Raw genomic sequence first — 115,343 nt, forward strand, 5'->3', positions numbered from 1 at the left:
GAAAACGCCCTCGATGAGGCCGGCATAGCCGTCAAATCCATCGAACAAACCAACCAGCAGTGGCTTATCCGGCTACCTGATCCCAACGATCAGCTACGCACTCAGGAAATCGCCAGTGATGTATTGGGTGATGACGCCACAGTGGCCCTTAACCTTGCCGAAGCCACCCCCGGCTGGCTGCAGGCGTTTTCCGCCTCACCCATGACCCTGGGCCTCGACTTGCGTGGCGGCGTTCACTTCCTGCTGGAAGTGGACATGGAGGCGGCCCTGACCCAGCGGCTGGAAGTTAATGCCAGCGCCGTTCGCGAGATGCTGCGTAGCGAGGGCATTCGTTATCGCAACACCGAGATAGACGAGCGCAGCCTGTCGCTCGACTTTGCAGGCGAAGAAGATCGCGATGAAGCACGCCGCCTGATCAGCCGCGAGTTCCCTGACTTTGAGTACCGCAACGAAGAAGAAGGCCGCGCGGCGCGTCTGGTGATGTCACTGACCGACGAGCTGGTCAATGAAATCCAGGACTACGCGATCAATCAGAACCTGACCACGCTGCGTAACCGGGTGAATGAGCTAGGCGTCGCGGAGCCACTGGTACAACGCCAGGGGCCTAATCGAATCGTCGTCGAACTACCCGGCGTTCAGGATACCGTGGCCGCCAAGCGCGTTGTGGGCGCAACGGCTAACCTTGAGTTCCGCTTGGAGGCGCGCCCCGACACCCCCGAAAGCGAAACGGAAACCTTCAGCTTCCGTAACCAGCCTTCACGTTCAGCCGAGCTGATGCGCGACGTGATTGTTACCGGCGATAGTGTTTCCAACGCCAGCCGCAGCTTTGACGAAAACGGACGCCCCCAGGTCAACATCGACCTTGATGGCACCGGCGGCACCCTGATGAACCGCGCCACCCGCAGCAATATCGGGCGCAACATGGCAGTACTGTTCATCGAGCATAAAACCGAAGACCGCACGGTGATAGAAGATGGCGAGGAGACGACCGTTCGCGAACCCTATGTGGAACGCGGCCTGATCAGCCTGGCCACCATCCAGAGCGCGCTGGGTAACAGCTTCCGCATTACCGGCCTTGATTCACCCACCGAAGCCGCTGAGCTTGCCCTGCTGCTGCGTTCGGGGTCGCTTGCCGCCCCCATCTACTTCGTGCAGGAACGCACTATCGGGCCAAGCCTGGGGGCCGACAACATCGAGCGCGGTTTACTGTCGGTCCAGATCGGCTTGTTACTGGTCGCCCTGTTCATGCTGATTCGCTACAAGGTTTTCGGTATTTTTGCCAATATCGCGCTGGCGCTGAACCTGACGTTACTGGTCGCTGCCATGTCGCTTTTGGGCGCCACGCTGACACTGCCGGGGATCGCCGGGATCGTGCTCACGCTGGGCATGGCCGTCGACGCCAACGTGCTGATATTCGAGCGAATACGCGAAGAATTGCGCAATGGCATGTCGATTCAGCAAGCCATCTACTCGGGTTACGAACGTGCGTTCACCTCGATCGTCGACGCCAACATCACCACATTGCTGGTGGCGGTCATTCTGTTCTCGATTGGCACCGGGCCGGTCAAAGGCTTCGCCGTCACCCTGTCCATCGGTATTTTGACCTCAATGTTTACCTCACTGTTGGTGACGCGTGCCATGGTCAACCTGGCCTACGGCAGCAAGCCCGTCAAAAAGCTCTGGATCTAATGCCAATGCTCAGCCCAGATTTCACGAGGTGGTCATGAAACCTTTAACACAACGGCAAATCGACTTTATGGGGCGCCGCAAACTGGCGTTCATCGTCGCTGCCGTCATGCTGATCGTGTCGATTGGCGCGATTTTTTTCCAGCAGCTGAACCTAGGCCTGGACTTCACCGGCGGCACCCTGATTGAAGTGCGCTACGCCGACGCACCGAGCCTCGATACGGTAAGGCAACTGCTTCAGAACAATGGTTTTGAAGACGTGGCCGTACAAACCTTTGGCGCTTCCAGCGAAGTACTGATACGCCTGCGTCAAGCCTTCGATCCGGATATCGGTAATCAGGTCGTCAGCTTGCTGAGGGACGATGGTGCAAGCGTCGACCTAGTGCGCGCCGAATTCGTCGGCGCCCAGGTGGGTGACCAACTGCGCGACCAAAGCGGCATGGGGCTACTGGTCGCACTGGGCGTGGTGATGCTCTACGTGGCGCTGCGCTTCCAATACAAGTTCGCCATTGGTGCGCTGCTTGCGTTGATGCATGACGTCATTATCGTGGTCGGTTTTTTCGCCATCTTTCAGCTTGATTTCGACCTGACCGTGCTGGCGGCAATTCTCGCCGTCATCGGTTACTCACTGAATGATACCATCGTGGTGTATGACCGCATGCGCGAAGAAATCCGTATGTCGCGCATTGATGATATGCCGCAAATCTTCAATGATGCGATCAATGCCACGCTGTCCCGGACGCTGGCAACCTCAGGCACCACTTTGCTGGTACTCGTTGCCCTGCTGTTGCTGGGCGGCGACATGATCCAGAACTTCGCCATCGCTCTGCTGGTGGGTATCGTGGTGGGAACATTTTCATCCATCTATGTCTCTGGCGCACTTTTGCTCCCGCTCAAGCTGTCGCGGGAAGACTTGATCCCCCCTCAGAAAGAAACCGACGAAGAAGAGGAAGAACTGCCCTGATCAGGCAGACCCTGCCTCCAAAAAAACGCCCCTGCCGTCTCCACGGCAGGGGCGTTTTGTTTCGCTGACGGTATCTTGATAATCGGGCCTAGATGGGCAGCACTTAAATCTAGCTGGTTAGAACTTAAACGTGTGGCGCAAGCTGTTTGATAATCGATTTATACAGACGCGGCCCCGCCGCCAACAGCTGACTTTCGGCTTTGACGTTGGGTTGCCCGTCCGGGGTACCCATCAATGCACCCGCCTCTTTCAACAAAAGGCTGCCCACTTGAAGATCCTGCTCTTCAAGGCCCAGCACAAAGGCACTGTCAACCCGTCCAGTCGCCAACTCGCAGATATCCAAGAGTCCACTGCCCGTGGCTACCAGGGTGTCTATCTGGGGAGCCAACTGCTGGGTAATGGTCAGATAGGCAGGTAAATGACGGGGGCGTAGCCAGGCTTCGGGAAGACTCATCGCCAGACGGGTCGCGCTGATCGCCTTGGCTTGGCTAACCCGCATACGCTTACCGTTATGCTGGGCACCGCGGCCGCGGCTGGCGATGTACTCGTCATCGGCAAAGGGGGCGATAATCACCGCATGCTCGGGACGCCCTTTAATCAAACACACCACTGACAACGCAAAGCCCTTACCCGCCACGGCCAGGTTGGAGTAGCCGTGCAACGGCTCAATTTTCCAGACGGTATCTTCGCTTTCATCCTGCCCGGGCTTGAAGGCCGTGTAACGACCGATCACGCCGTGCTGGGGATAGCCACGCTCCAGTTGCTGAACAATCGTACCTTCGGCTTTACGCGCCGTGTCTTCGAGCAACTTGTCGAGGTTGAATTCGTCGTGGGCATTTTCAATGCGCTCACGCACCTTCAAAAAATGCTCAACGGCGCTACGCGCCGCGCGCAGCGTAAATTGGACCATCGGATTCATGGTTGGGCCTTGTCACAGTGATGTTAAAGAACGTTAGGCGTAGACATCGCCTTTGGCGCGCAATTCTAGCAGACCGCTATCGGGCACGCTATCGACTCATGCTAAACTGCGCCTTTTCCGCTTTCAGGGGTCGGGTCCTATCATGCTTGAGCGTGTCCGCATTGTACTTATTGGCACCAGCCATCCTGGCAATATCGGGGGGGTGGCCCGCGCCATGCATAATATGGGGCTCGCCGACCTGGCACTGGTGGCGCCGCGCTGCGACATTATCACCCAAGACAGCATTTCCCGCGCCTCGGGGGCCGACCACCTGCTCCACAGCGCCCAGTTATTCGCCAGCATTGAAGACGCCGTGGCGGACTGCACGCTGGCAGTGGGCGCCAGCGCCCGGTCCCGTACCCTGCCATGGCCCATGCTATCCCCACGTGAACTGGCCGATCGTCTGCCTGCTGAATGCCAGCCGGCCGACTCTCGCGTAGCGCTGGTCTTTGGCCGCGAGGACAGCGGCCTGACCAATGCCGAGCTGCAGCGCTGCCATGCACACGTGCATATCCCCACCAATGCCGATTTCAGCTCGCTCAACCTGGCGGCCGCCGTTCAGGTGCTCGCCTACGAATGCCGCATGGCCTGGCTGTCTCAAGCCAGCCATGAACCGAGCGCCAGCGGACCAGCCGCTACTGTTCAACCGGTCACGGTGTCCCAGGCAGACGATGATCTGGCGTCCCACGCCGCCCTTGAAAACTATTTCGAGCACCTGGAACGCGTGCTGATCACCATCGGGTTCCATGACCCCGAGAAGCCCCGCCAGCTCATGGCGCGCCTGAGGCGTCTTTACCTTCGCGCCCGTCCTGAACAGATGGAAATGAACATCCTACGCGGGATTTTATCCGCCACTGAAAAGGCAACGCAGCGCAAGCAACCCCGTGACTGAGGCGCTAGACTTGAAGAGAGCGCCAAGTGCCCCCAATATCAGACGTCTACTGCGCTTGATTACCCTGCGATGCGGGTCAAAACCGCCCGGTGACAAATCGAACTGCCAACGCCCAAGGGATCCCCATGTTTCAACGCCTGCGTGAAGATATTAACAGCGTCTTTGAGCGCGACCCGGCCGCCCGCAACTTTCTTGAGGTACTGACCAACTACCCTGGGCTTCATGCGTTGCTGCTGCATCGTTGCAGTCACTGGCTGTGGCAAAAAAACCTCAAGTGGCTATCGCGCTCGATGTCGACATTCGGTCGCTGGCTGACGGGCATCGAAATCCATCCCGGCGCGACCATCGGGCGGCGATTTTTTATTGACCACGGCATGGGCGTGGTGATTGGCGAGACCGCCATCGTGGGCAATGACGTGACGCTCTATCAGGGCGTCACTCTGGGGGGCACCAGCTGGCACAAGGGCAAACGCCACCCGACACTTGGCGATGGCGTGATCGTCGGCGCAGGTGCCAAAATCCTCGGCCCCTTTACCGTCGGTGCAGGGGCTAAAATCGGCTCCAATGCCGTGATTACCAAGGAAGTGCCGGCCGGGGCCACGGTGGTCGGCATTCCGGGCAAGGTGGTTAAGCGTGCCGACCCGGATGTGGAAGAAGCCCTTGACGTCGACCCGGCTCGCCGCGAGGCCATCTGCCAGAAGTTTGGTTTTGATGCCTACGGCGTGAGCGAGGACATGCCCGACCCGGTCGCCCGCTCCATGCAGGCCATGCTGGATCACATGCACGCCGTGGACGAACGCATCGAACGTATGTGCTCGACGCTTCGCAAACTGGATGCCAGCTATCGCGACGGTCAGTTGCCAGCGCTGCGCGATGAGGATTTCGCCGACATTCTGGATGAGGCAGACGGTGCCTGCTCAGGTTTAGGCAAGCGTACCTCTCCAACAGCCTCAACCGAGCAGGACGCCTCATCGGGTAATGGTTGACCAAAGCACTCGGGTTTTCCCATAATGGCAGTACATTTGCCGTTAGCGCTGAGCCACCGGCGTCGAGGTACCTGTCATGCGTTTGACTACCAAAGGGCGTTACGCTGTAACCGCCATGCTGGACTTGGCACTCAATGCCCAGCATGGGCCCACCAGCCTTAGCGATATTTCACAACGTCAGGAAATATCGCTGTCGTATCTTGAGCAGCTGTTTGCCCTGCTGCGCCGTTACGGGCTGGTGAATAGCGTGCGCGGCCCGGGTGGCGGTTATCTCCTTGCCCACGCGCCTGACAGCATCAGCGTTTCCCAGGTGATTGACGCGGTTAACGAAACCGTTGACGCCACACGCTGCCAGGGGCTTTCAGACTGCCAGCAGGGGGATACCTGCCTGACACACCATTTATGGTGCGATCTATCGGCGCAGATCCGCCATTTTCTCAACGACGTCACGCTGGCTCAGTTGATGCAGCGACCTGATGTAATGCAGGTCGCCGAACGCCAGCAGCAACGGGTCGCAGCAGGTATTCTTGCTTCGTCAACTTGATAATCAAGCGACCTCTTTCCACCACAGGTACATGACCACGATGACTGCCGCTTCACTTCCCATCTACCTTGATTATGCCGCCACGACGCCGGTCGACCAGCGCGTGGCCGAGGTGATGCAGCGCTACCTGACCGTGGATCAGCTGTTCGCCAACCCCGCTTCGCGCAGCCACATGCTCGGCTGGCAGGCGGAGCAGGCCGTGGAGCAGGCACGTCGCCAGGTGGCCGATACGATCGGCGCCGACCCACGCGAAATCGTCTGGACCAGCGGTGCGACAGAGGCCGACAACCTGGCACTGACCGGTTTCATGCGCGCCAATCGCGAACGCGGCATGCACCTGGTGACGTCAACCATTGAACACAAGGCGATTGTCGACACCGCCCTTGCGCTTGAACACGAGGGCTTTGAGGTTAGCTGGCTTTCTCCGGGTCCGGACGGTTGCATCCAGCCCGATCAACTGCGGGAGGCCATGCGGGATGACACCGCGCTGGTCTCGCTGATGGCGGTCAACAACGAGCTCGGCAGCATCAACGACATCGCCGCCCTGGCCGCCGTGGCCCATGAGTTTGGCGCGGTTTTCCATTGCGATGCCGCCCAGGCCGTCGGCCGGATCGAGCTCTCGGTAGCCGCCCAGCAGGTGGACCTGATGTCACTGTCAGGCCACAAGGCCTACGGACCGAAGGGCGTGGGGGCGCTCTACGTGAAGCGCCACCCGGACATCCGTCTCGAAGCGCTGATTCACGGCGGCGGCCACGAGCGGGGGATGCGCTCCGGCACCCTGCCCACGCATCAGATTGTCGGCATGGGCGAAGCCTTTGACCTGATGCAGCAGCAACAGGCTGCAGACCAGGCGCATATCACCCAGTTGCAGCAACGTTTCTTAAAAGGGCTGGAGGGGCTGGACGGTGTCTATGCCAATACCCCTATTTCCCGGGCAGTCCCCAACATCTTGAACCTCGCCTTTGAAGGCGTGGAGGGTGAGTCGCTACTCATGGGGCTGCGCGATGTCGCTGTTTCTACCGGTTCTGCGTGCAACTCTGCCAGCGTAGATCCATCATACGTATTACTAGGCATTGGCGTACCGCGACGTCTTGCCCTCTCGTCGATTCGTTTCAGCTTCGGGCGCTTTACCACCGAGGCTGACATCGACCACGCCATAACGCTCATCCGCCACGCGGTGAGCGGGCTGCGCGCTTAGCAGCGCTAAGCGGCTGACTACTTACAGGAGGACGCCTCAATGGCCACACTCAACATTACGCCAGCTGCCGCCCAGCAGATCCAACATGTGCTCGACGAACGTGGTCAAGGCCTGGGCCTGCGCGTTTCGGTCAAGCCCAGCGGCTGCTCGGGCTATAGCTATGTACTGGACTTCGCCGACCAGGTGAACGACGAGGACGTTCGCTTTGAAGCCAACGGGGCGAGCGTTTACGTTGCCCCGGACGCCGTGGAGATGCTCGACGGCAGTGAAGTCGATTACGTTAACGAAGGGCTGAATCGCTTTTTCCGTTTCAATAACCCCAACGTAAAAGACGAATGCGGCTGCGGCGAAAGCTTTACCGTCTAGTGCGCGTTACAGGCTCATGGCAGGGCGGTATTCATCCCCCGGCTTAAGCGCTATAATCGCGCCACTCGTTAGCCAAGATGGCTGACGACCCCTTATTTGTACCGCCCCGGTCCACCGGGGCGGCAATGTTTTTCATCCTTTCAGGAGAGACGCTGAACATGGCAACTGAACGCACGCTATCCATCATCAAGCCCGACGCCGTAGCCAAAAACGCCATTGGCGAGATCATCGCCCGTTTTGAGAACGCCGGGCTGCGCGTGGTCGCCGCTAAAATGCTGCACCTGTCTGAAGAAAAAGCTGGCGGCTTTTACGCTGAACATAAAGAGCGTCCGTTCTTTAAGGACCTGGTCGGTTTCATGACCTCAGGCCCGGTTGTCGTGCAAGTGCTCGAGGGCGAAGGTGCGATTGCCAAAAATCGCGACTTGATGGGGGCCACCAACCCCAAGGAAGCCGCCGCTGGCACAATTCGCGCCGATTTTGCGGAAACAATCGACGCCAACGCTGTCCATGGCTCTGACTCCGTGGAAAGCGCCGAGCGCGAAATCAACTACTTCTTCAGCAACGACGAAATCTGCCCGCGCTAACCTCGAAGGTAGCGCCGCCGTTTCAACGTCTGTTGCCGGCCATTTACGCGGGGGCCTTCGCCCCCGCCATTTCCCTATACGCTGACCGCCATGACCACCACCGTAGCCCAACATACGCCTAGCTCTGCCCCCCAACAAACGCCCAGTGTGCAAGCGACGCCCGAGCGTCAAAACCTGTTGGGCATGTCGCGTGAGCAAATGGCGGCCTTTTTTGTCTCTATCGGCGAAAAGAAATTCCGTGCCGCTCAGGTGATGAAGTGGATTCACATCGAAGGGTGCGACGACTTCTCGGCGATGACCAACCTGTCAAAACCGCTGCGGGAAAAGCTCGCCCAAGTAGCGGAGATCCGCGGGCCGGGGGTGATCTACGAGGGCACCTCGAGCGATGGTACGCGCAAGTGGGTGTTGGAAGTGGAGGACGGCAGCTACGTCGAGACCGTGCTGATCCCCGCCGAGAACGGCAAGCGCCGCACACTGTGCGTCTCGTCGCAGGTGGGCTGCTCGCTGGACTGCAGCTTCTGTTCCACCGGCAAGCAAGGCTTTCAGCGTAACCTCACCGCCGCTGAAATCATCGGCCAGGTCTGGGTCGCCCAGCGTAGCGTCGGGCCACGCCGGGACACCGCCAATCGGCCGGTGACCAATGTGGTCATGATGGGCATGGGCGAGCCGCTACTCAACTACGACAACGTCGTATCGGCCATGAAACTGATGCTCGATGATGACGGTTACGGCCTGTCCAAGCGTCGGGTAACGCTCTCCACCTCGGGCGTGGTCCCCATGCTGGACAAACTCGGCGATGAGCTCGACGTCAGCCTGGCGGTGTCGCTTCACGCCGCCAACGATGAGCTGCGCAACGAACTCGTGCCACTGAATCGCAAGTACAATATCCGGTCATTGATGGATGCCTGTCACCGCTATTTGGCCAAATGCCCGGAAAACCGGCTGGTGACCATCGAATATACCCTGATCAAAGACGTCAATGATCAGCAAGAGCACGCCGAGCAGTTAGCAGCGCTGCTCGACGAGCTACCCTGTAAAATCAACTTGATTCCGTTCAACCCGTTTCCCCACTCCGGGTATGAAACACCATCTCGGAACCAGACGATGCGTTTCCAGCAGTGGCTGCACGACTTGGGCTACACTGCTCCCATTCGCTCGACGCGCGGCGACGATATTGATGCCGCCTGCGGACAGCTTGTCGGTCGGGTGAAGGATCGCACCAAACGCAGTGCCCGCTATATCCAATCGATTCAACTGGATGCTGACTAATGAGACGTCTTCTTGACTTCCGGTTAACACAGCGCTTTGATGGACACGGTTTAATTTAGCGATCCCTCTTTTTACTGTTACCTTGCGAGGATCTACATGATGTGTCACCGCAGGCTTTACCACCCATCTCGGGTGCCCTTGCTCGCCGCGCTGGTCGGCAGCATGTGGCTAGCCGGCTGTGCCTCTTCCTCCAATGTACCCTCCTCGCCGTCAACACCCGAGGCCGCCTCCGCCTATACTCAGTTGGGCGTTGCCTACCTGGAGCGCGACAACCTGCCAAGGGCCCTCAATGCCCTGGACCGAGCGCTTGAGATCGCCCCCGACAACGCAGAAGCGTTGCAGGCCATCGCGCTGGTCTACCAGCGCCAAGGGGAAAGCAACCTGGCGGATCAGCACTTCCAGCGGGCGATAGAGACGGCGCCTGATTTTACCCGTGCGCGTAACAATTACGCCGCGTTTCTTTACCAAGAGGGGCAAGTGGAAGCCGCCTGCAACCAGCTAGAAATCGCTTCCCGGGATGCCCAGTACGATAATCGCACCCAACTTTTTGCCAATTTAGGGCAATGCTATATGGCCCTGGGCAAGACCGAATTAGCGCGCGAGCGATTTAAACGCGCGCAACAAATCGATCCGCGCAACCCACGCGGCTATTTAATGTTAGCTGAACTCGAATATTCACAGGGCAATTACGCCGAGGCATGGTCTCCGCTGCAAAAGCACCTGCAGCTTGCCGGGCCGAGCCAGGAGGCGTTGACGCTGGCCATTGATATTGCCGAAGCCCGAGGCGATCGCGCCGCTGTGGCCGACTATCAACGTCAGTTGAGAGCCAATTGAGCGATGGACGCCCTGATCACCGATTATTTAATGAAGGATGCTCAGCCATGAGCGAGACACTGTCACAATCGAGCGATACCCCAGACGTTAATGACTCCCCCGGCGAGCTGCTGGCCCGCCGACGTAAACAACTCGACATCAACCTGAACGATGCCGCTCGGGCACTGAACCTGCGCCCTGCCGTCGTGGATGGTCTCGAGCGCGATGATTACAGCGAAATTCCGGTGGTGACCTATCGCCGCGGTTATCTGCGCGCCTATGCCAAGTATCTCGACCTCGATGAGCGACAGATACTTGAAGCTTACCGGGCACGCTTTGGCGAAGCCGATGTTGAGCGCAAAGTCACACCGGTAGCCGTCACCAAGCCGCCCTCACGCCTGGGTGCCTGGTTGTTCAAGCTGGTCACGTTGTTGGTCATCGTCGCGTTGATTGCCGTTACCGTCATGTGGTGGCAGAGCCGCGGGGGGAGCGAGCTCCCCGACCTGGATTCATCGTCATCAATGGACGCCCCCGAAGAGCAGGATCAAGCAGGAGATTTATCCAGCGAGCCCACGCAGACTGAACCGGCTGTTTCGTCCAGCGACCCCGAAGAAGAAGCCCCGACATTTGACGACCTGGTCGCTGAAGATGACACCAGCACAGCACAGAGCAATCTTGCCGCTGAAAGCACCGCAGACAACGAAAGCACCGCAGACGATACCAGCGAAACCAGTAACGATACCGCCTCAACCGAGCCTGACCCTGCATCGCTGGCCGATGGCGATGAGGCGACTCAGGCCAACAACCTGGCAACAACGGATAGCGAGGATGATGACAGCAGCAACGATGACGGCAACAACGACGCCAACCCTAACCTTCTGACGCTGACCTTCAACGAACAGTCATGGACCGAAATTATCGATGCTGACAACCAGCGTGTGCTGGTAGGACTTCAAGAACCTGGCACGTCTGCCAGTGTCGAAGGTCAGCCACCGTTCCGGCTCACAGTGGGCAACGTCACTGGCGTTGAAATGCGCTATCAAGGCGAAGACGTCGACTTGACCTCGCGCGCAGGCGCCAACAACGTGGCTCGCTTCACTCTGGGAGAGTAACCGACTTATGCACGCTCATTCGCCCATCAAGCGCCGGGCTTCGCGCCAAATCCATGTGGGAAACGTTGCCGTTGGCGGAGATGCGCCCATCGCCGTTCAGAGCATGACCAACACGGACACACTGGACGTCGAGGCAACCGTTGCGCAAATAGCCCAGTTGGAGAAAGCCGGGGCTGATATCGTTCGCGTGTCAGTTCCCGACATGGACGCTGCCGAGGCCTTTGGCAAAATCAAGCGCCAGGCCAACGTGCCGCTGGTCGCCGACATCCACTTTGACTATAAAATCGCCCTGCGCGTGGCCGAGCTGGGCGTTGACTGCCTGCGCATCAACCCTGGCAACATTGGTCGGGAAGACCGCGTCCGCGCGGTCGTCAGCGCGGCTCGCGAGCACGGCATTCCCCTCCGTATCGGCGTGAACGCGGGGTCTCTCGAGAAAGACCTGCAGAAGAAATACGGCGAACCGACACCGGCAGCCCTGGTCGAATCGGCGATGCGCCATATCGACTACCTGGACCGCCTGGATTTCCCCGACTTCAAGGTCAGCGTCAAGGCCTCGGACGTGTTCATGGCCGTGGCCGCCTACCGCGACCTGGCAACGCGCATTGAACAGCCGCTACATCTTGGCATTACCGAAGCCGGCGGACTTCGCTCCGGCACGGTCAAATCCTCCATTGGCCTTGGCATGCTGCTGATGGATGGCATTGGCGATACGATTCGCGTCTCGCTCGCGGCTGACCCGGTGGAGGAAATCAAGGTCGGCTACGACATGCTGAAGAGCCTCAAGCTGCGCTCCAAAGGCATCAACTTTATTGCTTGCCCAAGCTGCTCGCGGCAGAATTTCGATGTCATCAGCACCATGAACCAACTTGAAGAACGGCTGGAAGACGTCATGACACCGCTTGACGTGTCGGTCATTGGCTGTGTCGTCAACGGGCCTGGCGAAGCCAAGGAAACCGACATTGGCCTGACCGGCGGCAGCCCCGCCAATCTGGTGTATATCGACGGCAAGCCGTCCAGCAAATTGCGCAACGACCACCTTGTCGATGACTTGGAGCGGCTGATCCGCGACAAAGTACGTGAAAAACAGCAGCAGGAAGACAACACGATCGCCCGCAGCGTTTAAGTACGACGCGGGATAGCCGACCCAGGGAGTTTGCCTTGAGCAAGTCTGTAGCAAAAAAAATTCAAGCCATTCGAGGCATGAACGATCTATTGCCCAGCGAGAGCCCTCGCTGGCAATTTTTTGAAGGAATAGTCCGCCAGTTGATGCAGCGTTACGGTTTTGCGGAAATCCGCACGCCGATCGTCGAGCAGACGGCGCTGTTTGCACGCTCCATCGGCGAAGTCACCGACATTGTCGAAAAGGAGATGTATACCTTCGAAGACCGAAACGGAGACAGCCTTACCCTGCGTCCCGAAGGTACCGCCAGCTGCGTACGCGCGGCCATGGAAAACGGGCTTCTGTACAACCAGACCCAGCGGTTGTGGTACCAGGGGCCGATGTTTCGCCATGAGCGGCCCCAGAAGGGCCGCTACCGCCAGTTTCACCAGGTCGGTATCGAGGCTTACGGTTTTGAAGGCCCGGACATTGATGCCGAGGTGATTCTGCTCTCTGCTCGGTTGTGGAAAGAGCTGGGGCTGATGGAGCATGTCACCCTCGAGCTTAACTCGCTGGGCTCAAGCGAAGCCCGCGCGGCTTACCGCGACAAGCTGGTCGCCTATTTCGAGCAGCACCGCGACGTCCTCGACGAAGACGCCAAGCGGCGGCTGACCAGCAATCCACTGCGCATTCTCGACTCCAAGAACCCTGCCATGGCGGAGATGCTCGACGGCGCACCACGCTTGCTGGATAACCTCGACGAGCCCTCGCAGGCCCACTTTGAGCAGCTAAAAGCCATGCTCGACGCGGCGGGTATTGCCTATGTCATCAACCCGCGGCTGGTTCGCGGTCTCGACTACTACTCGCGCACCGTCTTTGAGTGGACCACGACAGCGCTGGGCAGCCAGGGCACCGTATGCGCTGGCGGCCGCTACGACGGCCTCGTCGAGCAGTTGGGCGGCAAACCCACTCCAGGAGTTGGTTTTGCCATGGGTGTTGAGCGCCTGATTCTGCTGCTCGAGACCCTCGATTTAATACCCGACGAAACGGGTAGCGACGTGTATTTGTTGGCGATGGACGATACCGCGACGGTCGCCGCGATCACCCTGGCCGAGCAGCTTCGCAGTGAACTGCCCTGGCTTCGCCTGCAACTGCATTGCGGCGGCGGCAGTTTCAAGAGCCGCATGAAAAAAGCCGATAAAAGCGGTGCCGCGTATGCCCTGCTGCTTGGCGAAGACGAAATAGCCGAGCACACCGTCACGCTCAAGGCCCTGCGCGACGACCAGGCACAGCAACGCGTTCCCCAGGCAATGCTGGCCCACACGCTCAGCGAGCAGTTGCCCAACACACCATAAACGGGTGGCAGGCATCGCCTGCCTCTCAACCCATCATGACCGTTGCCGTAAGCGGCGGTTATTGCTGAATAGGAGACCGCCCGTGGCGGATAGAAGCGAAGACGAACAGCTGGATGTGATCAAGCGCTGGTGGAAAGAAAACGGCACGTCACTGATCGCTGGCGCTGCACTGGCGGCAGCCGGCGTATTCGGCTGGAACGCCTGGCAGGATTATCAAGCCGATAAAGCCGAGGCGGCCTCAGTACGCTATCAGCAGTTGGTTAGCCTCGCCGCTGGTAACGAGCTCGAAGGCGACCAGCTCAGTGAAGCCCGTGAGATGGTGGACGAGATCGTCAGTGAGCATGACGACACCCTGTACGCTGAATTGGCCTTGCTGCTTGATGCCCGCCTGGCTGTCCAGCAGGATGACCTGGACAGCGCCGTTGAGTCGCTTACCCAGGTGGCGGAATCCTCATCGCGACGCTATGTGCAAAGCCTTGCCTGGCTGCGGTTAGCGCGTCTCGCCATTGCCAACGAGGACCCCGAACGCGCGCTCGAATTACTCGATGAACCGATCACCGAACCCCTGGCAGCCCAGCAAGCCAACGTGCGAGGCGACGCTTACATGGCACTTGGCCAGAACGATCAGGCTCGCAACGCCTGGCAGGATGCTCTCGAGCTGGCACAGCAACAAGGCCAGCCGCTATACGGCGTGCAGTTCAAGCTTGACGATCTCGGCGCTGAGGAGACAGCTCAATGACCCCCCTGTTTTCAACATCAATGTTTTCAAGACCTACATTTTCCAAACGCACCTTTTCAACCCCCGTCATGCGTGTGGCCCTGGGCGCCGCTGCTCTGGCCCTCCTGGCTGGCTGTGCGAGCAAAAGCGAACCCGCCTACACGCCTAAAGAGCTTAAAAGTTTCGAAGCAACCTCAACCCTTGAGACTCTTTGGCATGAGGACGTAGGCGACGGCCTTGGTCGAGCGCGTTACCCCATTGCGCCAGCGCGCGAGGGTGACAACGTCTTCGCCGCCGACGCGCAAGGCGTGGTGATGTCGTTTAGCGCCGACGACGGCGAAGAACGCTGGGAAGTCGACCTGGACACGCCAATATCCAGTGCCTTGACCGCGATTGCCGGACAGGTCTATCTGGGCACGCGCAACGGCGAAGTCATTTCCCTGGACCAAAGCGACGGCAGCGTTAACTGGCGCTCGCGAGTCTCCAGCGAAGTGCTGGCAGCCCCCCAGGCCAACCCGGAATTGCTGGTCGTGCAAAGCATCGACGGCCAGGTGACCGCCCTTGACCGCGCAAGCGGTGACGAGCGCTGGGTCTTTTCCAGCTCACTGCCGTCACTGACGCTGCGCGGCACCGGCACGCCCCTGGTGATTGAGCCGGTCAGCTTTGTCGGCCTGGCCAACGGCCGGTTGACGACTATTGATAACCGCAATGGGCAGCCACTATGGGATATGCAGATTGCCACGCCTCAAGGTCGTAGCGAAGTCGAGCGCCTTGTCGACCTCGCGGGCCAGCCGATCCTCAGCCGGGAAGGCCGCCTGTTCGTGACCAGTTATAACGGCCAGCTGGTGGCACTGGAGGCAACCCGTGGCAATGTTCTATGGGAACGCGAACTCTCCAGCCGCCACACGCCCCTACTGGTGGGTGACCTGCTGTTTGTGGTCACCGACGACAGCCACGTGGTCGCCATTGACAGCACCAATGGCCAGGAAGTGTGGCGGAACGACACCCTGGAAGATCGCTGGCTGACGGCCCCCGCCTTCGCCGACGGGCGTTTGGTGGTGGGTGACTTTGAAGGCTATGTGCACCTGATCGACGCCCGCGAAGGTGAGCTGGTGGGACGCACCGAAGTCGACAGCTCGGGCATTAGCGTCCCGGCGGTCACTGAAGGCGACGTGATTCACGTGCTGGCCAATGACGGACATTTTGAAACGCTGGAAGTCTCTCCATGACACCTGTGATTGCGCTAGTTGGCCGCCCTAACGTGGGCAAGTCGACGCTGTTTAACCGCCTTACCCGCTCGCGGGATGCGCTGGTCGCCGACTTTCCTGGCCTGACCCGTGATCGCAAGTATGGCAACGGCATGCTGGGCAATAAAGCCTATACGGTGATCGACACCGGCGGCATCAGCGGCGACGAACAAGGCATCGATGCGGCCATGGCGGAGCAGTCGCTGGCCGCCATCGACGAAGCGGATATCGTGCTGTTCATGGTTGATGCGCGGGCCGGGTTGAACATGGCCGACGAGGCCATTGCCAACCACCTGCGGGTCAACCAGAAGAAAACCTGGCTGGTGGTCAACAAGACCGATGGGTTGGAAGAACACTCGGCCATGGGCGATTTCTGGTCGCTTGGCCTGGGTGACCCATGGCCGATTGCGGCGGCTCACGGCCGCAACGTCTCGACCCTGATGGATACGGTGCTCGAGCCCTTCCCCGAACGCGATGCCGACATACCCGCCGACACCGGCACCAAGGGCATTCGTATCGGCGTGATCGGGCGGCCCAATGTGGGCAAATCGACGCTGGTCAACCGCCTGCTTGGCGAAGAGCGTGTGGTCGTCTTCGATGAAGCCGGTACCACGCGTGACGCCATCGAGATTCCTTTCGAGCGCCGCGGCAAGCCGTATGTGCTGGTTGATACCGCCGGGGTCCGGCGACGCAAGAACGTCAGTGAAGTGGCCGAAAAGTTTTCCATCATCAAGACCCTGGACGCCATTAAGGAATGTCATGTGGCGGTGATGGTGCTGGATGCGCGCAGTGGGCTGGTCGAGCAGGACCTGCACCTGCTCGATTACGTGCTGACCTCCGGCCGTGCCCTGGTACTGGCCGTCAATAAATGGGACGGACTGGAAAGCGAAGCCAAGGACAAGATGCGTAACGAGATCAAGCGCCGCCTGGGCTTTGCCGACTATGCCGAGATGCACTTTATCTCGGCGCTGCACGGCACGGCGGTAGGCGATCTCTATCCGTCTATCGAACGTGCCTTCAATGCCGCCAACGCCCACTGGTCCACCAATCGCCTGACCACGCTGCTTCAGGATGCCGTCAGCCAGCACCCGCCACCGATGATTCACGGACGACGCATCAAGCTGCGCATGGCCCACCAGGGCGGCAGCAATCCACCGATCATCGTCGTTCACGGCAATCAGACCGAGGCACTGCCGGACGCCTACCGCCGCTACCTGACGAACACCTTCCGCAAGGTGTTGAAAGTGCGCGGCACGCCCATGCGCTTCGAGTTTCGCTCCGGCAACAATCCCTTCGATCACATGGCAGGCGCCAGCGACAAGGAAAAAGCCAAAAAGCGCGAGCTCAACCGTACCAAAGAGGCACGCAAAAGCCGTCGTTGAGCGTTTTCCCGCCCGTCAGGAAACTGCTCACTGAATAACGCCTGCGAGGCAAAACCCGCAGGCGTTTTTTGATGCCCGAAGGGTAACAATTTCGCTTGACAGAACGTCGTCCTGGGCCTCAAATACGGCGCTTTCAGCCCCACCTTCATTTAACATTGGCACTTTCTCAGAAGGGACTGCTATGACCCGCATCATGCGCCGCTGGCGTTGGCTGACCGTTTTTGGCCTGGCCAGCCTGCTCACGGGCTGTCTTGCCCTGCCCCAAACCGGCCTGTTTGCGTTTCGTTTGGCGGTCACCTCACTGGGAGTCGAGGATGTTCGCATTGGCCCTCACCGTATCAAGGCAGGGCTAGATACCCGTGATTTAACCAGCCTGATCGCTTCCAGCCTTGGCGCTGGTAGCCTGCCCGTTCAGGCGACCATTGCCATGGGGCTGGGCCTGCCTGCGGGCATGCCCCCGGTGGAGATGTCGGGCTTTCGCTGGATGCTCGACATGCCTGGCGTTGATCCTGTACAGGGAAACTATGAGCAGGACGTCACGCTAACCTCTGGCGACGATGCCAATTTACGCCTGCCGGTTGCCTTTGATGTACTCGCCACCGACACCCAACGCATGGCGCCCATGCTGGAGCTTGCCAGCCAGTTGGCCACCCAGGGAGAGCTGCCGCCCGGCAGTCAACTGGCCATCACGCCAGGGGATCTGCGCGGTTTAGGCATGCGGCTTCCTGCTGGTTTGCTGACACCCACCATTCGCCTCAACGTGGGCGCCGATGGGCAGTTGGTACCACAAGGCTAAGTGCCGTCAGCCAACCTTTGCGGCCTACCCAGTGGGCCGCAAACTGCCAGGCGGTGCGGCCGCTGCGCCCGCCTCGCAGGGTCGCAAAGCGCAGCGCTTCGGCACGCGCCTCATCATCCCAGCTGACGCTCTCGCTGCTCACCCGCGCGACCCAATGAGCGCACACGTCCAGGTAGGTTGCCTGGTTAAAGGGATGAAAGCTGAGCCATAGCCCAAAGCGGTCCGACAGCGAGATTTTCTCTTCCACCGCATCGCCATGGTGCAATTCCTCACCTACCAGCTGCGAGCCGCTGTTGTCGTCCATCGATTCGGGCAGCAAATGACGACGGTTCGAGGTGGCATACAGCAATACGTTTTCCGGCGGGCCAGTGAGCGCCCCATCGAGTACACTCTTGAGCGCCTTGTAGGCATCGTCGTTGCCCTCGAAAGAGAGGTCGTCACAGTAAACGACGAAGCGTTGCGGCTGATGACGCAGCTGTTCGACCAGTACCGGTAAGCTGGCGAGTTCATGGCGATCAATCTGAACCAGGCGTAGCCCCTCACCTGCCAGTGCGTTAAGCAGCGCGCGTACCACCGACGACTTGCCGCTGCCTCGCGCGCCCCACAGTAGCGCGTGGTTGGCAGGCAAGCCTTGTAAAAACGCCCGGGTATTATCCACCAGCGCCTGCTTTTGCCGCTCAATGCCCAGCAGGTCGTCCAGCGTTAACGCGTCCCTTGGCGGCACCGCCACCAGACGCCCGCCCAGCGGGTGACGCTGCCACAGTGCGGCGACTTCCGTCTGCCAGTTAACCGGTTCGGCCGCGGGTGGTAACCAATGATCCAGTCGATCGAGTAAGCGGGTTAAACGCTGGCTTAATTCGGCATCCATAACGACTCTCTTGGTGAATTATTCGCATGAGGATTGATTTACCCTGTACAGCCGTTATCTTGGGGCAAGGAATTCACTTTCACAAAAGGAAATACGCCATGCGCTGGTTTCGCCCTCTCGCCATTACGGCCCTATGCGTTGCGGTTGCAGCCTGTTCCACATCGCCTACTGGGCGCTCACAGCTGTTGTTGTTATCCGACGAGGAACTCAACAACATGGGTAGCCAGGCCTTTAACCAGTATCAGCAGGAATTGCCCAGTGCCGGTCAGGCAAGCCAGCGCTACGCGCAATGCATTGCCAATGCCATTGTCGCGGAACTCCCTCAGGACCAGCAGCAGATGGACTGGCAAATCCGTGTCTTCGAGGCTGAAGAGCCTAACGCCTTTGCGCTACCCGGCGGCTATATGGGCTTGCATACCGGCATGCTGGATATCGCAACCAATCAGGACCAGGTGGCGTCAGTGGTCGCCCACGAAATCGGCCACGTGCTCGCCAAGCACTCCAATGAGCGGGCATCGACCCAAAGCGCGACCCAACTGGGGCTTTCCGTCATTTCCAGCGCTTCCGGCCTGGAAGGCGCAGGTGGTGAGCAGCTGATGGGCGTCCTTGGCATGGGGGCACGATACGGCATCATGCTGCCCTTCTCGCGTCGCCATGAAAGCGAAGCGGATACCATTGGTCTGCAGCTGATGGCCCGGGCCGGGTTTGATCCCCGCGAGAGCGTCGCCCTTTGGCAAAACATGCAGCAGGCATCGGGCGGCGGCGCACCGCCGGCCTGGATGTCGACCCACCCCAGCCAAGGGCAACGGATTGAAGGTCTGCAAGCGAACATGAGCGATGCCATGGCCACCTTTGAACAGGCGCGCAATAACGGCCGCACGCCCAACTGTCCACGCCCATAATAAACAACCGCCGCTGCCTCTCGGCAGCGGCGGTTCATCAGGGTTACGGCCCTCGGGTGACCCCGAAAAGTCGCTCCTTAGCTATATCCAGCTAGCACAGTTCAGCTATTCGTAGTTCAGTGACTGACGCAGCCGCGCCCGAACCGGCGCTGTATCAGGGCGCTGATTGCGCCAGAGGTAAAACGCTTCTGCCGCCTGCTCGACCAGCATGCCCAGTCCGTCCAGGAGTTTCGCCCCTCGGGGCCCGGCCCACTTTAAAAACACCGTCGGCTCGACACCGTACATCATGTCATAGGCCCAGGCGCCATTGGCAAACAGCTCGTCGGGTAGCGGCGGCAAGTCGCCCGAAAGGCTGGCGCTGGTACCATTGATGACCACGTCAAATTTGCCTTCCAGAGCGTCGAAACCACCGCCCTTGATCGGCCCCAAGTCGGCAAAATCATCGGCCAGTTGCCGGGCTTTTTCTGCCGTGCGATTGACCACGACCATTTCACTGAGCTGCTCACCGAGCAGGGGCTCCAGAATACCGCGCACGGCGCCGCCTGCGCCGACTATCAAGACACGCTTTCCCGCTAGCGCCACCCGGTGATAAGCCAGATCGCGTACCAGGCCAACGCCATCGGTGGTATCCCCGTAGGTGCGGCCATTACCGCCCAGAATCAGCGTATTCACTGCCCCTGCTCGACGGGCACGATGGCTCAGCGTATCGCAGAGCGCGAAAGCATCCGCCTTGAACGGCACGGTCACATTGGCACCTCGTCCACCCTCGGCGCAAAACGCCTGCCACGCCGCCGCCAGCTCGCCTATTGGCGGTTCTATGGCGGTGTAGTCGATGTCCTGCCCGGTTTGACCGGCAAAGTCGGCGTGAATCATGGGCGATTTGGAGTGGCCAATGGGATTGCCGAAGACGGCGTAACGATCGGTCATGGAACCTCCTCGCCACGCGTTGCGGCGGCTTCGCCGAGCCAGTCGCGGGGCACAAGATACGCGTTGAGCTGCGCCTCGGGGCTATCGTTCTCCGGCGTGAACGCATATTCCCAGCGGGCCAGGGGCGGCATCGACATCAGAATGGACTCGGTACGCCCGCCGCTTTGCAGGCCAAACAGCGTCCCTCTATCCCATACCAGGTTGAACTCGACATAGCGGCCGCGGCGATAAAGCTGGAATTGACGCTGCCGCTCATTCCAGGCATCGCCACGGCGTCGCTCGACAATCGGCAGGTAGGCCTCCAGGAAGCTGTCGCCGACGGCGCGTTGAAAAGCGAAGCAGTCTTCAAAACTGCCGTCGTTGAGATCATCGAAGAACAAGCCGCCCACGCCCCGGGTTTCCTCACGGTGCTTGAGATAGAAGTACTCGTCGCACCAGGCCTTGTAACGCGCGTAAACGTCGTCGCCAAAGGGCGCACAGGCCGCGCTGGCTACCTTGTGCCAGTGCACCACATCGTCGAACACCGGGTAGAACGGCGTTAGGTCATAGCCGCCACCAAACCACCAGACTGGCGGCTCGCCCTCTTTTTCGGCGATAAAGAACCGTACGTTGCCATGGCTGGTGGGCACATGGGGGTTTTCCGGATGCAGCACCCAGGAAACCCCGACCGCGTGAAAACTGCGCCCGGCAAGCTCCGGCCGTGCGGCCGTGGCGGAGGGCGGCAACTGGGTGCCGAACACATGGGAGAAATTGACGCCGCCTTTTTCAAACACGCCGCCATTTTCGATCACCCGTGAGCGGCCACCGCCGCCTTCTTCACGGTCCCATTCGTCCTGCCTGAAGCTTGCCTGTCCGTCAGCGCTTGCCAGCCCCTCGCAAAGGCGTTCCTGCAGGTCCAGCAGGTAGTTCTTGACGGTATCCAGATGTTCGTGCGCCACGTCGTCTCCTGATGATCGGTTAACTGCGTATCACGCTGCCACTGACGAGATCGCGAATCTTGCTGGGCCGTTCGTTACCACCCAGCTCGCCATCGATGATGGCCGCCAATTGGTCGCCAAATACCGCCCTGACGTCATCCGCACTGGTCGCCGGGGGGTCGCCGGCCACGTTGGCAGAGGTCGATACCAGCGGGCCACCAAAGGCTTCGCAAAGCGCCTGCATCAGCGGGTGGTCAGTGACCCGCAGCGCCACTTTACTGTGCGCCCCCCGGACCAGACCGTGACTGCGGCCGTTATCCGGCACCAGCCAGGTATTCGGCCCCGGCCAACTGGCAATCAACGGCGCATGCAGGGCCAGCGGCAACTGTGTGAGCCACGGCTGAAACTGGCCAATCGAGGCCGCCACCAGAATCACGCCCTTGGCTGGATCGCGGGCCTTTAAGCGCATTAACTGCGCCAGCGCTTCGTCGTTGTCGGGATCGCAGCTTAATCCCCACACCGCTTCCGTTGGGCAGGCAATAACCCCGCCGTTGCGCAATGCGCGAACTGCTTTATCCAGTTCAGCCGCTGTCGTCATGAAGTCTCCACCCGTTATGGTAAAGGAAACATTATCTTATCACGGCCGGGGTAACCGCACCCAACCACCCGCCCGGGATGCGACCCAGCCCTCGATTTCCAGCATCAGCAGGCGCTGCTGGCAGTCACTCACCGAGCAGCCGCTTTGTTGCACCAGGGCGTCGATGGGCGTGGGGGAGGCGCTCAGCAAGCCGAGCAGTGCATCGGGCAGCGGTTCGACTGCGGGGTCAGTTGCCGACCGATGGGTAGAGGTCTCTTCCATGGAGGCGGGTAGAAATTCCCTCGCCCAATGCTGCAGCTCGTTGACGATGTCCTCGGGTTCGCAGGCCATGGCCGCCCCCTGGCGCAACAGCTGAAGACAGCCACGTGCCTGCTGATTGTGCAACGAACTGGGCAGGGCAAACACATCGCGACCCTGCTCCATGGCCAGGCGGGCGCTGACCAGTGAGCCGCTTTTCTCGGCTGCCTCCACCACCAGCGTACCCAGCGATAAACCGGTCACGATGCGGTTCCGGCGCGGGAAGAAGGCGGGGTGTGCGGTGGTGCCCGGCGGGTGCTCGGCCAGTACCAGTCCTCCCGGTGCATCGCTGAGCTGTTGATATAGCGCACGATGGCGGGCGGGATAAATCACGTCAATCCCGCAGCCCAATACCGCCACGCTGCTGCCGCCCGCGTCCAGGGCGGCTTGCTGGGCCACCCCGTCAATCCCTAACGCCATGCCGCTGACAATACTCCAGCCTCGCCTGGCCAATTCCCGGGCGAAGGTTTGCGCATTATAGGTGCCTTCCGATGTCGGCCGACGCGTGCCCACCATGGCAAGCGTCGGTCGTTCCAGGGCGCCCAGGTCGCCCTGTGCCCAAAGGACGGCTGGCGGATCAGGTAGTTGATTGAGTAGCCTTGGCCATGCCGGGTGGTCGCGGTGCAAAAGCGTGCGTCCTGGCGCACTGGACTGCCAGGTCAGGCTCGCCTCGACCTCACGCTGCAAGGGGCTCTTTGTGGGGTGCTCGCACCACAACCGCAGCGCACTGGCTGCCTTGCTGGGCAACCCCGCCAGCCATCCCTGTGGCCACTGGGGTTGTTGCGCCACCAGCTCAGCGATTCGCTGGGGCCCCACTCCCGGCAGTGCATTGACCACCAACCACTCCCTGGTATCCATTACCTCTCCTTATTCAATCTATCGACGATTGACCCAACTCATCTAGCGCGGCGGTGTCCTTACAAGGTCGCCAACCTCCACCACTTGGGAAGCCTCCATCACCAGCGCATAGCTCACGCGATCATAGGGGCTGAAGACCATCAAGGTGCCAGCGGCTTCACTGGGTAGCGTGATCGACGCCTGATTACGCGGGTCGCTGACCACCTCACTCTGCTGGGCAATCTGGAAGACATGCCCGGCTTGCACGCCATCCAGCGTGCCCAAATCGATCGTTACCACCTGCAGGCGACCGATAAAGCGCACCCCGCCCGGCACGCCGATCAGTGTCCCCGACAGCGCATTGCGCGGTGTACGGGGCACCATGTCGTCATCCAGTCGCGAGGCTTCCAGCGGCAAGACAAGGTCGTTGTTGCGTATTTCCTGGGCAGCACTCAGCACCTGCAACTGGGCGATATCCTCTTCGGCGCGCAGGTAGCGGGCTTCGCCGATCTTGATCAGTTCGGTACCCAGAACCGTGCCATCGTTAGCCGTATAGGTGTCGGCGGGCCGATAAATGCCCACGTCTGCTTGCCTTGGCACCTGCCCGCGCACATACAGCGAATCCCCCGCCCCGCTGATCAAGCGTCCCTGGTGACCGGCCACGACATAAGCCATGGCGTCGGCAGCGGGGTCCCCCTCTTTGATACGATGATCACGCAAGAACGGCCGGATAATACTCGCGTCGATGGGGGGTATCGCTTCGCGGCGAGGGACGGTGCGCATCTTGGGGGAGAGTGTCACTACCCACTGCTGCCGTGAAAGGGACAGGCAGGGATCGCCCTGGCAATCGCTTAAGGTGAGTATATCGCCGGGGTAAATAAGGTTTGGATTGCGGATAGCAGGATTGGTCTGCCAAAGCTCAGGCCACTGCCAGGGCGCATGTAAGAACCGGCCCGCAATGTCCCAGAGGGTGTCGCCCTCTGCCACCGTGTAGCGCTCGGGTGCCGAATCGCGAACGCGCTCCCAGGCGCCCGCATCCAGTGACATCAATACCGTCAATGCGCCGATGAACCAAGCGCCCGCGCCATATCGCCTGCGTTGTCCAGCCCCCATCCTGCCCCCTGTGTTTTTAACTGCGATTACGCGGGTGATTCGCGCTGCACCACCGGGCAGGCATGCCCGGAACATTGACAGCATGATATAGTGGTCGATCATAAAGTACTCAGGTCATAAATAAAGCACTTGGGCATGCGACCCCATTGACGCACTGCTCAAGCGATTACTTAGTTCAGCACAACGGTGGTAGCAACGCCATGGCCAAACTCGCCATTCTCGAATTCCCCGACGAGCGCCTGCGCACCAAGGCCAAAGCAGTTCAAAGCGTCGACGATGAAGTGCGCAAGCTCGTCGATGACATGCTGGAAACCATGTACGACGCCCAAGGGATCGGCCTGGCCGCGACCCAGGTGGACGTTCACCGCCGGGTGGTGGTGATGGATGTCAGCGGCGACAACTCCCAGCCGCTGGTACTTATCAACCCCAGCTATACGCCCATTGGCGACGAGAAAGAGCCGCTGTCCGAAGGCTGCTTGTCGATCCCGGAGCACTACGCTGAAGTGCCACGCTATTTGAAAGTGGAGCTGAAGGCGCTGGACCGCAACGGCGAGCCCTACACGCTTGAAGCCGACGGTCTGCTGGCGCACTGTATTCAGCACGAGTACGACCACCTGGAGGGGGTGCTGTTTGTCGACTATCTGTCGTCCCTCAAGCGTGACCGGATTCGCAAGAAAATGGAAAAGCGCCACAAGCAGATGCAGGGCGCCTGACCGCGTCGCACTGTTCAAGATTACCGTCACGTCTCCCTTTGCCGCCAGGTCCCTGTGTCCATGTCATCATTGCGCGTTGTTTTTGCGGGTACCCCGGAATTCGCTGCTTCAAGTTTGGCTGCCCTGCTGGAAAGCCAGCATCAGGTGGTCGCCGCCTATACCCAGCCCGACCGTCCCGCCGGGCGTGGGCGCAAGCTCACCCCAAGCCCTGTCAAGCGCCTGGCGCTCGAGCATGGGCTGCCGGTTTATCAGCCTGAAAGCCTGAAAGCGGCCAATGCCCAGGCGACGCTTGACGCGCTCGATGCCGACGTCATGGTCGTGGTGGCCTACGGGCTACTGTTGCCTCAGGCCGTGCTGGACATCCCGCGTCTGGGCTGCCTCAACGTTCACGCCTCGCTGCTACCCCGCTGGCGCGGTGCCGCGCCGATCCAGCGCGCCATTGAAGCCGGTGACAGCGTTTCCGGCGTGACCATCATGCAAATGGATGCCGGCCTGGATACCGGCGACATGCTGTTTGAGGTGCGTACGCCGATCACCGACCAGACCACCGGTGGCGACCTGCACGACCGGCTGGCCCTGCAAGGGGCCAATGCGCTGGTTCAGGTGCTGGACGAGCTGGAGACGGGACGCATCACAGCGTCGCCCCAACCAGCAGACGGCGTCACCTACGCCGCCAAGCTCACCAAGGCCGAGGCCGAGCTGGATTTCAGCCAGCCTGCCGAGCAGCTGGTACGCACCATTCACGCCTTCAACCCCTGGCCTGTTGCCTGGTGCGCCCTGGGTGACGACCGCCTGCGCCTGCTGAAGGCAAGTGTCGAGCCAGGCGAACAGCCGCCGACGGCACCCGGCATGCTGCTCGAACACGGCGAGGATCACTTACGAATCGCCTGTGGCGCCGAAGGTCGCCAGGTGCTTTGCGTCAGCCGTGCCCAACTTCCCGGGGGTAAGGCGCTGCCAGCCCGCGAGCTGCTCAACGCCCGCCAGTCACGCCTCATCCCGGGCACGCGCCTGGGGCAAAATACCCACTCAGGAGCCTCCTCATGAATCAGCCACGTTCGCCCAAGGCAGGCAGCGGCCAGGAAGTGCGCGCTGCCGCGGCACGCGGGCTGGTACCGGTGCTGACCGACCAGGGGTCGCTGGCCACGCTGGATGAGCACAGTGTGATTGCGCGGGACCGCAGCCTGCTCAAAGAACTGTGCTACGGCACCTGCCGCCGCCTGCCACGCCTGGAAGCGCTGGCCGACCAGTTGCTCAAGCAGCCGTTCAAGAAGCGTGACAGCGATATCCAGGCGCTGCTGCTGGTGGGCATCTACCAGCTTCTCTATATGCGTATTCCCGCTCATGCGGCGGTCGGCGAGACCGCGGGCGCGGCGCGTCTACTCGGCAAAACCTGGGCCACGCGGGTTCTGAACGGCTGCCTGCGTCGCTTGCAGAGGGAATCCGACGAACTTCAGGCAATCGTCGACCGCGATGCCAACGTGGCGCTCGAGCATCCCGCCTGGTTGTTAAAGGCGCTTCGTCAAGCATGGCCTGAACAGTGGCAGGCCATTGCCAACGCCAACAACCAGCCTGGGCCAATGACGCTGCGGGTCAATCAGCGCCACCACGACCGCGAAACCTACCTGTCCCTGCTGGATAGCAACGGTTTGAGCGGCCAGTTATGTGTCCACGCTCCCGACGGTATTACCCTCGACCAGCCCTGCGACGTCACCACCTTGCCTGGTTTTGAGAAAGGTCTCGTCAGCGTTCAGGATGAAGCCGCCCAACTCAGCGCTGCGCTGCTCGGGCCTGCCCTTGCCCCGCGCCCTGGGGCTCGTGTGCTGGACGCATGCTGTGCCCCTGGCGGGAAAACCGCTCACCTGCTGGAACAGTTTGATATCTCCCTGACCGCCGTGGACAGCGACAATATGCGCCTGGCGAGGGTTGACGACGCACTCCACCGCCTGGGTCTGACGGCCGAGCTACAGCACGCCGACGCCACCCAGAGCGACTGGTGGAGTGGCACGCCTTTTGACGCCATCCTGCTTGACGCCCCCTGCTCCGGCACCGGCGTCATTCGCCGTCATCCGGATATCAAGAAGCTGCGCCGCCCCGACGATATCCGCAAGCTGGCCGCATTGCAGCGCCAACTGCTGGATAATCTCTGGCCGCTATTACGACCGGGCGGCACGCTGCTTTACGCCACCTGTTCGGTGCTGCCCGAAGAGAATGTCGATCAAGTGGAGGCCTTCTTGGCCCGCACACCCGACGCACAGGTCACCACGCCGGGTGACGTTGCCTGGGGCATGCCGAGTGGCCACGGCCGCCAACTGTTTCCCGAAGACGGCGGTCACGATGGCTTTTTTTATGCCAGACTAGAGAAGCAGGCTGCCTGACACATTTTTCGTCATGACAGGCAGTGAATTCATGACACGGATGGAGAGACCATGAGTCATCACACCTATAAGCACATCGAGCTAACCGGTTCTTCCGAAAAAGGAATTGAAGACGCCGTGCAGAACGCACTCGCCAAGGCGTCTGAAACCATCAAGCATATGCGCTGGCTGGAAGTGACCGACACCCGCGGCCACATCGAGGACGGTCGGGTCGCACACTGGCAGGTCACGGTCAAGGTTGGCTTTACCCTGGAATAATCCCCACCTGCTTTTCGGCGGCGGCTGGTTTACACTGGCCGCCGTCTTTATTGCAGCGCACGATAGGCCGCCTCACGCAGTTCACGAGGCATCGCTGGCGCTCTCAACGGAACCGATGCTCAGCAATGAAAATCATCATTCTCGGCGCCGGCCAGGTCGGCGGCACCCTCGCGGAGCACCTTGCCCGTGAGGAAAACGACATCACCGTCATCGATACCGATGCCAAAAAGCTGCGCGAGCTGCATACCAAGCTCGATATCCGCACGGTGACCGGCGCGGGTTCCTACCCCATCGTGCTGCGTCAGGCAGGCTGTGAAGACGCCGACATGCTGATTGCCGTCACCAGCAGCGACGAGATCAACATGATCGCCTGCCAGGTGGCGCATACCCTGTTCCGCACACCGACCAAGATCGCCCGGGTACGGGCGACGGCCTACCTGACCCGCAAGGGGCTGTTCGCCCACGAAGCGATTCCCATCGACGTGCTGATCAGCCCCGAGCAGGTGGTCACCGACCACGTGCGCCGCCTGATCGAGCATCCCGGCGCGCTGCAGGTGCTGGAGTTTGCCGGTGGCCTCGTCCAGTTGGTGGCGGTAAAAGCCTTCTACGGAGGCCCGCTGGTGGGCCAGGACCTGGCCTTTCTGCGCCGCCACATGCCCAATGTGGACACCCGGGTGGCGGCGATCTACCGCCGCAACCGGCCGATCATCCCCCGCGGCGATACGGTCATCGAAGCCGACGACGAAGTCTTCTTCCTGGCGGCACGACGGGATATCCGCGCGGTCATGAGCGAACTGCGCCGGGTCGAACGGGATTTCCGCCGGGTGGTGATCGCCGGGGGCGGCAACATCGGCGAGCGCCTGGCCGAGCACCTGGAGCACAGCCACCAGGTCAAGATCATCGAGCACAGTCTGGAACGTTGCACCACGCTCTCCGAGCGGCTCGACCGCACCGTGGTGCTCCACGGCAGCGCCACCAGCAAGCGGCTGCTGGAAGAAGAGAACATCGAGGACTGCGATATTTTCTGCGCGCTGACCAACGACGACGAGGTCAATATCATGTCGTCGCTGCTGGCCAAGCGGATGGGCGCAAAAAAGGTGCTGACACTGATCAACAATGCCGCCTATGTGGACCTGGTCCAGGGCGGCGAGATCGATATTGCCATATCCCCCCAACAGGCAACCATCGGCAGCCTGCTGACCCATGTGCGCCGTGGCGATATCGTCAACGTCCACTCGCTGCGCCGGGGCGCCGCCGAGGCCATCGAGGCCATCGCCCATGGCGACAAGCAGTCGTCCAGGGTGGTCGGGCGCACCATTCGCGAGATCGATCTGCCCGAGGGCACCACCATCGGCGCGATCGTGCGCGGCAAAGAGGTGATGATCGCCCACGACCACATCGTCATCGAAAGCGGTGACCACGTGATCCTGTTCGTTATCGACAAGCGGCGCATCCGCGACGTAGAGCGCTTGTTCCAGGTAGGGCTGACGTTCTTCTGATGCTTAAACTCGGCGCGCAACTTATTGACCAGGGGAGCCTAGAACAGCCATGAGCCTGAGGGTTATTCTGCGCATCCTGGGGCTGCTGTTGATGCTCTTCAGCCTCACCATGCTCCCCCCCATGCTGATCTCCGCATGGTTCCGCGACGGCGTGTGGGACGCCTTTATGATGGCCATGACCATTACCGTGGCAACGGGGCTGTGCTTCTACTTACCCAACCGTCGCGCACAAAAAGAGCTGCGCGTGCGCGATGGCTTTATTATCGCCGCCATGTTCTGGACCGTGCTGGCCCTGTTCGGCTCGCTGCCCTTGATGCTGTTTGGCGATGAGGCGCTGGGTTTGACCGATGCGGTCTTCGAGTCTTTCTCTGGGCTGACCACCACGGGCGCGACGGTCATAACGGGGATCGACTTTCTGCCCGAATCGATCCTCTACTACCGCCAGCAGCTCCAATGGCTGGGCGGCATGGGGATCGTGGTCCTGGCCGTGGCGATTCTGCCCACACTCGGCGTTGGCGGCATGGCGCTTTACCGCACGGAAATCCCGGGTCCTTTGAAAGACTCCAAGCTGACCCCGCGCATCACCGAGACCGCCAAGGCGCTTTGGTATATCTACGCCACCTTGACGGTGGCCTGTATGCTGGCCTATATGGCGGCGGGCATGAACTGGTTCGACGCCCTGGGGCACAGCTTTTCGACGGTGGCCATTGGCGGCTTTTCCACCCACGACGCCAGTATCGGCTATTTTGACAGCGCCGCGATCGAAATGATCTGCGTCGGCTTTATGCTGATTTCGGCGTTCAGTTTCAGCCTGCACTTTATCGCCTGGCGTGAAAAACGCCTGACGCACTACTTTCAGGATCCGGAAGCCCGTTTTCTGATGCTGTTTCTTGCCGGGCTGACCATTATCACCGTGACCACCCTATGGCTGAGTAACACCTACAGCAATATCGACGTGCTGCGCCATGCGCTGTTTGAGGTCGTCTCCGTTGCCACCACCGCCGGGTTTGCCGTGGCTGATTTCTCGGGCTGGCCGGGCGCCCTGCCTTTCCTGCTGTTTGTGGCGGCTTTCGTTGGTGGGTGTTCCGGCTCCACCGCCGGCGGGATGAAAGTCATCCGCATCATTCTGATCATGAAGCAGGGCATGCGCGAGGTTATGCGCCTGATCCACCCCAACGCCGTCATCGCCGTTAAAGTTGGTAAAGTCAGCGTGCCCGACAGTATCGCCCAGGCGGTATGGGGCTTCTTCTCGGTCTATGTGCTGCTGTTTTTCTTGATGCTGGTAGGCGTCATGGCTACCGGGGTGGATCAGGTCACCGCCTGGTCGACCGTGGGCTCTGCCCTGAATAACCTGGGCCCGGCGCTGGGCGAAGCCAGCAGCCATTACGGCGATATGCCCGGTATCGCGAAATGGATTCTGGTTTTTGCCATGCTGTTGGGCCGTTTGGAAATTTTCACCGTGCTGGTCCTGTTCACACCTGCTTTCTGGCGGCGTTGACCCGACCGGCGCGGCCTATTTATTTGTTGAGTTGAGACGTTTTCATGACCCAGGAAGATGTGACACTGAAAGCCTCCGATAGCGACGCACTGCCCGCAACCAGCGGCCCGATCAAGGTTATTACGGTGGGCGATACCCGCTACACGCTGCTAGGCACCGCGCACGTCTCGGAAGAAAGCGCCAACGACGTGCGCCAGTTGATTGGCACCGGCCGCTTTGACGCCGTTGCCATCGAGCTGTGCGATGCCCGACACCACAGCATGGCGAATCCTGACGCCATGGCAGAGCAGGACCTGTTCCAGGTATTCAAGCAAGGCAAGGCCGGCATGGTCGCTGCAAGCCTTGCCCTGGGCGCGTTTCAACAACGTATTGCCGACCAGTCGGGCATTCAGCCCGGGGCTGAAATGCGAGCCGCGGTCGAGGCCTGCAAGTCCAAACAGCTACCGCTGCTGCTGGTCGACCGCGACGTCGGTATCACGCTCAGGCGCATTTACCGCAATGTTCCCTGGTGGCAGCGCTTCTCGTTATTTACCGGCTTGATCGGCAGCGTACTGTCCCGGGAAGACGTCTCGAAAGAAGATATCGAGAAGCTCAAGGAAGGCGATATGCTGGAAGCTACGTTCAGCGAATTCGCCGCCCAGTCGGAAGCGCTTTATAGCCCGCTGATCCGCGAGCGCGACCGCTATATGGCGCTGCGCCTTGCCGAAGAAACGCCTTCAGGGAGTTACCGCAACGTGCTGGTGGTGCTGGGCGCCGGTCATTTGAAGGGCACCGCCGAGCATCTTGAAGCGCCGTTGCCTGCCAATCCTGGCGAGGAAATCGCCACCCTGGAAGCCACGCCGCCGCCGTCTAAAATTTGGAAGCTGGTTCCCTGGCTGATTACCGCCCTGGTGCTGGTCGGCTTTGCGATTGGTTTTTCGCGCAATACCGACTTGGGCTTGCAGTTAGTACTTGAGTGGTTTTTGATCAACGGTATTCTTTCTGGCGGTGCCACGATTATCGCCATGGCACACCCGGTCACCGTGATCGCCACCTTCTTTGCCGCGCCGCTGACGTCGCTTAACCCGACGATTGGCGCCGGGTTTGTGGCTGCCGGGGTAGAACTTTACATGCGCAAGCCCAAGGTGCGCGACTTTGCCACCCTACGCAACGATGTGGTGAACCTGAAAGGCTGGTGGAAAAACCGTGTGTCGCGCACGCTACTGGTCTTCATTCTCGCCACGCTCGGTTCCGCAGTGGGTACCTGGGTGGCCGGTTTCCGAATTGCCGGTACGCTGTTTGGCGGCTAGGCGCTGCATCGCCGCTGTCGGCGGGTCGATCTTGTGATACGACCGGCTCGCCGCATAGCTGTCGTTGAACACCTCAAAGTAATCATCCAGCACTTCCGCAGCGGAGGTATCTCCGCCCTGGCGCAGCAGCTCGATGGCCACTTCGGCGGTGCAAAGATGCGCTCTGGAGGCAGGCTTGCGCAGCCGGTAGCGGGTCTCCCGCTCGGTGCGCAGCGGCAGCACCGGTAATCCATCAAGGTAGGGGCTTTTTCGGAAGATTCGCCGTGCCTGGCGCCAGGTGCCATCCAGCAGGATATACGCTGGAATCCTGCCGTTTTGCTTTGCGTCGTTAACCGCCGCCAACGACACCACACGGTCGGCGTAGTCGGGCTGATCATCGGGAAATATCACAAAGGGTGCGTAGCGGGGGTCGTCCAGCAGTGCCAATAGTTGCTCATCAGGCGCGGTGCGGTACCAGGTAAACACCCGAGTTTGCGACAGCACGTCGCCAATCAGGCGCCCCGTATTGGTTGGCTTATAGTGCTCCAGGGGATGGGTCAGCAGCCACACCTGGGCATGGCTTTCGGCCTTGACCTGATAGGGGCACAAGCAATTGAGCTCGGGCAGGTTGCAGCCCTCACAGCGTCTGACAAAGCTGCCCCGCGCCTTGAATTCCCGCCGGGGCGGACGCGGATGCCCCGTCGCCGGATCTCTCTCGACGTCTGGGCTGACGGCATCGGCATTGTGCGTACCGGACTCAGAGACTGACATCTGCGCTCCCACGATTGGCAAGGGGCGCCGAGTATAAAGCAGGTCCCCACGCAAAACGAACCCCCCTCTCGGCTAGATCCCTTCCCACATGCTCGTCGCTGTAAACCTGAACACCCTTCTTAGTTGACACCTAAACCGAGTCGCCGATAAAGTCTCGTCAACTTTCAAAAGAATATAGGTTTACCCGTGACCGCCACTGCTGCCAATACCCAGACTGCCGCCCCTCGCCACGACTGGACGCTGGACGAGATCAACGCGCTGTTTGCGCTCCCCTTCAATGACCTGCTGTTTCAGGCCCAGCAGGTGCACCGCGCGCATTTTGACGCCAACGCGGTGCAGATTTCGACCCTGCTGTCGATCAAGACCGGCGCCTGCCCGGAAGACTGCAAGTACTGCCCCCAGTCCGGCCATTACAACACCCAACTGGAAAAAGAGAAGCTGCTGGAAGTTGAAAAAGTCGTCGAACAGGCCAAGGCAGCGAAAGCAGCAGGCGCCAGCCGTTTCTGCATGGGCGCGGCGTGGCGCAGCCCGCGGGATAAGGATCTGGTGATGGTGGAAGAGATGGTCCGCCAGGTCAAAGCCCTGGGCCTGGAAACCTGCATGACACTGGGTATGGTCGATAGTGATCAGGCTAGCCGCCTGGCCACGGCGGGACTCGATTACTACAACCATAACCTGGACACCTCGCCCGACTATTACGGCGAGATCATCACCACCCGCACCTTTAGCGACCGGCTGGATACCCTGGCCACCGTGCGCGAGGCGGGCATGAAAGTCTGCTCCGGCGGCATTCTCGGCATGGGTGAAGAGGCTCAGGACCGCAGTGCGCTGCTGCAGCAACTGGCCAAGTTGTCACCGCACCCGGAATCGGTACCGATCAATATGCTGGTCAAGGTACCCGGCACGCCGCTGGAAAACGTCGAGGACCTGGACCCTATCGAATTTATCCGCGCCATTGCGGTGGCGCGCATCATGATGCCCCAAAGCCACGTCCGGCTCTCCGCCGGTCGCGAGCAAATGAGCGAATCCACCCAGTCGCTGGCCTTCCTGGCGGGTGCCAACTCGATCTTCTATGGCGACAAACTGCTTACCACCGGCAATCCCCAGGCCGATCTTGACCGCGCGCTCTTCGCCAAGCTCGGCCTTCATCCGGAGCGCCGGGAAACCTGCGAGGATGACGCGATTCACGCCCAGCGCCTGGCCCAGCAGGCCGAACAACATGCCCGCGCAGAGCGCGTGGCCGAGCTTGCGGTCGACGCCAGTGTCTGATGCGTGGCGTCAGCGTTTGGCCGAGGCCCGTTTAGACCGCCAGCAGACCCGACGCTGGCGCACCCGGCAAATCGTGGCAGCGGGTACGCTCGACTTTGCCGGTAACGACTACCTGGGCCTGGCCCAGGACCCAAGGGTGCGTGAGGCCCAGGCAGAGGGCGCGCGCCGATACGGGGCGGGTGCCGGTGCATCGCATCTGGTCAGCGGTCATTTGGCGGTTCACGAGGCCCTGGAAAACGCCTTGGCACGCTGGACGGGGCGGGAGCGCGCCCTGCTGTTTTCTACCGGTTATATGGCCAACCTCGGTGTGTTGCAGGCGTTAGCCAACGCCGACACGGCGATATTTCAAGACCGCCTCAACCATGCCTCACTGCTGGATGGCGCCACGCTCAGCGGCGCCCGCTCGCGGCGCTTTCATCACCGTGATGCTCACGACCTGAACCGCCTACTCACCCGCAGTGAGTGTCCACACAAGCTCGTGGTCAGCGACGGCGTGTTCAGCATGGATGGCGATGTGGCGGATATTGCCACGCTGGCCCAGGTGAGCCAGCAGCACCGCGCCTGGCTGATGATCGACGATGCCCATGGCGTCGGCGTGCTGGGCGATGATGGCAGCGGCTGCGTGGGCACTCCTTGGGGCAGCGCTGAAGTCCCCGTCCTGGTCGGCACCCTGGGCAAAGCGCTCGGCACCGCCGGTGCCTTTGTCGCCGGCGATGCCGCGCTGATCGAGCATATCACCCAGTTTGCCCGCAGCTATGTGTACACCACCGCCCAGCCGCCGAGTATTGCTGCCGCCACCCTACAAGCGCTGGAAATCGTTAAGGGTGAACCCGAACACCGCGACCATCTCAACGCCAACATCGCTTACTTCTGCCGCGAGGCGTTGCAGTTGGGGCTACCGCTGAGCACGTCGACGACCCCGATTCAGCCACTGCTATTGGGCAGCGAAGCCCGTACCCTGAGCTGGTCGGCAACGCTTGCCAAGCATGGCTTGCAGGTCGGCGCAATTCGCCCACCCACGGTTGCCAAGGGTGAGGCGCGCCTGCGCATCACGCTGAGCGCCTGCCATACCCGCTGCGACATTGATCGACTACTGGCAGGTTTAAAGCTCTGTCAGCAAGAGGAGGCAAGATGCCACGCCCATCCTCACAACGCTTAGTTCTCCTCTCGGGCTGGGGCATTGATCAACGCATCTGGCAGCCACTCGAGGGCTGCTGGCCCGCATCGGTCGAAGCCCACGCCGTGGACTGGCCGGGCTACGGCGATGCGCCAGCCCTACCCGACAACGCCAAACTGGATCAGTTGGCCAGCTCCATGGCCAGACAACTGCCCGGCGACGCCATTTGGGTCGGCTGGTCATTGGGCGGACTACTGGCCACAGCACTAATTGATCACCTCCCTCCACCGCGTGGCTTGATACTCCTCGGCGTGGGCGAACGGTTTTACAGTGATGATGGCGTCACCTCGTCAGAGCTTGCCAGTTTTCGGCACGCCTTTTCCCGTGACCCTCACGCCACCTGGCGACACTTTTTACGCTGGCAAACCCAGGGCGAACCCAACGCCCGCCAGGCCCACCGACAGCTGCGGGCGCTTCTGGGTGATACCCCCAGCGCTAACCGCAGCACGCTCGCCCAGGGGCTTGACTGGCTGGCCACCATCGATAACAGCCGACGACTACACAATACCCCCTGCCCCGTGAAGCGTTTGGTCGGCGAGCACGACCCGCTGGTCGGCACGTCGATCCGGAACAAGGCAGCAACGCTGGCGAAAGCCGGGCATTGCCCGATGCTCTCCCAACCCGTTCAGCTGGCTGACGCCCTCGCGGCGCAGGCGATACTTGCCGTCGAGGAGCAACCATGAGCACGACCGCTACCTCGCCGCCCCCGACAAACTGGCAGGCCAGCGTCGCGCATGCGTTTTCCCGCGCGGCCCCGCGCTACGATGCCCTGGCCAACGCCCAGCGACATATCGGCGAAACGCTTTGGGCCACCTTGCCTGATACCGCTGGGTTGAGCCTGTTGGATATGGGCTGCGGCACCGGTTACTGGACCCAGCGACTTGCCGCACGCTACCTCCATGCGCACGTCACAGGACTGGATATTGCGCCCGGCATGCTGGCCGAAGCCCAGGCCCGCTACGGCAACCATATTCGTTGGCAGCTGGGCAACGCCGAAGCGCTCCCCTTTGCCGCAGACTCCTTTGATCTGGCGTTTTCCAACCTGGCGATTCAGTGGTGTCGCGATACCGGCGCGGTGATGAACGAACTTCAGCGGGTGCTTGCACCCGGCGGCCAGGCCCACCTCATGACACTACTGCCCGGTACGCTGGCCGAAGTCGCCCATGCCTGGCAACGCCCCGAGGCGTTATTGCAAACGCCCGAACGGAATGAGCTGGCGCGCGCCATTGATCAAAGCGGCCTGACGCCTATTCATCAGCAGGTCGAGCGGCGCAGGTTCCACTACCCCGACCTGAACGCCGTGATGGCCTCCATCAAGGGCGTCGGTGCGCAGGTCTCAAGGCCCCACGCCCGGCATCTGACCCGCCGCGAGCTTAAGGCTGCCCGCGAGCGTTTTGAAACGCTGCGAGAGCCCCAGGGCCTGCCAGTGAGCTACCTGTGTTGTACCCTGCAACTGGAAAAACCCTCATGAGCGCCTACTTCGTTACCGGCACTGATACCGATGCGGGCAAAACCCTGGTTACCAGCACCCTGTTAGCGACTGCCAGTGCGCAGGGACTCACCACGCTGGGCTTGAAGCCGGTCGCCTCGGGCAGCCGCGTCACCCCCGAAGGCCTGCGCAACAGTGATGCCCTGGCGCTGCAGGTACAAAGCATGCCGCCGGTCAGTTACGCAACGGTCAACCCCTGGGCGTTTGAGCCCGCCATTGCGCCGCACTTGGCCGCAAACGAGGCAGGCCAAGCGCTTAACCTCAGCGATATTGTGACAACGATTGGCGCGACCCTTGCGCAAACGCCGCGGGACTTGAGCCTGATCGAAGGCGCGGGCGGCTGGCGGGTACCGCTCAACGACCGCGAAGATTTTTGCGATATCCCTTGCGCCATGGACCTACCGGTGATTCTGGTGGTCGGCCTGAAGCTGGGCTGCCTCAACCATGCCAGACTCAGCGCCGAAGCCATTGCCGCCGACGGCCTGACGCTTGCAGGCTGGGTGGGCAGCGTGGTCGACCCGGCCTTTGCCGCTGAGTCGGCCCGCTTTGCTGACAACCTTGACGTGCTCAAGCGAACCTTACCGGCCCCCTGCCTGGGCGTTATCCCGCATCTCGAACAGCCTTCGCCTGAAACTGCACAGCCGTTCCTTTCCCTGCCGCCGTTACGCCCGCTGGAGACTCTATGACCTCGCCTGTCTGGCACCCCTATGCCGATCTAAAACATCAAACGCCGGCGCCCAAGGTGGTGGGCGGTGACGGCGCTCACTTTGTACTCGATAGCGGTGAACGCCTGCTGGATGCCACCTGCTCCTGGTGGTGCATGATTCACGGCTACGGCCACCCCCGCCTGGTGGCGGCCATCCGCGAGCAGGCCGGTGAACTTTGCCACGTGATGCTCGGTGGCTTAACCCATGAGCCCGCGGATCAATTAGCCCGTGAATTGGTGCGTATCACCCCCGCCGGGCTGAATCACATCTTCTACTCGGACAGCGGTTCGGTGGGCATGGAAGTGGCGATGAAAATGGCCTTGCAGTATCAAGTCCTCACCGGCAATCCCGGCAAGCGCAAGATGCTCTCGCTGATGAAGGCTTATCACGGCGACACCACTGGCTGCATGGCGGTGTGCGACCCTGAAGAAGGCATGCACGGTCTGTTTACGGGGCTGCTACCCAAACACCATTTTGCCCCGGCACCCACCGCCCCTTACGACGCCACTCCCAAGCAGGTGGAACACGACCTGAGCGCTCTGCGTGAGGTGCTTGAGCGCCACCATGATGAGATCGCCGCGCTGCTGATGGAGCCGCTGTTGCAAGCCGCTGGCGGGCTCAACATGACCTCGCCGGACTACCTGCGCGGCGCCCGGGCGCTATGTGATGAATTTGGGGTACTGCTGATCTTTGACGAAGTAGCCACCGGCTTCGGTCGCACCGGCAAGCTGTTTGCCGCCGACCACGCAGACGTCACGCCGGATATCATGGTGCTCTCCAAAGGCTTGACCGGCGGTTACCTGGGCCACGCCGCGACGCTTGCTACAAACCGTGTGCACGATGCCTTTATCGGCGACAGCGAGCACCACGCCTTCATGCACGGGCCGACGTTCATGGGCAACCCGCTGGCCTGTCGCGTGGCCCTGGAAAGCCTGCGGGTGTTCGAGGAAGAGAACTACCTTGGCAAGATCGCCACGCTCAACCAATGGCTGCGCCGCGAGCTGCTGGAAGATTCTGCGCTCAACGCGCACCCGGCGGTGGCCGACGTCCGGATACTCGGCGCCACGGCGGTGATCGAAGCGCACTCCGCTGACGCACTGAAGGGCGTTGCAGGCTTCGCCCGCGAACACGGCGTCTGGTTGCGCCCCATCGGCCGCTGGCTTTACACCATGCCCGCCTACATTACCTCTGAAACGGAGATGGTACAGATCACCGACGTCATGAAGGCATGGTTTTTGGAAAGCTCAAGGCAGCATTAGATTGCCCTGTTTGCGCCACTGGTTGACCAACGCCGGAACGCCTTCACCGGCGGTGGTGTTAATCGCCAGCACGCCCGGCGGGGTTAACGCATCCGCATCGGGGTCGACCAGTGCGCAGGGCGTCTCCATCTCAATGTAGGACAGCAGCGACGCGGCAGGCATCACGGCAAGCGAGGTGCCCACTACCAGAAAAAAATCTGCTTGGCTTGCGATCTCACAGGCGTCTTCAAACAGCGGTACCGACTCGCCAAACCAGACAACGTCCGGGCGTAACTGGCTGCCCTTGTCGCAGATATCGCCCAGCTCAATGCCACCTTTGGGCAGCGGATAACGCAGCCGGGGATCCACCGAAGAACGCGCCTTCAGGATCTCTCCGTGCAGGTGCAAGACATGGCGCGACCCCGCCCGTTCGTGGAGATCATCAATGTTTTGGGTAATCACGCTGACCTTGAAGCCCTCCTGCTCGAGCGCCGCCAGCGCTTTATGGGCGGCATTAGGCTTGGCGCGACGAATCTGTTCCCGGCGCTGATTATAAAACCCCAGCACCCGCTCGGGGTCATGCCGCCAGCCTTCCGGCGTCGCCACCTCCTCTACCGGGTGCTCTTCCCACAGGCCGTCGCTGGCGCGAAAGGTTTTTATCCCGCTCTCGACGCTGATACCTGAACCGGTGAATACCACCAAGTGTGGGGCGTCTGCCATAGTGTCCTCGTCGTGATTGGCTAGTGTGTCTCCTAATATACCAGTTGGCCCACGGTACCCGCGAAACGCTGCTTATTGCGATACGGGTAGACATCAATGACCCGGCCATCGCGAATCGCTTTTTGCACTTCCAGCCAGTAGTCAGGGTCGAAGAGCTCGGGGTGCTGGTCCATGAACATATCGCGAAGCGTTTTATTGGCGAACATGAAGGGGCCAAATTCCTCAGGGAAAATATCGTTGGGGCCGATCGACAAACTGGAGGCATCGATTCCCTGGCCTTTCGGCATATGCCGAAACCGGCACTCGGTGATGTAGCACACCTCATCGTAATCGTAAAAGATCACCCGACCATGGCGGGTCACACCAAAATTCTTGAGCAGCATATCGCCGGGAAAAATATTCGCTGCCGCCATTTGCTTGATGGCGTTGCCGTAATCCTTGAGCACCGTCTCGCGCTCGGCCTCGCTGCACTGTTCCAGATAAATATTCAGCGGCGTCATCATCCGCTCGGTATAGCAATGCTTGATGATCACCTTGTCGTCTTTGAGCGAGACGATTGAAGGCGCGACCTCGAGAAGATGCGCCAGGCACTCGGGCTCAAAGTGGTCCTTGCGAACGGTAAAGTTGGAGAACTCCTGGGTATCCGCCATTCGGCCTACCCGGTCGTGGCGCTTTACCAGCCGGTACTTTTCGCGCACGACGGCGTGGGTGACATCCTTGGCCGGGTCGAATTTATCCTTGATGATTTTGAACACGGTGCGAAAGCTCGGCAGCACGAACACCGCCATCACCATGCCACGCACGCCAGGGGCAATAATGAACTTGTCCTCGCGCTTGGCGACCTGTTGGTTCAGGGCACGGAAAAACTCGGTCTTGCCGTGCTTGAAGAAGCCGATCGCGGCATACAGCTCGCCTTCCGGCTTATGGGGCATCAGCTGTTTCAAGTAGTCGACAAACTCGCCGGGCACCGGCACATCCACCTGAAAGTAGGCCCGCGTGAAGGAGAAAATGATCGACACTTCGTCGGTCTCGGTAAGCACCGTATCCAGGTGCAGACAAGGGTCGCCGCCCTGCTTCTCGCCAAACCCCTCGCCGTGCAGGACCGGCAGAACCAGCGGCACCTGCTCACCACCGCCCAGAATCCGGCCCACCAGATAAGCCCCCTTATTGCGGTAGAAAACGCTTTTCAAAAGCTCTACCTGGACATCCTCGGCCTGTAAGATCGCCGCGGGCAGTTGCGCTTCAAGAAGCGACGTTCCAAGCTCAATATCACGCTCAAGGTCGGCAAAGGGGTTATCAAACGGGGCTTCCTTAAGCGCCCACCTCAGGGCGTTTGGCCAGTCACCATTCACCGGGCAGCGACGGCAGAGCTCAATGCCCGAGCGATGCGCAGCATCGTCGCGGGAGCTGTACACGAACATCCATTCGTTGCGGATGTGGCGATGCTGGAAAATCGAGCAGAACAGTGAGTTGAAAAAGGTTTCGGCCAGTTCGTAATCGAGCCGCTGGCTGATCAATTCCGCGTAATGGTGACGTGCTTCGCCCCAGGTTACGCAGTGGGCCAGTACATCTTGGGGAAAAGTACGCTGCAAGCGCCCCAGGGTGTCCTCCACCTTTTCGCCGTAGAGGTTGATACGCGCCGCCGAAGCCTGCTGGGCATCGCGCCATGCCGCCTCGCGAAAACGGCGGCTGGCGTCGAAGGTAATCTGTTTGAAGCGCGCACGGTACTCGTCAAAGCCGTGCAGAATAGTGGCCGCTAGGCGATACGCGGGAGAAAGTTTCACGGCAAGGCTCCTGTTCGTTTTGACCAGCTTGGCGTAACCGGAGACTAGATGCGAGGTGACCTTGGTGTGACTAGCCCTCGGTATCCAGCAGCGCGGTCAGCGGCGCCACCTGATCCGGGTCAGCCAGCGCCTGCGCCAGCTTGGCAATGTCTTCCGCCAGCGGTCGATCCTGTTCGAGCGGTGCCGCAAGCTCACGTACCCATGCGCAAAGAGATCGGGAAGCCAAGCTGAGTGATGATATCTTCTTCAACTCAGCGCCCTGCACCAGCACCAGCGCCTCGATCGCCAGCACCTGATAAAGCTGTTCCAGACTGGTGCTCGCACGCCGCGCGGCAATGGTGCCCAGCGGGACAATATCCTGGTTATCGGCGTTGGTGGGAATCGACTGGATCGAGGCAGGCATAGCCTGGCTACGCAGCTCGGCAACCAGCGCCGTGGCGCTGACCTGGGCTCCCATGAAGCCGCTGTGTAGCCCAGTATCCAGCGGCTGCATGAACGCAGGCAACCCTTTATTCATCAAGGGGTTGGTTATTCGGGCAATGCGCCGCTCGCTGTACAGCGCCATCTGGATAAGGGCGTTGTTAAGATGATCGCTGGCAAACGCAAGCTGCTGACCAAAGAAATTGCCACCATGCAGGACGAGATCGTCATCGGCAAAAAGCAATGGGTTATCGGTGACGGCCTCCAGCTCGATACGCGCCGTTTGGGCGTGCTGCTCGACCACGTCCCAGACCGCTCCCAATGCCTGTGGGGCACAACGCAATGTATAGGCATCCTGGGGTAACGGGCGATGTTGCTCGATATCATCGGGCATGTCGGGGAGCGTTTCCGTCCTGGGCTGCCAGGGAGTCAAGGCGCCACTGTCTGCCGACAACGACCACAGCCAGCGGTGCAGCTGCCGCTGGCCCGGATGCGGGCGTAGTTCGCCAATGGCGGGATGAAAGGCCTCGCGGTGCCCGGCCAGCAGCTCGGCATACAGCAGCACCAGCAAGGAGCTGAGCTTTAACGCTCGCTGGGACGCCACAGCATTCATAGCGGCAATACCCGCCGTTGCCGAGGTACCATTAACCAGAGCAATGGCATCTTTTCCCTGCAGCACCAATGGCTTCCAGCCCAATTGATGATGGGCATCGCTGCTGGATACCCAGCGTCCGCCACGCAGGCTTACGCGCCCCTCGCCAGTGAGCGCCCGCGCCAGGTGTGCCAACGGGGTCAGGTCCCCGCTGGCGCCGACGGTGCCGCGCGCGGGGACTTCAGGCACCAAATCGGCCTCCAGCCAGGCCTGAAGCCGGTCGATGAGCAGGGGGTTGGCGCCCGAGTGGCCGCGCATCAAGCTGGTCAGCCGCGCCACCATCATGGCACGCACATGGCGATGCGACAGCGGCTCGCCCACCCCACTGCATAGGTGATACACCAGGTTCTGCTGCAGCAGGGCGGACTGCTTGGGATCGACATTCGTCGTGGCTAACGGCCCATACCCGGTCGTTACGCCATAAATTCGACGGCGCTGTTCAATTGCCTCGCAAAGGAACTCGTGGGCCTTGGCCACCGCACGCTCTTCCTGTGGCGACAGATCAAGCAACCGACGCCCCAGGGCAATCTGTTCGATCTCTTCAAGCGAGCGACGCCCGTTGTCCATAGCGATATATCCTGTGATGAAACCTGTTTTGTCGAATTACCAGTCCCTGGGCTTGCCCATCGCATTGATAGGCAAGGCATCCCCGTAGGTGATGGCAACCGGCCGCTCGGCGGCGGGCCACTGATTGATGGCCTGGGCGATCTCGGAGGCGGCATGCTCCTCACTTTCCACCGGCACCACGAAGGCTTTCAAACGCCGTTTTGCCGCCGGTCCCGTGGCGCGTATGGCGCAGTCAGCCACGCTTTCCAGCCCGCGCAGACGCGCGGCCACGTGGCCGGGGCTGACATTGACGCCGCCAATCGTCACGATACCGTCATGGCGCCCCTGGAGCGTGAAGGTGTCGTCATCAAGCCAGTGAGTGTGATCCAGCAACGGCGTAGCGGTGCGGTCATCCAGGCGCTGAATGTGGTTCGCATCAAGGCGCTGCCAATGGGCGAGCAGCTGGTAGGCGGCGTCCGGATGCCAGCGCGTCGCCACTCCGCCGGTTTCGGTACTGCCGTAGATATCCAGCAGCTCGCTTAGCCCGCTTTCGCGTAACGCCTGCGACGTCTCGGCAGCCAGCGGCGCGGTGGACGAGACGCCGACCACCCTGTCCGGCCAGGCGCGGCAAGAGATGGCCAGGTAGTCCCAGCGAGGTGGAACCGTGACCAACAGGTCGCCGGGCAATAGCGGCGGCAAGGCGGCAGCGTCAACGCTGATGCGCGGCATACCCGCCACGCCCGGCAGCGCCACTCCGAACATGAAGCCGTAGAGATGATGCAAGGGCAGCCAGCGAATCACGCGGTTGACCGTCTCCCGCGAGGCAAGACGCTGTGCCAGGGCATGCGCCTCGGCCTCGAGGGTTTCCCAGCGATGCAGGTGGGCGGTAGGCGCGCCGGTACTGCCCGAGGTTCTGAACGTCAGTCCCGACGTATCGGAAGCGGCATTAGCTACCAAAGAGGCCCAGTCATCGACGTGCTGGGTCATCAGCAGGCGATCTTCGACGCCCGTTTCATGCAGACAGAAGAATTCGTTGACGCAGGCAGCCAAGTGCAGTCGTTCTAGGGAATCAATCGCGGGAGGCGTCTGCCAGTCCGGTGCGGGGGTGCCTCGATAGGCAGCCAATTCAGCGCTCAGCAATGATTGCAGCACGGCTTTGCAATCGGCTTCGCTCAGCCATTGAGGCATCTTATAAATCCTTAACAACGCCCATAGCGTAAGGTTTGCTTGTTGAAAGCCGCCTGAGGGCTTGACGACGTCAAGGCGGCTTTAAGGTGGGTTATAGCCGCTTGACGAAGATCCAGTAAGTGTCACCTGAAATGGCTTTCTTCATGTGCACTTTTACTTTGGTGGGCGTCATCTGGTAATCAAACACGTACTCAAACATGGTATTCAGATCGCCGTTTTTAACCCCTTCTTTGAAGCGACCCTGGAACTCTTTGCTTTGCGTACAGGGAGCGACTTCAGTAAAGAAGTTCTTGCCAATCACGCTTTTGGGATCACGGCCGGTAATACCGCCTTCCGCTGCGTTGTATTGAACGATCTTACCGTTGGCATCCAACTGGATCGCCCCAAAGGCTAATTCGTCCAATTTTTTGTCATCCATCTTTGCCAGCGAGTTCTCGATATCATCGCCGCCAAACCGAACCGTTTCCATTGCCATTACCGCACCTCCGGGTTGAACGCTTTAGGGTGTTTCAATTCACCACGTGCTCTACAAAAAATATACAAAACTTGTGAAACTCTTCAAAGCTAGCAGCATCGGTAACCTAAGGCAATCACCTAATACTATTGAATGAAGCCGGCATCATCTTTTAAGGCGAGTCTTGTAATGCCGACATGCGGGTAAGCTGCAAGCAGAAAGGCCCAGCGGTTCGGTCGGCGACCAGAAAACCCACCTGGGTAATACCCGCTGGCTTGATAGGCGGTGCGTCAGTTAGCAGCGTTCCTCGGCGAACAGCCTCGAAAGCCGCCCATGAAAAGTGCAGGGTTTCCCAGCGATCCGTGGCAGGTGTGAATTTCACCCGGTAAGCAGAGGCATCGCCCAGCGACGTGCTTTTCAAGCGCAGTTGATAGGTACGTCCATCGCCGCGCACGGTCAGCGCTATACCCTGGGCATCCACCAGCGTTGATTCAAAATCGTGGGGCTCACGGCGAACGGAGGCAAAACCGCCGCCGTTGTTCAGTGATACCTCGCCATGAAAGCGCCCTTCACAGTCGACAACACTGAACTGACTCCGGGATTGGCCACCCATCACGCCATCATCGACGGCGTACCAGCGTTGCTGTTCGCTGGGATCATTAAAGGTCAGCGTCATAAGACCACCTCGCAACGGCTCGTGAGTAAAAAAGCCCCTGGCGTCATACCGCCAGGGGCTTTTTACAGTAGCTTAATCGTCGGCTTGCTTACAGCTTGGCAGCAGCCACCGATGCCGGTTCGTCGTCTATCTCGTCAGGTGATGCCACTACCAGCGCAAACTCCTCCTCCGCGGTTTTAGCCACCAGCTTATTCTTGCTGTACAGGAAGTAATAAGCCGCCCCGGCAATGAAGAGCACGATGGTGTAGTTAAAGGCGCGGGGATCGAAGGCATATACGCCCGTGAGCGCCACCAGCGAGAGCACTAATGCAATGCCTGAGGTCACCACACCGCCCGGCGTTTTATACGGGCGAGGAAGGTCGGGCTGTTTGATCCGCAGCAGGATATGGCTCAGCGCCATCAATGCGTAGGACAGCGTTGCGCCGACCACTGCCATGCCTAAAATCAGGTCACCTTCACCGCTCAGCGATACCAAAAAGCCGAACACGCCCGGCACGATCAACGCCAGATAAGGGACTTTGCGTTCGCTGGTCAGCGATAGTGGTTTAGGGATATAGCCCGCACGGGAAAGCGCGAATACCAAGCGGCTATAGCCATAGATGATCGAAAAAAAGGAGGCAATCAGACCGGCCAGGCCCAATACGTTGACCAGGGTGGCAAGCATTGGGTTACCCGCTGCATTCAGCGCATCCACCAGGGGCACGCCGCTTTGGCCGATCATCTCGGCGCCCGCGGCACCGGCGAGCAGCACCACGACCAACAAGGCGGTGAACAGCAGGAACAGCATCGCGCCAATAATGCCCTTGGGCATATCCCGGGCGGGGTCCTTGGCTTCTTCCGCTGCCAGCGGCACACCTTCCACCGCCAGGAACAGCCACATGCCGAACGGTAGCGCCGCCCATATACCGTACCAGCCAAACGGCATAAAGGTACTCGCGCCTGCGGCATCGGTGGGCGCGATATCAAACAGGTTGGCGGCGTCAAAATTGCCGATCAGCGCCACGGCGGTGGCGATAATGGCGAACACCGCCAGGCCGCTGATCACCATCATGACTTTCAGCGCTTCACCTACCCCCGCCAGGTGAATACCGATAAACACAGCATAAAACAGCAGATACACCAGCGGGCCGTTAATGCCCAGTAATGACTCCACCGCAGCACCGATAAAAATCACGATCGCAGCTGGCGCAAGGGCATACTCGATCAATACCGCAAGCCCGGTGAGGTAACCACCGGCCGGCCCCATGGCCTGGCGGGCAAAGCTGTAGCCGCCGCCCGCCGCGGGTATCGCGGCGGACATTTCCGCAAGCGATAGCACCAGCGCCAGATACATCAGCGCCATCAAGCAGGCGGCAATCGCAAAGCCGCCCCACCCCGCCTCGCCGATACCGAAGTTCCAGCCTGCGAAGTCGCCGGAAATTACGTAGGAAACCCCTAGCCCCGCCAGCAGCATCCAGCCGGCAGTCCCTTTACGCAATTGGCGTTTTGCCAAATACGCCTGATCAACTGATGGTTGTGTCATCGTTTTGCCCTCATGGTGTGGAACGAAAGTGTCGTCAGCGGCGTGCTTTGCTATGTGCTGCTTACTGCGTTCCATATTGTTATGGGAGAATTGTTACGTCGTTGTTGTGGTACGTCTGTTGCTATAGGTGTTGTTATATGGCCGTTTTGATACGGCTATTGGCGTTCGCCAAGGTCGTTAATCAGCGACCAGAAAGTTGCGAATCGAACCAGGTGCGGCGTCTCCTTCCAGCACATCGTCTTCACTACGGTCTTTCAATTTGACCCCCGACACTTTGAGCTGGCGAGCCTCTTTCAAGAGCAGAAAGAAGCGCCGGGCGGCTTCCTCGACCGCGAGCCCCGCCGGTCGCACGTTGGAAATACAGTTGCGCCGGTCGTCCCTGAGGCCTGGTGTCGGCGCCCAGGTCATATACAGCCCGAGGCTGTCCGGCGAGCTTAAGCCCGGCCGTTCGCCGATCATTACCAGCACGGCGTCAGCGTTCAGCAGTGCGCCAATCTCATCGCCGATCGCCACCCGCCCCTGCTCGACAATGGTCAGTGGCGCCAACTGCCAATCCGCAGCGTCGCTTTTGAGCATCTGATACAGGTTGCTAAGAAACGGCACGCTGTTCTGCTGAACGGCCCGCGCAGAGAGCCCATCGACGATGACCACCGCCAGGTCATAGCGCTGCTGAGAGGCAGCGGCTTGCTGCAACTGTTCACGCGTTTCTTCGTTGAGACGCCGGCCGTAGTCGGGCCGCTGCAGATACATGGCGCGATCCTGGGCCTGGCTATGTAAGCGTATGGGGGCCTCTGATACCTCAAGCGCCTCTGTTAACTCACTGGCCAGCGCGTCAACATCCAGCGGGGTGTGAACGGCGTCCTGGGCCTGGGCATGGGCCAGTTGAAAGGCCAACAGCTTGCTGGTCGGCAGGCTGACACCCGCGCGCCCCAAGCCAATCCGCGCATCGGTAAAGGCGTTCAAACGCTCCCAGGGGTTCTCAACGACGATAGGCGATGCTGGCTTATCAACCATGACGAGGCTCCTTTGGCAGGTGGCGCAGGCTGTTGGCAAAGGCGGCGGGCAACTGGTCGTTGAGCCGGTAGGCACTGACATCCTGGAAAATCTGCATCTCTTCGAGCCAGCGCTCAAACTCCGGCGCCGCCTTTAGCCCCAGCGCTCGCCGGGCGTAAAGCGCGTCGTGAAAGGAGGTGGTCTGGTAATTGAGCATGATGTCGTCAGAACCGGGGATGCCCATGATGAAGTTGCAGCCCGCCACGCCGAGTAGCGTGAGCAGGTTATCCATGTCGTTCTGGTCGGCCTCGGCGTGGTTGGTATAACAAACGTCGCAGCCCATGGGCACGCCCAGCAGCTTGCCGCAGAAGTGATCCTCCAGCCCGGCACGGGTAATCTCCTTGCCGTCGAACAGGTACTCGGGGCCGATAAAGCCCACCACGGTATTTACCAGCAGCGGATTAAACTTGCGCGCCACCGCGTAGGCGCGGGCTTCGCAGGTCTGCTGGTCGAGCCCGTGGTGGGCATCGGCGGACAGCGAGCTGCCCTGCCCGGTTTCGAAATACATCACGTTACGCCCCACCGTGCCACGGTTGAGCGACTGGGCCGCCGCTTCGGCTTCGGCAAGGGTGCTCAAATCAAAGCCAAAGCTGCGATTGGTGGCTTCGGTGCCACCGATCGATTGAAACACCAGATCGACCGGAGCGCCCTGCTCGATCGCTTCCAGCGTGTTCGTCACGTGGGTCAGTACGCAGGACTGGGTGGGGATCCGATACTTCTGGATCACCTCGTCCATCAGGCGCATCAGCTTGACGCTCTGGGCGACGTTATCAGTGGCCGGATTGATGCCAATCACCGCGTCACCGCTGCCGTATAACAGGCCATCGAGGATACTCGCGGCTATACCGGTGACGTCATCGGTGGGGTGATTGGGCTGGAGCCTTGTCGAGAGCCGCCCCGGCAGACCGATGGTGTTACGAAACGCCGTGGTGACTTGGCACTTCTTGGCCACCAGAATCAGATCCTGGTTGCGCATCAGCTTGCTGACGGCGGCGGCCATTTCAGGGGTAATCCCTGCTTTCACTTCCGCGAGTACGTCGCTGGTGGCGTGATCGGAAAGCAGCCAGTTACGGAAGTCGCCCACGGTGAGATGGCTGATGGGAGCGAAGGCGGCGGCATCATGCTCATCCATAATCAGCCGGGTGATCTCGTCCTCTTCATAAGTAATCAACGCTTCGTTTAAAAAAGTAGTGAGCGGCAGTTCGGCCAACACCATTTGGGCGACGACGCGCTCTTCGGCGCTCTCTGCCATTACCCCGGCCAGGCGGTCGCCGGAACGGGGCGGCGTGGCTTTGGCCATCAACTCGGCCAGGCTTGCGAAGCGGTAGCTGCGGCTCCCCACCGTGGAGTGATAGGCTTGTGCCATAAAGCGTTCCTTTTGGCGGAATGAGGCGCTATAAAAAAGCGCCAAGGTACAAAACTTGCTTGTTTCTACCTTAGCGCTAACCCTTAATGGGAAGTATCGAGTTTTGGCAAACTCGCCAAAGACTCAACAATATAAGCAAAAACAAATAGATGCGTAAAAACCAGGGCAATTAGCGTCCCCAAACAGCCACCAAGGAGTTGATCATGGACTCGTCTGGCAGCGCTCATGCACCAAAAAGATGCATTCAGGAAGCGTTCGATGCTGATGAGCACGCCAACAACCTGACGCGCTGGCAACAGCAATACGACCAGTTAAGCCCTGGCCGATTCTACGGTCGGCTGGATGAAATCGAGCTGACCGGTATGCAGGTATTTAAAGAGCACACCGGCCAAGCGCTGCGTCAAGACTGCTGCGTGTGGCCCAACTCGCTATGGATTGGTATACCGCCATTAACGCGAGGGTCGCGCATTAACGGACAGGCGCTGAACGTCGATGAGGTCATGTGTCGACCAGGCGGCCACGACTTTGAACTCGTCACCCCAGATGCGTTTGATATTTATGGTTTGGTGGTTGACTTGCCCACGCTGAACGCCGCCGCAGCGCAACAGGGCATTACGCTGGATGAGCGATGGCAGCAAGTACCGCGACGCCATGTGGCCCATGACACCCTGAGTGCCGTCACGTTTTTGCTGGAAAAGTTAGTGGTTAACCCGAAAGGCACCATTGCCGAACGACTGCATCGAGATATTTTTTTGATGGCGCTGCTTGAATTACTGCAGGCCGAAAAGCCTTGCCAGGAAGCACCACCCAGCTATGCCCATCGAAAAGAAGTGGTCGACCGCGTTAAGCGTTACGTTGACGAACATCTGGAAGGGCCGGTCACCATGGAGGCGCTGTGTGAACTGACCCATGTCAGCCGACGCACGCTGCAGTACAGTTTCACCACCATTCTTGGCATCAGCCCGCTGCAGTTTTTGCGTCTTACCCGGCTCAACCGGGTAAGGCGGGCATTGCGGGCCGCAGCCCCTGACCAGTCGGTGACCGAGATTGCCACCTATTGGGGGTTCTGGCATCTGGGCCAGTTCGCCCATGACTACAAGCAACAGTTTGGTGAATGCCCCTCACAAACGCTGAGCGCCCATAAGCCAGCGTTCAGCAAACTGGTCGGCGGGTAGCGGCCGGTCGAAATAGTAGCCTTGCGCCTGGGTACACCCCATCGCCAGTAGCGCTTCGGCCTGGGAGGCATGCTCAATACCTTCCGCAATCGTTTCGAGCCCCAAGGTGGTGGCCATGGCAATAATCGTCTCGACAATTACACGGTCATTATCGCTGGTGAGCATGTCGCGAACGAACGAGATATCGATCTTGATTTTATCGGCGGCAAAGCGCTTTAAATAAGCCAACGACGAATACCCTGTACCAAAGTCGTCAATAGCCAATCCCAACCCCTTGCCTTTCAGGGTTTTGGTCATGGCAATGGCTTTTTCGGGATTCACCATGATACCGCTTTCGGTGATTTCCAGGCTGAGCATTGAGGCTTCCACCTGAAACTGCTGACAGTAGCCCAGTAGTGACGTTACCAGATCACCGTCTTCAAACTGGTCGGCCGCAATGTTGATCGCCAACTGCCCCGGCAGCCGCAGGCCCTGTTGATGCCATTGCGACAGTTGCCGACAGGCTTCTTCAATAACCCAGTTACCCAGCGCCACCATCATGCCGCGTTCTTCGGCAATGGGAATAAACCTGCCGGGTGAAACGACGCCTAGCTCTTCATCATTCCAACGGCATAACGCTTCCGCGCCGATTAAGCGTCCATCGCGAAGGTCGACCTGAGGCTGAAAATGCAAGCGTAGCTGTTTTTCTGCAATGGCATTGGAAAGACGTTTGGCTATCTGCAACTGCTCAGCGACTTCGCACTCCATCCAGGGCTCAAATACACAAACAGGCAGCTTTTGGCGCTTGGCTTGATACATGGCAATGTCGGCATCCTTCAGAAGATCCAAAGGCGTTGTCGCATGCCGAGGGTAGAGCGAGATACCCACGCTGACCGTGAGTTCGAAGGATTGCTGGTAAACGTTGAAAGGGGGCTCAATGCACTCACACAACCGTCGGGCATTTGCCAGTGCATCGGCCTCATCGCGAGCAGGGCAGACCACAACAAACTCATCACCGCCCAGCCGCGCCAGATACTCGTTGTACGTCAATGAGGCCGCCAAGCGACTTGCCACTTCTTGAAGGACAATATCCCCCAAATCGTGCCCGGCGGTGTCGTTGATCTCTTTGAAATGGTTAAGGTCCAGAATTAACAATGCCATGCCCGGGGCTGAGGCGTCAGTGAGCACATGCTTAAGATGACGCATGAAAGCCGCTCGGTTGGGTAACTGCGTGCCCGAATCATTAAAGGCCAATTGCCTTATACGGTTTTCGTCTGCCTGGCGCTCCAGCTCTGACGCGGCCCGGGCTGCAAATATCTGCAGCACATTACGTACGATATCCACGTCGGCCAGCGGCTCTTTGAACATCACGCCAATAAGCCCCATCGGTTGACCATGGCTATTATCCAACCGCCTCCCTACATAACCATTTACCCAACTTAGCGCTCCATTCGTTTCACCGGGAAGCATGATGGCGGCGTCTTTATGAACAATACACTCCTGTTCGACCATTACCCTGTGGCAAGGCACCCCAGGCAGGTAATAGGCAAAATTTTCCTGGAGCTGGCCTTCTACATATAGCGTTAATGTACAAGCGAAATCGGTATCCTGTTCATCAAGCAACGCAATAAACCCGACTTCTGCCGATAAGGCCTCGGTCATGTGCACCGTGAGCTGATGAAGAAACGCCTCGCCATTACTGGCGGAAACAGCTGTCGCAATTCTTGTTACCGCATGCTGGATACGAGTTTCTGCTTGTTTTTGACGACGGCTATAGATACCTAGCGATACTTCATCGACCAGTTCTTCCAGCAACTGCATTTCATCGACGTTCAGCATGCCAGGCTGCCGATGATAAAGCGTCATTACGCCGTACTGCTTATCGGCATACTGAAGCGGCAAGGCAACGACCTGTTCAGCCCCCAAAGCGCTTAGGGCCTGATTAACCCCAGAAGGCAACGTTTCATCATTGGGGCGCTCAATGACGATAGAGCGATTATGTTGCAGAGCTCTCTCGGCCAGTCCTTTGCAGTAACGGGAAATAAAAAGCTGGGCGGGGCTCAGCCAGGAAGCAGCCTCGCCATCTACATCCGCCATCGCCTCTATGGATAACGCCTCGTCTGATCCCATTTCAGGCGTTAATGCGGTAACCCAGGCGCCAGCGTATCCGCCGACACTCACCGCAACGCTGCAAGCCGACTGCAGCAACTGCTGCTCGCTACCGGTATGCATTAATAAATCGTGCCGCCGGTTCATTAGCCGCAATGCGCGTTTTTTTCTGCGTAAACGTACTTGAACATTATCCTGGGCGAGTTGGCGGGCAAGTTCAGTGCCCCCCAATATCGCAATGACCCGCAAGATTTCTTCAGCGTAGTCAGGCAGCTCCAGCGGTGAGGAGTGCATGATGGCAAGCACTCCCTGGCAAGTGCCATCGGGTGCCTGCAGCGCCATGCCCCAATAGCCTTCAGCCGATAATACCTCGAGCCTTGTGTCGTTCGGGAAACGGTCGATTACCCCTGAAGGTGTACGCCAGCGGGATAGCATCACGACCTGTTCACAGGGCGTGTCTTTCACCGCGTACACATCCAGCTCGCTAAGCGCACCATGGGTCCAGAAAGCCAAGGGCGTTGCGATACCGCGCTGAGAATCAAATCGTGCCAATAGCACATGGTCAACGCGCAGGATGTCCGAAAGTGCTTTTACCAGATGATAAAAAAAACTGTTTTCACTGACAGAGGTCAAGCTGTCAGCCAACTGCCTAAAAACCACTGGAGCCTTAGTAGAAGACATGATATTAACGCCTTGAAATCCGTCAGGTACGCCACGTCTGCTCGCCAAAGGCTGTATACGGCTGCGGTGTGATCATCCCTGAACCATTCGCTAGTAGAGTAAAAAACTTCATGTATTACGTTATAAACCGCAACCCGCCGCTTCCAACGGCAGGGCCTGCACCCGCTCTGTGTCTAAATCTGCCTTTATCTCGGCATCATCCAATGACTACTTAAACACCTGCGAAAACTTATAAAAACTGCGAATTAGCTTTAACTTTCCTCAAAAAAGCTAACTTAAAACACCAACCCTTACTTTTAATTAAATGATCAAAAAACTTAAATTTGCCATCTGCCGGTTTTCCCGGCATATGCTGCTATCAAAAACTCTCTATTCTGCTTTATATCAACCAGAAAAGTTGATATTCAACCCAAACAGTCCTTCATGTCAATAGGTTGATCCTCAACCATTTATGTCTATACGGAGGACGCTGTGAACAAAACTGAACAGAAACGGCTAGCTAGCAACATTGGCAGAGCAATTGCCAAGCAGCGAATTCGCAGTCAGCTGACCCAGGAAGAAGTGGCTGAACGCTTGGGCATTGGCAATGAAGCTGTCTCGCGGATAGAGCGTGGGAGAGTGATTCCCAACATCGTCCGACTACTGGAGCTGGCAGAAATCTTCAACTGCGAGGCCGCATTGTTATTAGGGCAAGCCAGCTTTCACCTAGACGACCAGGCAAGTCGCGTAAAGCATCTTCTGGAACCCCTCGACTCGAATGATCGCCAGCTTTTACTTGATATACTCGAAAACCTAACAAACCGCTTTAATAATAAAGAATGAACTAAAACCGGTAATAAAAAATCCATAAAAAGAATATTAAAAACCGGTCATCAGCATTTAAACAATAACTTCATAAAACTGATGTAAAATCGCGCCTGCCAAAAACCCCACACTTGTTGGTGACCTCTACTCATTCGTGCTATAGATAATTGATCGACGCTGCATGTCAGTGAGGGCATCTATGCTCAACACCGCCGCCTGGAACCGCATACGCTATACCGCCTATGCGCCCCTTTACGATGCGATTGCCAATCGTGCTTTTCGCAGGCCCCGGCGGGTGGCACTGGGTCAGGTGGACTGGGAACCTGGTATGCGCGTATTGCTGGTGGGTGCTGGCACTGGGTTAGACCTTCCTTTTATCCCTCGTGAGCTGGAAATTCATTTAACCGACCTGACGCCCGCGATGGTCAAGCGCGCCATGCGTCGTGCCCATCGCTATCAGCGCGATGTCACTTGCCATGTAATGGATGCTGAAGCACTAACCTACCCAGACGAGCATTTCGATGTGGTCGTCATGCATTTACTGCTCGCGGTTATGCCCACACCCCAGCAAGGGCTGGCCGAAGCTTACCGTGTACTCAGGCCTGGCGGTCAACTGTGCGTGATGGACAAGTTCCAGCCCGACGGCCAGCCAGCAGGGATTAGTCGCCGCCTGGCTAATATAGTGACATCCATACTCGCCACCGATATCACCCGCCAAGCGGCGCCATTGCTTACCCAGGCAGGGTTCCAGATCCGCCATGACGAACCGGTGCTGATGAACGGCTTGTTTCGTGCCCTGTTAGCCGCCAAACCCGAGTGACATGTCTCATTGCGACGCTATGTCGCCCTGTTTTACTGGTGCCTGCCAACACCCTCGCCTACCATGCGAGCTGACTTTTCTTACCCAGGTTCTGCCATGGCTCAGCGTTCTTTATTCAGCAACCCACTGATGTTGTTAATCAGTCGGCTGCACTTTTATGTTGGCTTGTTGGTGGGCCCGTTCATTCTTGTCGCGGCCCTATCTGGCATTGCTTATGTTATCAGCCCTGCGCTGGAAGCCTGGGTCTACCAGGACGCATTACAAGGCACCCAACAAGGGGACGTGCAGCCGTTAAGTGCCCAGATTGCCGCAGCCCAAGATTATCTGAACAGCGCCGCCTCCCCCGATGCGGTTCGCCCGGCCCCCGAACCTGGCGATACCACACGTATCATGTTCAGCGACCCGGCACTTGCCCCCTCTCAGCACAACGCCGTTTTCGTTGACCCCGTTACCCTCAATGTCACCGGTGAGACCAAGGTTTACGGCACCAGCGGTATTTTACCGCTGCGCACCCAGATCGACCTGTTTCATCGCCAGCTTCTATTGGGTGATACAGGCCGCCTTTACAGCGAGCTCGCGGCATCCTGGTTATGGGTCATGGCACTGGGCGGTATCGTGCTATGGCTCAACCGAAGACACGCCTTGAAAGCCACACAGGGCCCGCGTCGACTTGCCAGACGTCATGCCACCCTGGGTGTAGTGTTGACCGTTGGGCTGTTGCTGTTTTCAGCGACGGGGCTAACCTGGTCGCAGTGGGCGGGCGGCAATATCGCCGAGCTTCGCCATGCCTGGGGCTGGAACACACCCAGAGTCTCGACCGACCTGGCGGCTGACGACACCACCCCGCAGGACGAGCACGCCGAGCACCGGGGGCATGCCCAAACCGCTACCACTCAAGCCCCAGCTGTTTCCCTGATTACCTTTGACCACGCATTGCACGCGGCGCGGCAGGCAGGGCTTGAGGCCGACCGCCTGCAAATCACACCGCCGACATCACCAGGTCAGGCATGGCGCGTCGCTGAGATAGACCGTCGCTGGCCGACCCAGGTGGATCAGGTAGCACTGCATCCCCGCACCATGGCCGTTATCGACAGGACTGACTTCGCCAGCTTTCCGCTGGCCGCAAAGCTGACACGTTGGGGAATCGACCTGCACATGGGGGTACTGCTTGGCACCATCAATCAACTTGTACTTGGCGTGCTCGCAGCGGGCATCGTTATGCTAGTTGTGTGGGGCTATACACTGTGGTGGCGTCGTGTATCCCGGGCAAGCGGACGTCGCTTCCCCACCGTCAGCGAACCCTGGGCTTTGCTGCCGCCAGGTACAAAGCTTGGGCTTGTCGGCGTTGCCCTTGCGCTGGGTATGGCCCTCCCGGTGCTGGGGGTTAGTTTGGCACTTTTTGCTTGCATCGACGCTTTGCGTTGGGCCGCCATAAAACGCCGCCAATCAATGTGCATACGCCCTAACACTCCCCGTTGACTATCACTTCCCGTGAACTTTAAAAGGTATCGTCATGCCCAAAGCTGCCGTCAAACGCTTTCGCCGCCTGCCCGACGACGAACAGTCGCGTATCATCGAAATGGCCTGGGAAGACCGCACGCCATTTGACGCCATTGAGACCCTCTACGGCCTTGCCGAGCCGGAGGTGGTCGAGGTGATGCGCCACCAACTCAAACCGGCCTCGTTTCGTTTATGGCGCAAACGCGTCACTGGCCGGGCAACGAAGCATACCGCCCTGCGCTCGCCGGATGTCCTCCGCGGCTATTGCCCGACGCAATATAAGCGCTGACGACTGCTGATGAAGCGCTTGATGAAGACGTCAGAAAAACACATCTTTTTTTCATCACCTTTTTATTGTTATATTATTACATAACATAAAATCATTTAGAGGTGGGCAATGACTGCGTTTTCTCCTTTACCCGTAACGGTGATCTCGGGCTTTCTGGGTGCCGGTAAAACCACCGTGCTCAATCATATTCTGGCTAACCGCGAAGGTCGCCGTGTGGCGGTGATCGTCAACGATATGAGCGAGGTGAATATCGACGGTGCACTGGTGCGCGGTGGCCCTGGCGAATCGACCCTTGACACCGACGTTGCCTTGAACCGCTCACAAGAACGCCTAGTAGAGATGAGCAACGGTTGCATCTGCTGCACCCTGCGCGAAGATCTGTTGGAAGAAGTCAGCCAGTTAGCCCAGGAGGGCAAGTTCGATTACCTGGTCATTGAGTCCACGGGCATTTCCGAGCCACTGCCCGTGGCGGAAACCTTTACCTTTGAAGATGAGAGCGGTCAGAGCCTTTCCCATCTAGCACGGTTGGATACTCTGGTCACCGTGGTCGACGGTGCCAACTTTCTTGAACAGTATCGCGAAGCGCAAAGCCTCGCCGAAGCAGGCGAAAGCCTGAGTGAAGATGACGAACGCAACGTCGCCGACCTGCTGGTCGATCAAATCGAGTTCTGCGACGTACTGCTGATCAGCAAGACCGACCTGATCAGCGATACAGAGCTGGGCGCTCTCAAGGCCATTCTAAGCTCGCTGAACCCTGATGCTGAACTGGTGCCGATTACTCGGGGAAGCGTGCCTCTGGATAAAGTGCTGGACACCGGAAAGTTCAGTTTCGAGCGCGCCCAACTGGCACCGGGCTGGCTAAAGGAGATGCGCGGCGAACACGTACCGGAAACCGAGGAGTATGGCATCGGCAGCTTTGCCTACCACGCCCGCCGCCCTTTCCATCCGCAGAAGTTTCATGACCTGCTCAATCAGGAGTGGTTTGGTAAAGGCCTGCTACGCTCGAAGGGCTTTTTCTGGCTGGCGACCCGGCCGCGCTACGCGGGTCAGTGGAGCCAGGCAGGCGGGATCGCTCACCATGGTATGGCCGGGGTATTCTGGAAAGCCATTCCTGAAGTCCAATGGCCGGACGACCCAGAAACGCGCCAGTTTATTATGGACAAGTGGCAAGAACCGTTTGGCGACATGCGCCAGGAGTTGGTGTTTATCGGCCAGAGTCTGGATCAAGCCAGAATGCGCAAAGCGCTGGATGACTGCCTGCTGAGTGACGCAGAGTTACTCGAAGGCATGGAAGCGTGGAAGACGCTGCCCGACCCCTTCCCTGCTTGGGAATGATATACCGCTAGTGGTCGGCATTGCCTAAATGCCTTTCAGTCCACTGGCGCACCTCTGGGTAAGGCCGCTGTTCAAAAACCGCGAAGCCGTCAAGGCCACGAGCTTTGAGCGGTGTGAATATCGGCATGGTTAAACCACATAGAAAGTGCGCCAGCCGCTGGGCACTGGGCGGCCGGCCAAACTGCGTGGTGTGGCGCTCAATCAACGGCGTGGCATAGCGCTGAAAATCAGCAGCGGTTAATTCGGGCGGTGGTGTGGCCTCCGGCAGTTTTACCGGATGGCCGTAACACACCGAGCAGTGGCCACAGCGGCCCTGTTCGGTGTCAGGTGGCGCATCAAAAGTGCTATCGCCAAAATGTTCGGCCAGCCGCCGCGTCAGACAACTCCTCGACTCAAAAAGCGCCAGCATGGACTGTAGCCGCTCGATCTCCAGCCGCTCCCGATGGCGGCATTCGTTAAATAACTGGCTCGCCAGCGCTTCAACGGAAAAAGTCGGCTGGAGCACCTCGTAGACATCGGTCATCCGCTTGCCTTCAAGGGTCAGCCAGCCTTTGTCCTGGAAGTACTCAAGGGCTGTGATCACTCGGGCACGGGAGGCGTCAATCTGCTGGGCCTGACCCGCACTGTGCAAGCGCTCAAAATCCACCGTTCCCCAGGTACGGGCGATGGGAATGTTATCGACCAGCAAACGCACCAAGGTCGCACGCTCACCTTGAAAGCGGCCCACCAGGGCCTCTGGCTCGATGTGATAGCGCAGCCGGTACTCGGCGAGAAACGCAAAGCGCGGGGCGATAATGCCGTGCATCTCCAGCCGCACCAGCAGTGTCTTCAACGGCAGCAGGCGAATATTGGTGTCGCGGGAGAGCGTATTGAGCAGCACTTCCCACTGGCGGTCTGGCGATTGGCCTGCCGCAGCGATCTCTTCCAGCAGGCAATGAATGCCTGCGAATTCGGGCGTATCGCCGTAAACGAAGTTTTCCAGCACCCGCAAGCCATCGCGCCCCGCCATGGTCAGGCAGGTGGAAGGCAGGCCATCGCGCCCCGCCCGCCCGATCTCCTGGCTGTAGTTTTCGATGGATTTGGGCAGGTCATAGTGAACCACGTTGCGGATATCGTCCTTGTCGATGCCCATCCCGAACGCAATGGTCGCCACGATGCAGGGCGACTCACCGCGCATGAACTGGCCCTGAATCTCGTCCCGCCGCTGGGCATCCAATCCCGCATGGTACGCCTGGGCGGCGATGCCCTGATCCGTCAGCGCGCTCGCCACACGCTCAGCGGTTTGCTGCAATGTGACATAGATAATCGTCGGTGCTTCGCGCCCTGGCTGCATCTGCGGTTTCAGCCATTCGATCAACTGCTGTTGGCGATCCTCCATGGCGGGTGCCACCAGCAGCTCAAGGTTGGGACGGTAAAAGCCGGTTGTGATGACGTTATCCTGATCAATGGCAAACTTCTCTCGCATATCCGCAATTACCGCGGGCGTTGCCGTAGCGGTGAGCAGCAGCACCTGGGGAATGGCAAAGTCCCGCTGGTAGTCCGGCAGTTTCAAGTAATCGGGGCGAAAGTTATGCCCCCACTCGGAAAGACAGTGGGCTTCGTCGACCACCAGCAGCGAAATACGCACCTGGCGTAGAAAGTGGCGAAAGCGCTCATTCTTGAGCCGCTCCACCGAGATCATCAGGATTTGCAGCTCACCGCTTTTGGCGCGTTCCATGACATCCTGGGTGGTGTCGCGGTCCTGGGTGGAATCAATACTGGCCGCCGCCACGCCATGGCGGGTTAGAAAAGAGAGCTGATCCTGCATCAGCGCCAGCAGCGGCGACACCACCAGCGTCAAATGCGGCAGATGCAGCGCCGGGAGCTGGTAGCAAAGCGACTTTCCCGCACCGGTGGCGAAAATCGCCGCCGTGGAGTGCCTTTCCAGCACTCTTGACACCACCGCCTGCTGGCCGCCACGAAAGTCGTCAAAGCCGAAGACGTCCTTGAGCGTTTGTTGCGGCGATGTCGGGGGCATGACCGTTCCTTGGCGGAAAAGTAAAACAGTTAGCCGGTAGCCTACCGCAGAACGCACCAAGCAGACTATCAGTGGACGTTACTCCCAGGCCGCACCTTCCAGTGCATCCAGCGGGATTTTCAGGTAGCGCTTGCCGTTGGCCTCTGGCGCCGGCAGGCGGCCACCTTGGGTGTTGACCTGTAGCGCGTGGAGAATCAGCTTGGGCATGGGTAGTTCGCTATCACGCTTGTGGCGCAGCGCAATGTAGTCATCCTGGCTTTTACCCACCAAGTGCGGGTTGTGCGCCCGCTGCTCGGCGACGCTGCTTTGCCACTCGGGCTCGCGGTCATCAGGCATATAATCGTGGCCGGTGAACAAGCGAGTTTGGTCAGGCAAGGAGAGAATCTGCTGAATGGAATCCCATAGCGCTTTGGCACTTCCACCGGGAAAGTCCGCCCTGGCGGTACCAAAATCCGGCTGGAAAAGGGTGTCATGAACGAAAGCCGCATCGCCGATTACATAGGTAATCGAAGCCAGCGTGTGGCCTGGCGAATACAGCACGCGGGCGTCCAGCTTGCCAATTTTAAACGTGTCGCCTTCCGCAAACAGCGTATCCCACTGACGGCCATCGGCGGGCATCTCCGGCCAGTGATAGATATCCTTCCACAGCGCCTGTACTTTAGTGACGTGCTGGCCTATGGCGGTGGGCGCGCCGGTTTTTTCCTGTAAATAGTGGGCCGCCGAGAAGTGGTCGGCGTGGGGATGGGTATCCAGAATCCAGGCGACCGAAAGCCCTTCTTGCTCTATATAAGCCAGTAACTTGTCAGCGCTAAAGGTCGCCGTTGCGCCTGATTTCTCGTCAAAATCCAGCACCGGGTCAATAATCGCACACTGCTGGGTAGCCGGGTCGCTCACTACGTACTGAATGCTAAAAGTGCGGGGATCAAAAAAACCGGCGACATCCGGCGTGCCTTCTCCCTTGTGCTGGGAAAGCGCGAAGGTCTTCATGCTTATATCCTCAATGTTTACGCCATGCAATAAAGGTTATAAAGATAGCTGGTTAAAGAATATAAGCAATAGCGCTCGCTAAAACGCTTTTTCCAGCACAAAACGGGGCTGGGTCTCGCCCTCTTTGGTGACTGTTTCCATAAACATCTCAAGCGGGCGCACCCAGAGACCGTAGTCGCCATACAGGGCACGATACACAACCAGCGCCTCTTCACTTTCGCTGTGCTGGGCAGTGCCGAGCACTTCGTAAAGGCTGCCTTTGTAATGACGGTAAATACCGGGGGCGGGGGTGGTCATAAAGCTTCCTTTTGGGTCACTGGCTGGTGGCTTTTTTGGCAAGTCGCTCAAGCACCTTGGAGGCGGCGACAAAGCCAAAGGTGCCGGTCAGAAAAGTGGCGGCACCGAAGCCCGAGGCGCAGTCCAAGCGCGTGGCGTCGCCGCTGCCAGGCTTTTGCAGACAGACTTCGCCATCGGCGCCGGGATAGATCAACTGCTCGTCGGAGTAGACGCACTCCACCGAGAAGCGCCGCTTGGGGTTACGGGAAAAGCCGTAGTCCCGACGCAGCCGCGAGCGCACCTTGGATAACAGCGGGTCGTGCTCGGTGCGCGTCAAATCAGCGACTTGAATACGTGTGGGATCGGTCTGCCCACCCGCCGCGCCGGTAACGGTAATCGGGATTTTGCGCCGCTTGCACCAGGCAATCAGCGCGGCCTTGGCAATCACACTGTCGATGGCATCCACCACGTGGTTAGCGTCATCAGGAATCCGCTCGGCCAAGTTGGTGGGTGTGACGAAGGCGGTGTCGGCCACAATCTCGATTTCTGGAGCAATCAAGCGGCAGCGTTCGGCAAGCACTTCCACCTTGGGCTGACCAATGGTGCCATCCAGGGCGTGCAGCTGTCGGTTGACGTTGGAGACGCAGACGTCATCCAGGTCGATCAGCGTCAGCTTGCCAATGCCCGAGCGCGCCAGCGCCTCGACTGCCCAACTCCCCACACCACCAACACCTACCACCACCACGTGGGCATGGCGAAAGGCATCCGCGGCACGCTGACCATAGAGGCGGCGAATCCCGCCGAAACGAAAATCGTAGTCCGCAGACGACATAGTGTCTCCCACACTCATGTTAGAAGGGCGGATGGTGTGCTGACGGGCGGCGTGCGCACACTGTCCAGCGGCAGGTGACCCGACCAGCCAAGGTAATCAAGCAGCGTGCTCATGGTGCCATCCAAGGCACAGCCAAGCTGAATGCGCTTGTCGAACAGCGGATGGTCAAACGCCAGATAGGTCGCGGCCAGCAGCAACCGGGGAGCCCTTAGCTGTTCGGCAAAAAAGCGGTTGTGGACGCTTTTGCCGTGCTTGGCATCACCAATGATGGGGTAGCCACGCCGTGACAGATGGCGGCGAATCTGGTGGCGTCGCCCGGTCAATGGCCGCGCCTCGACCAGCGAGTAACGCGCCACTGGGTAACGGTCGACCTGCACCGGCAATTCGACGCTATCCAGACGGCGAATATCGGTCATCGCTGGCATCGCGGGCATTTCCGCCTTGGGTCGGGTGCCATCCTCTTCCCGGAGCGGATAATCCAAACGCTCACTTTCCGGCGCTTTACCGCGGACTATCGCCAAATAGCGCTTCTCCACCTGACGCTCGCTGAAGGCGTCGCTGAGCAGAGCGGCAACCTCGGAGGATAAACCAAACACCATCACGCCTGAGGTGGGCCGGTCTAACCGATGCACCGGGTAGACGCGCTTGCCAAGCTGATTACGCAGCCGCTGAAGGAGAAATTCGGTTTCTCCACGCGCCAGCGCCGAACGATGGACTAAAAGGCCTGACGGCTTATGTACCGCAACCAGATGCTCATCCTGATAGAGGATGTTGAGTGGCGTCATAACGCTCCTGGGTAATCATAACGGGTCACTATGGCAGCGTGCCATTGTCGCGGCTTGGCAAGGCGTTGTCATCCACGCAATGGGGAAAGCCGTGGACGAAGAGATTGGCAGGTTAGCCTTCATGCAGCTACTTTAAGGAAGTACCTTAATCGCGAAATTTCCATGGACAAGGAAAGGAGACATTATCATGCGTTATGCCGCAATAATCGGCGGTCTTTCCGCCTCTCTACTGCTCGTCTCTGCTGCTCAGGCTAACGACAGCATGGATGTAGGAATGCATAAAATCAGCCCCGAAGGCGTGGGCGAGTCCATCGGCAGCATCACGCTGGAAGACACTGAACATGGCCTGCTGTTGACGCCTGACCTCAGCGATCTGGAGACTGGCCCCCACGGCTTTCATGTACACCAGAACCCAAGCTGCGAGGCTCAGGAAAACGATAGCGGGCACATGACCGCGGGACTGTATGCTGGGGGCCATTATGACCCTGAAGAAACAGGCAGCCATAAAGGGCCCTACGAAGACGGCCACTTGGGCGATTTACCCGTGCTTATCGTGGATGAAGATGGCAACGCCACGCTGCCTGTCCTCGCGCCGCGCTTGAGTGTCGAGGATATAAAAGGCCGCAGCATCATGATTCACGAAGGTGGCGATAACTATTCGGATGACCCTGAAGCACTGGGCGGCGGCGGAAGCCGCGTGGGCTGCGGCATCGTAGAAGCCTCTGACGACAGTGAATAACGCTTGTAGCTTTTAGATAGTAGATAGCGGAAAGCAAAACGGGCAGCCAATGATGGCTGCCCGTTTTGCGTTGTGCGATTGGCTCAGTTGTTAAGCTGGCTCAATTCAAGCGATTACTCGTCGCCTGCCATCTGCATCTGGCGCTGCATGTAATTCTGAATACCCACCTTGTCGATCAAGCCAAGCTCGGTTTCGATGTGGTCGATATGATCTTCTTCGTCAGCAAGCAGATCGCGCAGCATGTCGCGCGTTACGTAGTCTTTGACGCTTTCGCAGTAGGTGATGGCTTCAATATAGTCGTTACGGCCATCGTGCTCGATCTTCAGGTCACACTCGAGCATTTCCTTGACGTTCTCGCCAATGTGCAGCTTGCCCAGGTCCTGCAGGTTGGGAATGCCCTCGAGGAACAGGATGCGCTCAATAAGCTTGTCGGCGTGCTGCATCTCTTCGATGGATTCATCGTATTCCCACTTGGCAAGTGCTTGCAGGCCCCAGTCTTTATACATTTTAGCATGCAAAAAATACTGGTTGATGGCGACCAGCTCATTGCCAAGTGCAATATTGAGATGCTCGATTACTTTCGGATCACCTTTCATGACGTCACCTTTTCTCTGTAATGCTGATAGTTTAGCAGGCTCTATCAAGCAGTTACGCTAATGAAGGAGTATTGGCCATAAAAGGCGTACTCCCAGCCTTACTGGGAGTATAGAGATGAGAGACAAAAATTCAAGCAAATCATATATTTGCTAAAGATAACCCTAATAATAGTGATTCGCGTCAAATGGCATATGCAAGGCCAGCATTGGCTTCCAGGCGAGCCTCATGAACCGCTTCGCGAGTCACCGATTTGGCGAAGCATGCGCACTTGCCGCATTGGGTGGCACAGCCGGTTGCTTCACGGACTTCTCGCCAGCTACGCGCGCCGTCGCTCACCTGCTGGCGGATCTGATGGTCAGTTACTCCCTTGCACACACACACGTACATGGCTGCACCTCATAAAGTTCACAAGGTGAATGTAAATGAGTCGCATACATCTTTGCAAGTAAAAATGCATGGCCTTTAGTATCGATTCGTCTTAAATTTTATGAAGGTGCATGTAACTGATTGTCGGGAGCGACATTTTGTATTCTTGCACAGAAAAATTAATGCTTGGGCAATTTCACGGTCTGGGTGCCGGAGGCGATGTCCGGCCAGCTACGGTAATGCTTATCGAATAACACCCACCAGTAACCAATCCCCAGCGCTGCCAGAGAAAGCCAGGCAGTGAGGCAGCGCACCAGACTTTGCTTGAGGGAAATGACCTCACCATCGAGGGTTTGCACGCGCAGTCGCCACGCCTGCATGCCCAGTGTCATGCCACCACGCCGCCAGAAAAAAACAAAAAACAGCGTCGTGCTCAGCACCAGCAAAAGCCGCAGGCTCCAGATATCGACCTCCAGAGTGCCTATATCTTCTGCCTCTTGGTCTAGCACAAACCTGAAAAACGCCAAATGGGCGACCGTCACGGCAATCCAGATGGCTGTCACCAACAAGCCATCATAGAGCATCGCCCCCAGGCGCGATGGCAATCCCGCGGGCCGGATATTGCCCGGCTGGGGAAAACGTCGCTTGGTCATAGAGCTCCTTGAGATCAGGAATTAACCGTTGCGCCTCAGGAAATAGACCCCCACCACTGCGCACGCCAGCGTCGGCACCAGTACCGCCCAGACGGGGGAGAATCCAAAGAGTGTCGAGGCCGGTGCCAGCAAGTCCTGAACGTATTTAAAGACCAGACCGGTGACCACGCCATAAAACACCCGGGTGCCCGCCGCCACGGTACGCAGCGGACCAAACACAAACGACGCGGCAATCAGCACCAGCGACCCCATGGTCAGCGGCATTAACATTTTTTGCCAGAAATACAGCAACGGCTGGTCCGTCTGCATGCCCTGCGCTTCCAGGAAGCGCGCGTAGGCCCAAAGCTCGCTGGGTGCCTGACTTTCTACCGAACGCAACAGGCGCTCCAGTTGAAGCGGGGTGAGGTCGGTTTCCCAGCGCATGGTTTGGGCTTGCTCGGACTCGGTGTGGTCATCAAAAATCCGTGTAGTGGCGACATCCTCCAACTGCCACCCGCCATCGTCCCAGTTGGCGCGACGCGCGTGAGTCGCTTCGACGAGACGTTCCTCATCAAACCGGTAACGGGTCAAGTCGAGCACCACGTTATCCGCCCGAATCGCGCCGAAGCGGTAAACGCTGTCTCCCTCGACCTGCCAGCCGCTGCGACTGGTCAACATGGCGCCCTCCCCCTGAAGCTGCTCAAGCCGCCACGCTTCGGCATATTGTTCGGTGCGTGGGCTGACATACTCAGCCACCATCAGCACCACGACGACGAAGACCAACACGGGCTTCATCACGCTCCAGACAATCCGCCCCAGTGAACGGCCCGCCGCACGCATCACGGTCAGTTCGTTGCTTGACGCCATACTGCCCAAGCCGATCAGCGCGCCTATCAGTACCGCTACCGGTGCGTATTGATAAAACCGCCAGGGGGTGCGCATCAACAAATAGAACAGCGCATCCAGGGCCGAATACCCTTCCTGCACATCGCCCAGATCGTCGATGTAGGCGATGGTGATATCCAACCCGAGCAGGACGAACTGCACCACCACAATGGCTGCCAGCACATTGCGGGCAATATAGCGGTCGAGGCGATCAATGATCATCAGCGCATCCCCTTGCGTTGTGAGTGCCAGATCAGCAAGAGCCCCAATGTTAGAAACAGCCCATGAACGGGCCATATACCCACAGTGGTGGACCACGCACCGCTGCCCACCGCATCCACGGCAGCCAACAGTAAGCTCAGGTACGCAACGTATAAAAAGACCGCGGGAAGCAGCTTGGCAAAGCGCCCTTGTCGGGGGTTAACTCGCGACAGGGGCTGCGCCATGATCGCCAGAATAAAGACCATCAACGGCAGACCGGCCCGCCACTGCCATTGGGCCTGGGCGCGATCGTTGTCATTCTGCCAGAGCGCCAGCGTAGTGGCGTACTCCAGCGAATCCAGCTCCTGTCGGTCGCGGCTCAAGCCCAACCGCAGCGTATAACGTTCGAACGTCAAGCGTTCAACATTGCGCTGTCCTGGCGTTACGCCGTAACGCTCGCCGTTATTGAGGACCAGAAAGCGGCTACCGGTTTCCATGCGTGTTTCCTGGTAGCCGGACTCGGCTCTAGTGACATAGTCGTGCTCGGCGTCATCGGAAGGATTGCGCTGCTCGTGGACGAGAACATCCTGCATTTCACTTCCATCCTCATTGAAACCGCTGATATAGGCGGTACGGCCACCGCCGAACTCCTGAAAGCGGCCGGGTGCCAGCACCGACACGTCCAATCGGCTTTCCTGTTCTTCTATGATCGCAGCCGTTTGCAAAGCGCCTGCGGGTGTCAGCCAAAGGCTACAAACACCCACCGCTATCGCCACCGCCGAGGCGGGGAGCAACGTCACCTTGAGCAGCCGTTTGGGGCTCATGCCACAGGCCACCATCACCGTAATTTCGCTGTTCATGTACAACTGGCCATAAGCCAGCAATATGCCCAAAAAGAACGAAAGCGGCAGGATAAGCTCCATGAACCCCGGCAGGTGATAGACCATCAAGCTGCCCAGAATATTGACCGGGAAATCGCCCTCCGCCGCGTCGGAAAAATAGCGGATAAAGCGGCTGCCCATGATCACCAACAGCAAAATGCCCGCCACAGCGGACATGGTGACCAGAACTTCTCGGGTTAAATAGCGAAATAAGATCAACGCGCTCTCCGGCTAGTCGTGCAGGATGTTATGCAACACCTGCCGTGCTTGGGTACACTGGGTCATTATCCTGAATACCTCGATGCTTGTCTTGTTGGAGACGTCATGGAATTTTCCGTTCAAACGGCCAATCCCGCCAAAATAGAAACGGCCTGTCTGGTCGTCCCTATTTACAAGGTGCCTGACCACAAAAGTCGCGATTTATTGCCCGCCGTTGCCAAACTCGACGATGCCAGCGAGCAACTGATCGGCCAGCTTGTAGCCAATGGCGACGTTGATGCCAGCCTCGCGAACATACAGCTATTGCCGTATGCCCCAGGCCTGGGTGCCGAGCGCCTGCTGCTCGTTGGCCTTGGCGAACGCGAAAAATGCCATGAAACGGCGTACCTGAAGGCGCTGGATGCCGCCATGACGGCGCTCCTCAAACTGCCTATTGATAACGCAAGCGTCATGCTGACCGAAGTACCGCTTGCCGATCGCGATACCGGCTGGAAAGCACGCAAGGTGCTCGAAAGCATCGAGCGCGCGAACTACCGTTTTGATCAGTTCAAGCGCAACCCGGCGCCAGCGCCAAGCCTGACGCAGCTGAACCTGATGATTAGCAACGCCGCCGACGCCGAGGCTGCCCGACAGGGCGCCCACCAGGGTAGCGCTATCGGTCAGGGTATCAACTATACGCGTACGCTGGGCAATCTGCCGGGGAATGTGTGCACGCCTAGCTACCTGGCCGACCAGGCGGAACAGCTTGGCCGTGACTCCCAAGGCGCGTTGGACGTCGATATTCTGGACGAAGAAGCGCTTGCCGAATTGGGTGCGGGCGCCCTGCTATCGGTCGGGCGCGGCAGTCGAGAGCCAAGCCGCCTGATCGTCATGCGCTACAATGGTGCCGAGAACGCGGATGAAGCCCCCCACGTCCTGATCGGCAAGGGTATCACCTTCGATACCGGCGGCATTTCGCTCAAGGCTGGCGAAGGCATGGACGAGATGAAGTTCGACATGGGCGGTGCCGCCAGCGTATTCGGCACGGTCAAAGCACTCCTCACGATCAAGCCCAAGTTGAACCTGGTATTTATCGTTGCCGCGGCCGAAAACATGCCGGACGGCGCCGCCACCAAACCCGGCGATATCATTACCACGCTCAAGGGGCTAACCGTTGAGGTGCTCAACACCGACGCAGAAGGCAGGCTGGTGCTGTGCGACGCCCTGACCTACGCCGAGCGCTTCAAACCGGCGAGCGTGGTCGATATCGCCACGCTCACCGGCGCGGCCATCATCGCGCTTGGCCACCACGCCACCGGTCTGCTATCCAACGACGACGACCTGGCACTGGACCTGCTCGACGCCGGCGAAGCCGCCTGGGACCGTGCTTGGCACCTGCCGCTGTGGGACGAATATCAGGAGCAGCTCGACTCCAACTTTGCCGATCTGGCCAATATCGGCGGCCGCCCGGCGGGCACCATTACCGCCGCCTGTTTCCTGTCGCGCTTTGCCGAGCATTTTCCCTGGGCACACCTGGATATTGCGGGGACTGCCTGGCACTCCGGCAAGCAGAAAGGCGCCACCGGACGCCCTGTGGGGCTACTGACGCAATATCTGCTGGACCGCGAAAACGACGCCCAAGTCGAAAATGGCGACGACTAGACAACCAGCGGTTGCCTTTACGCGCCACAACCGTTAAACCTGAACATATCAAGGCGTACTGAGCTTTACCCAGTACGCCTGTTTTAATACCCCAACTTATTACAGTAGTCGCCCTGAGAGGCGTGTTGCTAGCGGAGACTGACAGCCGTGCCCACTGCAAGTTTTGATACTCATTTTGAAGCCCTGCCGTCCAACCAACCGACGGCCGACGGGATTCGCGACAATATTCTCAACAACCCTGGCTTTGGCAAGCACTTCACCGACCATATGGCGCACATCCGCTGGACGATCGACGCCGATTGGCACGGTCACCAGGTGCGTCCCTACGGCCCTCTGACGCTCGACCCCGCCGCCTCGGTGCTGCATTACGGCCAGGAGATCTTTGAGGGCATCAAGGCGTACCGTCACGCCGACGGCTCTGTCTGGACGTTCCGCCCCGAGAAAAACGCCGAACGCTTTCGCCGCAGTGCGCGTCGTCTGGCGCTGCCCGAGCTTTCCGATGAGGATTTTATTGGCTCACTGAAAGCCCTGCTCGCTCAGGATCACGTATGGGTACCCACGCCCTCAAGCGATGCCGACGAATGCAGCCTCTATCTGCGCCCGTTCATGATTGCCACGGAAGCCTTTCTGGGGGTACGACCCGCCCACGAGGTGGATTATTACGTGATCGCCTCGCCGGCCGCCGCCTATTTCAAAGGCGGGATCGAGCCCGTGTCCATCTGGCTCTCCTCCCACTACAAGCGCGCCGCGCCAGGCGGCACCGGCTTTGCCAAGTGCGGCGGCAACTACGCGGCCTCACTGGCAGCGCAAAAGGAAGCCGCCGCCAACGGCTGCGGCCAGGTGGCGTTTCTGGACGCCGCAGAAAGCAAGTGGATCGAAGAGCTGGGCGGGATGAACCTGTTTTTCGTCTTCAAGGACGGTCGCCTGGTGACGCCGCGCCTGACCGACACCATTCTCGAAGGCGTCACGCGCAACTCGGTACTCACCCTGGCCAAAGACGAGGGCCTGAGCCCGGAAGAACGCCCTATCAGCATCGACGAATGGCGTGAGGGCGCAGCTTCAGGCGAGATTACCGAAGTCTTCGCCTGCGGCACGGCGGCAGTCATCACGCCGGTGGGCGAGTTGGTCAGTGAAGACGAGCGCATTCGTCTCACGGCGGGTGGCAATAACGAAGTCGCCAAGCGCATTCGCACCAAACTGCTGGATCTCCAGTACGGCCGTAGTGAAGACAAATACGGCTGGCTCACCCAGTTGGCATAATCCCACCCTCATGCGTCGCCGTGGCATTGCTTGCGGCGACGCTGCCCTGAGACGCCCTGCCAGGAATCCGCCATGGCGCGTATCGACTTTTATATCCTGCCGGACACAACGCTGGATGCCCGCCTCCAGTTTGCCTGCAAGCTGGCCGAGACCATCCACCGCAAGGGCTACCGGCTGCATCTTCACTGCGAGGACAAAGCCCTGGCGGAACAGGCCGACGAGGCCCTGTGGGGCTTTCGCGACGACGCCTACCTACCCCACGCGCTGGAAGACAGCGACATGGCCACAAGCGTGCCGATCACGCTAGGTTGGCAACAGCTGCCTGTGCCCACGACAGAGACCGCCCTGCTGAACCTGCATCCGGAAATTCCCGAGGGCATTGAGCGCTACACCCGCATTGCCGAGATTATTAACCAGCACCAGCAAGTGCTGGTCGCCAAACGCGCCTGCTGGCAGCGCTATAAAGAACTCGGGCATGAGGTCGTACCGCATAAGCTGGGGTAATGACTAAGCCGCTCCGACTACCGTTAAGCTAGGTTGTTCGAGCAACCGACATTTCAAAGAAGCTCGTGGCTATCATCCGCCACAAACGAGTGACCCCGCACGTGGCGGGGTCATCAATGGAGAAGACAGTCTCTATCACTGCGTCTTCGCCTTAGCCTCCCTGTTGTTGCATCTGCTCCTGCATCTGTTGCATTTGCTGCCGCCGCTGGGCCATGGCCTCATCCAGTTGATCGCGCTGTTCCTGAGTGAACACGTCTTCGATCTGAGACTGCATGATGACGCTGTCAGCGGTCATCTCGGCCGTCAGGTCACCAAGACGCTCCGCATCTGCACGAATGGCCGCTTCATCGTAGTCGGGCTGGACGTGCTCGCTGAGTTGCCGTTGCAGCTCTCGGGCTTCCTGCTGCTTGGCCCTGTTTTCATCTTGCATCTGGGTCAAAAGGTTGCTGAGTTCTTCCTGCTGACCGTCATCCAGATCCAGCATTTTGTCGAGCTGGTTAACCTGGTCATCGACACTGGGAGTACCACCACCCATTTGCTGAGCCATGGCGGGAACACTGAACACCAGCGCGGCAACTGCCGGAGCGAAAAGCTTGGCTACCTGCATCAAAAACTCCAATTGCATACAAAGTGAATTTCCTACCCGACACAATCCTGACGGGTCTTGATGTACCCTCGCATTCCGACAATGCTGTTTTCAAAAAATTCTTCGTAACAGTCAATTGTTGATTACCATAAGCGAGGCCTCGCCGCGCCCTTTACACTCATGGAGACGCCAACGTGCTCACGCGCTACCCCCTAGTCACGATCGTTATCGCCCAACTGTTCGGCACCTCGCTGTGGTTCAGCGTTAACGGCGTTGGCTTGGCGCTACAGGAGGCTGTCGGGCTGAGTGAGGGTGACCTCGGACTCCTCACCATTGCCGTGCAGGCCGGGTTTATCACCGGCACCCTGGCGATTGCCACCACGGGCCTGGCCGACCGCGTTCGCGCCAGCCATCTGTTTGCCATCTCGGCGGTGCTCGGGGCACTGGTTAACGCCGCCTTTATGGGAGTGGCGGATAACGTTACGCTCGCCGCGATCGCGCGTTTCGCGACCGGGCTTTGCCTGGCCGGCATCTACCCGCTGGGTATGAAACTGGTGGTCAGTTGGACACCCAGCCACGCCGGGGCGGCGCTTGGCTGGCTGGTCGGCATGCTGACCCTGGGCATCGCCTCACCGCACCTGCTGCGTGGGCTGACCCTGCACCTGCCCTGGCAATGGCCGCTGCTGCTGGCGTCGCTGCTGGCGCTTGTCGCTGCATTGATGATTTATAAGCTGGGCGTTGGCCCGCACCTCCCTGCCAAAGCCAATGGCGGGCGGCCCTGGGCGGGCCTTGCGGCGTTCAAACATAAAGATTTTCGGGCAGCCGCACTGGGCTACTTCGGCCACTGCTGGGAGCTTTATGCACTATGGGCCCTTGTACCGTTTTTGGTCACACGCGAGCTGGAACGCCTTAATGCGGCCACCAGCGCCCAGTCCTGGATCAGCTTTTTGATCATTGCCATCGGCCTGCCCGGCTGCGTGCTGGCCGGCCGTTGGAGTCGCCGCTATGGCAGCGCTCGCGTGGCGTTTGTTGCGCTGGCCACCTCGGGCGCCTTATGCCTGCTTTATCCGCTGATCGGCGGGGCGCCACCGCTTTTGCTGATCGCCCTTTTACTTCTCTGGGGCTTTAGCGTGATCGCCGATTCCGCACAGTTTTCAGCCCTGGCCAGCGCTACCGCGCCACCCGAGCGGCTAGGCGCGGCGCTTGCCATGATGAACGCCATTGGCTTTGGCCTGACGATACCCTCGATCGCGCTTGTCACCGCCTTATGGTCGGATCAGGGCCTCGCGGTGATCTGGTGGCTGTTGCCGGGGCCGGTACTTGGGTTGATCGCCATGCGCGGACTGAATCGCCAAACGGCCAGGGCCTGACGCCCTACCCTTAATCGCGCTATACTTGACGCCATTTTTTCGATCCCATTTATGAATTCCATGCTTCCCGGCGGGGAGCATCGTTGCGGTGAGCCAATCCATGGAAAAGACCTACCAACCTGAACAGATCGAAACTCGCTGGTACGAGCGCTGGGAAGCCGACAACCGTTTCGCGCCGACCGGACACGGCAAACCCTTTTCGATCATGATTCCACCGCCCAACGTGACCGGCAGTTTACACATGGGTCATGCGTTCCAGGACACCATCATGGATACCCTGACGCGCTGGAAGCGGATGCAGGGCAACAACACCCTGTGGCAGGTAGGCACCGACCACGCCGGTATCGCCACACAGATGCTGGTCGAGCGCAAAATCGCCGCCGAAGAGGGCAAAACCCGCCACGATCTCGGGCGTGATGCGTTTATCGATAAAGTCTGGGAGTGGAAGCAAGAATCCGGCGACCATATTACCCGCCAGCTGCGCCGCATGGGGGCCAGCGTCGATTGGTCCCGCGAGCGCTTCACCATGGACGACGGCTTCTACAAGGCCGTCCAGGAAGTCTTCGTGCGCCTGCATGCGGAAGGCCTGATCTATCGCGGCAAGCGCCTGGTCAACTGGGACCCCACCCTGCACACCGCGATTTCCGACCTGGAAGTCGAGAACAAGGAGCAGCAAGGCAGCTTCTGGCACTTCCGCTACCCGCTGGCCGATGGCGTCAAAACCGCCGACGGCAAGGACTATCTCGTGGTCGCCACCACCCGCCCGGAAACCCTGCTGGGGGATACCGGCGTGGCGGTCAACCCGGAAGACACGCGTTATGCCTCGCTGGTTGGTAAGTTCATCGAGCTGCCGCTGGTCGGCCGCCGGATTCCCATCGTCGCCGATGAACACGCCGATATGGAAAAAGGCTCAGGCTGCGTGAAAATCACCCCGGCCCACGACTTCAACGACTACGAGGTCGGCAAACGCCAGAATCACTTGCTGATCAACGTCTTTTCCAAGGACGCGGCAATTCTTGAGCAGGCCGAGATCTACGACCTGAAAGGCACTCCCCAGCCGGACGAAGACGCCAGCCTGCCCGCCAAGTACGCCGGGCTCGACCGCTTCGAGGCACGCAAGCTGATCGTCGCGGACATGGACGCTCTAGGCCTGCTCGAGCAAGTGGAAGCCGTCAACAACACCATGCCCTACGGCGACCGTTCGGGTGACGTCATCGAGCCGCTGCTCACCGACCAGTGGTTTGTCGCTGTGGAGTCCCTCGCCAAGCCCGCCATCGAAGCGGTGGAAAACGGCAACATCCAGTTCGTACCCAGGAACTACGAAAACATGTACTTCGCCTGGATGCGCGACCTTCAGGATTGGTGCATTTCCCGCCAGCTGTGGTGGGGCCACCGCATTCCGGCCTGGTACGACGCCGACGGCAATATCTACGTTGCCCGCAGCGAGCAGGAAGCCCGCGAGAAACACGGCCTGGGCGATGATATCGAGCTCACCCAGGACGAAGACGTGCTGGACACCTGGTTCAGCTCGGGCCTGTGGACCTTCGGCACCCTCGGCTGGCCGGAGCAGACCCCGGAGCTTGAAACCTTCCACCCCACCAGCGTGCTGGTCACCGGCTTCGACATCATTTTCTTCTGGGTGGCCCGGATGATCATGATGACGCTCAAGTTCACCGGCGAAGTTCCCTTCAAAACGGTCTATGTACACGGCCTGGTGCGCGACGGCCAGGGTCAGAAGATGTCCAAGTCCAAGGGCAACGTGCTCGATCCCATCGATCTGATCGATGGGATCAGCCTGGATGCGCTGCTCGAAAAACGCACCGGCAACATGATGCAGCCGCAAAAAGCCAAGGCGATTGCCAAAGCCACCAAAGAAGAGTTTAAAGACGGCATTGAAGCCCACGGCACCGATGCCCTGCGCTTTACCTTCCTCTCCCAGGCGACGACCGGGCGCGATATCAAGTTCGACATAAATCGCCTGGACGGCTACCGCAACTTCTGCAACAAGCTGTGGAACGCGTCGCGCTACGTGCTGATGAACGCCGAAGGCGAGGATTGCGGTACCGACGGTGGCGAGGTTGAGCTGTCGCTGGCCGACCGCTGGATTATCTCCCAGCTGCAGAAAACCGAAGCGCAAGTGACCAAGGCAATGGACGAGTACCGCTTCGACCATGCCTCCCAGGCGCTCTACGAGTTCGTCTGGAACGAGTACTGCGACTGGTATCTGGAGCTTTCCAAGCCGGTACTCTGGGATGAGAATGCCACGGTGGAAGCCAAGCGCGGCACGCGCCGGACGCTGGTGCGCGTGCTCGAAGCCATTCTGCGCCTGGCGCACCCGATGATGCCCTATATCACCGAAGAGATATGGCAGCGCGTGTCCCCCCTGGCGGGCATGTATATGGGCGACGACGCGTCCATCATGCTGCAGGCGTGGCCGGAAGCCGACAACAGCAAGATCGACGAGCAGGCGACCCGCGATATCGAATGGCTGAAGGGCGTGATCATCGCCGTGCGCAATATCCGCGCCGAGATGAACATTGCCCCCGGCAAGCCGCTGGACGTGCTGCTCACCAAGGGTAAGCGGGAAGACGCCGAGCGACTTGAAAGCTACCGCCACTTCCTCGCCAAGCTCGCCAAGCTGGAAAGCGCCACCTGGCTTGAAAACCCCGATGACGCGCCGCTTTCGGCCACACAGCTGGTCGGCGATATGGAAGTACTGGTACCCATGGCCGACCTGATCGACAAGGACGCCGAACTCCAACGCCTGACCAAGGAAATTGAAAAACAGGACAAGCTGATCGGCGGCATCGAGAAGAAGCTCGGCAACGAGGGCTTTATCGCCAAGGCCCCCGAAGCCGTGGTAGAGAAAGAACGCGGCAAACTCGCCGAGTTCCAGGCCGCCAAAAAGCTGCTGGAAGAGCAAAAGGCGAAGATTGCGGCGCTTTAGCGTACGCCCATAGCGCGAACCAAGACGGCACCTGGCAGGTGCCGTCTTGCGTTTTGCGCCCGTCCTGCTGACGCCTGAGGAACAAAATCGCTGATGGTCTGCCCATAAGAGATCTGGACCTTTTGATCCTGATGATCCGAGGCGGGTCAACCCTCAACCGGTTGACGCTGCCACGCACTCACCCATCGAGGTCACTTCCATCATGCGAACGCCCTCCGAAAAATTCAGCAACACACCACCCATCATACCGCCGCTCGACCCTGAGCGTATCGCGCTGTTTGAGGAAGCGGGCCTGACGGTCAAGCAGCTAGAACCACTGGGCGTCGAGATCTACGGGGCTGACGTTCGTCAGCGACTCCCCGAGCCTGTCATCGAGGCGCTGGAAGTGGAAATGGCGAACCGTGGCTTCATCGTTTTCAAACACCAGGCAGATCTCTCGGCCGATGAGCTGGTCAACGCGAGCAAGTGGTGGGGCGCGGGCGAAATACATTCCACTCATGGCGTCCACCCAGCGACGCCCGGCATGAACCGGGATATCTTCCGCTGCTCCAATGATGACCGCTACGGCATCCTGGGCGTGGGGCCCCAGTGGCATAATGATGGCAGCTTTGAGGCCGCCACCTTCTCCCACTCCGCCTACTATATGGCACGCGCTCCTGAGCAGGGCGGCGGCACCCATTTCGCCCACCAGGGAGCCGCCTTTGATGTTCTGCCCGAGGAAAAGCAGGCTTTCTGGGAGCGGCTGGTGTCCGTCAACTCGGCGTCAGGCGTGAGTCACCCCGTGGTCCACAAGCACCCTATTTCCGGGCGCAAGAGCGTATGGCTGCACCTGGGAATGACCGGCGCCGTCATCGAGCGGCTGCCGGAAGAGGGTGTCGCCATTGATGAGCTGCAGCAGACCCCCGCCTCCACCGAGCAACTTCGCCTGCTCAACGAAGACGAGATGAAGCAGCTTTTGAGCGACTATAACGACCTGCTGAATGCGTCATTCGAAAAGGGGTACGGCATACGCTACCACTACGATACGGGCGATCTCCTCTATATAGATAACTGGGCGCTGGCCCACCGGGCAGCGCCGGAGGCGCACATGTCCGCCGAGGAGCAGGGGCTGAGGATCATGGATCGCGTGACGGTCAAGGCCAGGCAGAATCTGGCGCCGCACTTCGAATTGCCCCAGTACATCAACTTATCCGGCCCGCATCCCTTCAATCGCGACGGCATCTGGAAAGCAGGTGGCGTCGGTTTTCGCTGGAAAGATGATATTCCCATGCAAAACTAGGGCTGTTGATATTCCACCTGGGCTGCATGACCGCGCCTTTCCGCCGCGCCTGGATCATTTTTAACCATAAACCGTGTAAGGTTGGCGTTAGAACAACCACTTAGTGGCAACGATGACTTGTTCAACACGGATGACGCCATGCCGACACCTTTAGAGGCGCGCCTGCAGCCCCTGGAAGCAGTGCTGCAAAAGGCCCAGATTCGCTATCAATCGCTATCCCCGATGGCGGATACCGGGCTTGCCCACGACCATGTTTGGATACACCGCGACGGTGGCGACTGGGTGGCACGGCTTCCCAAACAAAGCCAGATGAACCTTGGCCCCGCCGATAACCTCGCCTACGAAGCGGCCTGCTACCAGCGCGCCAGCCAGGGCGGCCATGTGCCACGTTTACATGGCCTTCTGGAAGTAAGCGATGCCTTGCCGCGCGGCGGCCTGTTGGTGGATGCTATCTCAGGCCAGTTGGCCCAACTACCGCAGGATTTACCCCGCATCGCTGAAACCCTGGCCAGCCTGCACCGGCTGCCACTGCCGGACCAGCCTGCCCCACTGCTAGCGCCAGCAGACCCGTGGCGGGCCATGCGCGAGGAAGTGGCTCGCCAGTCAGAATGGCTCGAACAGGCCGACTTGAGCGCTGAGGTGGTGGCACGCATTCGCGATGAACTGGCGGCTCTGCCGACGGCGCTTGCCGATGCCGAACGCTGCCTGATCAGCTTTGACACCCACCCCGGCAACTTTCTGATCGATGCCGAGGGGCGCGCGGTGCTGGTGGACCTGGAGAAGTGTCGCTACGGCCTGCCGGGCATCGACCTGGCCCATACCAGCCTCTACACCTCCACCACCTGGGACCTGAATAGCCAGGCGGTGCTGTCATTGGATGAGGTCATCGGGTTTTACCGCCGCTGGCAGGCCGCCATGGGGAAGTCGCCCAGCGCCGACACGCTGGTGGCCTGCCGACGTGCCACCTGGCTGTGGTCGCTGACCTGGTGCGCCAAGTGGCGTGCCCAGCACCTGCGCGCCAAGGACGCCCAGCAGCGCGGCGAGGACTGGTCGGCAGAACTCACGGATGCCACCGTCATTGCCCACGTACGCGACCGAGTCGAGCACTACCTGTCACCGCCGATCATCGATCACGTTCAAGACGAACTGCAGCGCCTGCGCGCGACGCTTTAATTTACGGCCCTTGATAATGCCGGCTCATCCTGACAGAGGTACCCCATGCTGAAACGCCGATACCCCCTGATAGCCCCCTTGCTGGCGCTGACACTTCCCGCCGTGGCGGCGCCCGATCCAAGCGACTGGCCAGCCGTGCTGGACGAAGCTGACGGCCAAACGGTTTACTGGAACGCCTGGGGCGGTGACTCTCGCACCAACCGCTATATCGACTGGGTGGCCGAGCAAATGCAGGCGCAGTTCGATGTTGAGGTGGCGCACGTGAAACTGGATGACACCAGCAGTGCGGTGTCGCGGGTACTGGCCGAGAAGCAGGCGGGTAACGATGACGAGGGCAGCATTGACCTGATCTGGATCAACGGCGAAAACTTTGCCGCGATGCGCGATAGCGACCTGCTGTTTGGCCCCTTCGCCGAGGCACTGCCCAATTTTGCGCTCACCAACGCCGACGACAACCCCGAAGTGGTCACCGATTTCACCCTGCCCACCGAGGGCTATGAGTCGCCCTGGGGCAAGGCGCAGATCACCTTCTATTACGACAGCGCCCTGATCGACACCCCGCCTCAGGACATGCCGGCACTGCTTGAATGGGCCAAGGCCAACCCTGGCCAGTTCAGCTATCCGCGCATCCCTGACTTCACCGGCAGCACCTTTTTGAAGCAGGCTCTGATCGAACTTACAGACCAGGATGATGCCCTTTACCAGCCGGTGGAAGACGCCGATTTCGAGCGTGTGACGGCCCCGCTGTGGGCCTATCTGGATAAGCTGCACCCGCACCTGTGGCGCAGCGGGCGTACGTTCCCGGACTCTGGCCCCAACCTGCGCACCCTGATGAGCGATGGCGAGTTGAGTCTGGCATTTTCCTTTTACCCCACCGATGCGGCCGTTGCGGTAAGGGAATACGAGCTGCCGGAGAGTGTACGTAGCTATGTGCTGGAAGGCGGCACCCTGGGTAACGTCCACTTCGTTGCCATTCCCTATAACTCGCCGCACAAGGCCGGCGCCATGGTCCTCGCCAACTTCCTGCTATCGCCAGAAGCCCAGGCACAGAAGCAGTCGCTTTCGATGTGGGGGGACCGCAGCGTGCTGGATATCGACCAGCTAGACGCCGATGCCCGAGCGCTGTTTGAACAGGGCGAGCGGCATCCTTCAGAACTGCCGACCGATGCGCTGTCCAATACCCTGCCCGAGCCGCACCCAAGCTGGATGACCGCGCTGCAGGATGCTTGGCTTGAGCGCTATGGTGTGAACTAGGCAAATGCTGCGACTGGCCCCGACGCTGCTCATCGCACTACTGGCTCTGCCTGTTGGGGCGGGCCTGTTGATGGTATTGCTGCCCGCCTTTGGCTATTTGCCCGCACTGGGCGGCAACACCGTCAGCATGGCCCCCTGGCAAAGCCTGTTCGCCCAGCCCGGGCTTGGCCGTTCGATAGCGGTGAGCTTCGCCAGTGGATTGCTGAGCACCCTCATGGCGCTGCTGGTGGTTGTGCTGTTTCTGGCCGCCAGTCGCGGCACCTGGCTGGACCGCAGCATCCGGCGGCTGGTGTCACCCTTGCTGGCGATCCCCCACGCGGCCGTGGCGTTTGGTCTTGCCTTACTTATCGCCCCTTCCGGGTTACTGGCACGTTTTCTCTCTCCCGGGCTGACGGGCTGGGAGCGGCCTCCCGACTGGCTCATCGTCAACGACGCCATGGGGCTGACATTGATGGCCGGGCTGATGCTCAAGGAAGTCCCCTTTCTGCTGCTGATGTGTCTGGCCGCACTGCCTCAGCTTCAACCAGAGCAGCGCGTCATGCTGTCGCGTTCACTGGGTTACGCGCCGAGTATTGCCTGGCTGAAAACGGTCTTCCCGGCACTCTACCCGCTGATCCGGTTACCCATCTACGCGGTCATTGCCTACGCCACTTCGGTGGTCGATATGGCCATGATTCTTGGCCCGACCTTACCGCCTACGCTGAGCGTCTCGATTCTGACCTGGTTCAACGACCCCGATCTGAACCGTCGTTTCATGGCGTCTGCGGGCGCCGTGCTTCAGCTAGGCATCACTCTAGCCGCGCTTACGACCTGGTGGCTCGGCGAGCAATGTGTCAAGCGGCTCAGCCACCACTGGCTGGTGAATGGCACTCGTCAGCGTGGCGCCCTTGCTATCGCCGTTGGCGGCCGAGGATTGCTGGGGCTGACGACCTTGCTGGTCATCAGCGCCATCGCCGGGCTGGCAGTGTTTTCGGTGGCGGGGTTTTGGCGCTTCCCCGACGCCTTTCCCGGAACGCTGACGCTCGATCATTGGCGGCGCATTTTGCCAATGATCTCTACGCCGCTGGTCAATACGCTCAGCGTGGGGCTTGCCGCAACGCTGATCGCCGCTGTGCTGGTTGTCGCCGCGCTCGAAAACGCAGCGCGCCATCACCTACCGGCCCATGCGGGCCAATGGTTGCTGTACCTGCCGCTGATCATTCCCCAGGTCGCCTTTCTGTTTGGTTTGGTGGTCGCCGCGGAAAGCATTAACCTGCGCCCGCAAAGAGCGCTGGTGGTAGCCGCCCACTTACTCTTTGTCGTGCCTTATCTTTATCTGTCACTCTCGGAAGCTTACCGACGCCTGGACCCGCGCTGGCTGCAGGTTGCCCATTCGCTGGGGGCCTCGCCGTGGCGGGCCTTCTGGCAGGTGCGCCTGCCGCTGCTGCTGGCGCCGCTGCTTACCGCCTGCGCGGTCAGCCTGGCGGTGAGTATCGGCCAGTACCTACCCACGCTGCTGCTCGGCGGCGGTCGTGTGCCCACCATCACCACCGAAGCGGTGGCCATGGCATCCGGTGGCAACCGGCGGCTGATCGCCGTGCTCGCACTGCTCCAGGCACTACTTCCTTTTATCGGCTTTAGTCTGGCGCTGCTGATACCGCGCCTGGCCTGGGCAAAACGTCGCCAGATGCGAGGAGTTGCATGACACTGAACCCGACGCTGCACATCCAGCAGGTGGAGATCACGCTACATGGCGAAACGCTGCTGGCCGTCGACCGGACCATTGCGCCCGGCGAGGTGCTCACCGTCATGGGCCCCTCCGGCTCGGGTAAGTCAACCCTGCTGGCTTACCTGGCAGGGTTTATATCGCCCGCCTTCAAGGCCCAGGGGCAGGTCTTTCTGGCCGATACGCGCCTGGACACCCTGCCTGCCGAAAAACGCGGCCTCGGGTTGTTGTTTCAGGACCCACTGCTGTTTCCTCATCTCAGCGTGGGGGGTAATCTGCGCTTTGGCATTCCTCAACGCACCGCCAACAAACAGGCGCAGGTGGTCCAGGCGCTGCACCAGGTGGGGCTCGCAGGCTATGAGGCGCGCGACCCGGCCACGCTTTCCGGCGGTCAGCAAGCCCGGGTGGCCTTGATGCGCCTGCTGCTTTCCCAGCCACGCGCGGTGCTGCTCGACGAGCCATTTTCCAAGCTGGATATGGCACTGCGTCAGGAAATGCGCTCACTGGTGTTTAACCAACTGCGCGACGCGGGCCTTCCCGCGCTACTGGTCACCCACGACCACGCCGATGCCGACGCTGCGGGAGGGTCAATCATTGAACTCGGCTGATCCGACAGCTCGCCTCAGCATCGTGATACCGGTGCTCAACGAGGCAACTTCTTTGGCGCACTATTTAACGGCACTGTCATCGCTTGGCGAAGGCGTTGAAATCATCGTGGTCGATGGTGGCAGCAGCGACTCAAGCCTTTCCATCGCCCGACCGCTGGCGAATAGAGTGATTGCCAGTCAACCCGGGCGGGCGCGGCAAATGAATCTCGGTGCTCAGCATGCCAGCGCCCCGGCGCTGCTGTTCCTGCATGCGGATACACAACTGCCCAGGGGCGCCGTTGAGCAGATACTCAAGGCGCTTGACCGCCATGCCTGGGGGCGCTTTGCCATCAAACTCTCGGGCCGCAGCCGCTGGCTGCCCGTGGTCAGTTGGATGATGAATCTGCGCTCTCGGCTCACCGGCATCGCCACCGGCGACCAGGGCATCTTTGCGCGCGCGGACACCTTCAGGGCCATCGGTGGTTTTCCCGAACAGCCGTTGATGGAAGATATCGAACTTTGCAAACGACTCAAGCGGATATCGCGCCCCGCCTGTCTACGCAGCAAAGTGGTAAGCTCGGGCAGGCGCTGGGATCAACACGGTGCCTGGTCCACTATCCGCCTGATGTGGCAGCTGCGCTATCGCTACTGGCGCGGCGTTAGCGCCACCCAACTGGCCAAGGAGTATCATGATGCCCGGTGAAACGCCCCAGTTGCACCTGCTCGCCAAGGCGCCGCTGCCAGGGCAGGCAAAAACGCGCCTGGCACCATTGCTTGGCACAGAGGGTGCCGCGGATGCCCATGCGCAACTGGTCCGTCACTGTGTCGCCAACGCCTGCAAAACGCTAGCTGCTGACCACATCACGCTGTGGACGGCGCTCGACCACACTCACCCATTGTTTAGCGAGCTTTACGAACACTTTGGCATGACGCTCGCCCAACAGCCGGAGGGCAATTTGGGAGTACGCATTCGTCATGCTTTGAACAGCTCTTCGGGTCCCGCCATGGTGATGGGCAGCGACTGCCCGAGCATCACCAGCGACCTTATCACGGCCTGTATGCAGCAGCTCAGTACCCACGACGTGGTCATGCTCCCCGCCGAGGACGGCGGCTATGGGCTGATCGGCACTCATGGCGACTATCCGGGTCTGTTTGAGTTGATCCCCTGGGGAAGCGACAGGGTGCTTAGCGCGACCCGGCAACGGATTGAAGCCCTCGGCCTTCGCGCCAGTTACCCCACCACCGTATGGGACGTTGACCGACCGGAGGACTGGCAGCGCTGGCAAGCCATGAAGCCGTTGATGTAAGGAAACACGCTGCCCACCCACTGAACCCTATCCTGAAACGCTTTTCCTGGAGATGACCGTGACCCGACAACGCATACTGATGGCAACCTTACTGATCGTGGCCATCGGGGCTTTCTTTCTGAGCGGTGCCCACCAGTGGTTCACCCTCGATACCCTCAAAGCCTACCAAAGCGACTTTCAGGCGGCGTTCAATCAATCCCCCTGGCAGGTAGCGGGGATCTTTTTTGCCGTGTACGTGGTGATGACCGCGCTGTCGCTGCCTGGGGCAGCGCTGCTGACGCTGCTTGGCGGCACACTGTTTGGCCTGGGCTGGGGGTTATTGATCATTTCCTTTGCCAGCACAATAGGCGCTACGCTGGCCTTTTTACTATCGCGTTTTCTGTTCCAAAAACCCATTGAGAAACGCTTTCCACGCCAGTTCGCTGCCGTCAATCGCGGTGTCGAACGCGACGGCGCCCTCTATCTGTTCACCATGCGTCTAGTCCCAGCATTTCCCTTTTTCATGATCAACCTTGTGATGGGCCTGACACGCATCAAGACCGTGACGTTTTATTGGGTGAGCCAGGTTGCCATGCTTCCCGGTACCGCCATTTACGTCAATGCCGGCGGCCAGTTGGGCGAGCTTGAAAGCCTCGGCGGGATTGTTTCACCAACGCTTGTGGCGTCCTTTGCACTACTGGCAATTTTCCCCTGGATCGCACGGCGCATTGTGTTGCTGGTGCAAAAACGCAAAGCCTATAAAGAGTTCACCCGGCCAGCGCGCTTTGACTACGACATCGTCGTCATTGGCGGGGGATCGGCCGGGCTGGTAACCAGCTATATCGCCAGCGCCGTCAACGCCCGGGTGGCTCTGGTGGAAAAGCACAAGATGGGGGGTGACTGCCTGAATACCGGCTGCGTCCCCTCCAAGGCACTGATTCGCGCCGCCCGCGCCGCCCACGAGATTCGTACCGCGCCACGCTTTGGCGTGACATCAAGCGAACCGCAGATCGATTTCGCCAAGGTCATGGGGCATGTGCATCAGGCCATCCGCGATATCGAGCCCCACGACAGCGTCGAGCGCTACACCCACTTGGGCGTTGAGGTGTATCAGGACCACGCCACCCTGACGTCGCCCTGGGACGTTCAAGTCGGCGGTAAAACCCTCACCGCCCGCCACATCGTGCTGGCCACCGGCGCCCGCCCCAAGGTGCCGTCGCTACCGGGCATCGAGCAGGCGCCCGTACTCACTTCTGAAAACCTATGGTCGCTGACAGAGCTGCCCGAGCGCCTGGTCGTCCTCGGCGGCGGCGCCATCGGCTGTGAGCTCAGCCAGAGCTTCGCCCGCCTGGGCAGCCAGGTCACGCTGGTGGAAGGCATGCCCCAGTTGCTGGGCCGGGAGGACCAGGAAGTCGGCGAGGCCGTCGAGAACACCCTGGCGGGCGAAGGGGTAACGGTGATGACCTACACCAAGGCACTGGAAGTTCTCAGCGACGAGGCAGGCTATCAGCTGGCTGTAGAGCATCAGGGAGAGCGCTCGGTACTAGCCTTTGACTACTTGCTGGTGAGTGTCGGCCGCCAGGCCAATATCGAAGGGCTGGGCCTTGAGGCACTGGGGATATCCCCTTCGCCCACCGGCACGCTGGAGCTTAACGAGCGACTGCAAACCCGGCTGCCCAACATCTGGGCGTGCGGCGACCTCGCCGGGCCCTACCAGCTGACCCACGCTGCCGCCCACCAGGCCTGGCACGCGGCGGTAAACGCACTGTTTGGCGAGTTGAAAAGCTTTGCCGTGGATTATCGCTTCATGCCCGCGGTCACCTACGTCCAGCCTGAAGTCGCCCGGGTCGGCCTCAACGAGAAAGAGGCCATCGACAAAGGCATTGCCTATGAGGTAACCCGCTACGCCATGGCGGAAAGCGACCGGGCGATTGCCGAAGGCGCGACACAGGGCTTTATCAAGGTGCTCACCGTGCCGGGCAGAGACAAGATTCTCGGCGCGACCATCGTGGCGGAAAATGCCGGTGAATGGCTGGGTGAATTCACTCTCGCCATGAAACACGGCCTCGGCCTCAACAAGCTGCTGGGCACCATCCACCCTTACCCGACCCTGGGCGAAGCCGCCAAGGCAACGGCGGGCGTGTGGAAGAACGCCCACAAACCCGAACGGGTGCTCTCGCTATTGAAGCGCTACTTCAACTGGCGGCGCGGGGAGTCATAGCGAAAGATTGCTCAAGACACTACCTATTTATTCGAGCTATCTGCCTTTGAATAGGCTTTCGCAAACGTATCCATCACTTCCAGAACGACCTTGCGTTGCTCTAAGGGCAAGCGGCGATATAACGCTAATAAACGCCGCTCTTCGTTGCTGGAAGAAGTATCCCAAACGGCCGACGGCTCCTTGACGGACGCTTGCCCTCCACCGCCATAGCGTAATTGGTGAGGATCGATTGCCAGCCAGTGCGCCAATACCTGCAGTTTTTCCTGGCTGGGAATGGAATCGCCGCGCAGCCAGCGTCTGACCGCCTGATACGTAATCGGCTTTCCCCAGTAGCGCAGGTTGAACTCTCGCTCCAGAACCGAGGAGCGTACATCATACCCGGCTGTTTTCATGGCGTTCTTTAATCGCTCGGCGAACATCTGTTTTTCATTCATGCCGCCAATGTGAAGCGATTATTCAATAAAAGTTGAATAATGGTTAACCTTTTGTTTGAATCGTTACTTCAATTTCAACCCATCGCGTTTCACCCATATCAAGGCACGTCCTGGCTGTTAGGGAGGCACCGTGCTTTAGGAGTCATTCAGGATGAGTGGCGTACCTTCTACACCAGCCAATAAACCAGCCAGTAAATTCGATGACCTGTGTCTTGCACTAGGCCTCATCAGCTCATCGAAAACGCCCAAGGAGCTTTGTGAACGACTCGCTAAAACGCTCCACGAGCTGGCGGACCACCAGCCCATCGCGCTTTATCGACGATTGGAGTCAGGCGAGCTTCGCCTGACCTACTGCTACCCTGCCGCCAGTGCCATACCGTCTTACCGGCAACTGCTTACCTTTCGCTCACTGGATGAATTACGCACGTCCAACTATCACCATTATGAATTAAAAGGCCAGCATGGCGTATGGGGTTACATAGGCCTCCCAACTGTCCCGCCCGAAGACGCCTTGCAGTGGGTGGCCGTCCTGATCGATATCGCCGCGCAGCGGCTGCACCTGCTGAAGGCAGAACACATGGCCGAGCGTCAGCTTGGTCTCAAAGCGCGCCGCCGTCTACTGTCTCGTGACATAAAACGGCTAACCTCCCTTGCCGATTTCTTACAGCATCATGGTCACGGCTGGTGTGACATCTTTCAAGCAAAGGGTATCGCCCTGGTCCACAAGGGCGAGCTTTATCATTTCGGCGAATGCCCGGATCGCCAGCAGATTTTTCAGCAGTTGGGGCGCCTGGATGCGACAACCACTCAGGACAGCACGGTCGAATTAGAAGGTGATTGCCAAGGCGGACTAGCGGCGCCTCTGATCCTGGCCAGTCATCACCTGGGTTGGCTGTTGATTTTCCGACAGCAAGCCATGGTGGCGGCTGCCGACGTTGCCTCTATTGCCCAGTTCAGTTTCTGGTTGCCGATTGAAGCCTCCATGGTGCTGGAGCTCGCCGATGACTTGGCCGTTGCGATTACGGCCCTGGACGTCGTACACGTCAACCGCCAGCTGCGAAAAACCAATCAGCGACTGGAAAGCCTTGCACACACCGACCTGCTCACCCAATGCTGGAATCGCTACTATACCGAGTCCGTTATTGAAGCATTGTGTGCTTCCAAGGCGGCCTGTGCGGTTTTGATGTTTGATATTGATGACTTCAAACGTATCAACGATACCTATGGCCATCCCACAGGGGACGACATACTTCGTGAGATCCCGCGTTTAGCGACCCAAGTGTTGCGCAGCAACGACCACCTAGGACGATGGGGCGGCGAAGAGTTTATCGTGGTCATTGCTGACGCGACACTGGAAGAAGGGGTTTATATCGCCGAACGACTCTGCCGACATATCGAACAACACCCGTTTTCTATTCCCGACGCCGTCACCATCAGTGCAGGGCTTACGACCATTCGAGCGGACGAGAGCCCGCGGCAATTATTGGAGCGAGTGGATAAGGGCATGTATCTTGCTAAAACAGCAGGTAAAAATCAGGTTATGATCTGTTAAGACAACCTATCGTTTCAGTACACTCGCGTTTTGAGGGCCATTGGCATGCAGCATCTTTTACTGATCGGTGCGGGCCATGCCCACGCCTTCGTGCTGGAAGCCTTTGCCAAACAGCCAGAGGCGGCGCTCGCCATCACCGTGGTCAGCGACAGTCCGCTGGCGGCCTATTCCGGCAGCGTACCGGCCTGGTTGGCAGGCGAATGTACACTGCGCGAGACACAGATCGACGTGGCGGCACTTTGCCAACGGGCAGGGGCACGTTTTATCGACTCTCCTGCGGTGACGTTGGACACATTGGCACGTCAGGTCACCCTGGCCAACGGCGATATGATTCACTTTGATGTGGCCTCGCTGAATGTCGGCTCGACCCTGGCGCTGCCTGCGCAGCAGGGTGAGAACCTTCCACACCTACTGGCCATGCGTCCGCTCAGCTCACTCCATCAGCGCTGGCAGGCATTGCGCGATGACGTTGAACAGCTGCCCCACGGCGCGCGCCAGCAGGTGGTAGGTGTAGGCGGCGGTGCGGCGGGCTGCGAAACCTTGATGAGCGTGATAGCGCAGCTACGCCATCAGCGCCCGGACATTGACTGGCAGGGGCATCTGCTCAGCGCATCGCCAAAGCTGCTCCCCGAGGCCGGACGCCTGCCACGCTGGCTGATTCAACGGGCATTAGCCAGGGCAGGCATCAAGGCCCACCCCCGAGTTCGCGGGGAGGCACTGGTTGGCGGAGGCATATTGACCCGGGCGGGCAACCACATTGAGGCGGATATCGTGCTCTGGGCCACCGGGGCTGTCGGTCACCGTTGGCTTTCTGATACCTCACTGCCACTGGATGCGCAGGGGTTTATTCAGGTGGAAAATACCCTGGCAGTGGTCGGCCAGCCGAACATCTTTGCGGCTGGTGACTGCACCGCCTTTGACCCACCCTTACCCAATGCAGGGGTTTATGCGGTACGTATGGGACCGCACTTGGCCGATAACCTGCGTGCGGCGTGCCACGGAGCAGCGTTGTCGGCCTGGCAGCCCCCCAAACGCGTACTGGCACTGATCGGCACCGGTGGTAGCCGCGCCATTGCCAGCCGCGGTGCCATGGGTTTCTCCGGCAGGTGGGTATGGCAATGGAAAAAGCGGATTGATGCGCGCTTTATCGCCCGCTTCAATCCGCCTTTTGAGGGCTGACTGACGCCATCAGTTCGATTCGCGCCAGCCGCCCAGTACCCGGCTGTCCGGCCCGAAAAACACCAGCCGGTCATGGTCGATCAGGTAACGATACGCGGTCTCCAGCATATCGGTCACCTTCTGTGCATCGCCCATCTGGGGGCACGCCATGCGAGTGGTGGCCAGCTCGCTGAACTCGATACGCTGGTTGTCACCGAGTGTGGCTTCACCGGTAAAGCGGTTGCAGCCATCGTGGCCGCGCACGCTACCGTCACGGCTAATTTCAAAGAACGGGGTGTCAGGCATCGACAACCGCTCACTGGTGCCAACCAGCAACAGGTTCCAGCGCTGCCCGACGACCGGCCCCGACAGCGAGTCTCCGCCTGGTTCCGGACCCGGCGCGGAACTTGGCCCCGGCGCGCTGCTACAGGCGCTCAGCAATAGCGTTGCCGAAGCAAGCCATGGCAGTAACCGCCAGTTTTTGATCGTCATGGTGACCTTTCCTTATCGCACGATTACCAGCTGCCGGTATTTTCCATGGAAGCCCAGGGCTCTTGCGGCGCCAGCGCATCGCCCTTTTGCAACAGCTCAACCGAGATGCCATCCGGCGACTTGACGAACGCCATGTGGCCATCCCGGGGCGGGCGATTGATGGTCACCCCGTTATCCTGGAGCTTTTGACAAAGCGCATAGATATCGTCCACCCGGTAGGCCAGGTGACCAAAGTTGCGACCGCCGGTATATTCTTCGGGATCCCAGTTGTAAGTCAGCTCGAGTTCCGGCGCGGTGAGGCGTGAGGAGCGCGCTTCATCCTCCGGCGCGGCGAGAAACACCAGCGTAAAACGGCCTTTATCGTTTTCTTTACGACGAACTTCCTTGAGACCCAGCAGTTCACAGTAAAAGTGCAGCGATGCGTCCAGATCACTAACGCGTACCATCGTATGTAGGTATTGCATGCCATCTCTCCTTGTTGCGTCCTAAAACGAAAACCGGGGCAACATATCCGCCCCGCAGGCGTTGCTGATGCGCCCAGCTTAGCATTCCAGTGACATTTATGCGGCCGGTAATATCCACACGGCGGCACCGTCAACAGCCAATTTATTGGACAGTTACTTTACGAGGTAATATTTTAGTGACAATCATGTACCATTAAAACCCTTGTACATCAACGCGGGGCTTGCCCCAGGGAGACGTCAGTGGATTCAGTTACCCAGGCAGCATTAGGTGCTGCCCTAGGGGGCGCTGTCTTAGGGCAACGCCTTGGGCGTAAAGCAGTCCTTATAGGCGCACTGCTGGGCACCTTGCCAGACCTTGATATCGCTATCGACTATGGCGATGCCGTCTCCAATGTAACCGAGCATCGAGGCTTCAGCCATTCACTGTTTGTGCTCACGGGCCTGGCCGGTTTGCTGACGTTTCTCAGTGCTCGGTCTGCACCCGCCAGGGATATACCGCTCGGCCAATGGGCCGCTTTCTTCGGCCTGATCCTGATCACGCACCCGCTTCTGGATGCCTTGACCACCTACGGCACCCAGCTTTTCTGGCCACTTGAGTCCCCGCCGGTGGCTTGGCCGATTATCTTCATCATCGACCCCTTTTACTCGCTGCCGCTGCTGGCCTGCCTGGTCATCGCTCTTTTCACCCGTCGCGTCAGGCGCTGGTGTGCCTGGGGCCTGGGCGTCTCCTGCGTCTACCTGCTACTGGCCTTCAGCGCAAAGCTGAACGTTGAACACCGGCTGGCACCTGTACTCGCCAATCAGGGGCTTGTGGACGCGCCGATTCTGGTCCAGCCGACACCGTTCAATATTCTGCTGTGGCGGGCCACCGTGGTTGACGGCGACCGCTACCATGAAAGCCTGGTGAGTCTTTTCGATCGCGACGCGCCCCCGACACTTGAACCGTTGCGCCGGGGCGCAGCCCTGGAAGAGATTGCGCTTGATAGCCGGGCTGGGCAACGCTTGGCATGGTTCGCCGGGCCGTTTTTGCGCTACGAGATGCGCCCCATCGACGGGCAACTCACTTTGCTGGCCACTGATATACGATTGGGGTTTCCTGGGTACCATCCGTTCAACTTCACCCTTGCCACCCGCCAGGACAACGCCTGGCGGCCGGTCGCCGCAAGCGTGGAGATTGGCAGCGAGCGGGACGTCGAACTCACCACGCTATCACGCCTGGCGGCACGCGCAGCGGGCGACCGCAATGCGCTCTGTGCCACTGCCTTTGTCATGCCCAAATGGCAGCCCGACCCTCTTGCGCTGCCTTGCGCGTCACCCACCAACCCTTAGGCTGACGGCGCGATGCCCTGACCACACCCACTGTACTGCTCGCCGTCGATGGTGAGCGTGACCCGCGCCGGGAAAGGATGGCCGCTCATGCCGTCGAAGCAGGCACCGGCTTCAATACGCACCCGGAAAAAGTCGTCGGCATCAGCGTTTTCCAACACCACACGCCCAGCGTCGTTATCCATCACGCTGACCATATAGGGCAGCGTTTCAACGTTTTCGCCGTAGTCGGTTGATAGCGTCAGTTCGGGGGCGTCATGGGCAAGTTCTACCGTCCAGCCCGGCTCGTTGCCCTGGCCACGGAACATGACACCGGGATGCTCCTCTCGGGTGGAAGCCTCACGCCGGGCGGCCAGTTCACACTTGAGTTGACCGCGGGGTGTTTCGACCAGCGCCTGCTCACCACGGTTCCAGAAGCTGATCTCGCCATTCTGGTAGCGGGCACCACTGGCGACAATCGCTTGCGGCAAGCGCCAGGCCCCGTGCAACGACCAGAGCCGTAGGACGTCACCATCGACCGCAGTGACTAAATGCTGGTTCGCCGGGCGACAATGCCAGGCCTCGAACTGTTCGGCCTGACCGGAAAACAGGGCCGAGGGGAATAAAGGGGCTTTGGCATCCAAACCGGTATCACCTTTGGCCCTCTCGGCACTTGAAGGCGACTCCTGCGCAGCGCAACCGCTGATCGCTACAAAAGCACAACCTAATACAAAAAACCGTGACGGTGTCATCATGACGATACGTTCCTGGAGTGAGGGATAGATAAATTAGCCGCGTTTAAAGGCATGTAAATCTTGAGGATCAAACTGCTCGACCTGGAGCGGCAGGGCAAGCGCTTCGCGCCGCTCCTCGACCCGCTGGAGTTCATCGTCATCACTGGGCGTGCGACCATTGAACTCAGCCAGTTGCGCCAACCCTTGATGGTAAAACGCCAGGATGTCCAGCGCCGTGCGGTTATCTTCCTGCATCGCCTGCCGCAGGGCTGGCAGATGGCTGTTGATCCGCGACAGGTGTTGCTTGAGCTGCCATACATAGCCCACTTCCTGCATCCACGGCCGGTCGCGCAGCGCCGCAAACATGGCGCTGGTGGCCAGCAGTCCCAGTATGCCGCCTAACACGTTCAGCCATAGGCTGGGGCCAAAGGTGGTGGTCAGCAGCATGGCAAACAGCAGGCCAAAAATCAGCAGTTGCCCAACCATGATGAAGGTGATCATGCGCGCCTTACGGCGATAGGTATGGGAATCGTAGGGCTCTAGGGTAAACACCATGGCCAACCTCACAAACGGGAAAAGAGTGACATTCTCCCATGATACGGGGCTGGCCAGGGCAAACAAGTCATAGTGTTAGGTCGCTATGCCAACCGCTCCGCGGCGGTTTTCAGCAGGTGCTCGGTGGTTTCCCAGCCCACACAGGCGTCGGTAACCGATACACCATAGCGCATGGCACCGGGTTTTAACGGCTGCTTGCCTTCAAATAGATGACTTTCCAGCATGAGCGCGACCAGATTGGCCTCACCCGCTTGGCGCTGGGCGAGCACATCAAGCATGACTTCGCTTTGGCGACGGTGGTCCTTACGCGCATTGGCGTGGCTGCAGTCGACCATCAACCGTGGGTTCTGCCCCGCTTCACGCAGTGTGTTGACTGCCTTGCGTACATGGTGGGCCTGGTAATTGGGTTCGCCATGGCCGCCCCGCAGCACCACATGGGTATGCGGGTTGCCTGCCGTTTGCTGCATGACCGGACGGCCCGCGTCGTCCAGGGCAAACCGCTGATGCGAATGGGCTGCCGCCTGCATGGCGTCGATCGCTACCTGGACATCCCCGCTCGTGGCGTTCTTGAAGCCGACTGCCGCCGCCAGATCGCTGGCAAGCTCACGGTGTAGCTGCGATTCAGTGGTCCGCGCGCCGATGGCAACCCAACTGAGAACATCCTGCAGGTAAGGCGCCAGCATGGGCTGGAGCAGCTCCGTCGCCACCGGTAAGCCACGCCGTGCCACGCCCTGCATCAGCTCACGGGATAGCGCTAGGCCGTGCGCCATGTCGCCACGGCCATCCAGATGGGGGTCGTAAGCCAGCCCTTTCCAGCCAACGGTGGTACGCGGTTTTTCGACGTAAACCCGCATCACGGGCAGGAGATAATCGCTTACCTCGTCACTCAAGACGGCCAGACGGTCAGCATATTCGAGCGCGGCAGCGGGATCGTGCACCGAGCAGGGGCCGACCACCACCAGCAGCCGGTTGTCCTGACCGGCGAGGATGCGCTGCACGGCGCAGCGCTGCTCGGCAACTTGTTCGTCAAGGGCGCCATCCAGCGGCAGGTCGCGACGTAATTCGAGAGGTGTCGGCAGTGTCGCGGCCGGTTCGCGTATGGCCGTTGAGGTGGTGGTAGCAGTATTGAGCATCGAGCTTGCAGTGGCATTCATCGGGTTAACTCTTCGTAGGGGTCTGACATCGACCATGACATCGTGTATCCAGCGCGCCACCTGCTAAGGCACAGTCGGAGGTGGCAGCTGTCACCGACCGCGCGTCGCTAAATCGCCAGCCATAGCGGTAGCCGGGATAGCGGGTAGCCATGGGGTGGAAAAAAGCGCGATAGGTCATGGGTCAGCTCCTTAATGCAATACCTGTGAACAGGGAAGAACGCTCGAAACGCAAGAAGCCCCGGCGGGGTTACCAGCCGGGGCTTCTTTGCATTCGGCAGGCAACCCTTGGGGTGTACCTGCAGGCGCGACGTTAGGCGTCGGCCATCGGCACACCGTTGCTAAACCAATAGCCATAGCCAAAGACGCCTTGCACGCAGCTTCCACCTGCCATTCCTGGCAGGCGGTCAGCGGTTGAGTTAGTGCGTGATAATGACATAAAGCGTCCCGGTGGAAATATTGGCCGAATACGGGCCGAACGTTGCAATCTCTGAACTTATCTTGCCTGCATGCGCCGCGAATAGCAACGGGTCACCAAGGACTATTGGTTGCGCGGTGCGTAGGAAAACACATCCGAGAACACGCGATCCTCAGCGAGTCCCTTGCGCTCCAGCACGTCCATGCAGGCATAAACCATACCGGGAGAGCCGGAAATGTAGACGTCCCATTCGCTGGGCGTCATGGCGGCCTGTTCAAGCGCCAGGTCAATGCGCCCCTGGTGATGGCTGATACGCTCGCCGGCTGCCATTGGTTCCGTCAGCGGAAATTCGGTGACGGCCTGGAAGTCGACATTGGGATAACGCTGCGCCCACTCGCAGGCCAGCACTTCGGCATAAAGATCGCGATGCTCACGCACCGCCCACCACAGCGAAATCCGCCGTTCAGGCTGATGGGTCAGCGAGGCTTCAATGATTGCCTTCATTTGCGCGAAGCCGGTACCCGCCGCAATCAACCACAGCGGGCGCATGCTTTGGGTATCCAGAACGCAGTCGCCACCGGGCAGCCGCACGGTGAGCTGATTGGCGACCTGAAGAAGCTCCCGCAGGCGCGCCGAGTTTTCACGCTCAGGCCAGTGCTGAATGTGCAGCTCAAGGATACCGTCGCCGCGCTCGGCACTGGCGATCGAAAAGGGCACCCAGGTCGACTCATCGAGCTTGAGCTCTAAGTATTGTCCTGGCGCGTGCTGCATGGCTTCGGCGCGCCCTTCGAGGGTGACACCGAATACGTCGGGATTGAGGTCCTCGACGGCTGTGACCTGGCAAGTCAACATCCTTGCACTCATGAAAGCCTCTTTGGTTAAAAATCAGTCGGGATACTGGCTCAAGCACCGCTGCCTTTGCGTGGGGACGGCAAGGGAATATCGATACCCAGGCTTTCCCAGCGCGCATCGACCCGGGCCTTGATATCTTCGTCCATCACAATCGGTGTGCCCCACTCGCGATCGGTTTCACCCGGCCATTTGTTGGTGGCATCCAGGCCCATTTTCGACCCTAGCCCCGACACGGGCGACGCAAAATCGAGATAATCGATCGGGGTGTTTTCCACCATGACGGTATCACGGGCCGGGTCCATACGCGTGGTGATGGCCCACATGACATCTTCCCAATTGCGTGCGTCCACATCGTCATCCAGGACGATGACGAACTTGGTGTACATGAACTGGCGCAGAAAGCTCCATACCCCCATCATCACGCGTTTGGCGTGGCCGGGGTACTGCTTCTTCATGGTCACGACGGCCATGCGGTAGGAACAGCCTTCCGGCGGCAGGTAGAAGTCGATAATTTCAGGGAACTGCTTGTGCAGAATGGGCACGAACACTTCGTTGAGCGCCACGCCAAGAATGGCGGGCTCGTCCGGTGGCCGACCGGTATAGGTCGAATGATAGATCGCGTCGCGACGCATGGTCATGCGCGTCACGGTAAACACCGGGAAGTGATCAACCTCGTTGTAATACCCGGTGTGGTCGCCGTAGGGACCTTCGGGCGCCATATCGTCGGGGTAGATAAAGCCTTCGAGGATAATTTCCGCCGAGGCGGGCACGTCCAGTTCGGCGTGTCCACACTTCACCAGTTCGGTACGCGAACCGCGCAGCAACCCGGCAAAGGCATACTCGGACAGGGTATCGGGCACCGGGGTCACCGCGCCCAGGATGGTCGCCGGGTCGGCCCCGAGGGCGACCGCTACAGGGAAGGGCTCGCCGGGATGCGCCTTTTGAAATTCCTGGAAATCCAGCGCCCCGCCGCGATGGGATAGCCAGCGCATGATCAGGCGATTTCTGGCAATTTTCTGCTGGCGGTAGATCCCCAGGTTCTGGCGCTTTTTGTGCGGCCCCTGGGTGATCACCAGCGGCCAGGTGACCAGCGGCGCTGCGTCGCCAGGCCAGCAATGCTGAATGGGCAGACGCCCAAGATCGACCTCATCCCCTTCGAACACGATCTCCTGCACCGGCGCACGCTTGACCTGCTTGGGCCCCATGCTGAGCACTTGCTTGAAGATGGGCAGCTTGCTCCAGGCATCCTTGAGGCCCTTGGGTGGGTCGGGCTCTTTCAAGAAGGCCAGCAGCTTGCCGACTTCGCGCAGTGCCTCGACCGACTCCTGCCCCATGCCCAGCGCTACCCGCTTGGGCGTGCCGAACAGGTTGCCCAGCAGCGGCATGTCGTGTCCCTTGACGTTTTCGAACAGCAGCGCCGGGCCACCGGCACGCAGCGTGCGGTCGCAGATTTCGGTAATTTCCAGATAGGGATCGACTTCAGCGGTAATTCGCTTCAGCTCGCCTTGGGCCTCAAGGGCCGTGATGAACTCGCGCAAATCATGGTACTTCAATGCTCACTCCCTGGCTGGCCATCTGGCCGCTGGGTCTGTTTGAGGAAACCCTAGCGGCGCTTCATCGCGTCAAAAAACTCCAGATTGGTCTTGGTATCTTTCAAGCGGTCAATCAGGAATTCGGTGGCGGCGGTGTCCTCCATGGGATTCAACAGCTTGCGTAATATCCACATGCGCTGCATCTCTTCTTCGGAGGCCAGCAGGTCTTCACGTCGCGTGCCGCTGCGACGAATATTGATCGCCGGGAAGACGCGTTTTTCCGCCAGTTTACGGTCCAGGTGCGCTTCCATGTTACCGGTACCCTTGAACTCCTCGAAAATGACTTCGTCCATTTTCGAACCGGTGTCCACCAGGGCAGTGGCAATAATCGTCAGGCTACCGCCCTCTTCGATGTTACGCGCCGCACCGAAGAAGCGTTTGGGCTTCTCGAGCGCATGGGCATCCACGCCACCGGTCAGCACTTTACCCGAGCTTGGCACCACGGTGTTGTAAGCACGCGCCAGGCGGGTGATGGAGTCGAGCAGAATCACCACGTCCTTCTTGTGTTCGACCAGCCGCTTGGCTTTCTCGATGACCATTTCGGCCACCTGGACGTGGCGGGCGGGCGGCTCATCGAAGGTCGATGCCACCACTTCGCCACGCACGGTGCGCGACATCTCGGTCACTTCCTCGGGGCGCTCATCGATCAGCAGCACGATCAGATGGCACTCGGGGTTGTTGCGCGTGATCGAGGTGGCGATGTTCTGCAACATCAGCGTCTTACCCGCTTTGGGCGGTGACACCAGCAGGCCCCGCTGACCTTTGCCGATCGGCGCGGTCAGATCGATGATCCGCGAGGTCAGATCCTCGGTGGAACCGTTACCGATTTCCATGCGCAGGCGGTCATCCGGAAACAGCGGCGTCAGGTTCTCGAAGAGAATCTTGTGCTTGGCGTTTTCCGGGCGGTCAAAGTTGATCTGGCTGACCTTGAGCAGCGCAAAGTAACGCTCGCCCTCTTTGGGCGGCCGGATCTTGCCCGAGATGGAGTCGCCCTTGCGCAGGTTAAAGCGACGGATTTGTGAGGGCGAGACATAGATATCGTCCGGCCCGGCGAGATAAGAGCTGTCGGCGCTGCGCAAAAAGCCAAAGCCATCCTGAAGAATTTCCAGCACCCCATCGCCGTAAATATCCTCACCGCTTTTGGCATGCTTCTTGAGGATGGCGAAGATGATGTCCTGCTTGCGCGAACGGGCCAAGTTATCGATACCCATTTCACGGGCGATATCGAGCAGCTCGGGAACGGTTTTTTGCTTGAGTTCAGTGAGATTCATCGGTGTGATTAGAAAGTTGCTCATGAAAGCTGGGCGCTAAGCGCCGAAATAGGACAGGAGGCGTAGCGCTTGGTTATATGGCTAGGCGCCGTGTGATGCGTTCAGACCCCGGGAAGGCACTCACTCGAATAAAGGGGCTAGGCTGAGACTTATTAACCACATGATTAATGGTGACTCAGTTCGAGGGTGCTAGTGCTGATAAGTCTGGTCAGCACAGGAACGGCTGGACCAGCGGGCTATCTGACGACTTGGACATCTGGCCGACATCATCGGGCGCGATAGTCAAAAACTTCACCGCGCAGTCGCGCCAATTACAGCGCTGAATAATGCCTGGGGCGACCTGGGTTATATATGGGTAAATCCGGTCGTATCAAGCCAGTAGCTCGATGTTAGTCAACCCCCGCGTCAAACGCAAGCTTTTGGCAATTGACAATAAATAAAGCCCCCCGCAACCTTGGGTCAGTCAACACGAAGGATAGCTCATGCCCAAGGACATTTCGCTCCCCACTGACGCCGCTGACGCAGCGGCCGAAAACGGGGCACCCCAACGTTTAGCGGCCATCGACATGGGGTCGAACAGCTTTCATTTGCTGGTGGCCAACTACCAGAATGAGCGCCTTCAAGTCGTGGCACGCCTCGGCGAAAAGGTCCAGCTTGCCGCCGGTTTGGATGAGGAAGGCCAGCTCAGCGAGGCCGCCATTCAACGGGCGCTGGATTGTTTGGGACGCTTTGCGCCGTTCCTTACCGGTATCACTCAACAAAATCTGCGTATCGTGGGCACCAACGCGCTGCGCGATGCGCATAACAGCCAGGCCTTCATCGAACGCGCCGAGGCCCAGCTTGGCCATCCCATCGAGATTATTGCCGGTCGCGAAGAGGCTCGCCTGATCTACCTGGGCGCCGCCCACGCGCTGGCGGAAAACGGTCGCCGCTTGATTGTCGATATCGGCGGCGGGTCCACCGAGTTCATCATTGGCGAGGCCTTCGAGCCCAGAGCGCTGGAAAGTCTGCGCATGGGCTGCGTGACCTTTTCGCGGCGCTTTTTCCCCGAAGGCGAGCTCAGCGAAAAGCGCATGCGCCGTGCGGAGCTGGCTGCGCTCTCGGAGCTGGCCAATATTCAGCGCCCCTACCAGCGCCTGGGCTGGGACGACCCGGTGGGTTCCAGCGGTACCATCAAGGCAGCGGCCAGCGTGCTCTTCGCCTACGGCGACACGACCCAGGAGGGTGTGATTACCCGTGGCGGCTTAAAAAAGCTGCGCGAACGGCTCATCAAGTGCAAACGCCTCGACAAGGTCGAGCTCGACGGCTTGAAATCCGACCGCGCCAAGGTGTTTCCTGCCGGGATAGCCATTCTGAGCGCTGTTTTCGAAGCTTTTGACCTTGAACAGATGCGCTTTGCCGATGGGGCCCTCCGGGAAGGGGTGCTGTACGACATGGCGGGGCGCAATAGTGCCGAAGACACCCGTTCGAAAAGCCTCGACATGCTCAAGCGCACCTATGACGTGGATAGTCGACAAGCGGACAACGTCGCGGATACCGCCAGTCGACTTTTTGATGCCCTGCACCATGACTGGTCGCTGAGCGACTCGCTCAGGCGTTACCTGCGCTGGGCGAGTCACGTGCATGAAATTGGCCTGGCGATTTCCCACAGCCAATTTCACCGCCATGGCGCCTACCTGCTCGAACATTCGGACCTGGCCGGCTTTTCGCGCCCCGAGCAGCAGTTGCTGGCGTTTCTGGTCCGCGCCCACCGGCGTAAATTTCCGCTCAAGGAGTGGCAGGCATTGCCTAACAACCTGCAGGCACAAAGCGCCAAACTGGCGCGCCTACTGCGGCTGGCGGTGTTGTTTAACCATTCACGGCCTGAACAGGCCCCGCCGCTCCCCGAGGTAAGCGCCGACGCGGATCAACTGACGATCAAACTGCCCGAGAGCGACGAACCAACGCTGCTGAGCACTGACCTGGAACAGGAACAAGGTTACATGGAAACGGCGGGGTTCACGCTAAACCTCGTGGAGTGATCGGTTAGCCGAACGTCACGCCTTCCGCCCGCCACAATAATGTGGCGGGCAGTTGAACCACTCCCAGACATTCGTCTCCTCGCATGACCACGACGACCCACTCGCGCTGCCAGGGAGGTAACCGGGCTTCTTGCAAAAGCCGCTTGACCGTCCGGTGCCCCCGCCCGGGAAGACGTATCACCTCGCCCCCCTGGCGCCAGCGCAGCGTTACCGGCTGGTCGGTCTCGAGCGCCAGCGCAAGCGGCCCCAGCGGCGTCTCGATGCCCGGTTGGCCGTTCCAGCTGGTTTGCCAGGGTGGCGGGCGTTCGAAAGGCGGCATGATAAATAACCGCTCACGCCACACCCGGGCGTCGGCCCCCGGCCAAGTGACGCGCACCTGGGCGTCACGCCCGGCCATCAGTTGGTCAAGCAGGGTTTCCAGACGCTCACGCGGGGGCGTGGGCAAGCCCGCCTGCTGGCACCATGTGCGCACCAGCAGCCGCTGGCGGGGGCGGCCCCGCGAGCGCAACGCCGCCACGTTCAGTCCCCAGTCCTCCTCGTGCAGGGTCTGCAGCTCCTCGGCCGCGTAGGCAGCCAACAGATCGTCGGCTTCCCCTGCCTGCCGGGCGCTTTGCGAAAGCGCCCGGCAGGCGCCCGGCCAGCGCGCTTCAAGTCGCGGCACTACCTGGTGGCGCAGCAGATTGCGGTCCAGGGCAACGTCATCATTGGTCGGGTCGTCGCACCAGGCCAGTTGCATGGCCCTGGCCGTTTCGGCGAGCTGATCACGACCGATATCAAGCCAGGGGCGCAACAGGGTGATGCTCTGCCAGTCGCGGCGATAGGGCATGGCAGCCAGTCCGCGAATGCCGCTACCGCGCATCATGGCCAGCAGCAGCGTTTCAGCCTGATCGTTCTGATGCTGGGCCAGCCACAGTGTATCGCCCGGCGGAACATGCTGCCGGAAGGCGGACAGGCGCGCCCGCCGAGCGGCGCCTTCGATCCCCTCGCCTTGACGTTCCACCGTCACCCTGGCCACCGTGAGGGGCACGTCGTGCCTTGCACACAACGCCTGACAGTGCGCTTCAAACGTCTCGGCGGCGGGTTGCAGGGCATGGTTGACGTGCAGCGCCCGCAGCGAACGCTGGGCCTTTTGGCAGACGTCCGCGGCCAGTGTCAGAAGCAGCGACGAATCCAGTCCGCCAGAGACGGCCACCCAAATAGAGCGCCCCGGTGGGGTTTCCACCAGGGCGTCATTGAGCGGGCCAACCAGCGATTCAGGCGGCTGGGGCGCCATAGCTCATCAGGCGGTCATAGCGGCGCGCCAAGAGCGCGTCGATCTCCATCTTTTGCAGCCGATCAATGCTCGCAGACAGCGCTTCCTTGACGCGCTCTGACGTTGTCACCGGATGCCGGTGTGCGCCACCCAGTGGCTCCTTGATCAGCGAGTCAACGAAACCCAGCTCCTTGAGTCGCTCAGCGGTGATGCCCATGGCCTGGGCCGCCTCGGAGGCTTTTTCGGCACTCTTCCACAGAATCGACGCGCAACCTTCCGGGGAAATCACCGAATAGGTCGAGTACTGCAGCATCTGCAGCTCATCGCAAACGCCAATCGCCAGCGCGCCGCCGGAGCCGCCCTCACCGACCACCGTGGAAATAATCGGCGTTTTCAGGCGCGACATCACCGCCAGATTATAGGCAATGGCTTCCGACTGACCACGCTCCTCGGCGTCGATCCCCGGGTAGGCCCCCGGCGTGTCGATAAAGGTCAGCACCGGCATCTTGAAGCGCTCGGCCATTTCCATTAATCGACAGGCCTTGCGATAGCCTTCCGGGCGCGGCATGCCAAAATTACGGCGGACCTTTTCTTTGACGTCACGGCCCTTTTGATGGCCAATCACCATGACAGGCTTGTCATTCAGGCGCGCCACCCCACCGACGAGCGCCGCATCATCGCCGAAGTTGCGATCGCCATGCAGCTCGTCAAAGTCGCTGAAGATATGCTCAAGGTAATCCAGCGTATAGGGGCGCTGGGGATGGCGCGACAGCTGGGAGACCTGCCAGGGGGTCAAATCCTTGAAAATCGACTCCGTCAGCTTGCGGCTTTTCTCTTCCAGCCGGGCGATTTCATCGGAAAGGTTGACCTGGCTATCGGAGCTGACCAAACGCAGCTCTTCAATTTTTGCCTGAAGTTCGGCAATGGGCTGTTCAAAATCGAGATAATTAGGATTCATCGGCTCTGCCTGTTAAAAATAAGCCTTGTCGAAACGCGCATGGATGACACCATTATCGCACCCTGACCCTACCACGCAAGGCGCCACGCGGAACGCGTCTACTTGTAGCGTAGCTGAACCCCCACCTGACCCTGCACATCGCGCAGGGTCAGCAGCAAATCATCGCTGGGGGCAACTTTCCATTCATCCGCCAGTTCCAGCCAGCCCACGGCATCGGGGTGGCGATACTGCAGGCGGACGGGTAACCCGGCCTCGTCGCGAAATGGCGACAGGCTGGCGCGCAGGCTCTCCACCAGACGACCGTTGAGCTGCTGGGCATCCAGCGCCAACTCCACTGCCTGGCCAAAGCGGGTGCGCGCCGCCACCATGGGGGTAACCTCCTTGCCGCGCAGCTTGAGCCCGCCGGAGAAGTCATCATTGGACACCTCGCCTTCGACAATCACCACTTCGTCGGCGGCGATTTGCCCACGCACTTGTTCGAACAGCTCGCCAAACAGCGATGCCTCGATGCGCCCGGTACGGTCATCCAGGGTAATGAACGCCATGGTATCACCGCGCTTTGATTTCATGGTGCGCATGGCCACTACCAGACCGGCGATCCGCTGGGGCTCCCAGGACGCTTTTAAATCGCTGATCCGCGTCGAGACAAAGCGTTTTAGTTCACGCTCGTACTCGTCAATCGGGTGGCCGGTCAGGTAGAGGCCGAGCGTCTCTTTCTCGCCGGACAGCCGTTCGCGATCGGTCCATTCGCGGACGTGGCGGTATTCAGCGTAAACATCGACCGCCTCTTCTTCGGCGGTAAATGCCTCGCCGAACATATCCAGCATGCCCAGGTTCTGGTTGGCGTGATTTTGCGCGGCGGCCTTGAGGGCATCGTCCATGGCTGCGGCGAGCACGGCGCGATTGGGGCCCAGGTTATCCAGCGCGCCGGAGCGGATCAGCGCTTCCAGCGTGCGTTTGTTCATGCGCTTGGGGTCGATACGCTTGCAGAAATCAAAGAGATCGGTGAACGCGCCGCCCGCTTCCCGGGCATCGACAATCGCGCCAATGGGGCCTTCGCCCACGCCGCGAATCGCCCCCAGCCCATACACCACGCGGCCCTCGACATCGACGGTGAACTTGTAGCCGCCCACATTGACATCCGGCGGGGTCACCGTCAGCTTGAGGTTTCGACACTCTTCAATCAGCGGTACGACCTTATCCAGATTGTCCATTTCCGTGGACATCACCGCCGCCATGAAGGGCCCGGGGTAGTGCGCCTTGAGCCAGGCAGTCTGGTACGAGACCAGCGCGTAGGCCGCCGAGTGCGATTTGTTGAAGCCGTAACCGGCGAATTTCTCCACCAGATCGAAGATATTGCCCGCCAGGTCTTTATCGATACCGTTGGCCGCGCAGCCTTCCATGAAGCCGGCGCGCTGCTTGGCCATTTCCTCGGGCTTTTTCTTGCCCATCGCCCGGCGCAGCATGTCGGCCTGGCCGAGCGTATAGCCCGCCATCACCTGGGCGATCTGCATGACCTGTTCCTGGTACAGGATGATGCCGTAGGTGGGCGCCAGCACCGGTTTCAACAGCTCGTGCTGGTAATCCGGGTGTGGATAAGATACTTCCGCACGGCCGTGCTTGCGGTTGATGAAGTCATCCACCATGCCCGACTGCAGCGGGCCGGGGCGGAACAGCGCCACCAGGGCGATCATGTCGTCGAGGGAATCGGGCAGCAGGCGCTTGATCAGCTCCTTCATGCCGCGGGATTCCAACTGGAACACCGCCGTGGTCTCGGCACGCTTGAGCATCTCGAAGGTTTTGCCATCATCCAGGGGAATGGCGTCGATATTGAGGGGTTCCTGGTTATTGGCGTCACGCACCTTGTCGACCATTTCCAGCGCCCAGTCGATGATGGTCAGCGTGCGCAGCCCCAGAAAGTCGAACTTCACCAACCCGGCTTCTTCGATGTCGTTTTTATCGAACTGCACCATCAGGCCGGAACCGTCCTCGTCGCAGAGCAGTGGCGAGAAATCGGTGAGCTTGGTGGGTGCGATCACCACGCCCCCGGCGTGCTTGCCGGTGCCCCGAGTAGTGCCCTCCAGCTTAAGGGCCATTTCCCAGATTTCCTCGGCTTCTTCATCGCTGTCGATAAATTCTTTCAGCGCCGCTTCCTGCTCGATCGCCTTGTCCAGCGTCATGCCAACTTCGAAGGGGATCAGCTTGGAGAGCTTGTCACCCAGCGAATAGGGCTTGCCCTGGGCGCGAGCGACGTCACGCACCACCGCCTTGGCGGCCATGGTGCCAAAGGTGACAATCTGCGATACCGCATCACGCCCATAGCGCTCGGCCACATACTCGATGACCTTGTCACGCTTCTCCATGCAGAAGTCGACGTCAAAGTCAGGCATGGAAACCCGCTCGGGGTTCAGGAACCGCTCGAAAAGCAGGTCGTAGCCGATGGGGTCCAGGTCGGTGATCTTCTGCGCGTAGGCCACCAGCGACCCCGCGCCGGAACCACGCCCGGGCCCCACCGGCACGTTGTTGTCCTTGGCCCACTGGATAAAGTCCATCACGATCAGGAAGTAGCCGGGAAAGCCCATCTGGATGATGATGTTCAGCTCGAAATCGAGCCGCTCCCGGTAGCGCTGGTCGATCGCCTGGTACTCCTCCCCGTCCCGCGGGTAACGCTCGGCGGGGTACAGAAAATCCAGCCGGTCCGTCAGGCCATCGTGGGACACCTTGCGGAAAAATTCGTCCTGGGTCATCCCCTCCGGAATGCCGAACTCGGGCAGGAATATCTCGCCCAGGCGCACGTCGACGCTGCAGCGCTCGGCGATCATCACGCTGTTTTCAAGGGCCTCGGGAATGTCGGCAAACAGCTCGGCCATCTCCTCGGGGCTTTTCAGGTATTGCTCTTCGGTATAACGCCGCTCGCGACGCGGGTCATCAAGCGCCTTGCCTTCGCCGATCGCCACGCGGGTTTCATGGGCCCAATAGTCGTCACGCTCAAGGAAGCGTACATCGTTGGTGGCCACCACCGGTGTCTGGGTGTCAATCGCCAGCTTCACGCTGGCATGCACACAGTCCTCTTCCAGGGGCCGCCCGGTGCGGATGAGTTCAAGGTAGAAGCGGTCGGGGAAGGCCTGCTGCCACTCCTCCAGCAGCCCACGTGCTTCTCGCTCGTGGTCGGAAAGCAGGTGGCGGCCTATTTCACCCTCTCGCGCCCCAGACAGCGCAATCAGCCCCTCACTTTGCGACAGTACCCACTGCTTATCCAGAATGGCGCGGCCCTGCCGCTGGCCGTCGGTCCAGCCTCTGGAAATCAGTTCGGTCAAATTGCGGTAACCGACATCGTTCATCGCCAGCAGCGTCAGTCGGTAGGGGTGCGCCTCGTCGTGGGGATTATGCAGCCACAAGTCGCTGCCGATAATGGGCTTCAAGCCAGCCCCTTGGGCGGACTTGTAAAACTTTACCAGACCAAACAGGTTGGCTTCGTCGGTCAGCGCCAGCGCTGGCATCCCGCGCTCAGCGGTCGTGCTGACCAGCGACTTGAGCTTGACCAAGCCATCGACCAGGGAATATTCACTGTGCAAACGTAGATGAACGAACGGAACCGTCATGAGACTCTCGGTAAAAACGCTAAATAATAGAAAGGCTACAGCAGGGCTAACTGGCGCTGCACTGGTGCAAAGCTCCGGCGATGGTCGGCCAATGGCCCATGAACCGCAAGCGCCGACAGGTGCTCTTTGGTCGGGTAGCCCTTGTGGCGCGCAAACCCATACTCAGGATAGCGCATATCCAGGGCGACCATTTGGGCATCCCGGGCGACCTTGGCCAGAATAGACGCCGCCGCTATTGCCGGATGCCGGGCATCGCCTTTGACGACCGCCTGACCGGGCAGCGCATGCCCCGGTAGCCGGTTGCCGTCCACTAGCAGGTATTCCGCCGCTGGCGCCAGGCCATCGATAGCCCGGCGCATGGCCAGGTGCGTGGCGTGGTAGATATTGAGCTGATCCACTTCCGCGGCACTGGCCTCGGCCACCGTGAATGCCAGTGCGTGCTCGCGAATCAGACTGTCCAGCGCTTCGCGTTTGCGCGCCGTCAGCTTTTTGGAGTCGGTCAGCCCGTCGATGGGCCTGTCAGGATCAAGGATCACGGCGGCGGCCACCACACTGCCCACCAAGGGCCCCCTGCCCACTTCATCCACTCCCGCCAGGCGCTGACCGGTATAGTCAATCTGCAACGGTGGAAGGTCGGTCACTTTAACACCCATCGATGCTGTCATCCTGTGCGGCTAGTGGCTGACCGGCGACCAGCGCGTCGATGGCATCTGCCGCCCGGCGACTGGCATTTCGCTGAAGCGCCTGGTGCATTGAAGCAAAGCGGGCTTCCAGTGCGTGCCGCCCTGCGTCGTCGCTCAATAGCGCGCTGAGCTGCTCGGCAATGGCCTCGGGTGAGGCATCGTCCTGGATCAGTTCGGGCACTATCGACTGCTGGGCAATCAGGTTGGGTAATGACACCCAGGATGTTTTGACCAGCCGCTTGGCCAGCCAGTGCGTCACAGGGGCCATTTTGTAGGCCACCACCATGGCGCGGTGGCAAAGCATGGCTTCCAGTGCGGCGGTGCCTGACGCCAGGAGCACGGCGTCGCTTGCCACCATTGCCTCGCGGGCCTGACCGTCGAGTAACACCGCGCGCTCGCCAAGCACCGGGAAGGTTTCCAAGAGCTGAGCTATTTCGTCACGCCGCTGTGCGCTGGCCGCCGGAATCACCACCTGGAGCGCGCCATGCTGCTGGCAAAGCTGCTCGGCGGCTTGCATGAAGGTCGCGCCCAAAAAGCGTATTTCGTTGCTGCGTGAACCAGGCAGCAGCGCCAGCACCGGCGCCTGCTCGTCCAGACCGAGCGACTGACGGGTGCCGGAACGGTCATTCTCGAGAGGCAGCTCGTCGGCCAACGGGTGACCAACAAAGGCAACCGGCACTTGGTGACAGCGATAGAAGGCCGCTTCAAAGGGCAACAATGTCAGCATGCCATCCACGGCTTTGGCAATCTTCTTTACCCGCCCTTGCCGCCATGCCCACACCGACGGGCTGACATAATGTGCCGTCGTTATGCCCGTCTCGCGAAGCTGTTTCTCAAGGCCAATATTGAAGTCGGGGGCATCAATGCCGATCATGATATCAGGCTGCCAGGCGATGGCTTCTTCGCGTAGCGTCCGGCGCACGCGAATCAGCTCGGGCAGGTGCTTGATGACTTCCACCAGGCCCATGACTGATAGGGTTTCAAGGGGAAACCGACTATTGAGGCCCTGGGCTTGCATGCGTGGGCCGCCGATACCACGAAATTCAACGTCAGGGTGGCGCGCATTGAGTTCGCGCATCAGCCCCGCGCCGAGGATATCGCCGGAAAGCTCGCCTGCCACTAGGTAAATGCGCCGTGGTTCCATGAAAAACCGCCGGTTAGCGGGTAATGCCGCGCGTTGAACGCTCGATGGAATCAGCGAAGTGGGACACTTCAGGAATTGAGAACTGGCGGCGCATTTCGGCAAGCGCCTGCTCTACCGTCAAGCCCTGCCGGTACACCAATTTGTAGGAAGCGCTCAAGGCGTTGATGGTTTCACTACTGAAACCACGGCGCTTGAGCCCCACCAGGTTGAGTCCGCGAGCTTCAGCAGGGTTGCCATTGATCATCACGTACGCGGGCGTATCCTTGGTGATGATGGAACCACCGCCTGCCATGGCATGATCGCCGAAATAACAAAACTGATGAATCGCTGCCAATCCGCCCAGAATGGCAAAGTTGCCGACCGTCACGTGACCGGCCAAGGTGACCTGATTGGCCAGAATACAGTCATCGCCAATCACGCAATCGTGGCCCACATGTACATACGCCATGATTAGGTTGCGCGACCCGATGGTGGTTTCGCCGCGGTCCTGAATAGTGCCGCGGTGCAAGGTGGCACCTTCGCGAATGACGTTATCATCCCCCATCACCAGGCGCGTCGGCTCGCCCGCGTACTTTTTATCCTGGCAATCCTCACCCACGGAGGCAAACTGGAAAATGCGCGTGCGCTCACCCAGGGTTGTCGGCCCCTTGATCACCACATGGGGACCGACAACCGACCCCGCACCAATGGTGACATCCGGGCCAATTACACTAAAGGGGCCGACCTCAACGTCGTCGGCAAGCCGCGCGGCGGGATCAACAAGGGCAGTAGGGTGTATCAAGCTACTTTCCTCTCGGCACAAATAATCTCTGCTTCGCAGGCCAGCTCGCCATCCACCGTTGCCCGGCAGGCGAATTTCCAGATGCCCCGTTTGCCGCGAATAACATCGGCTTCAAGTATCATCTGATCGCCAGGCATCACCGGACGCTTGAAGCGTACTTTATCACTCCCCACGAGGTAATACACATAGCCATCGGCGGGGAGCTTGTTAACCGTTTTAAAACCCAGGATACCGCAGGCCTGAGCCAGCGCTTCGATCACCAGAACGCCCGGCATGATGGGATGGTGGGGGAAATGGCCGTTAAAAAACGGCTCGTTGATGCTGACGTTTTTGTACGCAACGATGGATTCGCCCTTGGTGAGCTGCGTTACCCGATCGACCAGCAAAAACGGGTAGCGGTGCGGCAAGTACTCGCGAATTTCGTTAATATCCATAACCATCGTAGCGACCTCTAAAAAGACAAAACACCTGTTACATCAGGCAAACATCGGCACACAGACCGATCAAAAAGCAGTGGATTATAACGCGCTGCGGATGAGCCTCAACCGGCCCACTGCCATATTCACACAGTCACGACTGGCCGCGGTGATTTTTTTCCAAGCGAGACAACCGCTTGGCAATCTCATCGAGCTGTTTAAAACGAACGGCATTTTTTCGCCATTGCGCGTTGCTCATGGCGCCGGTGCCGGAAGAATAAACGCCGGGTTCGTGGATGGAGTTGGTCACAAGGCTCATTCCGGTCACCTGGACACCATCACAAATCGTCAGGTGACCTGAAAGACCCACGCCACCCCCCAGCATGCAGTGACGCCCCACATGGGTGGAGCCAGCAATACCCACACAGCCGGCTAATGCACTATGATCGCCGACCGTGACGTTATGGGCAATCTGCACCTGGCTGTCGATCTTCACATCATTACCGATCACGGTATTACCCAGCGCCCCCCGGTCGATGCTTGAGCAACTGCCAACCTCGACGTCATCACCTAGCACCACGCCGCCCAATTGAGCAATCTTGTGCCATTGGCCGCCATCGTGGGCAAAGCCAAACCCGTCCCCCCCGATCACACAGCCGCTCTGCAGGATGACCCGCTTGCCTATCACCACGCCATGACACACGGTGACGTTGGCATGTAAACGCGTTCCTTCACCGATAATACTGTCGGCGCCCACAATGCTGCCCGCGCCAATGACCACGTTGTCACCCAGCACCACCCCTTCTTCAATGACCGCATTGGCCTGCACACTGACGCCCTCCCCAAGCGTAGCGCTTTGCGCAACAACCGCGCTTGGGTGAATTCCCGGTATATCTCGGGCAGGTAACGGGTCGAAAAGTTGAGAGAGTGTGGCATACCCCAAATAAGGGTTATCGATTTCCAGGCGTGGAACGGGGCAGCTTTTGCCATGCTCAGGGTGGAGCAGAACCGCCGCTGCCTGCGTCACGGCCAGATCTTTCAGATAGGCACGATTCGCCAAAAAAGCCACCTGATCGGCCTGGGCGTCTTTAAGCGTCGCCAACCCCCTGATGGGCTGGCTCCCGTCACCCTCAAAGGCAACGTTCAAGTGGCGGGCAATATCCGCAAGGGTTAGGTCGTGAGAAGCGTGGGTCATGGGCGGCCAAGGAACCTTTGGTGCGGCTGAGCCGCACCGAGCAATATGGGTATTTTAGTTGAGCGAGTTAAAAATCTGCGTGACTTCATCCGTCACGTTGGGCAGGTCCCTGGATGAATGCAGCACGCCTTGGGGCTCAACCAAGACTTCAATGCCGTGTCGATCAATCACCTGTTCAACCGCCTGTTCGAGTTTGGGTTCGGCACCCTCCAGGAACTGCTGCTCTGAGCGTTGCTGCGCCTGACCGATTTGCTGGCGCAACTGCTCAAAACGACGCCCTTTTTCCTGCAGTTCAGCAATCAGCGACTCGCGCTGTGCCTCGGACATCGTCTCGCCCTCGCTCTGCAAGCGTTCCTGCAGGCCCTGCAGTTCGCTGCCCAAACTTTCAGCTTCGCGCTGCTGGTTACCAATCTCGCCTTCCAGTCGGCTGATCGATGATTGAGCGGAATCGGTGTTCATCAATGCTGCACGCCAGTCAAGAACAGCCACCTCGTCCGCCTGAGCCTGCGCGGATAACACCATGGCACCCAACAGACAAACGACCCCAGTGAGCTTAAGCATGGTCATAACTCCTTTTTGTAAAAGGGATGCGCCTTGCAGCGCATCTCAACTCGTTAGAATGACTGGCCTAACGAAAACTGGAGGAATTGAGTATCATCCCCACTCTCGTCATTGAGAGGCTCAGCCACCGCAAAGGTCAACGGTCCTACCGGCGTCAGCCAGGATAACCCCACCCCGGCGCTGTAGCGTAGATCGCCAAGATCAACGCCCGAATTACAGCGTTGGCGGCTGGCATCTTCATCAAGCACGTCATAGCAGGATGACAGGAACGTATTACCCGCATCTAAGAACAGCGATGTCTGCAAAGAGTTCTGATTTTCAACAAACGGAAGTGGGAAAATGACTTCCGCGCTACCCTCGACGAGCACGTTCCCCCCCAGTGTGCGATCCCGCCCGCCTTCGCGTGCGGGCGTCGTCCGCTGCCCGAGGGTGTTGGAGGTAAACCCGCGCACGGACCCCAGGCCCCCGGCGTAGAAGTTCTCGTAGAACGGATAAGGATCATCCCCAAACGCATCGGCATAGCCAAGATCACCAGTAAACTTGAGTGACCATGCATCGTTGAGCGCGAACAGCTGCTGCGCTCGGGCGCTGGCTTTGTAGTATTGCGTGTCGCTGCCCGGCGCACCGGTCTCGATGGCGACACGCTGGTAACTGCCCGCCGTGGGCATGATGCCGCGATTGAGATTATTACGCGTCCAGTTGGCATTCAGCTTCAGGGTTTGCGCACTGTCTCCCTCGTCCTGCACATAACGACGAATTTCGGAGGCGGTATCAAAGTAGGTTTTGACCGTGATGTCCTCGGCGCTGGCGCCAAAGTTAAGCCGCGACAGTTCACTAATCGGATAGCCGAAGTTAATGCCGGCACCATACGCATCCGTGGAGTAGGTCGAAATATCGGAGTCTTCGTAGTCGGTTTCGCGATAGAAGACGTTATAGCCTCGCGAAATCCCGTCAAGTGTCCAATAGGGGTCGGTAAAACCGAAATTGATACTGGTGAAGGTGTCACTACGCTGGGCCCCGATGTTGACACGGTTACCGGTGCCCAGAAAATTATTCTGCGACAGAGACGCTCCGTAGATCACCCCGGCACTTTGCGAGAAGCCGATGCTGGCTGAAACAGAGCCCGATGGCTGCTCCTCAACGTTATAGGTGACGTCCAGCTTGTCGGGCTCGCCCGGGACCCGCTCGGTATCGACTTCAACCTGGCTGAAAAAGCCTAGTCGCTCGAGACGTTGACGTGACTGGGTAATCGATTCTGTAGAAGCGGGGGCGCCTTCCATCTGGATCATTTCGCGACGCAGCACTTCGTCATCGGTGGTCGTATTGCCGACGAACTCGATACGCCGTACGTAGGCACGCTGCCCCGGATCGACGTTGATCACCAGATCGACCGTTTCACCGTCGCCGGCCACCTCAGGCACGCCCTGGACATCGGCAAAGGCAAAACCTTCTGCCCCAAGGCGTTGGCGTAGCGCCTCGGTGGAGGCGTTCAGGTCCTGACGGGAGAAAATCTCACCGCGCTCTATGGTGAGCAGGTCTCGGGCCTCCTGCTCGCTGATTTCCAGGTTGCCTCTGAAACGCACATCGCCGACGCGATATTGCTGGCCTTCGTCCACATTGAGCGTTATGAATATCTCTGACTTGTCAGCACCGATCGATACTTGTGTAGAGGTCACGTCGAAGTTGACATAGCCACGATCCAAGTAATAAGACCGCAAACGTTCGATGTCGCCTGACAACGCTTCACGGGAATACTCGTCGCTGGAAAACCAGCCAAACAAAAAGCCCGGACGATCTTCGAGCTCGAAAATATCCAGCAGCGTTTCATCGTCGAACGCCTCGTTGCCGACGATGTTTATCTGGCGGATCTTGGCGACCTCGCCTTCGTTGATATCGATATTGACCCGCACGCGCCCTTCGTCGATTTTCTCGACGTCAGTTTCGATACCTGCACTGTAACGACCCTGGGATTGGTAAACACCTTCCAGCTCACGCTCCATTTCCTCGAGCGTCGAGAGCTGAAGTACTTCGCCTTCCGCCAGGCCTGCTTCCGTCAGGCCACGCCGCAGGTCATCTTCCGAGATTTGCTCATTACCGTTGATGTTCAACTGGGTAATAGTGGGGCGCTCGACGACCTGTATAACGAGCACGTCGCCTTCCCGGGCGAGCGATACGTCTTCGAACAACCCGGTTTCGAAAAGTTGCCGCGCCGCAGCTGCCAGTTCGCTTTCGCTCACCTGGTCATTGGCGCTGACAGGAAACGCATTAAAGACCGAGGCGGCGGAAACCCGCTGCAGTCCTTCCACACGAATGTCCGAAACATCAAAGGATTGTGCTTGGGCACCGCTGGCACCCGCCAGCAAGAGTACCGCCATTCCAAAGGTCTTGATTTTCATGCAGTCATTTCGCTCGCGTTGGTCTGCCTATGCATTCAAACAGGCACCATATACATTTGTGCAGGCAGATGACAAGGCATCCTAGGCACTACACGCGTCGTTACCAGAGGCGCATCAGGTCAAAATACAGGGCCATCAGCATCAGGGTGCCTACCATGGCAAGCCCGATACGTAAGCCGATGGCTTGGGTTTGCTCGGAGACCGGCCGCCCGCGCACGATCTCCAGAAAATAATAAAGCAGATGCCCGCCGTCCAACACGGGGATCGGCAGCAGGTTCAACACCCCGAGGCTGATGGAAAGATACGCCAGAAAGCTGATAAATGCTTCCAGCCCCGCCCGTGCAGAATCCCCTGAAATCTGGGCAATCGTCACAGGGCCAGACAGATTGGAAGGCGATATCAGTCCCACCAGCATCTTGCGAATGGCGTCAACGGTCAACAAAGTCATGTCCGCAGTGCGCGACAATGACTGTCCGACAGCCTCCACTGGGCCATAGCGGATTTCGCGCTGATATTCTTCAGGCCATTCGACAGGCTCGGCACCCGCACCAATGTACCCAATTTCAACGCCCGTCTCCAGATTGTTACGACCGGGGGTCAGGGTCGTGGTTTGCCGTTCGCCGTCTCGTTCAAATTCGACCGTCAACGCCTCATCGGGGCTACCACGGATCACGTTGACGAAATCCATCCAGTCCGCAATGGGCTCTTCATCCACCGCGATAATGCGGTCTCCCACCTGCAAGCCCGCCTCGGCGGCCGCCTCACCTTCAATCACCTGACCAAGCGTGGCCGGGACATCGGGCTGCCAGGGGGTCAACCCCAGTGTTTCCAGTGGCTGTGGTGGATCCTGGCGGGTCATGTAATCGCGTAACGGAAGCTGGTAAACCACTACATTGCTCCCACCTTCCGGGCGAGCTTCAATGGTGAGCTCTCCACTGAAACCGATCATCGATACCAGCTTCAGGTTGATCGCCTCCCAACTGCTGACGGTTTCACCCTGAATCGCGGTGATCTCGTCCCCGTGGGCCAGCCCCGCTTCAGCGGCAGGGGAGTCCGGCACTGTTTCGCCGACCATCGGCGCAACGGCGGTTGTGCCCGCCACAAACAACGCCCAGTAGGCAACGATCGCCAGCAGGAAGTTGGCAATCGGCCCTGCCGCCACGACGGCGATACGCTGCCAGACACTTTTACGGTTAAATGCCTGGTCGAGCTGATCGTCAGGTACCGGCGCCTCGCGCTCGTCGAGCATCTTGACGTAGCCACCAAGTGGAATGGCGGCAATCGCAAATTCGGTGCCATGGCGGTCAACCCGCGACCATAACGGTTTGCCAAACCCGACTGAAAAGCGCAGTACTTTAACCCCGCAGCGACGCGCCACCCAAAAGTGACCAAATTCGTGGAAGGTAACCAGCAGCCCCAATACCACGATCACCGCTAAAATGTTTTGTATCAGGCCCACAGGGAAACTCCTCGATATGCGCCTCAGCCTTCTAAGGCTAAGCGGACCAACGTTCCAGCCATCCAGCGGCACGCTGACGTGCGCGCTGGTCGGTCCATAAAATACTTTCAAGGCAATCGGCGGACCCGTCGACAGACGAGGAAAGCGCCTCTTCGACCAGTTGAGCGATGCCCAAAAACCCCAGCCGGTGATTCAGGAAAGCCTCGACGGCCACTTCATTGGCAGCGTTAAGCACGACAGGCGCCAAACCACCGCTGCGCATCGCCTCACGAGCCAGCGGCAGGCACGGGAAGCGCGCTTCATCCGCGGTTTCAAACTCGAGCCGTGCCACCTGAAAAAGGTCCAGCGCTTCGACGCCCGCGTCAATCCTTTCAGGCCACGCCAGCCCATACGCGATGGGCGTTCGCATATCGGGATTGCCCAGTTGCGCAAGCACGGAGCCGTCATGATATGCCGCCATCGAGTGAATGACGCTTTGTGGGTGCACGACCACCTGAATTTGGTCGGGGCGGGCATCAAACAGCCAGCAGGCCTCGATCAGCTCCAGCCCCTTATTCATCAAGGTGGCGCTGTCCACCGAAATTTTACGCCCCATCGACCAGTTGGGATGCGCGCAGGCCTGCTCGGGTGTGACCCGGGCGATGGCCGCCTCGCTCCAGGTCCGAAAAGGCCCGCCAGAGGCCGTCAGCAGCAATTGCGAAACGCCGTGGCGTGACAGCCCGCCCCGATGCTCTGGGGGTAGACACTGGTAGATGGCATTATGTTCGGAATCAATGGGTAATAGCGTGGCCCCGGAGCGGGCGACCGCCTGCATGAAGAGGGCACCGCTCATCACCAGCGCCTCTTTATTGGCCAGCAGCACACGCTTGCCCGCTTCTGCAGCGGCAAGCGAAGGTAACAATCCCGCCGCGCCCACTATCGCTGCCATGACGATATCGACACAGGCATCGCGGGCGACATCGCATAGCGGTTCCGGCCCCACCATGACCTCGGTGGGTTGGTTTGCCCGTTGCAGCTCAGCGCGCAGCCAGCCCGCATCCGTCTCGTTGGCGAGAACCGCAACGGCAGGACGAAAGCGCAGGCACTGGCTGAGCAGCGTCTCTTTTGAGGTATGCGCGGTTAACGCATGCACCTGATAGCGATCAGGATGACGGGCGATGACATCAAGTGTACTGGTACCGATGGAGCCGGTGGAGCCCAGCACCGTTACTCGCTGTCGGGTTATCGAGGTCATAGGCCCAGCACCTGTAGGTAGAGCAGCGCAAACAGCGGAATCGCCGCCGTCAAGCTGTCAATGCGGTCCAGCACGCCGCCATGTCCCGGCAGCAGCTGGCTTGAATCCTTCACGTCCCGGTAGCGCTTGAGCATGCTTTCCAGTAAATCGCCCAACACAGAAATCAACGTGACCAGCAGCGTAATCACCACCAGAGCCGCCCCTTCGGCCACTCCCAGCGACAGCGCGAACGCGAACCCAATCGCCAAAAGCGCCGTGGCCGTCATACCGCCCAGTACGCCCTCCCAGGATTTGCCGGGACTGACCCGAGGTGCCAGTTTGCGTCTCCCCCAGCGGCGCCCGGCGAAGTAGGCGCCAATATCCGCCGACCAGACGAGCAGGAGGACGAACAGCAGCCACACGGCTCCGGTCTCGCGCAGAATATTGAACCCCACCCAGCACGGCAACAGCACCCAAAGCCCCATGAGTAACCGCCCTGACGTGGAATGCCATTGGGCGACCAGGCCAGGGTAGCGGGTAACCCACACCAGGTTGAGCAGCCAGCCCACCGCAGCAACCCACAGTGGCCATTCGGCCTGGGCGATACCGCTGGTCCACATCACCAGCATCAAGGCGGCACAGCCCGCGACCAGCGCGGCACGCTTGAGCGTCTGAGTCACGCCTGCCAGAT

The 115,343-nt window shown here is 59.7% G+C and carries 107 protein-coding genes (2 of these 107 running past the window's edge); 55 read left to right on the forward strand and 52 right to left on the reverse strand.

What is annotated here, in order from left to right:
• Both secD and secF read left to right on the forward strand, forming a co-directional pair.
• Positions 1-1,689, forward strand: partial view of a protein translocase subunit SecD gene (secD, locus tag NH395_RS09035; RefSeq protein WP_253024164.1) — the 3' portion only. 162 nt of this gene lie to the left of the window's left edge; only the last 1,689 of its 1,851 coding nucleotides appear in the window; its start codon lies beyond the left edge, outside the window; the stop codon is at positions 1,687-1,689.
• A 34-nt stretch (positions 1,690-1,723) separates the two neighbouring features.
• Positions 1,724-2,650 (forward strand): protein translocase subunit SecF, encoded by a 927-nt coding sequence (gene secF, locus NH395_RS09040; RefSeq protein ID WP_253024166.1) that lies wholly within the window; start codon positions 1,724-1,726, stop codon positions 2,648-2,650.
• Between the two features lie 124 nt (positions 2,651-2,774).
• Here secF and NH395_RS09045 read toward each other — a convergent pair whose 3' ends face one another.
• Positions 2,775-3,569 carry an inositol monophosphatase family protein gene (locus tag NH395_RS09045; RefSeq protein ID WP_253024167.1) on the reverse strand — a complete coding sequence of 265 codons (795 nt, stop codon included), beginning with the start codon at positions 3,567-3,569 and terminating at the stop codon, positions 2,775-2,777.
• 142 nt (positions 3,570-3,711) lie between these two features.
• Here NH395_RS09045 and NH395_RS09050 point away from each other — a divergent pair, with 142 nt between their 5' ends.
• From NH395_RS09050 to NH395_RS09120, 15 genes are all read left to right on the forward strand, one after another.
• Entirely contained in the window at positions 3,712-4,500 is a 789-nt protein-coding gene (locus NH395_RS09050; protein ID WP_253024169.1) for an RNA methyltransferase, read from the forward strand.
• 125 nt (positions 4,501-4,625) lie between these two features.
• The gene (gene cysE, locus NH395_RS09055; protein WP_253024171.1) at positions 4,626-5,486 is read left to right on the forward strand and encodes a serine O-acetyltransferase; all 861 of its coding nucleotides are present in this window, start codon (positions 4,626-4,628) and stop codon (positions 5,484-5,486) included.
• Between the two features lie 76 nt (positions 5,487-5,562).
• On the forward strand, positions 5,563-6,030 hold the full coding sequence (gene iscR / locus NH395_RS09060) for a Fe-S cluster assembly transcriptional regulator IscR (RefSeq protein ID WP_066321876.1): 468 nt from the start codon (positions 5,563-5,565) through the stop codon (positions 6,028-6,030).
• Between the two features lie 40 nt (positions 6,031-6,070).
• The gene (locus NH395_RS09065; RefSeq protein WP_253024173.1) at positions 6,071-7,228 is read left to right on the forward strand and encodes an IscS subfamily cysteine desulfurase; all 1,158 of its coding nucleotides are present in this window, start codon (positions 6,071-6,073) and stop codon (positions 7,226-7,228) included.
• A gap of 39 nt (positions 7,229-7,267) precedes the next feature.
• Entirely contained in the window at positions 7,268-7,594 is a 327-nt protein-coding gene (locus tag NH395_RS09070) for an iron-sulfur cluster assembly accessory protein (RefSeq protein ID WP_066321879.1), read from the forward strand.
• Positions 7,595-7,752: 158 nt separating this feature from the next.
• Positions 7,753-8,178 (forward strand): nucleoside-diphosphate kinase, encoded by a 426-nt coding sequence (gene ndk / locus NH395_RS09075; RefSeq protein WP_066321880.1) that lies wholly within the window; start codon positions 7,753-7,755, stop codon positions 8,176-8,178.
• Between the two features lie 90 nt (positions 8,179-8,268).
• Entirely contained in the window at positions 8,269-9,447 is a 1,179-nt protein-coding gene (rlmN, locus tag NH395_RS09080; protein ID WP_253024175.1) for a 23S rRNA (adenine(2503)-C(2))-methyltransferase RlmN, read from the forward strand.
• A 96-nt stretch (positions 9,448-9,543) separates the two neighbouring features.
• Positions 9,544-10,281, forward strand: coding sequence for a type IV pilus biogenesis/stability protein PilW (pilW, locus tag NH395_RS09085; RefSeq protein WP_066321883.1), 738 nt, complete (start codon positions 9,544-9,546; stop codon positions 10,279-10,281).
• 47 nt (positions 10,282-10,328) lie between these two features.
• Positions 10,329-11,372, forward strand: coding sequence for a RodZ domain-containing protein (locus NH395_RS09090; protein ID WP_253024177.1), 1,044 nt, complete (start codon positions 10,329-10,331; stop codon positions 11,370-11,372).
• A 7-nt stretch (positions 11,373-11,379) separates the two neighbouring features.
• Positions 11,380-12,495, forward strand: a complete 1,116-nt coding sequence (gene ispG / locus NH395_RS09095) for a flavodoxin-dependent (E)-4-hydroxy-3-methylbut-2-enyl-diphosphate synthase (protein WP_066321885.1) — start codon at positions 11,380-11,382, stop codon at positions 12,493-12,495.
• Between the two features lie 35 nt (positions 12,496-12,530).
• Complete coding sequence (hisS, locus tag NH395_RS09100; protein ID WP_253024179.1) at positions 12,531-13,826, forward strand: histidine--tRNA ligase; 1,296 nt, start codon at positions 12,531-12,533, stop codon at positions 13,824-13,826.
• Between the two features lie 82 nt (positions 13,827-13,908).
• Positions 13,909-14,565, forward strand: a complete 657-nt coding sequence (locus NH395_RS09105; RefSeq protein ID WP_199284643.1) for a tetratricopeptide repeat protein — start codon at positions 13,909-13,911, stop codon at positions 14,563-14,565.
• A 68-nt stretch (positions 14,566-14,633) separates the two neighbouring features.
• Positions 14,634-15,773, forward strand: a complete 1,140-nt coding sequence (gene bamB / locus NH395_RS09110; protein WP_253024442.1) for an outer membrane protein assembly factor BamB — start codon at positions 14,634-14,636, stop codon at positions 15,771-15,773.
• Entirely contained in the window at positions 15,770-17,173 is a 1,404-nt protein-coding gene (gene der / locus NH395_RS09115) for a ribosome biogenesis GTPase Der (RefSeq protein ID WP_066321888.1), read from the forward strand. The genes bamB and der overlap by 4 nt, the downstream gene beginning before the upstream one ends.
• 181 nt (positions 17,174-17,354) lie before the next feature.
• Positions 17,355-17,969: a hypothetical protein gene (locus NH395_RS09120; protein WP_253024181.1), complete on the forward strand. Its 615-nt coding sequence runs from the start codon at positions 17,355-17,357 to the stop codon at positions 17,967-17,969.
• Here NH395_RS09120 and NH395_RS09125 read toward each other — a convergent pair.
• Positions 17,929-18,837: an ATP-binding protein gene (locus NH395_RS09125; RefSeq protein WP_253024183.1), complete on the reverse strand. Its 909-nt coding sequence runs from the start codon at positions 18,835-18,837 to the stop codon at positions 17,929-17,931. The two genes, NH395_RS09120 and NH395_RS09125, sit on opposite strands and share 41 nt — an antisense overlap.
• A gap of 98 nt (positions 18,838-18,935) precedes the next feature.
• Here NH395_RS09125 and NH395_RS09130 point away from each other — a divergent pair, with 98 nt between their 5' ends.
• Positions 18,936-19,739, forward strand: coding sequence for a M48 family metallopeptidase (locus tag NH395_RS09130; RefSeq protein ID WP_253024185.1), 804 nt, complete (start codon positions 18,936-18,938; stop codon positions 19,737-19,739).
• Positions 19,740-19,844: 105 nt separating this feature from the next.
• Here NH395_RS09130 and aroE read toward each other — a convergent pair whose 3' ends face one another.
• The 5 genes from aroE to NH395_RS09155 are packed head-to-tail and all read right to left on the reverse strand — an operon-like array spanning position 19,845 to position 24,428.
• Positions 19,845-20,666, reverse strand: a complete 822-nt coding sequence (gene aroE / locus NH395_RS09135; protein WP_253024187.1) for a shikimate dehydrogenase — start codon at positions 20,664-20,666, stop codon at positions 19,845-19,847.
• Entirely contained in the window at positions 20,663-21,604 is a 942-nt protein-coding gene (gene hemF, locus NH395_RS09140) for an oxygen-dependent coproporphyrinogen oxidase (RefSeq protein ID WP_253024189.1), read from the reverse strand. The genes aroE and hemF overlap by 4 nt, the downstream gene beginning before the upstream one ends.
• A gap of 19 nt (positions 21,605-21,623) precedes the next feature.
• Entirely contained in the window at positions 21,624-22,181 is a 558-nt protein-coding gene (locus NH395_RS09145; protein ID WP_066321898.1) for a Sua5/YciO/YrdC/YwlC family protein, read from the reverse strand.
• A gap of 39 nt (positions 22,182-22,220) precedes the next feature.
• Complete coding sequence (dprA, locus tag NH395_RS09150) at positions 22,221-23,336, reverse strand: DNA-processing protein DprA (protein WP_253024191.1); 1,116 nt, start codon at positions 23,334-23,336, stop codon at positions 22,221-22,223.
• A gap of 42 nt (positions 23,337-23,378) precedes the next feature.
• On the reverse strand, positions 23,379-24,428 hold the full coding sequence (locus tag NH395_RS09155; protein WP_253024193.1) for a LysM domain-containing protein: 1,050 nt from the start codon (positions 24,426-24,428) through the stop codon (positions 23,379-23,381).
• A gap of 200 nt (positions 24,429-24,628) precedes the next feature.
• Between NH395_RS09155 and def the strand changes: the two genes are divergently transcribed.
• The 7 genes from def to NH395_RS09190 all read left to right on the forward strand — a co-directional run bounded on the left by def (position 24,629) and on the right by NH395_RS09190 (position 32,060).
• A complete protein-coding gene (gene def, locus NH395_RS09160) occupies positions 24,629-25,141 on the forward strand; it encodes a peptide deformylase (RefSeq protein ID WP_253024195.1) in 513 nt (170 codons plus the stop codon).
• Between the two features lie 60 nt (positions 25,142-25,201).
• Positions 25,202-26,185, forward strand: coding sequence for a methionyl-tRNA formyltransferase (gene fmt / locus NH395_RS09165; RefSeq protein WP_253024197.1), 984 nt, complete (start codon positions 25,202-25,204; stop codon positions 26,183-26,185).
• Positions 26,182-27,516, forward strand: a complete 1,335-nt coding sequence (gene rsmB / locus NH395_RS09170; protein ID WP_253024199.1) for a 16S rRNA (cytosine(967)-C(5))-methyltransferase RsmB — start codon at positions 26,182-26,184, stop codon at positions 27,514-27,516. Before fmt ends, rsmB begins: the two co-directional genes overlap by 4 nt.
• A gap of 51 nt (positions 27,517-27,567) precedes the next feature.
• Entirely contained in the window at positions 27,568-27,774 is a 207-nt protein-coding gene (locus tag NH395_RS09175) for a dodecin (protein ID WP_253024201.1), read from the forward strand.
• A 125-nt stretch (positions 27,775-27,899) separates the two neighbouring features.
• Entirely contained in the window at positions 27,900-29,273 is a 1,374-nt protein-coding gene (gene trkA, locus NH395_RS09180) for a Trk system potassium transporter TrkA (protein WP_066321907.1), read from the forward strand.
• A 49-nt stretch (positions 29,274-29,322) separates the two neighbouring features.
• Positions 29,323-30,771, forward strand: a complete 1,449-nt coding sequence (locus NH395_RS09185) for a TrkH family potassium uptake protein (protein WP_253024203.1) — start codon at positions 29,323-29,325, stop codon at positions 30,769-30,771.
• Between the two features lie 44 nt (positions 30,772-30,815).
• Positions 30,816-32,060, forward strand: coding sequence for a TraB/GumN family protein (locus NH395_RS09190; protein WP_253024205.1), 1,245 nt, complete (start codon positions 30,816-30,818; stop codon positions 32,058-32,060).
• Here NH395_RS09190 and NH395_RS09195 read toward each other — a convergent pair.
• Positions 31,971-32,810, reverse strand: coding sequence for a DTW domain-containing protein (locus NH395_RS09195; RefSeq protein WP_253024207.1), 840 nt, complete (start codon positions 32,808-32,810; stop codon positions 31,971-31,973). The genes NH395_RS09190 and NH395_RS09195 overlap by 90 nt on opposite strands.
• Positions 32,811-32,996: 186 nt before the next feature.
• On the opposite strand from NH395_RS09195, the gene bioB reads away from it, so the two are divergent.
• From bioB to bioA, 6 genes are read left to right on the forward strand one after another with little or no spacing between them, the layout of a single operon-like run.
• Positions 32,997-34,079 carry a biotin synthase BioB gene (gene bioB / locus NH395_RS09200; RefSeq protein WP_253024209.1) on the forward strand — a complete coding sequence of 361 codons (1,083 nt, stop codon included), beginning with the start codon at positions 32,997-32,999 and terminating at the stop codon, positions 34,077-34,079.
• Entirely contained in the window at positions 34,072-35,238 is a 1,167-nt protein-coding gene (gene bioF / locus NH395_RS09205; protein ID WP_253024211.1) for an 8-amino-7-oxononanoate synthase, read from the forward strand. Before bioB ends, bioF begins: the two co-directional genes overlap by 8 nt.
• Positions 35,211-35,939: an alpha/beta fold hydrolase gene (locus NH395_RS09210; RefSeq protein WP_253024213.1), complete on the forward strand. Its 729-nt coding sequence runs from the start codon at positions 35,211-35,213 to the stop codon at positions 35,937-35,939. Before bioF ends, NH395_RS09210 begins: the two co-directional genes overlap by 28 nt.
• Positions 35,936-36,727, forward strand: coding sequence for a methyltransferase domain-containing protein (locus NH395_RS09215; RefSeq protein ID WP_253024215.1), 792 nt, complete (start codon positions 35,936-35,938; stop codon positions 36,725-36,727). The genes NH395_RS09210 and NH395_RS09215 overlap by 4 nt, the downstream gene beginning before the upstream one ends.
• Entirely contained in the window at positions 36,724-37,431 is a 708-nt protein-coding gene (gene bioD / locus NH395_RS09220; RefSeq protein ID WP_253024217.1) for a dethiobiotin synthase, read from the forward strand. The genes NH395_RS09215 and bioD overlap by 4 nt, the downstream gene beginning before the upstream one ends.
• On the forward strand, positions 37,428-38,711 hold the full coding sequence (bioA, locus tag NH395_RS09225; RefSeq protein ID WP_253024219.1) for an adenosylmethionine--8-amino-7-oxononanoate transaminase: 1,284 nt from the start codon (positions 37,428-37,430) through the stop codon (positions 38,709-38,711). Before bioD ends, bioA begins: the two co-directional genes overlap by 4 nt.
• On the opposite strand, the gene NH395_RS09230 is transcribed toward bioA, so the two are convergent.
• From NH395_RS09230 to NH395_RS09270, 9 genes are all read right to left on the reverse strand, one after another.
• Positions 38,697-39,410 (reverse strand): NAD-dependent deacylase, encoded by a 714-nt coding sequence (locus NH395_RS09230; RefSeq protein WP_092827520.1) that lies wholly within the window; start codon positions 39,408-39,410, stop codon positions 38,697-38,699. The genes bioA and NH395_RS09230 overlap by 15 nt on opposite strands.
• Positions 39,411-39,442: 32 nt before the next feature.
• Positions 39,443-41,194, reverse strand: coding sequence for a bifunctional isocitrate dehydrogenase kinase/phosphatase (gene aceK, locus NH395_RS09235; RefSeq protein ID WP_253024221.1), 1,752 nt, complete (start codon positions 41,192-41,194; stop codon positions 39,443-39,445).
• 70 nt (positions 41,195-41,264) lie between these two features.
• Complete coding sequence (locus tag NH395_RS09240; protein WP_253024223.1) at positions 41,265-42,833, reverse strand: aromatic amino acid ammonia-lyase; 1,569 nt, start codon at positions 42,831-42,833, stop codon at positions 41,265-41,267.
• A 36-nt stretch (positions 42,834-42,869) separates the two neighbouring features.
• Complete coding sequence (locus NH395_RS09245; RefSeq protein WP_253024225.1) at positions 42,870-44,000, reverse strand: AMP-binding protein; 1,131 nt, start codon at positions 43,998-44,000, stop codon at positions 42,870-42,872.
• 91 nt (positions 44,001-44,091) lie between these two features.
• Complete coding sequence (pyp, locus tag NH395_RS09250; protein WP_253024227.1) at positions 44,092-44,475, reverse strand: photoactive yellow protein; 384 nt, start codon at positions 44,473-44,475, stop codon at positions 44,092-44,094.
• 151 nt (positions 44,476-44,626) lie between these two features.
• Positions 44,627-45,130, reverse strand: coding sequence for a CIA30 family protein (locus tag NH395_RS09255; RefSeq protein WP_253024229.1), 504 nt, complete (start codon positions 45,128-45,130; stop codon positions 44,627-44,629).
• Between the two features lie 88 nt (positions 45,131-45,218).
• On the reverse strand, positions 45,219-46,652 hold the full coding sequence (gene eat / locus NH395_RS09260; RefSeq protein ID WP_253024231.1) for an ethanolamine permease: 1,434 nt from the start codon (positions 46,650-46,652) through the stop codon (positions 45,219-45,221).
• Between the two features lie 177 nt (positions 46,653-46,829).
• Positions 46,830-47,666: an ethanolamine ammonia-lyase subunit EutC gene (gene eutC / locus NH395_RS09265; protein ID WP_253024233.1), complete on the reverse strand. Its 837-nt coding sequence runs from the start codon at positions 47,664-47,666 to the stop codon at positions 46,830-46,832.
• Complete coding sequence (locus NH395_RS09270) at positions 47,659-49,071, reverse strand: ethanolamine ammonia-lyase subunit EutB (protein ID WP_253024234.1); 1,413 nt, start codon at positions 49,069-49,071, stop codon at positions 47,659-47,661. The genes eutC and NH395_RS09270 overlap by 8 nt, the downstream gene beginning before the upstream one ends.
• A 203-nt stretch (positions 49,072-49,274) precedes the next feature.
• On the opposite strand from NH395_RS09270, the gene NH395_RS09275 reads away from it, so the two are divergent.
• Positions 49,275-50,246 (forward strand): helix-turn-helix domain-containing protein, encoded by a 972-nt coding sequence (locus NH395_RS09275; protein ID WP_253024236.1) that lies wholly within the window; start codon positions 49,275-49,277, stop codon positions 50,244-50,246.
• Here NH395_RS09275 and NH395_RS09280 read toward each other — a convergent pair.
• A complete protein-coding gene (locus NH395_RS09280) occupies positions 50,193-53,015 on the reverse strand; it encodes an EAL domain-containing protein (protein WP_253024238.1) in 2,823 nt (940 codons plus the stop codon). The genes NH395_RS09275 and NH395_RS09280 overlap by 54 nt on opposite strands.
• A 471-nt stretch (positions 53,016-53,486) precedes the next feature.
• Between NH395_RS09280 and NH395_RS09285 the strand changes: the two genes are divergently transcribed.
• The 5 genes from NH395_RS09285 (at position 53,487) to zigA (ending at position 57,763) form a co-directional block, all read left to right on the forward strand.
• Complete coding sequence (locus NH395_RS09285; protein WP_253024240.1) at positions 53,487-53,837, forward strand: helix-turn-helix transcriptional regulator; 351 nt, start codon at positions 53,487-53,489, stop codon at positions 53,835-53,837.
• A gap of 181 nt (positions 53,838-54,018) precedes the next feature.
• Entirely contained in the window at positions 54,019-54,639 is a 621-nt protein-coding gene (locus NH395_RS09290; protein ID WP_253024242.1) for a class I SAM-dependent methyltransferase, read from the forward strand.
• 96 nt (positions 54,640-54,735) lie between these two features.
• Positions 54,736-56,118, forward strand: coding sequence for a PepSY-associated TM helix domain-containing protein (locus NH395_RS09295; protein ID WP_253024243.1), 1,383 nt, complete (start codon positions 54,736-54,738; stop codon positions 56,116-56,118).
• A gap of 34 nt (positions 56,119-56,152) precedes the next feature.
• Positions 56,153-56,428, forward strand: a complete 276-nt coding sequence (locus NH395_RS09300) for a TIGR03643 family protein (RefSeq protein WP_253024245.1) — start codon at positions 56,153-56,155, stop codon at positions 56,426-56,428.
• 108 nt (positions 56,429-56,536) lie between these two features.
• Positions 56,537-57,763: a zinc metallochaperone GTPase ZigA gene (gene zigA, locus NH395_RS09305; RefSeq protein ID WP_253024247.1), complete on the forward strand. Its 1,227-nt coding sequence runs from the start codon at positions 56,537-56,539 to the stop codon at positions 57,761-57,763.
• Positions 57,764-57,770: 7 nt separating this feature from the next.
• Here the strand turns inward: zigA and NH395_RS09310 are convergent, their stop codons facing one another.
• The 5 genes from NH395_RS09310 to NH395_RS09330 all read right to left on the reverse strand — a co-directional run bounded on the left by NH395_RS09310 (position 57,771) and on the right by NH395_RS09330 (position 62,660).
• Positions 57,771-59,780, reverse strand: a complete 2,010-nt coding sequence (locus NH395_RS09310; protein WP_253024249.1) for a RecQ family ATP-dependent DNA helicase — start codon at positions 59,778-59,780, stop codon at positions 57,771-57,773.
• A 78-nt stretch (positions 59,781-59,858) separates the two neighbouring features.
• Positions 59,859-60,767, reverse strand: coding sequence for an MBL fold metallo-hydrolase (locus tag NH395_RS09315; RefSeq protein ID WP_253024251.1), 909 nt, complete (start codon positions 60,765-60,767; stop codon positions 59,859-59,861).
• A gap of 78 nt (positions 60,768-60,845) precedes the next feature.
• Entirely contained in the window at positions 60,846-61,064 is a 219-nt protein-coding gene (locus NH395_RS09320; protein WP_253024263.1) for a DUF1653 domain-containing protein, read from the reverse strand.
• A 16-nt stretch (positions 61,065-61,080) separates the two neighbouring features.
• The gene (gene tcdA, locus NH395_RS09325; RefSeq protein ID WP_253024265.1) at positions 61,081-61,875 is read right to left on the reverse strand and encodes a tRNA cyclic N6-threonylcarbamoyladenosine(37) synthase TcdA; all 795 of its coding nucleotides are present in this window, start codon (positions 61,873-61,875) and stop codon (positions 61,081-61,083) included.
• Positions 61,876-61,889: 14 nt separating this feature from the next.
• A complete protein-coding gene (locus NH395_RS09330) occupies positions 61,890-62,660 on the reverse strand; it encodes a pseudouridine synthase (RefSeq protein ID WP_253024267.1) in 771 nt (256 codons plus the stop codon).
• Between the two features lie 187 nt (positions 62,661-62,847).
• Between NH395_RS09330 and sodC the strand changes: the two genes are divergently transcribed.
• A complete protein-coding gene (gene sodC, locus NH395_RS09335) occupies positions 62,848-63,399 on the forward strand; it encodes a superoxide dismutase [Cu-Zn] SodC (RefSeq protein WP_253024269.1) in 552 nt (183 codons plus the stop codon).
• Positions 63,400-63,512: 113 nt separating this feature from the next.
• Here the strand turns inward: sodC and bfr are convergent, their stop codons facing one another.
• The 5 genes from bfr to lptF form a co-directional block, all read right to left on the reverse strand.
• A complete protein-coding gene (bfr, locus tag NH395_RS09340) occupies positions 63,513-63,995 on the reverse strand; it encodes a bacterioferritin (protein ID WP_066321954.1) in 483 nt (160 codons plus the stop codon).
• Between the two features lie 181 nt (positions 63,996-64,176).
• A complete protein-coding gene (locus NH395_RS09345) occupies positions 64,177-64,383 on the reverse strand; it encodes a bacterioferritin-associated ferredoxin (protein WP_253024271.1) in 207 nt (68 codons plus the stop codon).
• 158 nt (positions 64,384-64,541) lie between these two features.
• Entirely contained in the window at positions 64,542-65,015 is a 474-nt protein-coding gene (locus NH395_RS09350) for an RDD family protein (RefSeq protein ID WP_092827558.1), read from the reverse strand.
• Positions 65,016-65,036: 21 nt separating this feature from the next.
• On the reverse strand, positions 65,037-66,101 hold the full coding sequence (lptG, locus tag NH395_RS09355) for an LPS export ABC transporter permease LptG (RefSeq protein ID WP_253024273.1): 1,065 nt from the start codon (positions 66,099-66,101) through the stop codon (positions 65,037-65,039).
• On the reverse strand, positions 66,101-67,180 hold the full coding sequence (gene lptF / locus NH395_RS09360) for an LPS export ABC transporter permease LptF (protein WP_253024275.1): 1,080 nt from the start codon (positions 67,178-67,180) through the stop codon (positions 66,101-66,103). Before lptF ends, lptG begins: the two co-directional genes overlap by 1 nt.
• Positions 67,181-67,285: 105 nt before the next feature.
• Between lptF and NH395_RS09365 the strand changes: the two genes are divergently transcribed.
• The 3 genes from NH395_RS09365 (at position 67,286) to NH395_RS09375 (ending at position 70,585) form a co-directional block, all read left to right on the forward strand.
• The gene (locus tag NH395_RS09365; protein WP_253024285.1) at positions 67,286-68,821 is read left to right on the forward strand and encodes a leucyl aminopeptidase; all 1,536 of its coding nucleotides are present in this window, start codon (positions 67,286-67,288) and stop codon (positions 68,819-68,821) included.
• A gap of 147 nt (positions 68,822-68,968) precedes the next feature.
• Positions 68,969-70,081, forward strand: coding sequence for a branched-chain amino acid aminotransferase (locus tag NH395_RS09370; protein ID WP_092827566.1), 1,113 nt, complete (start codon positions 68,969-68,971; stop codon positions 70,079-70,081).
• Between the two features lie 72 nt (positions 70,082-70,153).
• Positions 70,154-70,585, forward strand: coding sequence for a DNA polymerase III subunit chi (locus NH395_RS09375; RefSeq protein ID WP_253024286.1), 432 nt, complete (start codon positions 70,154-70,156; stop codon positions 70,583-70,585).
• Between the two features lie 151 nt (positions 70,586-70,736).
• Here the strand turns inward: NH395_RS09375 and NH395_RS09380 are convergent, their stop codons facing one another.
• Complete coding sequence (locus tag NH395_RS09380; protein ID WP_253024287.1) at positions 70,737-71,210, reverse strand: Spy/CpxP family protein refolding chaperone; 474 nt, start codon at positions 71,208-71,210, stop codon at positions 70,737-70,739.
• A 155-nt stretch (positions 71,211-71,365) separates the two neighbouring features.
• Here NH395_RS09380 and NH395_RS09385 point away from each other — a divergent pair, with 155 nt between their 5' ends.
• The 10 genes from NH395_RS09385 (at position 71,366) to NH395_RS09430 (ending at position 84,993) form a co-directional block, all read left to right on the forward strand.
• The gene (locus NH395_RS09385) at positions 71,366-72,541 is read left to right on the forward strand and encodes an MFS transporter (RefSeq protein WP_253024288.1); all 1,176 of its coding nucleotides are present in this window, start codon (positions 71,366-71,368) and stop codon (positions 72,539-72,541) included.
• Positions 72,542-72,641: 100 nt separating this feature from the next.
• Positions 72,642-75,488: a valine--tRNA ligase gene (locus NH395_RS09390; RefSeq protein ID WP_253024289.1), complete on the forward strand. Its 2,847-nt coding sequence runs from the start codon at positions 72,642-72,644 to the stop codon at positions 75,486-75,488.
• Between the two features lie 202 nt (positions 75,489-75,690).
• Positions 75,691-76,767 carry a TauD/TfdA family dioxygenase gene (locus NH395_RS09395; RefSeq protein WP_253024290.1) on the forward strand — a complete coding sequence of 359 codons (1,077 nt, stop codon included), beginning with the start codon at positions 75,691-75,693 and terminating at the stop codon, positions 76,765-76,767.
• A gap of 138 nt (positions 76,768-76,905) precedes the next feature.
• The gene (locus NH395_RS09400) at positions 76,906-77,940 is read left to right on the forward strand and encodes an aminoglycoside phosphotransferase family protein (protein ID WP_092827590.1); all 1,035 of its coding nucleotides are present in this window, start codon (positions 76,906-76,908) and stop codon (positions 77,938-77,940) included.
• 45 nt (positions 77,941-77,985) lie between these two features.
• On the forward strand, positions 77,986-79,194 hold the full coding sequence (locus NH395_RS09405) for an ABC transporter substrate-binding protein (protein ID WP_253024291.1): 1,209 nt from the start codon (positions 77,986-77,988) through the stop codon (positions 79,192-79,194).
• Positions 79,195-79,198: 4 nt separating this feature from the next.
• Entirely contained in the window at positions 79,199-80,878 is a 1,680-nt protein-coding gene (locus NH395_RS09410; RefSeq protein WP_253024292.1) for an ABC transporter permease subunit, read from the forward strand.
• On the forward strand, positions 80,875-81,507 hold the full coding sequence (locus NH395_RS09415; RefSeq protein ID WP_253024293.1) for an ATP-binding cassette domain-containing protein: 633 nt from the start codon (positions 80,875-80,877) through the stop codon (positions 81,505-81,507). The genes NH395_RS09410 and NH395_RS09415 overlap by 4 nt, the downstream gene beginning before the upstream one ends.
• Positions 81,494-82,189 (forward strand): TIGR04283 family arsenosugar biosynthesis glycosyltransferase, encoded by a 696-nt coding sequence (locus NH395_RS09420; RefSeq protein WP_253024305.1) that lies wholly within the window; start codon positions 81,494-81,496, stop codon positions 82,187-82,189. Before NH395_RS09415 ends, NH395_RS09420 begins: the two co-directional genes overlap by 14 nt.
• A complete protein-coding gene (locus NH395_RS09425; RefSeq protein ID WP_253024443.1) occupies positions 82,179-82,793 on the forward strand; it encodes a TIGR04282 family arsenosugar biosynthesis glycosyltransferase in 615 nt (204 codons plus the stop codon). Before NH395_RS09420 ends, NH395_RS09425 begins: the two co-directional genes overlap by 11 nt.
• A 58-nt stretch (positions 82,794-82,851) precedes the next feature.
• Positions 82,852-84,993, forward strand: a complete 2,142-nt coding sequence (locus NH395_RS09430; RefSeq protein ID WP_253024307.1) for a bifunctional TVP38/TMEM64 family protein/FAD-dependent oxidoreductase — start codon at positions 82,852-82,854, stop codon at positions 84,991-84,993.
• Between the two features lie 23 nt (positions 84,994-85,016).
• On the opposite strand, the gene NH395_RS09435 is transcribed toward NH395_RS09430, so the two are convergent.
• The gene (locus NH395_RS09435; protein ID WP_290443765.1) at positions 85,017-85,412 is read right to left on the reverse strand and encodes a transcriptional regulator; all 396 of its coding nucleotides are present in this window, start codon (positions 85,410-85,412) and stop codon (positions 85,017-85,019) included.
• Positions 85,413-85,578: 166 nt separating this feature from the next.
• Between NH395_RS09435 and NH395_RS09440 the strand changes: the two genes are divergently transcribed.
• Positions 85,579-86,979, forward strand: coding sequence for a GGDEF domain-containing protein (locus NH395_RS09440; protein ID WP_253024311.1), 1,401 nt, complete (start codon positions 85,579-85,581; stop codon positions 86,977-86,979).
• Positions 86,980-87,024: 45 nt separating this feature from the next.
• Positions 87,025-88,158, forward strand: a complete 1,134-nt coding sequence (locus NH395_RS09445; protein ID WP_253024313.1) for an FAD-dependent oxidoreductase — start codon at positions 87,025-87,027, stop codon at positions 88,156-88,158.
• A 9-nt stretch (positions 88,159-88,167) separates the two neighbouring features.
• Here NH395_RS09445 and NH395_RS09450 read toward each other — a convergent pair whose 3' ends face one another.
• On the reverse strand, positions 88,168-88,629 hold the full coding sequence (locus NH395_RS09450; RefSeq protein ID WP_253024315.1) for an META domain-containing protein: 462 nt from the start codon (positions 88,627-88,629) through the stop codon (positions 88,168-88,170).
• A 23-nt stretch (positions 88,630-88,652) separates the two neighbouring features.
• A complete protein-coding gene (gene gloA / locus NH395_RS09455; RefSeq protein ID WP_092827610.1) occupies positions 88,653-89,093 on the reverse strand; it encodes a lactoylglutathione lyase in 441 nt (146 codons plus the stop codon).
• A 240-nt stretch (positions 89,094-89,333) separates the two neighbouring features.
• On the opposite strand from gloA, the gene NH395_RS09460 reads away from it, so the two are divergent.
• A complete protein-coding gene (locus tag NH395_RS09460) occupies positions 89,334-90,422 on the forward strand; it encodes a metal-dependent hydrolase (RefSeq protein ID WP_253024317.1) in 1,089 nt (362 codons plus the stop codon).
• Here the strand turns inward: NH395_RS09460 and NH395_RS09465 are convergent.
• The 7 genes from NH395_RS09465 to rho all read right to left on the reverse strand — a co-directional run bounded on the left by NH395_RS09465 (position 90,419) and on the right by rho (position 96,971).
• Positions 90,419-91,153: an MliC family protein gene (locus tag NH395_RS09465; protein ID WP_253024319.1), complete on the reverse strand. Its 735-nt coding sequence runs from the start codon at positions 91,151-91,153 to the stop codon at positions 90,419-90,421. The two genes, NH395_RS09460 and NH395_RS09465, sit on opposite strands and share 4 nt — an antisense overlap.
• A 33-nt stretch (positions 91,154-91,186) precedes the next feature.
• The gene (locus NH395_RS09470) at positions 91,187-91,687 is read right to left on the reverse strand and encodes a DUF3087 family protein (protein WP_253024321.1); all 501 of its coding nucleotides are present in this window, start codon (positions 91,685-91,687) and stop codon (positions 91,187-91,189) included.
• An 83-nt stretch (positions 91,688-91,770) separates the two neighbouring features.
• The gene (locus NH395_RS09475) at positions 91,771-92,841 is read right to left on the reverse strand and encodes a 3-deoxy-7-phosphoheptulonate synthase (RefSeq protein WP_253024323.1); all 1,071 of its coding nucleotides are present in this window, start codon (positions 92,839-92,841) and stop codon (positions 91,771-91,773) included.
• Between the two features lie 310 nt (positions 92,842-93,151).
• Positions 93,152-93,277 (reverse strand): hypothetical protein, encoded by a 126-nt coding sequence (locus NH395_RS18370; RefSeq protein ID WP_290443766.1) that lies wholly within the window; start codon positions 93,275-93,277, stop codon positions 93,152-93,154.
• 102 nt (positions 93,278-93,379) lie between these two features.
• The gene (locus NH395_RS09480) at positions 93,380-94,120 is read right to left on the reverse strand and encodes an FAD-binding oxidoreductase (protein WP_253024325.1); all 741 of its coding nucleotides are present in this window, start codon (positions 94,118-94,120) and stop codon (positions 93,380-93,382) included.
• 38 nt (positions 94,121-94,158) lie between these two features.
• Positions 94,159-95,661 carry a 4-hydroxy-3-polyprenylbenzoate decarboxylase gene (gene ubiD, locus NH395_RS09485; RefSeq protein WP_066322020.1) on the reverse strand — a complete coding sequence of 501 codons (1,503 nt, stop codon included), beginning with the start codon at positions 95,659-95,661 and terminating at the stop codon, positions 94,159-94,161.
• A gap of 50 nt (positions 95,662-95,711) precedes the next feature.
• The gene (rho, locus tag NH395_RS09490) at positions 95,712-96,971 is read right to left on the reverse strand and encodes a transcription termination factor Rho (protein ID WP_066322024.1); all 1,260 of its coding nucleotides are present in this window, start codon (positions 96,969-96,971) and stop codon (positions 95,712-95,714) included.
• 482 nt (positions 96,972-97,453) lie between these two features.
• Here rho and ppx point away from each other — a divergent pair, with 482 nt between their 5' ends.
• Positions 97,454-98,992 (forward strand): exopolyphosphatase, encoded by a 1,539-nt coding sequence (ppx, locus tag NH395_RS09495; RefSeq protein ID WP_253024327.1) that lies wholly within the window; start codon positions 97,454-97,456, stop codon positions 98,990-98,992.
• 4 nt (positions 98,993-98,996) lie between these two features.
• Here the strand turns inward: ppx and tilS are convergent, their stop codons facing one another.
• From tilS to NH395_RS09560, 13 genes are all read right to left on the reverse strand, one after another.
• The gene (tilS, locus tag NH395_RS09500) at positions 98,997-100,265 is read right to left on the reverse strand and encodes a tRNA lysidine(34) synthetase TilS (protein ID WP_253024329.1); all 1,269 of its coding nucleotides are present in this window, start codon (positions 100,263-100,265) and stop codon (positions 98,997-98,999) included.
• Complete coding sequence (locus tag NH395_RS09505; RefSeq protein ID WP_066319484.1) at positions 100,246-101,202, reverse strand: acetyl-CoA carboxylase carboxyltransferase subunit alpha; 957 nt, start codon at positions 101,200-101,202, stop codon at positions 100,246-100,248. Before NH395_RS09505 ends, tilS begins: the two co-directional genes overlap by 20 nt.
• Before the next feature lie 98 nt (positions 101,203-101,300).
• Positions 101,301-104,804, reverse strand: a complete 3,504-nt coding sequence (gene dnaE, locus NH395_RS09510) for a DNA polymerase III subunit alpha (protein ID WP_253024331.1) — start codon at positions 104,802-104,804, stop codon at positions 101,301-101,303.
• Positions 104,805-104,839: 35 nt separating this feature from the next.
• Positions 104,840-105,457, reverse strand: a complete 618-nt coding sequence (rnhB, locus tag NH395_RS09515; RefSeq protein ID WP_253024333.1) for a ribonuclease HII — start codon at positions 105,455-105,457, stop codon at positions 104,840-104,842.
• Positions 105,447-106,631 carry a lipid-A-disaccharide synthase gene (lpxB, locus tag NH395_RS09520; RefSeq protein WP_253024335.1) on the reverse strand — a complete coding sequence of 395 codons (1,185 nt, stop codon included), beginning with the start codon at positions 106,629-106,631 and terminating at the stop codon, positions 105,447-105,449. Before lpxB ends, rnhB begins: the two co-directional genes overlap by 11 nt.
• Before the next feature lie 13 nt (positions 106,632-106,644).
• Positions 106,645-107,412, reverse strand: a complete 768-nt coding sequence (gene lpxA / locus NH395_RS09525; RefSeq protein ID WP_066319474.1) for an acyl-ACP--UDP-N-acetylglucosamine O-acyltransferase — start codon at positions 107,410-107,412, stop codon at positions 106,645-106,647.
• The gene (gene fabZ / locus NH395_RS09530) at positions 107,409-107,852 is read right to left on the reverse strand and encodes a 3-hydroxyacyl-ACP dehydratase FabZ (RefSeq protein ID WP_066319472.1); all 444 of its coding nucleotides are present in this window, start codon (positions 107,850-107,852) and stop codon (positions 107,409-107,411) included. The genes lpxA and fabZ overlap by 4 nt, the downstream gene beginning before the upstream one ends.
• Before the next feature lie 130 nt (positions 107,853-107,982).
• Positions 107,983-109,023, reverse strand: coding sequence for a UDP-3-O-(3-hydroxymyristoyl)glucosamine N-acyltransferase (gene lpxD, locus NH395_RS09535; RefSeq protein WP_253024337.1), 1,041 nt, complete (start codon positions 109,021-109,023; stop codon positions 107,983-107,985).
• A gap of 54 nt (positions 109,024-109,077) precedes the next feature.
• Entirely contained in the window at positions 109,078-109,584 is a 507-nt protein-coding gene (locus tag NH395_RS09540) for an OmpH family outer membrane protein (protein WP_253024339.1), read from the reverse strand.
• Positions 109,585-109,637: 53 nt separating this feature from the next.
• Positions 109,638-111,959 carry an outer membrane protein assembly factor BamA gene (gene bamA, locus NH395_RS09545; protein WP_253024444.1) on the reverse strand — a complete coding sequence of 774 codons (2,322 nt, stop codon included), beginning with the start codon at positions 111,957-111,959 and terminating at the stop codon, positions 109,638-109,640.
• A 121-nt stretch (positions 111,960-112,080) separates the two neighbouring features.
• Complete coding sequence (rseP, locus tag NH395_RS09550) at positions 112,081-113,439, reverse strand: RIP metalloprotease RseP (RefSeq protein WP_253024341.1); 1,359 nt, start codon at positions 113,437-113,439, stop codon at positions 112,081-112,083.
• Positions 113,440-113,476: 37 nt separating this feature from the next.
• Positions 113,477-114,673, reverse strand: a complete 1,197-nt coding sequence (gene ispC / locus NH395_RS09555; RefSeq protein ID WP_253024343.1) for a 1-deoxy-D-xylulose-5-phosphate reductoisomerase — start codon at positions 114,671-114,673, stop codon at positions 113,477-113,479.
• On the reverse strand, positions 114,670-115,343 hold the 3' portion of the coding sequence (locus NH395_RS09560) for a phosphatidate cytidylyltransferase (protein ID WP_253024345.1). 133 nt of this gene lie beyond the right edge of the window; 674 of the gene's 807 nt are visible here — the last part of the coding sequence; the start codon falls outside the window, past its right edge; it ends in the stop codon at positions 114,670-114,672. Before NH395_RS09560 ends, ispC begins: the two co-directional genes overlap by 4 nt.

It is taken from the genome of Halomonas sp. Mc5H-6 (assembly GCF_024124705.1).
Lineage (GTDB): Bacteria > Pseudomonadota > Gammaproteobacteria > Pseudomonadales > Halomonadaceae > Vreelandella > Vreelandella subterranea.

What these genes read in the sequence shown, in the direction of transcription:
- secF (WP_253024166.1), top strand. Translation starts at nt 1,724, where the DNA reads ATGAAACCTTTAACACAACGGCAAATCGACTTTATGGGGCGCCGCAAA.
- NH395_RS09045 (WP_253024167.1), bottom strand. Translation starts at nt 3,569, where the DNA reads ATGAATCCGATGGTCCAATTTACGCTGCGCGCGGCGCGTAGCGCCGTT.
- NH395_RS09050 (WP_253024169.1), top strand. Translation starts at nt 3,712, where the DNA reads ATGCTTGAGCGTGTCCGCATTGTACTTATTGGCACCAGCCATCCTGGC.
- cysE (WP_253024171.1), top strand. Translation starts at nt 4,626, where the DNA reads ATGTTTCAACGCCTGCGTGAAGATATTAACAGCGTCTTTGAGCGCGAC.
- iscR (WP_066321876.1), top strand. Translation starts at nt 5,563, where the DNA reads ATGCGTTTGACTACCAAAGGGCGTTACGCTGTAACCGCCATGCTGGAC.
- NH395_RS09065 (WP_253024173.1), top strand. Translation starts at nt 6,071, where the DNA reads ATGACTGCCGCTTCACTTCCCATCTACCTTGATTATGCCGCCACGACG.
- NH395_RS09070 (WP_066321879.1), top strand. Translation starts at nt 7,268, where the DNA reads ATGGCCACACTCAACATTACGCCAGCTGCCGCCCAGCAGATCCAACAT.
- ndk (WP_066321880.1), top strand. Translation starts at nt 7,753, where the DNA reads ATGGCAACTGAACGCACGCTATCCATCATCAAGCCCGACGCCGTAGCC.
- rlmN (WP_253024175.1), top strand. Translation starts at nt 8,269, where the DNA reads ATGACCACCACCGTAGCCCAACATACGCCTAGCTCTGCCCCCCAACAA.
- pilW (WP_066321883.1), top strand. Translation starts at nt 9,544, where the DNA reads ATGATGTGTCACCGCAGGCTTTACCACCCATCTCGGGTGCCCTTGCTC.
- NH395_RS09090 (WP_253024177.1), top strand. Translation starts at nt 10,329, where the DNA reads ATGAGCGAGACACTGTCACAATCGAGCGATACCCCAGACGTTAATGAC.
- ispG (WP_066321885.1), top strand. Translation starts at nt 11,380, where the DNA reads ATGCACGCTCATTCGCCCATCAAGCGCCGGGCTTCGCGCCAAATCCAT.
- bamB (WP_253024442.1), top strand. Translation starts at nt 14,634, where the DNA reads ATGCGTGTGGCCCTGGGCGCCGCTGCTCTGGCCCTCCTGGCTGGCTGT.
- der (WP_066321888.1), top strand. Translation starts at nt 15,770, where the DNA reads ATGACACCTGTGATTGCGCTAGTTGGCCGCCCTAACGTGGGCAAGTCG.
- NH395_RS09120 (WP_253024181.1), top strand. Translation starts at nt 17,355, where the DNA reads ATGACCCGCATCATGCGCCGCTGGCGTTGGCTGACCGTTTTTGGCCTG.
- NH395_RS09125 (WP_253024183.1), bottom strand. Translation starts at nt 18,837, where the DNA reads ATGGATGCCGAATTAAGCCAGCGTTTAACCCGCTTACTCGATCGACTG.
- NH395_RS09130 (WP_253024185.1), top strand. Translation starts at nt 18,936, where the DNA reads ATGCGCTGGTTTCGCCCTCTCGCCATTACGGCCCTATGCGTTGCGGTT.
- aroE (WP_253024187.1), bottom strand. Translation starts at nt 20,666, where the DNA reads ATGACCGATCGTTACGCCGTCTTCGGCAATCCCATTGGCCACTCCAAA.
- NH395_RS09145 (WP_066321898.1), bottom strand. Translation starts at nt 22,181, where the DNA reads ATGACGACAGCGGCTGAACTGGATAAAGCAGTTCGCGCATTGCGCAAC.
- dprA (WP_253024191.1), bottom strand. Translation starts at nt 23,336, where the DNA reads ATGGATACCAGGGAGTGGTTGGTGGTCAATGCACTGCCGGGAGTGGGG.
- NH395_RS09155 (WP_253024193.1), bottom strand. Translation starts at nt 24,428, where the DNA reads ATGGGGGCTGGACAACGCAGGCGATATGGCGCGGGCGCTTGGTTCATC.
- def (WP_253024195.1), top strand. Translation starts at nt 24,629, where the DNA reads ATGGCCAAACTCGCCATTCTCGAATTCCCCGACGAGCGCCTGCGCACC.
- fmt (WP_253024197.1), top strand. Translation starts at nt 25,202, where the DNA reads ATGTCATCATTGCGCGTTGTTTTTGCGGGTACCCCGGAATTCGCTGCT.
- rsmB (WP_253024199.1), top strand. Translation starts at nt 26,182, where the DNA reads ATGAATCAGCCACGTTCGCCCAAGGCAGGCAGCGGCCAGGAAGTGCGC.
- NH395_RS09175 (WP_253024201.1), top strand. Translation starts at nt 27,568, where the DNA reads ATGAGTCATCACACCTATAAGCACATCGAGCTAACCGGTTCTTCCGAA.
- trkA (WP_066321907.1), top strand. Translation starts at nt 27,900, where the DNA reads ATGAAAATCATCATTCTCGGCGCCGGCCAGGTCGGCGGCACCCTCGCG.
- NH395_RS09185 (WP_253024203.1), top strand. Translation starts at nt 29,323, where the DNA reads ATGAGCCTGAGGGTTATTCTGCGCATCCTGGGGCTGCTGTTGATGCTC.
- NH395_RS09190 (WP_253024205.1), top strand. Translation starts at nt 30,816, where the DNA reads ATGACCCAGGAAGATGTGACACTGAAAGCCTCCGATAGCGACGCACTG.
- NH395_RS09195 (WP_253024207.1), bottom strand. Translation starts at nt 32,810, where the DNA reads ATGTCAGTCTCTGAGTCCGGTACGCACAATGCCGATGCCGTCAGCCCA.
- NH395_RS09210 (WP_253024213.1), top strand. Translation starts at nt 35,211, where the DNA reads ATGCCACGCCCATCCTCACAACGCTTAGTTCTCCTCTCGGGCTGGGGC.
- NH395_RS09215 (WP_253024215.1), top strand. Translation starts at nt 35,936, where the DNA reads ATGAGCACGACCGCTACCTCGCCGCCCCCGACAAACTGGCAGGCCAGC.
- bioD (WP_253024217.1), top strand. Translation starts at nt 36,724, where the DNA reads ATGAGCGCCTACTTCGTTACCGGCACTGATACCGATGCGGGCAAAACC.
- bioA (WP_253024219.1), top strand. Translation starts at nt 37,428, where the DNA reads ATGACCTCGCCTGTCTGGCACCCCTATGCCGATCTAAAACATCAAACG.
- NH395_RS09230 (WP_092827520.1), bottom strand. Translation starts at nt 39,410, where the DNA reads ATGGCAGACGCCCCACACTTGGTGGTATTCACCGGTTCAGGTATCAGC.
- NH395_RS09240 (WP_253024223.1), bottom strand. Translation starts at nt 42,833, where the DNA reads ATGGACAACGGGCGTCGCTCGCTTGAAGAGATCGAACAGATTGCCCTG.
- NH395_RS09245 (WP_253024225.1), bottom strand. Translation starts at nt 44,000, where the DNA reads ATGCCTCAATGGCTGAGCGAAGCCGATTGCAAAGCCGTGCTGCAATCA.
- pyp (WP_253024227.1), bottom strand. Translation starts at nt 44,475, where the DNA reads ATGGCAATGGAAACGGTTCGGTTTGGCGGCGATGATATCGAGAACTCG.
- NH395_RS09255 (WP_253024229.1), bottom strand. Translation starts at nt 45,130, where the DNA reads ATGACGCTGACCTTTAATGATCCCAGCGAACAGCAACGCTGGTACGCC.
- eat (WP_253024231.1), bottom strand. Translation starts at nt 46,652, where the DNA reads ATGACACAACCATCAGTTGATCAGGCGTATTTGGCAAAACGCCAATTG.
- eutC (WP_253024233.1), bottom strand. Translation starts at nt 47,666, where the DNA reads ATGGTTGATAAGCCAGCATCGCCTATCGTCGTTGAGAACCCCTGGGAG.
- NH395_RS09270 (WP_253024234.1), bottom strand. Translation starts at nt 49,071, where the DNA reads ATGGCACAAGCCTATCACTCCACGGTGGGGAGCCGCAGCTACCGCTTC.
- NH395_RS09275 (WP_253024236.1), top strand. Translation starts at nt 49,275, where the DNA reads ATGGACTCGTCTGGCAGCGCTCATGCACCAAAAAGATGCATTCAGGAA.
- NH395_RS09280 (WP_253024238.1), bottom strand. Translation starts at nt 53,015, where the DNA reads ATGTCTTCTACTAAGGCTCCAGTGGTTTTTAGGCAGTTGGCTGACAGC.
- NH395_RS09290 (WP_253024242.1), top strand. Translation starts at nt 54,019, where the DNA reads ATGCTCAACACCGCCGCCTGGAACCGCATACGCTATACCGCCTATGCG.
- NH395_RS09295 (WP_253024243.1), top strand. Translation starts at nt 54,736, where the DNA reads ATGGCTCAGCGTTCTTTATTCAGCAACCCACTGATGTTGTTAATCAGT.
- NH395_RS09300 (WP_253024245.1), top strand. Translation starts at nt 56,153, where the DNA reads ATGCCCAAAGCTGCCGTCAAACGCTTTCGCCGCCTGCCCGACGACGAA.
- zigA (WP_253024247.1), top strand. Translation starts at nt 56,537, where the DNA reads ATGACTGCGTTTTCTCCTTTACCCGTAACGGTGATCTCGGGCTTTCTG.
- NH395_RS09310 (WP_253024249.1), bottom strand. Translation starts at nt 59,780, where the DNA reads ATGCCCCCGACATCGCCGCAACAAACGCTCAAGGACGTCTTCGGCTTT.
- NH395_RS09315 (WP_253024251.1), bottom strand. Translation starts at nt 60,767, where the DNA reads ATGAAGACCTTCGCGCTTTCCCAGCACAAGGGAGAAGGCACGCCGGAT.
- NH395_RS09320 (WP_253024263.1), bottom strand. Translation starts at nt 61,064, where the DNA reads ATGACCACCCCCGCCCCCGGTATTTACCGTCATTACAAAGGCAGCCTT.
- tcdA (WP_253024265.1), bottom strand. Translation starts at nt 61,875, where the DNA reads ATGTCGTCTGCGGACTACGATTTTCGTTTCGGCGGGATTCGCCGCCTC.
- NH395_RS09330 (WP_253024267.1), bottom strand. Translation starts at nt 62,660, where the DNA reads ATGACGCCACTCAACATCCTCTATCAGGATGAGCATCTGGTTGCGGTA.
- sodC (WP_253024269.1), top strand. Translation starts at nt 62,848, where the DNA reads ATGCGTTATGCCGCAATAATCGGCGGTCTTTCCGCCTCTCTACTGCTC.
- bfr (WP_066321954.1), bottom strand. Translation starts at nt 63,995, where the DNA reads ATGAAAGGTGATCCGAAAGTAATCGAGCATCTCAATATTGCACTTGGC.
- NH395_RS09345 (WP_253024271.1), bottom strand. Translation starts at nt 64,383, where the DNA reads ATGTACGTGTGTGTGTGCAAGGGAGTAACTGACCATCAGATCCGCCAG.
- NH395_RS09350 (WP_092827558.1), bottom strand. Translation starts at nt 65,015, where the DNA reads ATGACCAAGCGACGTTTTCCCCAGCCGGGCAATATCCGGCCCGCGGGA.
- lptG (WP_253024273.1), bottom strand. Translation starts at nt 66,101, where the DNA reads ATGATCATTGATCGCCTCGACCGCTATATTGCCCGCAATGTGCTGGCA.
- NH395_RS09365 (WP_253024285.1), top strand. Translation starts at nt 67,286, where the DNA reads ATGGAATTTTCCGTTCAAACGGCCAATCCCGCCAAAATAGAAACGGCC.
- NH395_RS09375 (WP_253024286.1), top strand. Translation starts at nt 70,154, where the DNA reads ATGGCGCGTATCGACTTTTATATCCTGCCGGACACAACGCTGGATGCC.
- NH395_RS09380 (WP_253024287.1), bottom strand. Translation starts at nt 71,210, where the DNA reads ATGCAATTGGAGTTTTTGATGCAGGTAGCCAAGCTTTTCGCTCCGGCA.
- NH395_RS09390 (WP_253024289.1), top strand. Translation starts at nt 72,642, where the DNA reads ATGGAAAAGACCTACCAACCTGAACAGATCGAAACTCGCTGGTACGAG.
- NH395_RS09395 (WP_253024290.1), top strand. Translation starts at nt 75,691, where the DNA reads ATGCGAACGCCCTCCGAAAAATTCAGCAACACACCACCCATCATACCG.
- NH395_RS09400 (WP_092827590.1), top strand. Translation starts at nt 76,906, where the DNA reads ATGCCGACACCTTTAGAGGCGCGCCTGCAGCCCCTGGAAGCAGTGCTG.
- NH395_RS09405 (WP_253024291.1), top strand. Translation starts at nt 77,986, where the DNA reads ATGCTGAAACGCCGATACCCCCTGATAGCCCCCTTGCTGGCGCTGACA.
- NH395_RS09410 (WP_253024292.1), top strand. Translation starts at nt 79,199, where the DNA reads ATGCTGCGACTGGCCCCGACGCTGCTCATCGCACTACTGGCTCTGCCT.
- NH395_RS09415 (WP_253024293.1), top strand. Translation starts at nt 80,875, where the DNA reads ATGACACTGAACCCGACGCTGCACATCCAGCAGGTGGAGATCACGCTA.
- NH395_RS09425 (WP_253024443.1), top strand. Translation starts at nt 82,179, where the DNA reads ATGCCCGGTGAAACGCCCCAGTTGCACCTGCTCGCCAAGGCGCCGCTG.
- NH395_RS09435 (WP_290443765.1), bottom strand. Translation starts at nt 85,412, where the DNA reads ATGTTCGCCGAGCGATTAAAGAACGCCATGAAAACAGCCGGGTATGAT.
- NH395_RS09440 (WP_253024311.1), top strand. Translation starts at nt 85,579, where the DNA reads ATGAGTGGCGTACCTTCTACACCAGCCAATAAACCAGCCAGTAAATTC.
- NH395_RS09445 (WP_253024313.1), top strand. Translation starts at nt 87,025, where the DNA reads ATGCAGCATCTTTTACTGATCGGTGCGGGCCATGCCCACGCCTTCGTG.
- NH395_RS09450 (WP_253024315.1), bottom strand. Translation starts at nt 88,629, where the DNA reads ATGACGATCAAAAACTGGCGGTTACTGCCATGGCTTGCTTCGGCAACG.
- gloA (WP_092827610.1), bottom strand. Translation starts at nt 89,093, where the DNA reads ATGCAATACCTACATACGATGGTACGCGTTAGTGATCTGGACGCATCG.
- NH395_RS09465 (WP_253024319.1), bottom strand. Translation starts at nt 91,153, where the DNA reads ATGATGACACCGTCACGGTTTTTTGTATTAGGTTGTGCTTTTGTAGCG.
- NH395_RS09470 (WP_253024321.1), bottom strand. Translation starts at nt 91,687, where the DNA reads ATGGTGTTTACCCTAGAGCCCTACGATTCCCATACCTATCGCCGTAAG.
- NH395_RS09475 (WP_253024323.1), bottom strand. Translation starts at nt 92,841, where the DNA reads ATGAATGCCACTGCAAGCTCGATGCTCAATACTGCTACCACCACCTCA.
- NH395_RS18370 (WP_290443766.1), bottom strand. Translation starts at nt 93,277, where the DNA reads ATGTCATTATCACGCACTAACTCAACCGCTGACCGCCTGCCAGGAATG.
- NH395_RS09480 (WP_253024325.1), bottom strand. Translation starts at nt 94,120, where the DNA reads ATGAGTGCAAGGATGTTGACTTGCCAGGTCACAGCCGTCGAGGACCTC.
- rho (WP_066322024.1), bottom strand. Translation starts at nt 96,971, where the DNA reads ATGAATCTCACTGAACTCAAGCAAAAAACCGTTCCCGAGCTGCTCGAT.
- ppx (WP_253024327.1), top strand. Translation starts at nt 97,454, where the DNA reads ATGCCCAAGGACATTTCGCTCCCCACTGACGCCGCTGACGCAGCGGCC.
- tilS (WP_253024329.1), bottom strand. Translation starts at nt 100,265, where the DNA reads ATGGCGCCCCAGCCGCCTGAATCGCTGGTTGGCCCGCTCAATGACGCC.
- NH395_RS09505 (WP_066319484.1), bottom strand. Translation starts at nt 101,202, where the DNA reads ATGAATCCTAATTATCTCGATTTTGAACAGCCCATTGCCGAACTTCAG.
- dnaE (WP_253024331.1), bottom strand. Translation starts at nt 104,804, where the DNA reads ATGACGGTTCCGTTCGTTCATCTACGTTTGCACAGTGAATATTCCCTG.
- rnhB (WP_253024333.1), bottom strand. Translation starts at nt 105,457, where the DNA reads ATGGGTGTTAAAGTGACCGACCTTCCACCGTTGCAGATTGACTATACC.
- lpxB (WP_253024335.1), bottom strand. Translation starts at nt 106,631, where the DNA reads ATGGAACCACGGCGCATTTACCTAGTGGCAGGCGAGCTTTCCGGCGAT.
- fabZ (WP_066319472.1), bottom strand. Translation starts at nt 107,852, where the DNA reads ATGGTTATGGATATTAACGAAATTCGCGAGTACTTGCCGCACCGCTAC.
- lpxD (WP_253024337.1), bottom strand. Translation starts at nt 109,023, where the DNA reads ATGACCCACGCTTCTCACGACCTAACCCTTGCGGATATTGCCCGCCAC.
- NH395_RS09540 (WP_253024339.1), bottom strand. Translation starts at nt 109,584, where the DNA reads ATGCTTAAGCTCACTGGGGTCGTTTGTCTGTTGGGTGCCATGGTGTTA.
- bamA (WP_253024444.1), bottom strand. Translation starts at nt 111,959, where the DNA reads ATGGCGGTACTCTTGCTGGCGGGTGCCAGCGGTGCCCAAGCACAATCC.
- ispC (WP_253024343.1), bottom strand. Translation starts at nt 114,673, where the DNA reads ATGACCTCGATAACCCGACAGCGAGTAACGGTGCTGGGCTCCACCGGC.